We start from the raw sequence: 112536 nt of genomic DNA, 5'->3' as shown, positions 1-112536 counted from the left end.
TGTCCTGGCGAAGCATAGGGCGATTCGCCGAGAACCTGGGTGGTAGACATGGTGTTGTGTTCCTCAGGAAGAATGGTTTGCTTGCTAATGTTAAGTGATTGTTAATAGTTTTAAATTTTTAATCTTTAGCGTTAACGGCAATCTTTAGCGCAAGATCGCGCCATGCAGGGTAAAAGATGATATTCATGCTGATTTTCGCCGCACGCTGAGGGAAGAATTGAAGTAAATCACCGTGGGGGGCAATGTTCTCCGCCAGGCGATGTCGCGCTGCGCAGGGCCAGGCCCAGGGCCAGGGCCAGACAGAGTAAACGAATCCTCACTGGCGGCGTTTTCCCGCTTTACCCGCTATTGCGCCGGGCTATAATGTGCCCACTTTCATACAGGAGTCATGCGTTGGACAGTCATCCTTATTGTTATTCTCCGGCAAGTTAACGCGACTATTTTCGCTGCTTGCCGAACCGGCGGGCAGCAATCTTTGATTACCGGATTGCCTCCCTGAATGTAGTGATTCGCGACCGAACGCGAGAGGCATCGTTATGTTTCTGTTTCCCACCACCTTATTTCCTCCACCATCATCCGCCCGCTAATTGCCCGGCGCGGCTGAGCGCGACATCAATACATTTTTATTGCTTTCTGTTATCTGGAGGAAGGCGCGATGGTATTTCCTTATATGACACATTTACTCGCGGCAATGCTGCTGGGAGCGCTGATCGGCGCGGAAAGACAATGGCGGCAACGTATGGCCGGTTTGCGGACCAATGCGCTGGTGGCCACCGGCGCGGCGGTGTTTATTCTTAGCGCGATGTCGGCCTCGCCGGACAGCCCGGGGCGCATTGCGGCGCAGATCGTCTCCGGTATCGGCTTCCTTGGGGCGGGAGTGATTATGCGCGATGGCATGAACGTTCGCGGCCTCAATACCGCCGCCACCCTGTGGTGCTCGGCCGGTATCGGTGTCCTTTGCGGCCTGGGGCAGTTCTGGAACGCGACGGCGGCGACGCTGATTATTCTGTGCGCCAACATCCTGCTCCGCGAAGCGGCGCAGCGTATTCATGCCTTGCCGGGCGCCGGTGACGAAGAAAAACGCTATATCTTACGCGTCACCTGTTTGCGCGAGCATGAAAAGGCCGTGCGTCAGCTGCTGCTGAATATTGCTCAGCAGCAGAGGTTCACCCTGCAGGGATTACAGTCGGCGGCAGCAGACACGGCGGATCAGCTGGAGATTTGCGCGGAGCTGATTAGTCATAAGCAGCATCAGAAAACGCTGGCGCAGATTATGGCGCAAATGGGCGTTCAGCAGAACGTCACCTCGGTACACTGGCGCGTCGGAGAAGCGTAGAGACAGGCGGTGGGGCAGCGGAAACGGCCGCTGGCCGCGCGATTCGCCAACCCGTGGGAAAGCGGCTAGAATGGCCTCCTGCCGGAGGTTATAAGAATGTTAAATAATGGATGTGTGCCGTCGGAATCTGGCCAGACTATGACGACGGCTGATTTTCGCTTTACCCGCGTGATGGCCGAGCAGGCGGCGCGTGCCCGTCTGACGCTGGACGACGATCAGCTGTCGCTCATCGCTCGCCTGGACGCCCTGGGCCAGCAGCTGTTGTCCGCGCCCGGCACGCCGCAGGGACTGTACGTCTGGGGACGCACCGGGCGAGGGAAAAGCTATATTCTCGATCACTTTTTTGCCAGCCTGCCGCTTGCCGCCCGGCGTCGGGTCCATTTTCATCACTTCTTCCGCGAACTGCACCAGCGGCTGAATGCCCCCGGCGCGCCTGGCCTGCAGACGGTGATGATGCAGATGACCTCCGGCTGCCGCCTGCTGTGTTTCGACGAATTTCATCTTCACGACCCCGGCGACGCCATGCTGATGAAGGCGCTGCTGGAACACCTTTTTCAACGGGGCATCGTGCTGCTGGCTACCTCTAACTACCCGCCGGAGATGCTGCTGCCTAATCCGCTGTATCACGATCGCTTTTTACCGTCGATCGCGCTGATCCGCGCCCACCTGGCGGTCGTCGCGCTTAACGGCGAGGAGGATTATCGCGAACGGCATCTGAGCCAGGATAACGCCTTCTGCAGCGGGCGGCTATGGGTTAACCCGGGCGAATCACAGCGTCAGCTGTACGAGCTGCCCTCGCTGCCTGCCGAACCGGTCCCGCTGGAGGTAGGCTATCGCACGCTGCAGGCGGCCGCGGCGTCACCCGCCTTGCTCCATTTCTCTTTTGCCCAGCTCTGCCAGGCCGCCACGGCGGTGATGGACTATCTGGCGCTCAGCGAACGTTATGCCGTCTGGTTGCTGGACGAGGTGCCGCCGCTAGCCACGGTAGGGCCGGCGGCCCAGCAGCGCTTTATCAACGTGATTGATGTGTTGTATGAAAAGCAGATCCGCCTGCTGCTGGTAACCCGCTGCGACCTGGAGACGCTGGTGGCCGGGGTGGAACTGGAGGATATTCAGCGAACGCGGAGCCGCCTGCAACAGCTGCCGCGGGCGGTATAAAAAAAAGCCCCGGCGGGTGCCGGGGCGAGGGGATCACAGATCGAAGCGGTCGAGGTTCATCACCTTGGTCCAGGCGGCGACGAAGTCATGCACCAGCTTCTGCTGCCCGTCGGCGCAGGCGTACACTTCCGCCAGGGCGCGCAGGACCGAGTTGGAGCCAAACACCAGATCCACGCGGGTGGCGCTGTACTTCGCTTCGCCGGTTTTACGGTCGCTGCCGGTAAACAGCTCCGCCCGATCATCGGCCGGTTTCCAGACGGTGGCCATATCCAGCAGGTTGACGAAGAAGTCATTGCTGAGCACGCCGACGCGGTCGGTAAACACCCCGTGTTTGCTGCCGTCGTAGTTGGCGCCCAGCACGCGCAGTCCACCCACCAGAACCGTCATCTCCGGAGCGGTTAAGGTCAGCTGCTGCGCTTTATCGATCAGCAGCGTTTCCGTCGACACACCGCCCTCGATGCGACGGTAGTTGCGGAAGCCATCCGCCAGCGGCTGCAGCAGGTCAAACGACTCGACGTCGGTCTGCTCAGGCAGGGCGTCGACGCGGCCAGGGGTAAACGGCACGTTGACGCTGACGCCAGCCGCCGCCGCAGCCTGCTCAACGCCGACCACGCCAGCCAGCACGATGATATCGGCCAGCGACGCTTTGCCGGAGGCGCGCTGGATCGCCTGCAGGGTCGGCAGCACCCGGCTGGCGATAGCATTGACCGGCCAGTCTTTCTGCGGGGCCAGCGCCAGACGCGCGCCGTTGGCGCCGCCGCGCTTATCGCCGCCGCGGAAGGTGGAGGCAGAGGCCCAAGCCACCGAGACCAGCTCACTCACTGACAGGCCGGCGCCGGCGATGGCGGTTTTCAGGCTGGCGATGTCTTCCGCGCTCGGCTGATGGGTGGCCGCCGGCAGCGGATCCTGCCAAATCAGATCTTCTTTTGGCACTTCCGGCCCGAGGTAACGGGATTTAGGCCCCATATCGCGGTGGGTCAGCTTGAACCACGCCCGGGCGAAGGCCTCGTTAAAAGCCTGCGGGTCGTTGAGGAAGCGACGGGAGATCTTCTCAAACTCCGGGTCGAAGCGCAGGGTCAGGTCGGTGACCAGCATGGTCGGTTTGCGCTTTTTCCCCGGGTTAAACGGATCCGGGATAATTTCCGGGGCGTCTTTGGCTTCGAACTGGATAGCGCCCGCCGGGCTGCGGGTCTGCACCCATTCGTATTTGAACAGGTTCTCGAAAAAGTAGTTGCTCCACTGGGTGGGCGTCTGCGTCCAGACCACTTCCAGACCGGAGGTAATGGCATCCGCGCCTGCGCCGCTGCCGTAGCTGGAGTGCCAGCCCAGGCCCTGCGCTTCCAGCGGCGCGGCTTCCGGCTCGGCGCCGACGTGGCTGGTTTCTGCGGCGCCATGGGTTTTACCCAGCGTGTGGCCGCCGGCGATCAGCGCGACTATTTCTTCATCGTCCATCGCCATATTGCCGAAGGTGGCGCGAATGGCCGCGGCGGCGGACAGCGGCTCGCCGCTGGCGTTCGGTCCTTCCGGGTTAACGTAAATCAGCCCCATTTCGGTGGCGCCGATGGCCTGTTTCGCCAGGCTTTCCGGGTGACGGTGGGCCAGCCACTCTTTCTCATCGCCCCAGTCAACGTCCAGATCCGGTTCCCAGACATCTTCACGACCGGCGCCAAAACCGAAGGTGCGGAAGCCGGCGTTTTCCAGCGCCACGTTACCCGCCAGCATGTAAAGGTCGGCCCAGGAGATTTTCTGGCCATATTTCTGTTTCACCGGCCACAGCAGACGGCGGGCCTTATCTAGGCTGACGTTGTCAGGCCAAGAGTTCAGCGGCGCAAAGCGCTGCTGCCCACGACCCGCGCCGCCGCGACCGTCAACGGTGCGGTAGGTGCCGGCGCCGTGCCAGGCCATACGAATAAACAGACCGATATAGCTGCCCCAGTCTGCTGGCCACCACTCTTGCGAATCGGTCAGCAGCGCTCTGAGGTCAGCCTTCAGCGCGGAGTAATCGAGCTTTTTAAACTCTTCCCTGTAGTTAAAATCCTCACCCAACGGGTTGGAACGACTGGAGTGCTGGTTCAGCAGATCGACACGCAGCTGGTTAGGCCACCAGTCGCGGTTGCCGGTGCCGCTGCCGGCGCTCTGCTTGGGCGTCTCGGCGTGGAAAGGGCACTTTCCGGCGGATGCGTTGTTGGATGGGTCGTTAGACGTGCTCATATCAGGCTCCGTTTGCTTTTGTGAATGCCGTTACGATATACACTGCTACCAATAAGCGATATTTGAATGAGTCTACGGATTTAATAGCTAATTCCGTTCAACGAAGGGCGAAACACCCTCTTATATGACCTGGCGGTTCCAGGGGTAAAAAATACACCTCACCATTAACCATAGACGTAACGAGACGGCAAAGGAAACGATCTGCGTCAATCGGGCCGAAGGAATGCTAATTGTTTGAGATATGACAATTTTACTATGAGAAAAGGATGAGGGTTTTCCGCTGAGCGAGCGTAACGAATGCCCGGCGCAGGGGTTGTTGGCGGACACAGAATAAGCTAATACTTAGACACCATGTGACTGGCGCTAAAGACAGAATACTGTTGGGGAGCATGGTCGACGTCGCCGCGCGCCTGGGCATTACCGCTATCTGGAGATAAGTTATGCCTGAATTCGCTTCATTAATGGCCTTTGCCGCGGTGGCGCTGGGATTAGTGTTAACCCCCGGCCCCAATATGATGTATCTCACTTCGCGTTCGATTTGCCAGGGAAAACGCGCTGGCTTTATCTCCCTTGCCGGGGTTGCCGTGGGCTTTTTATTCTATATGCTGTGTGCCGCTTTCGGCATTACCGCGTTGGTTTTCGCGGTCCCTTATGCCTACGATGCCTTGCGTTTATGCGGGGTCGCTTATTTGCTCTATCTGGCGTGGCAGGCGATAAAACCAGGAGGGAGGCCGATATTCGCGGTGCGTGAATTACCTGCGGACAGTGGGCGTAAGCTGTTTCTGATGGGATTTATCACCAGCCTGGCGAACCCCAAAGTTGCTATCCTCTATTTGTCCCTGCTGCCGCAGTTTATCACCCCCGGACTCGGTAGCGTGCTCAGCCAGTCGTTAATGTTAGGCTGTACTCAGGTATTAATCAGTGTGGCGGTGAACGGCCTGATTATCTTGCTGGCCGGGCAGGTGGCGTTATTTCTTAGCCGGCGGCCGGGCTGGCAACAATTTCAACGCTGGCTGATGGCGACGGTACTGGCCGGAATGGCGGTTAAGATCGCTTTTGAGGCCAGAAAATAACCGGGTTTGTCGGGAAAAGGGAGGCCAGCGATATCCGTCGCTGGCTAACCTCGCACCCTGATGCCTTTCTGCCACAGAGAAAGGCTCTCCAGGCTCTAACATGCTGAAACATTTCTGCCAGATCATTAGCAACCTTTCAGTAGGGCTAACGCCGCGATAAGGCTATGCTTCCCGGCCGTTACGCCGTTGGCTTTTCCCGTGATCCAGGTGATGTACCGCTAATGCCCCTTTTGAGAGATGAAATTCGCGACCACTCCGCGGAAGAGATGCTGTTTATCCGCCGGGCCGCAATCGCCTTTCTGCTGGTGGTGGTCTGCTTTGGCGTGCTGATTTTCAACCTCTACCATCTGCAGGTGGAGCAGCACGATTTCTACCAGACCCGTTCCAACCAAAACGATATTAAAATGCTGCCCATCGCCCCCAGCCGCGGGCTGATATTCGATCGCAACGGCATACCGCTGGTGCAGAATATTACCCTGTATCGCCTGCAGGTGATCCCGAGCAAAATTCCCGATATGGCCGCGCTGCTGCAAACCCTGACGCCGATTGTCGACCTGACGCCGGACGACATCGCCAGCTTCCGCGACGATATGCACCACAGCAGCCGCTATAAAGCGGTTACCCTCAAGTCCGACCTCAGCGACGTGGAGGTGGCCCGCTTCGCGGTCAACGAATTCCGTTTCCCCGGGGTGACGGTGGAGAGCTATCAGCAGCGTGAATACCCTTACGGCGCAGAGCTGGCGCACGTGGTGGGCTATGTGTCGAAAATCAACGACAGCGACCTGCAGCGGCTGGCGAAAGATGGCGAAGAGGAGAACTATGCTGCCGACCACAATATTGGCAAGCAGGGGATCGAGGGCTATTACGAAAAAGCGCTCCACGGCACCACCGGCTACCAGGAGGTGGAGGTGGACAACCACGGCCGGGTGGTGCGTCTGTTGAAAGAAGTACCGCCGGTAGCCGGGAAAAACCTCTACCTGACCCTTGACCTGCACCTGCAGCAGTATATTGAGTCGGTGCTGAAGGGGCAGCGCGCGGCGGTGGTGGTGGTCGATCCCCGGGATGGCGGGGTGCTGGCGATGGTCTCCAGCCCCAGCTACGATCCTAACCCGTTCGTCAAAGGTATCGGCTATCAGGCCTATAAATCGCTGCTGGATAACCCGGACCGGCCGCTGATCAACCGCGTCACCCAGGGGCTGTATCCTCCGGCCTCGACGGTGAAGCCCTATATGGCGCTGTCGGCGCTCTCCGCCGGCGTGATCACGCCGAACACCACCTTCTTCGGGGCGCCGACGTGGACCCTGCCGGGCACGCAGCGTCGCTACCGCGACTGGCTGAAAACCGGCCACGGCATGCTCAACGTGACCAAAGCCATTGAAGAGTCGGCGGACACCTTTTTCTACCAGGTTGCCTTCGAGATGGGCATCGACCGGATCCATGAGTGGCTGAGCAAATTCGGCTACGGCCAGTCCACCGGCATCGATCTCAATGAGGAGTATAGCGGGGTGCTGCCCAGCCGGGAGTGGAAACAGCGAGTGCATAAAAAGCCCTGGTACCAGGGGGATACCATCTCCGTCGGTATCGGCCAGGGATACTGGATCGCCACCCCCATCCAGATGGTGAAAGCGCTCACCACGCTGCTGAACAACGGTAAGGTGCAGGACCCGCATCTGCTCTATTCGATGAAGCAGGGCAATCATGTGGAACGCTATCAGCAGCCGGCGAACCTGCCGCAGGTGGGCGATCCAAAATCCCCGTACTGGGGCATTGTGCGCAACGGCATGTACGGGATGGCGAATTTGCCCAACGGCACCGGCTACAAGCTGTTCCATACCGCGCCGTACCAGATTGCGGCGAAGTCCGGGACTTCGCAGGTGTTCAGTCTGAAGCAAAACCAGACCTATAACGCCAAAATGATCCCGGTGCGTCTGCGGGATCACATCTTCTATACGCTGTTTGCCCCTTATCAGCATCCGAAGGTGGCGATGGCGCTAATCCTGGAGAACGGCGGCGGGGATGGGGTGGTGGCCGGACCGACGGCGCGCGCCATTCTGGACCATATATTTGTCCCGCAGCAGGCGCCGGCGGCCGCAGCCGACGTGCCGCAGCGGGAGAGCGCGGACGCCCAGTAAGCGGCTGGACTTATTCCGCAGGCGCATCGTTCATAGAAATTGGTTATTTGTCCCGTCATCTTCCCGGCGGCATAGTATTTTAGGGAACATGACGAGCGAGGAGGAAGGGTGACACGTAACCGATTATTGCTGGTTCAGACCGGGACGCCGCCGGCAGCCATCCGTGAGGAGCATAACGATCTGCCGCGCTGGTTCCGCACGCTGCTGGCGCCGTGGCAGGCGCAGCTCACCGCGGTACGGGTGTTTGAGGACGAGCCGCTGCCGGCGCCGGATCGCCAGACGGTGGCGGTGCTGACCGGCTCCTGGGCGATGGTGACCGACCGTCTGGCATGGAGCGAACGGACCGCCGACTGGATCCGTCAGGCGGTGGCTATCGGCATGCCGCTGTTCGGCGTTTGCTATGGCCATCAGCTGATGGCTCATGCCCTGGGGGGCGAGGTGGCGTATCATCCCGCCGGACGGGAAAGCGGCACCCAGACCGTTTCGCTATCGCCGTGGGGTGTCGACGACCCGCTGCTGCGGGGCCTGCCGGCCGCTTTTCCCGCGCATCTGAGCCATTTGCAAACCGTGACCCGTCTGCCGGAGGGGGCCACGGTGCTGGCCGCATCCTCCCACGATCCCCACCAGATCGTGCGCTACGGGCCGCACGCGGTCTCCACGCAGTTTCACCCGGAATTCACCGCGCCGATTGCCCGCTCGCTGATCCGCTACCGGGAGGCGGTGCTGCAGGCGGAGGGCATCGACGCGAAGCGATTACACGATGAAGTGCAGGAGAGCCCGCAGGCCGCGGCGATCCTCACGCGCTTCGTCAGTGCCTATCTGACTCCTGATGCCCCCGGCCATTAATCCCCGGCAGTGAACAGTACCCGCCAGCGGCGACGACGGCGGGACATCTCGTAGGCCAGGTCGTCGACCTCTTCAACGCGCAGCGCGTCAGCCGCCTGCGGCGTCAGCTCCGCTAAACCATACTTCTGACGCAGGACGGCCAGCGCTTGCGCCTCGGGCGGCGTCCGGGTGCGAACCTGTGCGGCCAGGCGCTGCTGTAGCGGCCTGAAGGTCACTTCATCCAGCGGCGGCAGCTGGAGCAAAAAGGTGTTGCAACAGCGCAGCAGCGCCACGGCGCGGCGATCCGGGGACTGGAGCGCCATCAGCAGCCCGTCGCGATCGGCGACGCGCTGATAGCGGCAGCTCACCACATAGCCGATCTGCTGCTCCACCCGCAGGCGCTGGAAAAAGAGTGGCTCACAGCGCTGCGCCAGCACCCTCAGGGCCGCCAGCGAGGCGCCTTCCGGCAGCGGAATAAAGACCAGCAGCGCTGTATCGCCCCCGGGGAAAGTCAGCCGTTCGACGCCGCGGCGGCAGGTGCCAGAGAGGTTGCCCGGCGGGTTAACCCGGGCGCTAAGCAGGCTCAGCTGGCGCGCGATCCACTGCGCATCCTCTGCGCTGCCGCCGGTCAGGGCCGCCAGCCAACCTTCCTGATGCTCTGATGCGCCCAACCGATCGGGGAGCAAAGCCATGAGATGACGGATAGCAATACTCTCCGGCGGCGGGGCCAGCGGGGCGACCGGGAGCGCGAGCTGCCGCATAATGGCCTGCAGAATCGCCACCGGCCGTCGGCCGGACGCTGGCCACTGCAGGAGCAACTGCCAGCTGCCGTCGACGCGATGCCACTCGCCGCGGCCCCCGGCGTGGCGCAGCGCGGCGAGCAGCGGGCGCAGCTGTTCCCCGCGCGCCAGCCCTTCGGCCATATCGGGCGAGCAGTAGAAGGGCGGTCGGAGCAGGAGCCTCGGCGGCTCGCCCGGTGACGGGAGGTGGAGCAGCGGCGCGGCTTTCTCCGGGTTTTCCGCGGCGAGGCCGCCAGCGGCTTGCGGATAAAAAGCTAATTCCAGCGCCGGGTCAGAGACCGGGCGGCGCCACCACCGGCTAAGCGGCAGGCTAAAGCCCTGGGTGGCAACAGGCTCCCCTGGGGAAATGGTCTGGCAGGCCAGGCTGACCGTGGGGGCGGCCTGCAGGGCGGCGCAAAAATCGGCGAACCCGACGGGCGGCCCGCCGGGGGCAAAGCCGAATGCCCGCTGGCGCAGCTGATCGAGGGGCGACAGCGTTTGAAAACGGCGCCAGGACAGCTGATAGTAGTGTTGCTGCTGGTCTGGCGTCGTCTGCCGTAGCACCTGCAGCCAGTGGGTTATCTGCTGGTCGACCTGTTCCGGCCGGTCGCTGGCGAAGACCAGCGCCAGCCAGCCGACGTGCCGATCCTGATACAGCCAGCTCAGCGCCACCTCTTGCGCCTGGCCACGCTGGCGCAGCCCGGCCATCAGGCTGCCAGGGGCTTCATCAAGCAAAAACTCGCGCAATAACGTGACGTTGTCACTTAAGGCGATCAGCGGGCAGCGCCACAGCGCGGGCTGGCTGGAGACCGCCAGCTGCAGTGCAGTGGATTCGCCCAGGCGCAGCGGTGGCGCCGGCGGCGGAGCCTCGCCTGCGGCAAGCCCAGTGGCGAAACGGGCCGCCAGCTCGCCGAGCGCCTCCAGCGACTGCGGCCCTTGCAGCCAGAGCTGCATCCGCCGGGCGACGTAATGGGTGCGGTGAAAATCACGTAACGCCGCCTGCAGTGCAGGGCGATCGCCCGCCAGCGCGTCGGCACTGCCTACCTGAAAGCGGCGAAAGGCCGCGGGCGCGCTGGCGGCGTGGCGCACGGCGGCTTCCCGGCGCGACGGCTCATGCTGCTGGATCAGGCGGTACTCGGCGTCAATCACCGCCACTTCACGCTGAATATCTTCCCTGAGCAGCCGCGGCGCCTTCAGCATCTCCTGTAGACGCGCGACACCGTCAGCCAGACCATCGGCGGCGACCTCGAAAAAGAACGCGCTGTGGCGGGCCAGGGTGGTGGCATTCACGCTTCCGCCCTGGCGCTGCACCCAGCCCATCAGCCGGTCATCATCCCGGTAGCGCTCACCGCCGTAAAACAGCAGATGCTCCAGCAGGTGCGCCAGACCGGGAAAGCGCGATGGTTCGTGGTGGCTACCGGCGGCGACCCGCGCCAGGGCCGCGGCGCGATCGGCATGCGGCTGATGGACCAGAGTGGCCTGCAGGCCGCCCGGCAACGTGACGGTGCGGGTCGCCAGCGTCATTACAGGTCCCGGGTTTTGTAGATCAGCTGCGAGCGGGTACGGTTGCGGAACTGCAGCTGGCTGACTTTTATGTCGCTGCAGGCCGCTTCGCGCCGGGCGTCGAGGATTTTGTGATGATGCGGCGATTTGCTGCACACCGGGTCGGCGTTATCGGCGCTGCCGGTCAGCATAAAGGCCTGGCAGCGGCAGCCGCCGAAGTCTTTCTCTTTTTCATCACAGGAGCGGCACGGCTCCGGCATCCAGTCATACCCGCGGTAGCGATTGAAGCCGAACGAGTCATACCAGATCGACTCCAGGCTCTGCTCCAGCACCGACGGAAACGCCACCGGCAGCTGACGCGCGCTGTGGCACGGCAGGGCGGTGCCTTCCGGGGTAACGCTGAGGAAAATCGATCCCCAGCCGCCCATGCAGCCTTTCGGCCGCTCTTCGTAATAGTCCGGGGTGACAAACAGCAGGTTGGTGAGGTTGCCGCTGGCGGCCATTTTCTGCCGGTAGTCGGCGACCACCTGCTCGGCGCGGGCGATCTGTTCCCGGGTCGGCAGCAGCCCCTCGCGATTGAGGAACGCCCAACCGTAGAACTGGCAGGTGGCCAGCTCAACGTCATCCGCTTCCAGCTCAATGCACAGCGCGATAATTTTATCCAGCTGATCGATGTTGTGCCGGTGAAGAACGAAGTTGAGCACCATCGGGTAGTCGCGCGCTTTTACCGCCCTGGCCATCGCCAGCTTCTGCTGGAAGGCTTTTTTGTTACCGGCCAGCGCAGCGTTGAGCACCTCATCGCTGGCCTGGAAGCTAATCTGGATATGGTCCAGCCCGGCCTCGCTGAAGGCGTCGAGTTTGCTCTCCGTCAGCCCTATGCCGGAGGTGATCAGGTTGGTATAGAATCCGAGGTCGCGCGCGGCGCGGATCAGCTCTGGCAGATCTTTACGGGTCAGCGGCTCGCCGCCGGAAAAGCCCAGCTGTACGCTGCCCATCGCCCGCGCCTGGCGAAAGACCTCGATCCATTGTTCGGTGGTCAGCTCCTTGTCCTGCTGGGCGAAGTCCAGCGGATTCGAACAGTAGGGGCACTGCAGCGGGCAGCGGTAGGTTAGCTCCGCCAGCAGCCACAGCGGCGGATTGACGGCGGGTTTACTCTGGCTCACGGCAGGTGATCCACTTCTGTTGACAGGCTATCTGCAGGAACTCGATGACGTCGTCATCGACGCCACCGGCTTCCGGGAAGCGTTCGTTGAGCACGGCGATAATTGCCGCGACGTCGCGCCGGCCATCGACCAGCTCGAGGATCGCCGCGGCGGTCTCATTGAGTTTAGCCATTCCCTCCGGATAGAGGATCACATGGCTCTCCTGGGCAGCTTCCCACTGCAGACGGTAGCCGCGACGAAAGGCGACGATGGAGGTTTTTTGCATGGTTACACCAGTCGGGTCGTGTGCCAGGCCGCCTTGTCGGTGACCGTATGATAGGGCGGGCGCTGCAGGGCATAGGCCATGGTCATGGCGTCAAGCATCGACCATAAAATGTCGAGCTTAAACTGCAGGATCTCCAGCATCCGGTTCTGTTTTTCAGCGCTGTCGCAGTAGGCCTTCGCCAGCGCCAGGCCATGCTCCACGTCGCGGTTGGCCTGGCTCAGACGGCTGCGGAAGTAAAAATAGCCTTCCTCTTTGATCCACGGGTAGTGCTGCGGCCAGCTGTCGAGGCGCGACTGATGGATCTGCGGGGCGAACAGCTCGGTCAGAGAGCTGCAGGCCGCCTCCTGCCAGCAGGCGCGACGGGCGAAGTTAAGATAGGCATCCACCGCGAAGCGCACGCCGGGCAAGACGTGGCGCTCGCTGAGCAGATCGTCGCGGCTCAGACCGACCGCTTCTCCCAGCCGCAGCCAGGCTTCAATCCCGCCGTCCTCGCCATGGCTGCCATCGTGGTCGAGGATCCGCTGCACCCATTTGCGCCGGGTCTGCGCGTCCGGGCAGTTGGCCATGATCGCCGCGTCTTTCAGCGGAATGGTGGTCTGGTAGTAAAACCGGTTCGCCACCCAGCCCTGAATTTGCTCGCGAGTCGCGTCGCCGTTATGCATGGCGATGTGGTAAGGGTGGTGAATATGGTAGAAGGCGCCTTTGGCCCGCAGGGCCTCTTCAAAGGCCTGCGGCGACAGCGTGTCGGTGATCAGCATGCGGTATCCTGAAGGGTGATAGCCATCCCGTCCCAGCTCACTTCAATCCCCTGTTGCGTCAGCGCCTGGCGCTGGGGAGACCGCTCGTTAAGGATCGGGTTGGTGTTATTGATATGAATAAGAATTTTACGTTTTGCCGGCAGGGAGGCCAGCAGGGCCATCATCCCGTGCTCATCACCGAGCGCCAGGTGGCCCATATCGCGGCCGGTATTGCGCCCAACGCCGGCGGCCTGCAGTTCGTCATCCTGCCAGACGGTGCCATCGATCAGCAGACAATCCGCTTTTTGCAGCCATGGCAGAATGGTCTTATCCGGTTCACCGAGCCCCGGTGCGTAGAACAGCGTCTGCCCGTTGCGGCGGTTTTCGATAAACAGCGCCACGTTATGGCCCGGCAGCGGCCGGTCGCGATACGGCGAATAGGGCGGCGCGTTGCTGGCGATAGGCACCGCGGTAAACTGCAAATCAGGACAGGCGTCAACGGTAAAAGGCTGCTGCGGCGCGATGGGGTGATGCACCAGGCCGCCGTTCCAGTGCCGCAGCATGGTAAACACCGGGAAACCGGTGGAGAGATCCTCATGGACCTCCGGGGTGCACCACACCTGGTGCGGGCAGCCTTCGCGCAGGCTCAGTAACCCGGTGGTGTGGTCGATCTGGCTGTCGGTGAGAATAATGCCGCCGATATGCGTTCCGCGCAGCACGCCGGCTTTATTTAACTCGGGCGTGTGGGCAATCTGCTGACTGATATCCGGCGAGGCGTTGCACAGCACCCACTCCTGACCGTTATCGCTGACGATGATCGACGACTGGGTGCGGGCGCTGGCCTGGATCGTGCCGTCGCGCAGACCCTGGCAGTTGGCGCAGTTGCAGTTCCATTGCGGGAAACCGCCGCCGGCGGCGGAACCGAGGACTTTAATGAACATGAAGACGGACCGGGTAATGTAAAAAGATGCCCGCGCGAACGGCGGGCGGGGCGATTAGCGGTTAGAAATGTACAGCGTCACTTCCAGACCGAGACGTAAATCGATAAAAGCAGGTTTCTTCCACATGTTTTGTTCCTCTTAAAAATGACCACAGGCCTCACGGATAATGCAGGATCTGTGACGGCCGCCGCATATTGCGCTTCACCGGGTGAGAGATCAACCCGGAATCTGTAAGGATTTAACTTTATGTTTACAATATAACCTATTGTTGCCAAACATGTTTTAACACCCGCAGCCAGTTACGCCACAGCAGCTTATCCAGCACCAATTGATCATAGCCGCTGTCACGCAAGGCATTGATTAGCAGCGGTAAGCCGGCCACATCCCCCAGCGCGTCCGGCAGGGTGACGCCGTCAAAATCCGAACCGAGGGCCACATGATCCTCACCCATTATGTTAATAAGATAGTCGATATGCCGGACGATGGTGGCGATGGGCGTGTCGCTATCGCGCCGTCCGTCGGCGCGCAGGAAGGCGTTGCCGAAATTGACGCCCACTACGCCGCCGCTGTCGCGGATCGCCCGCAGTTGCCTATCGGTCAGGTTGCGCGGCTGCGGGCACAGGGCGTGGGCATTGGAGTGGGTGGCCACCAGCGGGGCGGTGGAATGGTGGGCGGTATCCCAAAAAGCCTGTTCATTCATGTGCGAAACATCGATCTGCATCTTCAGGGCGTTGGCCTGGGCGATGAGCGCGATGCCCTCGCCGGTAAGACCCGGCCCGCTGTCCGGGCTGCCGGGAAAGGCGCCGGTGACCCCGCAGCCGAAGCGATTAGCGATATTCCAGAACGGACCGATGCTACGCACCCCGGCGCGATAAAAGGCCTGCAGATCGTCGCCTTGGGCGTCGAACCCGCCGGCGCCTTCGATGTGCGCCACCATCGCCAGCGCTTTATCCTGACGACAGCGTTCGATATCCGCCGCGCTCAGGCACAGCCGCGCGCGGCTGGCGTCATGGGCGCAAATCGCCTTGAGAATAGCCAGCTGCTGCCAGAGGATGGTTAATGGATCCCACGCCTGGCTGGCGTACTGCGGCGCCATACGGGCGATGTACTCCTGCGGCGGCACAAAGAGGGCGAACAGGCCGCCGGCCAGACCGCCCTGGAGAATACGCGGATAATCGAGGTGGCCGTTCTCTATCCCGGCAAAGAAGGCGGTCACCGGATCCTCGCGATGGTGAAGCCAGAGATTCAGCAGCAGGTCATTGTGACCATCAAAAATCGCCATAGCGGGCTCCTGGGTTATCAGGTGGTAAAAATGGCTGACACGGTAGCGGATTTATGCCCGGGGGCAAGCAGAAATTCACAAGCCCGCAACAATTGCCAACGTGAACTGTGTATCACACTGTATCCCGCGGCGGGTTCCTGACATTAAGAGATAAAAATGGCCCCGGTCGGGCACATGGCGGATACAAATTTCCGCTTAACTGGTCACGTACTCTCTTGATGAAGATAAAAGGTGAGAAAGCGATGAACAGATTATCCCTGATCCGGTATGCCAGCGCCGCGGCGCTGGGGTTATCCACCCTGTGGTCCGCCGCCGTTTGCGCCGCTGAAGACGCGGGGGCGTTCGACAAAATCCACCAGATTCACGCTGGCGATCTGAATATTGGCTACGTGGATATCGGTCCGCGGGACGGCCAGCCGGTGATTCTGCTGCACGGCTGGCCCTACGATATTCAGAGCTATGCCCAGGTGGCGCCGGCTTTAGCGCAGAAGGGTTACCGGGTGATTGTGCCGTATCTGCGCGGCTACGGCGCCACCCGTTTCCTGTCGGCGAAAACGCCGCGTAATGGTCAGCCGTCGGCGATGGCGGCCGATATTGTCCATTTGATGGACGCCCTGAACATCAGGCAGGCAGATCTGGCCGGCTTTGACTGGGGGGCGCGCACGGCGGATATCGTCGCCGCGCTGTGGCCGCAGCGGGTGAAATCCCTGGTCTCGGTGAGCGGGTATCTGATCAGCAGTCAGCAGATTGGCGAAAAACCGCTGCCGCCGCAGGCGGAACTGTCGTGGTGGTATCAGTTCTATTTTGCCACCCCGCGCGGCGAAGCCGGTTACCGGCAGAACACCCACGACTTTGCGAAATTTATCTGGCATCAGGCGTCGCCGCAGTGGCCATTCAGCGACGCGACCTTTGCCAAAACCGCCCGGGCGCTGGATAACCCGGACCACGTGGCGATCACCATCAGCAACTACCGCTGGCGCCTGGGGCTGGAGAAGGGGGAAGCGAAGTATGCCGGCTATGAACAACGGCTGGCGGCGCTGCCGCCGATAACCGTGCCCACCATCACTCTGGAAGGGGCGAATAACGGCGCGCCGCATCCGGCTCCGGCCAGCTACCGGGCCAAATTTACCGGTAAATATGAGCACCGGGATCTGCCGGGGGCGGTAGGCCATAACCCGCCGCAGGAGGATCCGACGGCGTTTGTGCAGGCGGTGGTGGACGCCGATCGGTTGTAACCCGCGACTTGCCGGCGCGCGACGTTGCGCTTCCGGCAACACGGCTTATGCTTGTGAAGAGTTTATTTTGCCGCAGGAGCATCCTTTGGAGCGTGTTGACCACATCCTGGTCGTCGATGACGACCGCGACATCCGGGAACTGATTGTCGACTATCTGGAAAAATCGGGATATCGCGCCAGCGGCGCGGCGAACGGCAAAGCCATGTGGTCGGTGCTCAAAAATCATCAAATTGACCTGATTGTGCTGGATATCATGATGCCGGGCGAGGATGGCTTAACGCTCTGCCGCCAGCTGCGCGCTAACCCGCAGCAGGATATTCCGGTGCTGATGCTCACCGCCCGCACCGACGACAGCGACCGGATCCTCGGCCTGGAAATGGGGGCTGACGATTATCTGATTAAACCCTTTGTGGCCCGCGAACTGCTGGCGCGCATCAAGGCCATTTTACGCCGCACCCGGGCGCTGCCGCCCAACCTGCAGATCACCGAGGCGGGCAGGCTGATCGCCTTTGGCGACTGGCTGCTCGATACCGCCGCCCGCCATCTGCTGGACGACAGCGGGGCGATTGTCGCCCTCAGCGGGGCGGAGTATCGACTGCTGCGGGTGTTTCTCGACCATCCCCAGCGGGTGCTGAACCGCGATCAGCTGCTCAATCTGACCCAGGGACGCGACGCCGAACTGTTCGAACGGTCAATCGACCTGCTGGTGAGCCGACTGCGTCAGCGCCTGCGGGAGGATGCCCGGGAGCCGGCCTATATTAAGACGGTGCGTAGCGAAGGCTATGTGCTGTCGGTCCCGGTCTCCATCCGCGAGAGGCATGAATGAGGTTCTGGCCCGTCTCGCTGCAGTCGAGGCTGATGGCGCTGCTGTTTCTGGCGCTGCTGCTGGCGAACACCTTAACCCTGTCGCTGCTGTTTTATGAGCGAATGAGCAGCGCCCGCAGTGTGATGCTGGGCAATCTGGCGTCTGATGTCGCCACCAGCGTGGCGATCCTCGACCGTCTGCCGCCCGCTGAACGCCCGCAATGGCTGCCGAAGCTGGCGCGCGGCAACTACCGCTATCAGCTGGACGCCGGCGAACGCGGCGACTACCCGGACAGCTGGCGCGCCCGGGACGCGGCGCGCTCCCTGCAGGAGGCGCTGAGCGCGCAATATCCGGTGAGTATTGTGGCGATCCCCGGTCCGCGTCAGCATATCCAGGCCCATATTACCCTCCACGATGGCGCCCCCTTGACCCTCGACCTGTGGCCGAAGCTACCGCCCATCGCCCGCTGGCTGCCGGTGGTGCTGATCGCTCAGTTTGTCCTCCTGCTGGCCTGCGCCTGGTACGCGGTTCGCCAGGTACTGCTGCCCATCACCCGTTTTACCCATGCGGTGAATGCGCTTGAGCCGGCCAGCGACACGGCGGGAACCATGGCCGAGCAGGGGCCAGAGGAGGTGCGCCGTGCCGCCCGCGCGTTTAACGCGATGCAGACCCGCATCCACGATCATCTGCAGGAGCGGGCGCGGATCCTCGCCGCCATCTCCCATGATCTGCAAACGCCGATCACCCGGATGAAGCTGCGGGTGGAGATGGCCGACCAGCCGGAACTGCGCGACAAACTGCTGCAGGATCTCGACAATATGACCCGCCTGGTGCGCGAAGGTATCGCCTTCGCCCGCACCTCGCAGCCGCTGGCGGAGGCGCGCCAGCGGCTGAACCTTGACACCTTTCTCGACAGTATCGCCTGCGATTATGCCGACGTTGGCCGGCCGGTGCGGTTTTGCCCCGAGGAGAGCGCCGGGGTGGTGTGGATCCCACCGCAGGCCCTGCGCCGGGTGATGACTAACCTTATCGATAACGGGCTGAAATTCGGCGCCACGGTAACGGTAACCCTGACCCGCGACGCCGCCGGGGATATCACTATCCATGTGCTGGATGAGGGGCCGGGGATCCCTGAGGCGTCGCTGCAGGCGGTGCTGCAGCCCTTTTTTCGCCTGGAGGACTCGCGCAATCGCGATACCGGCGGCACCGGTCTGGGACTGGCGATCGCCGCGCAGCTGGTCAGCCAGATGAACGGCACGCTGCGCCTGTCCAACCGCCCGCAGGGCGGGCTGGACGCCAGCGTGCGTCTCGCCGCGCAGGGATTGTATCCTGCTGTATCTCCGGCGCAGTTGGAAAACTAAGCCGACAATTCTCCCGCTTTCCTGACACATCCGCCCTACATCTCCTTGCTGTAATGTCGTGGCTGCCACTCCCGGCAGCGACGACACAATGAGGAGAAGGCGATGTCGATATTAATTGCATTTTTCGGCGGGATGTTAACCCTGCTGAGCCCCTGTACGCTGCCGGTGATCCCGCTGCTGTTCGCCAGCGTCCGGGGCCACCGGGGGCAGCTGGCGATCATGCTGGCGGGAATGGCGCTGATGTTCGGCGCTGTCTCGTGGCTGGTGACAGTCGCCAGCGGCTGGGTGGTCAATCTGACTCTGGTTGGGCGCAGCCTGGCGCTGGCGTTCTTCGTCCTTGTCGGGCTGAGTCTGCTTTCGCAGCGCATCGCACAGCGGCTGACTTCACCGCTGGTGGCGCTGGGGAATCAGCTTAACGACGCCAGCTCACGCCAGCGCGGCTGGATCGGTTCGTTGCTGGCCGGGCTGGCGGTGGGGCTGCTGTGGGCGCCGTGCGCCGGGCCGGTACTGGGGGCGATACTGAGCCTGGGCTTTGTGCATCCGGGCCAGGCGACCACCGGCGGGTTGCTGCTGGCCTACGGCAGCGGCGGGGCGGTGATGTTATTCCTGCTCGGGTGGTGCGGCGCGGCGTTGATTGCCCGTCTGCGTCGCGGGCTGGCGTTCGGCGAACGGCTGCGCCGGCTGGCGGGGGTGGCGATGCTGGCCTCGGTGGCGCTGATCGCCAGCGGCGGCGACCGCTATTTGCAAAGCGCGGGAGGGTGGAGTCAGGCGCTGGAGCAGCGGCTGGCCGCCCGTCTGCCGCAGCCGACGCAGAAAACGGTTCTGCAACCGATCGCTATGCCCAAGCCCAGTAGCGCCATGCCTTCGCTGGTGGGGGGCAGCGCATGGCTCAATAGCCCGGCGTTAACCCCGGAGCGTCTGAAGGGCAAAGTGGTGCTGGTGGATTTCTGGACCCGGGAGTGCATCAACTGCCAGCATACCCTGCCTTACGTGCGCGACTGGGCGAACAAATACCGCGCGGCCGGGCTGGTGGTGATTGGCGTGCATACTCCTGAATATCCCTGGGAGCGTTCGCTGCCGCTGTTGCGCCAGGCGGTGAAGGAGTGGCGAATAACCTACCCGGTGGTGGCGGATAATGAGTACAGCATCTGGAACGCCTTCGGCAATCAATACTGGCCGGCGCATTACATTTTCGACGCTCGCGGGCAGCTTCGCTATACCGCCTTCGGCGAAGGGGATTATGCCCGCCAGGAGCAGGTGATCCAGCAGCTGTTGCAGGAGAGCAAAGCCTGACCCGCGGCGCAGGCCTCTGGCGGATGGATCCCTCCAGGCCTTATACCTGATGCCGGGCGGCGCTGCGCTTGCCTGGCCTACGGGGTTACGGAGCCGCGTGTAGGCCCGGTAAGGCACAGCCGCCACCGGGCACTGAAGCGGGAACGGCGCCAGATGCCCCTTGCCGGGCGGCGCTACGCTTGCCCGGCCTACCGGGTTACGGAGCCGCGTGTAGGCCCGGTAAGGCGCAGCCGCCACCGGGCACTGAAACGGGAACGGCGCAGAATACCCCTTGCCGGTGACTGCCGAACGGTTCCTTCTCCCTTCGGGAGAGGGTTAGGGGAGTTATCGTGACACTGTCACCTTTCAACCCACCCCTGCAGGGCCTCGGTCATCAGTTCGCCGAGCAGCGCGACCGCGGCGCAATGGGGTTCCTGACGCGGGGTTTGTTGCAGACTGACGGCCAGACTGCCAGGGGATGGCAGCAGTCCGCCGGCGGGGCGCAGATTGCCGGGCATGCCGATGCGGGTGCGAACCGTCAGCCCCAGGCCAGCCTGCACCGCCGCCCAGATGCCGCTCAGGCTGTGGCTGACGAACACCACCTGCCAGGGGATCCCAGCGGCATCGAGACAGGCAATGGCGCGGGAACGCATCAGGCACGGGCTGTCGAACATCACCAGCGGCAGCGGCTCGCCGGACGCCAGCAGCGCGCGAACGTCAAAGTCAGGATGCGCAATCCACGCCAGCGGACAGCGGCCCAGCCCCGGACCCTGATCTTCGGTTTGCCACAGCAGCGCCAGATCCAGCGTCTCCTCCGCCAGCGCCTGGCGCAGCGGGCCATTGCGATCCACCCTCGCGACTATCCGTACCTGCGGATGGTGGCGGGTAAACTGCCCAAGGATCCCCGGCATCAGCGATTCGCCAAAATCTTCCTGCATGCCAAGGTGAATTTCGCCGGTGAGCCGCTCGCCCTGCAGCGCGCGCAGGGTTTCATCATTGAGCGCCAGCAGCCGTCTGGCGTAGCTCATTAACTTTTCGCCTTCCGCGGTCAGCGCCAGGTGCCGCCCCTGCTTAACCACCAGCGCGGCGCCGCACTGGCCCTCCAGCTTTTTAAGCTGGGCGCTGACGGCGGAGGTGGAGCGCGCCAGACGCTGCGCCGCCAGGGCGAAGCTGCCGCACTCCATGCCGGTCACAAAGCTGCGCAGGGCGTCGAGATCGAGGCCGGGTAAGCGTTTCTCCATTATCATCCTTATTACCGGGACGTTAGGTTCTGGCGATTGCCATTATCGGGACCATACTGTGGCATCGCGGCGGGCAGGCGTCAACGGACCTACGGCGAGAAGCGTAGAAGCGCGTCGGTAGCGCAGGCAGGAATAAAAAAAGCCGATAAGAGAACTTATCGGCTTAGTACTGGCTGGGCTGGCCGCTGAGCGGGGCGACAGGCGCCGCCTCGCTCAGGCAGATTATTGCGCCAGCAGCTCCTGAGCGGTGCGCTCCACCAGGCTCAGCAGGACCTTCACATCATCCAGCGTCACCACCGGGTTCAGCAGGGTCAGCTTCAGGCAGGTAACGCCGTTGTGCTCGGTCACGCCGACGTTAGCGCGGCCGGAAGCCAGCAGGGCGTCGCCGACGCGCTGGTTGAGCAGGGCGATTGCCGCCGCGTCGCTCTGCGCCATCTGCGCCGGACGGGAACGGAACAGCACGCTCGCCAGCTGCGGCTGCATCACCAGCTCCAGCGTCGGCTGAGACTTCACGTAATCCGCGACGTTTTTCGCCATGGTGACGCCGTGATCGATGATCGCCGCATACTGCTTCTGGCCCAGCGCTTCGAGGCCCATCCACAGCTTCAGCGCATCGAAGCGGCGGGTGGTCTGCAGCGATTTGGACACCAGGTTCGGCACGCCGTGTTCTTCATCGAACTCGGAGTTGAGATAGGCCGCCTGATAACGCATCAGCTCGTAATGGCGGGCATCCTTCAGCAGGAACGCGCCGCAGCTGATGGTCTGGAAAAACTGCTTGTGGAAGTCCAGGGTAACGGAATCCACCAGCTCCAGACCGTCAAGATAGTCGCGATACTGCTCAGACAGCAGCAGCGCGCCGCCCCATGCTGCGTCAACGTGCAGCCAGATCTGATGCTCCGCGGCGATACCGGCGATGTCGCGCAGCGGGTCGATAGCCCCCGCGTCGGTGGTGCCGGCGGTGGCGACGATCGCCATGATCTGCTCGCCGTTAGCCTGCGCTTGCGCAATCTTCGCCTGCAGATCGGCCACGTCCATCCGCGCGAATTCGTCGGTTTTCACCAGCGTGACCGAGCGGTAGCCGAGCCCCATCAGCGCCATGTTCTTCTGCACGGAGAAGTGGGCGTTTTCGGAGCACAGTACTTTGTACTTGCGGATATCCCCCGGCAGCCCATCCTGCTGGATGGAGTGTCCCTGACGGGCAAAGAAGGCGTCGCGCGCCAACATCAGCCCCATCAGATTGCTCTGGGTGCCGCCGCTGGTGAAGACGCCGGCGTCGCCTGCCGGATAGCCGACCCGGGCGCGCAGCCACTCGATCAGCTTCATCTCAATGATGGTCGCCGACGGGCTCTGGTCCCAGGAGTCCATGCTCTGGTTGGTGGCGTTGATCAACACTTCCGCCGCCTGGCTAATCACCAGGCTCGGGCAGTGCAGGTGCGCCACGCACTGCGGGTGGTGCACCGACAGGCTGTCTTTCAGGAAGTACTCGATCGCACGGTCAATCGCCGCCTCGTTACCCAAACCCTGTTCGTTAAACTCAAGGGAGATACGCTCACGCAGTTCGTCAACGCTTTTCCCCTGATACATCTCAGGTTGCTTCAGCCACTGCACAACGGCCTGACTGGTCTGCTCGATAACCTGCTGATAGGCCTCAACGCTCTGCGCCGAACCAGCAAGAATCGGATTCAATGTGGACATGGTGGTCACTTACTCCACTCAGACCGGTTTTACGCCGGCGGCCAGCAGGGCCTGTTCAAATTTGTCGAGGAACACATCCAGTTCCGCGTTGCTGATCAGCAGGGACGGCAGCAGGCGCAGCACGCAGCCGTGACGGCCACCGCGCTCCAGAATCAGGCCCGCTTCGAAGCATTTCTTCTGCAGCAGGGCGGAGAGTTCGCCGTCAGCCGGGTAGCAACCCATGTGATCCTGCGCTTCGTTCGGCTTGACGATTTCGATACCGATCATCAGACCGAGACCGCGAACGTGGCCGATTACCGGGTAGCGTTTCTGCAGCTCCGCCAGTTTGCCTTTCAGCCACTCGCCCTGGGCGGCGACTTTGTCGGCAATCTTGTTGTCGCGCAGATGACGCAGGGTGGTCAGGCCGGTAGCCATCGCCAGCTGGTTGCCGCGGAAGGTGCCGGTGTGGTGACCCGGTTCCCAGGCGTCGAACTGCTTTTTAATGCCCAGCACCGCCAGCGGCAGACCGCCGCCAACCGCTTTCGACATCACGATGATGTCCGGCTGAATACCGGCGTGTTCGAAGGCGAAGAATTTACCGGTACGGGCAAAGCCAGCCTGCACTTCATCGACGATCAGCAGAATGCCGTGCTCTTCGGTCACTTTGCGGATGCGCTGCAGCCACTCGACCGGCGCCGGGTTCACGCCGCCTTCGCCCTGAACGGCTTCGAGGATAACCGCCGCCGGTTTACGGACGCCGCTCTCCACGTCGTTGATCAGGTTTTCGAAGTAGTAGGTTAGCGCTTTGACGCCGGCTTCGCCGCCGATGCCCAGCGGGCAGCGGTACAGGTGCGGGTAAGGCATAAACTGTACTTCCGGCATCATGCCGTTGACCGCCGCTTTCGGCGACAGGTTGCCGGTGACCGACAGCGCGCCGTGGGTCATGCCGTGATAGCCGCCGGAGAAGCTGATCACCGCGGAACGGCCGGTGTATTTTTTCGCCAGCTTCAGCGCCGCTTCCACGGCGTCAGCCCCGGAAGGACCGGTGAACTGCAGGCAATACTCTTTCCCTTCGCCCGGCAGGCAAGAGAGCAGGTATTCGGAGAAACGATCTTTTAACGGGGTAGTCAGATCGAGAGTATGTAACGGCAAGCCGCTGGTAATGACACTTTGGATGCTCTGCAATACATCAGGGTGGTTGTGGCCCAGAGCGAGAGTACCGGCGCCGGCGAGGCAGTCCAGGTACTGTTTGTTATCCGCATCCGTCAGCCACACGCCTTCAGCTTTAGTGATAGCCAGCGGTAACTTACGCGGGTAACTCCTGACATTCGATTCAAATTCGGCCTGACGGGCCAAAAAGGTTTCGTTGTTTGCGTCTAATAAATCAGCACGTAAAGTATCAATACGGACTTTATCCGTCATCATATCACTCCCACAACCAGCATTGCGGTTGAACGCTGGTTGAATAATTGGTGTAAGGAATTGAATTGGCATTCATAAAGCGCGCACAATATATGGCTTTTTAAATCCGCATTCAACGTTTTATTGATTGCGTTATTTTGACGCTATTCTTACCGGGGTAAAAATTAACATAACCTGCTGAATTATAATAAAACAATCCAAGGTAACGATAACCCTTTAAAGTGTAATTATTAGTGAGAAAGTCTCTATATTTTTATTGCCGCTGCGTTAAAGCGCTGACGGAAAGCCTTCCGTCAGCGATAGCAAGAGTCAATGCAGCTCAACCGCATAATTTGTTAAAGGTGTAACTTTTTTCACCAACTTATTGTTATATAAAAACTGTTCGTAAGTGTCATAGCGCGCTTTATCCAGCGCCGCCGGATCGGTGGCGAACAGCGGCACGGTTTGCAGCCACGCCTGATGGTTAAGCTCGGTCTTCAGCTCCGGGTGCGCGGCGGCGAACGCCTCCCAGCTCTCCTGTGGATGGGCGCGCAGATAGCTGACCCCGGCCTGCAGGGCGGTGAGGAATTTACGGATTTTCGCCTCATGAATCGCGTCGCGGTGGGCGACAATCACCAGCTCGTCATAGGCCGGTACGCCATAATCCTCAACGTTCATCACCACTGGAGCTTTGCCCTGCAGCTTCAGCTCCTGCGCTTCTATATTACGATAGCCGCCGATGACCGCATCCACCTGGCCCGCCAGCAGAGCGCTGGTCAGCTGAAAATTGACGTTGACCAGCTTGATACTGGCCGGATCGATCCCCGAATGCTGCGCCATGGTCGCCAGGGTGGCCTGCTCAATGCCGCTGACCGAGTAACCCACCTTCCTGCCTTGCAGATCCGCCGGGGTTTTGATCTGCTTATCGAGGGCGATCACCGTATTTAGCGGCGAGTTGATCAGGGTGCCAACGCGCACCAGCGGTAACCCTTCGTCAGCGAAGAAGTGCACCTGCGGCTGGTAGGTGATGGCCAGGTCTGCCTGACGGGCGGCCACCATACGGGGCGGCAGCGCCGGATCCGACGGAGGGACAATCTTGACGTCCAGACCCTGGGCCTTAAAGGCGCCGATCTGCTCGGCCACCATAATCGGCGCATGGTCGGGGTTAATATACCAGTCCAGCACCAGGGTGAGCGGTTCATTGGCCAGCGCGTGACCGCTGAGCAGCGCCGTCAGGGTTGCCCCGGCGAAAAGCGACGTTTTCATCTGTTTTCCTTTATTACTTCATGATTATTCCGGCGACCAGTCGATCAGCCGGTGCAGCAGGGTGTCTACCGCCAGCCACAGGAAGAGGGTCAGCAGCACTAAAATAAACAGCGCGGCGAAGCAGATATCGGTTTGCAGCCGCGCGTTGGCATTGAGCATGACGTAGCCCAGTCCCTCGGCGGAGCCGACCCATTCGCCGATAATGGCGCCGATGGGGGCCACCGCCGCCGCCATGCGCAGGCCCGAGCCCAGCGCCGGCAGGGCGGCCATCAGGCGGACATGCCGTAGCTGAGCGCCAAAGGAGGCGTTCATGCTGCGCGCCAGATCGAGATAGTCGTGGTTGACCCGTCGCAAGCCGTCAAAGAAGGCGGAAGTGACGGGAAAGAAAATCACCAGCACCGCCATCGCCACTTTGGCGCTCATGCCAAACCCCAGCCACAGCACCAGCAGCGGGGCGAGGGCAAAGACCGGGATCGCCTGGCTGGTGAGCACCAGCGGCATCAGCCAGCGCTGCAGGCGCGGGGAGAGGATCATGCCCAGCGCCAGCGTGACGCCGAGCGCCACCCCCAGCGCCAGGCCGCTGAGGATCTCGCTGAGGGTAATCAGCGTGTGCCAGCCGAGATAGGCGCGATTGACCCACAGCGCCTCGGCGACCGCCGCCGGGGAGGGTAAAAGAAAGCGAGGAATGCCGCTGCGGCTGGCCAGCCCCCAGAGAAGCATCAGTCCGCAGAACACCATGCCGCCGCGCCAGAGACGTCCGCTCATGAGTGGGCCCTCATCAACTGCTGCAGCAGCGCCGCCTGGGCGTTCAACAGCTCGGGCGCGTCCGGCGCGCGCGGAGGCGCGCCGGTGAGGTGATGGCTGTCGTCGATCTCCCCGTCGGCGGCCGAGAGGACCAGCAGACGGTGGCTCAGCCGGCAGGCTTCCAGCGGATCGTGGGTGATCAGCACCACCGTCCGCCCCGCCAGCAGGGTGGCCGCGAGGGTCTGAATGCGCGTGCGGGTGAGGGTGTCCAGCGCCGAGAAAGGCTCATCCATTAGCACGATGGGCCGGTCCTCATACAGGGTGCGGGCCAGCGCGGCGCGCTGACGCATCCCGCCGGAGAGCGTCGCCGGCCGGGCGTCGGCGCAGGAGGCGAGCTCCACCTGTTCCAGCAGGGTGGCGACCCGGGCGTGATCCACTTTCTCACCGCGCAGCCGCGCGCCGAGGGCGACGTTCTCCCGAACGCTCAGCCAGGGATAAAGCAGATCTTTCTGCCCCATCCACGCCAGGCGGCCGGGTATCGGCTTGCCGTCGCTGGCGACCACTTCCCCGCAGGTGGCGGGGGCCAGGCCGGCCATGACCCGCAGCAGGCTGGTTTTTCCGGCCCCGCTGGCGCCGAGCAGCGACACCCACTGGCCGCCGGGGACCGTCAGCGACAGATTGTCGAACAGGCGGCGGTCGCCGAAATGGAGGCTCAGATTGCGGACCTCGATACCTGGCGCCGTCACGCCCGGGACTCCACCGCGGCGTTGAGCCCCATCTGCCAGAACTGCGCCTCAAGGCGGGTGGCGGTGGTGAAGATGTCGCTCAGTTCAGTGATACGGGTCTCGCTTCCACGCTGTTGCCACACGGTCTCCAGCAGCGCCAGCGCGGCGCTGACGCCCTGCAGATAGCCTTCATCGCCGTAGTTGCGGATCCACGAGGCGTAAGGATTGTCGTCCAGTCGGGTGGTGGGGTGATGCAGCAGGCCCAGACCGATTTCGGCGTAACCCGCTACGCAGGGCATCAGAGCGACCAGCAGATCCAGCGCGTCGCCTGCATGGCCGATATCCAGCACGTAGCGGGTATAGTTGATGGTTTCCGGCGCTTCAGGCTGGGCGGCCATCTCCGGTTCGCTAATGCCCCACTGGGCGCAGTAGCCGACGTGCAGCGGCACTTCGTTAAGAATGGCGTTCATGGAGGCGGCCGCGGCGCGCATCTCCGGCAGCGTGCGCAGTTTACTCACCAGCAGCGCGTAGCTGCGGGCGAAATGGATCAGAAACAGATAATCCTGGGTGAGATAGCGACGAAATGCGCTTTCAGCAAGGGTGCCTTCGGCGAGCTGCCGGACGAAAGGGTGCGCCACATAGTGCTGCCAGTCAGCGGCGGCCAGCTGGCGTAAACGGCCATAAAGACCTTGGCTAAACGCGGGAACAATCACAGGACCTCCAGTTATGCAGGGGAGATCCGGGCGTGCAGGGGTGTGAACAGGCAATGGCGGTAATGCTGGCAAAATTGCCGACCCGTCCCTTCGCTGGCATGACCCAGATCAGGTTCAAAGGGTTCGGCTTGCGCCATCTCAGCCCTCACGGGACACCCCTCGGTAGCGCTATGTTATACGACATTCACCTTATGAATACAATCATCGCGCCGTCCGGCGAAGCGAAGGCGGCTTTCTGTGACGGCCAGCTCTTTTTTGTCCAAAAATACCCAAAAAACAGGCCACTGCGCGTTGGTGAGGGTTCTCCGGTTACGTTATATTTTCCTTATTCCGTTGTAATAATCCTGTTCGCCACGCGTGTCGTGCGCGCCCCAACGCCCTGGAGTGAGCATGAAATTCCCGCTGTCCACGCTGGCGCTTCTGTTTCTGTTGTGCCCGCCTGGCGATGCCGCCGATCTGTTCGATGCGGAAGATGGCATGCTCGACATGAGTCAGTATCTGGCGGAAAACCGTTACGGTTTTCTGCCGGTGCCGCTGGCGATAACCGAGCCGGCCATCGGCTATGGTGGCGGACTATTTGGCCTGTTTTTACACGGCAAAGGTAGCCGGGAGGGCGGGCAGTTTATTCCTCCGCCGCTCACCGCTTTTGGCGGGGCCGCCACGCAGAATGGCACCTGGTTTATTGGCGGCGGTCATCGTCACACCTGGCAGCATGATCGCATTCGTTACCTGGCGGGCGCCGGCTACGCTAACGTCAATCTGGATATCTATTCCGGCGATACTGGCGGCTTCAGCCATGCTAAACCGGTGCAGACGCAGACCAAAGGCGTCGCCGCGCTGCAAAAGCTGCTGTTTCGCCTGGGCGACACGCCGGTGTTCCTCGGGGCCTCCCAGGTGTATGCCCGGGCGGATGTCTCTACCGATAATCCACGGCTCAACCGGGTGTGGCAGCAGGTGCTCGGGCAAAACAGCACCTCTTCGGCGCTGGGGGTGGTGGCGGAATATGACACTACCGATAATATTTTCTATCCTCAGAGTGGGTTAGCGCTGAAGGGGGAATATCGGTTTTTCCGTTCGCTGCTCGGGGGCGATTATCACTACAACACTTTTTCGCTGGACGGAAAGGTGTTTATTCCGCTCAGCCAGACGCTGACCCTGGCGGTCGCGGGCAATTATCAGTCCTTAACCCACCATGATAAGCATCTGATGCCGATGGCGCGTCCTTATATCGCGTTGCGCGGGATTTCGCGCTACCGCTATCAGGGCGACTACGTGGCCACGGCGCAAACCCAGCTGGCCTGGGCGGTTACTCCGCGCTGGATCCTGCAGGGATTCGTTGGCGCCGGGAGCGCCGCTGACGCGGCGGATACGCTATGGGAAGAGTCAGAGGTGGCATGGGGGGCCGGTTTTCGATACCTGATCGCGCGACAGTACGGTTTACGTACCGGGATTGACGTGGCGTTCAGCGAGCATGAACAGGCGGTCTATTTCAATGTCGGTTCGGGTTTATAACTACACATGAGAACAAAAATGAGATCATCCGGCGCGGTGTTAACGCTGCTGTTAGCGGCCTGGGGCACGTCGGCTGCGGAGCCGGACGAGAGCGACAGCTATTTTCCGATCTGGGGCGAGGAGGCTCGCGCCAGGGGATATTCCATTCCGTTACCTTACGGCGTCAACCTGAGCTATATGAATATCCGACAGGATATCATGGTCGACAGTATTACCTTTTCCGGGCTTAAGCTCGGCAACCATCCCATTCCCAGCGATATGTTTGCCATCGATGCCGGGCACACCCGCGAGAAGAGCAAAACCGAAAACCTGCGCCTTGATATGTGGGTCTTTCCGTTCCTCAACGTATACGGACTGGTGGGGCATACCCGCGGGTCGTCCGTCTCGCAGGTCTCAGTGGATTCAGATCCGTCGCAGTTTCGCGGTCTGGACCGGGTTATCGCCGGCGCGGTTCACCAGCTTTATCAGAGCGGAAAGCTGCAGAATATTGATTTTACGCTTGATTTTAAAGGCACCACCTGGGGGACCGGCTTTACGCTCGCCGGCGGCTACGGCAACTGGTTTGGGTTAGTGGATACTAACTACACCCGCACCGACTTCGATATCCTCGACGGCAGCATTTCGGCGGTCACCGTCTCGCCGCGCGTCGGCTACCGCTTCAGTTTTCAGGGGATCGACGGGCCGTCCCATCTCAGCCTGTGGGTCGGCAGCATGTATCAGGACGTGCAGCAGGAGTTTAAGGGCGATCTCGCCGACCTGCACATGCCGCCAGAGCTGCAGCCCCTAATTGCCGCGGTCAATAAAGACGGCGAGGGCAAATTCGACGTTAAGCAAAAGCTGACCTCGCCGTGGAATATGCTGATTGGCGCCCAGTATGAAGTCACCAAAAACTTTAACGTGCTGACTGAATTCGGTTTTAACGACCGCAATAGCTTCTTTGTCTCCGGTGAATACCGCTTTTAACTAAACCTGCAGGCGCCGTCTGCCGGTAAGATGCGCGTTCTTTTGTTGCTGTGGAGAGGCTGTTGATGCGTAAAGCCTTATGGCTGTTATTCGCGCTGGCGCTGCCGGCGCTGGCGCAGGACCCGGTATTGCCCGCGGTGACGGCGATCCATCCGGTGCCCACCCTGGGCGAGCTGTCGCCGCCGGAATCGCTGCGGCCATGCTGCGCCTTTGGTTACGACCTGCACGTGCGGGCGGTGGGCATCCCCATCCCGGTGTACCAGATTGGTAACGTGCTGACTCTGGATTCTCTGGGCAAGCACCATTACAACGACAGCGCGCTCGGGGCGGTGAAAAATCTGCTGGGACTGAGCGAGGAGCAAAACGGGCTTATTTATACCCGTCGCGGCGGGTTTATCGATATTGCCCATGTGCGCGACACGGCGGATTACACCTTTTATCTGTTCAATCGCATTTCGCCGACGCTGGGCCAGGCGGGGCGCATATTCTACAGCGAAGAGCTGGGGGTGCGCCGCGTTCAGCTGAATGCCTTTACGCCGCCGCCGGGCGTCAGGCAGCGCTATCAGCTGGCGGCCTGGCTCGCCGGGCATCTGGCCTTCGAAATCGCCCAGTGGCATGAGATCGCCCAGTGGTATGGCTTCCAGTCGGTGCCGGGGTTTTCTGAGGAGATCTCCGCGTTTTCGCCGGAAGATCTCTATTCCAATTTACTGGGCGCCAGGCTGGCGATTAACGTCATCCTTAGCGGCCATGGCGGGTCAGTGGAAGCGTATAACCAGGCCATGGAGGCGGCGCTGAAAAAGGCGCTGACCCGGCTGATGGTGGCCACGCGAGGGGAGACGGAAGCGATGTTCCAGCGGATAGATGGCGACTGGTGGAACAGTCGCCGACGGGTGCCGGATAAATTTCTGGTGCTGAAGCGTAATTACGACCTGCAGGAAAACCGGCTGCCGACGCCGGTCCCTTTCGAAACCATGCCGCCGTATCGCCTGACCATGCCGTCGCAGGTGGCGGGATTCCGCTTGCGCGACCTCGGCGAGCTGCAGATCTACCCGGGGCACGATATGCAGGCTCTACCGGCGCCCGAGCAATACTATGGCGCCGCAGCGTTTCAGGGGCTGGCCGATCGCGCCCGCGAGGCCGATAAAACCCAGCTGGCGCGCATTGAAAAGTAACGTGGAAGGCTCAGGGCGAGGCCCTGAGCCGGCGAGTTAGCGGAAGTCGACCCAGCAGGCGCCGTTGTCGGCCGAGCGCACGCAGTTTTCCACCCAGCGGACGCCAAACGCCCCGGCGCGGGCGTCCGGATACCAGAAGTCGGCCAGCAGCGCTTCGTCGCGCCGGTCCGCGGCGTCCATAGCGATGGCGAAGCGGCGATAGAGATTCGACCAGGCCTCGAACAGCCCCTCCGGGTGACCACCGCCGATGCGATCATCCTGACGCGCCAGCGGATCAAGATAGTCCATGCCTCGCTCCAGAATGCGCGCTGGCTCGCCCTGCACCTCGTAACGCAGCTGGTTGGGCTGTTCATCCCACCATTCGAGACTGGCCTTTTCCCCCACGATGCGCACCTTTTGCCCGTGCATGGAGCCGCAGTTAACGGCGGAGCTCCACAGCGAGCCGATGGCGCCGTTGTCATACTCCATCAGCACCTGCGCGTTATCCTCCAGCGGCGCGCGGCTTTTAACGAAGCTTTGTCTGGCGCACATCAGCCGGGCGATCTTCAGCTGCGGGGCCATGGTTTCGACCAGAAACAGCGGGTGGGTGGCTAAATCCCCCAGCACATAGCTGGGGCCGACGAAGCGGGGATCGACCCGCCAGCGGGTACTGGCGTTTTCCTGCTCCACCGGCTGGGCGTGGAAGCCATGAGCAAACTGCATATTGACGATACGGATGTCGCCCAGCAGTCCGTCGGCGATCATCTGCCGGGCCTGGAGGATAAGCTGATGACCGGCATAGCCGTAGGTCACGCCGATGATTTTGTGCTGCCGCTGGCTGAGGGCCACCAGGTCGTCCGCCTCTTCGCTGCTGAAGCACAGCGGCTTTTCGCACACCACGTGCAGCCCGGCCTCCAGCGCCGCCCGGCAGATGGCATAATGGGTGTTATTCGGCGTGGCAATCGACACGGCCTGAATACCGTCCGGGCGGGCAGCCTCGCCGCGAAACAGACTCTGGTAGTCGGCGTAACAGCGATCGGGATCCACCCCCAGCTGTTGGCCGAACTGGCGCCCGCGTTCGGCATCAATATCAAAGGCGCCTGCCAGCAGCGCAAAGGTGTTATCGCGCAGGGCGGCAGAGCGGTGAATATAGCCAATCTGGCTGCTGCCGCCGCCGCCGACCATGCCCCAGCGCAGGGTGCGAGCGAGAGGTCTTAAACCGTTAATCATGGGGTATCTCCTGTCAGAATCCAACGCCGCGCAGATAGCGCAGGCTCTCCGTGACCGCCTGCAGGCTGCCTGCGGAATGGCGCGGATCACGCTCTTGTTCAATGGTTATCCAGCCCTGATAGCCGCGACGGGCAAGGAAATCGTTAATGGCCGGGTAGTCAATGGCGCCGCTGCCGAGCGGGCACATCACCCCTTCGGCGCAGGCGGTGAAAAAGTCGATACCTTCGGCGATGGCGCGCTGGTAAACCTGCGGATCCACATCCTTGAAGTGCAGGTAGTCGAGTCGCGCGTAATAGCGATCCAGCCAGGTGAGCGGATCCATTCCGGCGTAGTAGAGATGCCCGGTGTCCAGACACAACCCCGCCACGTCGTGCGGGATATCGTTGGCCAGCCGCTCGATTTCATCGGCAAATTCGATGCAGCCCCCGGCGTGGGGATGAATAACCGCCCGCACACCGTACTCCCGCCAGGCGAGGGTGCTGAGGGCGGTAATGTGCGTCATCATCCGCTGCCAGTCCTGGTTATTGAGGCGCGGAGCCAGCGCGCTGCGTCCGGCAAAGCGCGCCCGCTCGGGGTTGCCGAAGTCGATGATCACCAGATAGGGCGGCTGGAAAGGGTGCCCCGGGATAGGTTCGGCGGCCGGAACCTGAGACAGATTGCGGCATATTTGATGGGTCAGCGCCTCCAGAGTGGGGTAATGGGCCTCGCTCACCAGATCGTCAAAGATCGTCCCGGCGACCAGCGACAGCTGATGCTGGTCCAGCGCCGCGCGCAGGCTGGACGGGTCGGTGGGCAGGTAGCCCCACGGGCCGAGCTCGATGCTGCGATACCCGGCCTGCGCCGCCTCCTTCAGCACGGTAGCCCAGGCGGGAAGGTCAGGGTTTTTCGGGTCATCCACGCCCCAGCTGCAGGGGGCGTTGGCGATAGGATGTGTCATGTCGGCTTCCTTTTTTCACAGGGGATGCCGCTGAGTATTGAATAAAAATTTCATAGTCAACAATGTTGGAAGGATAATTTTATGATGGCCATCATGATTTGTATTGAGGTTGTTTTTGATAGTTATTTATCAAAATGAGGCGAGGCGTGGTTCAGACGTGAGGCAGCCCCATTGGCGACGGGGCGAGCGTTTACATATTTTCTTTGGTGATGATATCGAAAGGCTGAGGGTGCGAAATCACGTCGCTGGGCGGCCGCGAAACGGCTTCCGTCATGGCGCGCAGGGTGGCGGCGGCCAGGTCATCCAGCCGGTGGTTGAGAATGACATCGATGGTGCCGTCGATCAGCGCCAGTTCACTGCCGCTTAGCGGGCCATGGCAGACCAGGGTGACGGCCTGCTGGCGGCCGCTGTCGCGCAGCGCCCCGACAATCCCTTCGACGCCGCCGCAGGGAGCATAGATCGCCTGCAGGGCCGGGTACTGGCTGAGCAGCTTTTCCGTTACGCTTCTGGCGACATCCGCCCGTTCGTGGCTGCGAACCGGCTCGAGGATCTGCTGCCCTTTACCCTGCTCGCGCAGGCAGGAGCGGAAGCTGATCTCACAGCTTTCCTGACAGGTAAAACGATTATCGCCAATGATAATGGCTATTTCGCCTTCGCCACGGCATAAGCGGTCGATAAACCAGGCGGCGGTGCGCCCGGCTTTTTGGTTATCGAGGCCGATATAGCCGCTGCGCTGGGGAACCGACAGATCTGAAAGTAGAGTGAATACGCGAACGCCGCGGGCGGCGGCCCGGCCCACCGCATGGCGAATCAGCGGGTGATCCAGCGCCACCAGGCCGAGCACCTCCACCTCATCGCTGAGCCGGTGAATGGCCTGGGCCATTGCTTCCACCGCATCAATGGCAAAATGCAGGATCGCCGGCACCTGGCCCGCCGGTAGCCATGGGGCGGCCTCTCGCGTCAGCGCCTGGGCCAGCGGCAGGTAGAAGGAGTGGGTCTCCTGCAGCAGAATAAACCCCATTCTGACCGTGACCGGTGCTTTCCCCGCCGCCAGGCGATAGTGGGGCTGCTCGAGGGTAAACCCCAGTCGTCGTGCCGCCTCCAGTACGCTCAATGCCGTGGACTCCTTCACCGCCGCACGCTTGTTGAGCACCCGGTCGACGGTGGCAATACCGACGTTGGCTTCACGTGCGATATCGGCAAGCGTGATTTTAGTAGCGGATTTTTTCATTGTGATGGCCGTTTGTGATGAGAGTTATGATAGAAACTATCACGATTAGTCTGGGCATAAAAGCCGCAATGCGGGCATCCTGGACAAAGCCAATACGCAGCCAACGGGCGAGAAGACCGATAGACACACTCTGTGATCAAAAGCGACTACCAGTTCTGGTATTGCTGCTATGCTGTTGAAATAGAATTAATAAAAAAGACATTATCGCATCCAGACGGTTAAACCACGCGCAAAGTCGCCTCGGGTGGGCGTCGCTGCGTGCAGAACCGACTATACTTGCCGCGCACGCGCGTCATTAAGGCTATTCGGTTTCTTTGTTATCACTTTATACCAGCGTCAGGGACGCATATCGTTATGTGTCGCTTCTGCGCCGGGAATTGGTCGGTTTGGGGCCTGTATGTTATTAAAAGAACTGGCTGTTTTTGATGTATTAAGCACCCCGATATGGGTAGTCCATCCTTTTACTGAAAGTGTGGTCTATGCCAATCCGGCTTCCCGGACATTGAGCGGCGATATGTCGCTGAAGGAGATGCGTAACGGTATCTATTCGACCTGTCCTGAAACGCAGTTACAACATTATCTTCGCTATCTCGATACGATGACCGAGATATTTGAAGTCTGGACGTTACAGACGGGCAAGGGCCTGCAGTCGGTATATTGTAAAACCACCCTGGTCGACACCGACGACAGCGGTACCTTATTGCTGTTTGAAGCCGTGAAGCTGCTGGCGCAAAATCAATCCATTCATACCGGCTCCCGCCGTTATCAGCGACGCAACAATGGTTTTTTTGCCCGTTTTTTTATGACCAATACCGCGCCGATGCTATTGATCGATCCCAGTAAGGATGGTCGAATTGTCGATGCCAATATTGCGGCGCTGCGTTTTTATCATTATTCCGATGAGGAAATGCGCAATAAACATACCTGGCAAATTAATACCCTTGGTCGGGACGTGATCCCCATCATGAATAATATTGCTAATATGCCAGGCGGGCATAAACCGCTTAATTTTACGCATATTTTAGCCGACGGTACGCTGCGCCATGTCCAAACCTATGCCGGGCCCGTAGTGCTTTATAATATTCGACTGATGTTGTGCATTATTCACGATATCACCGAGGAAGTGCATCTGAAAAAAGAGCTGGAATTCTCTGCCGCCCACGATCCGCTCACCGGATTGCTTAATCGACGTGAATTTTATCGCCTCGTCGAGGCGCCGTCATTTATCGCGCAAGGCTTTTGTCTGCTGTTAATCGATATCGATCATTTCAAGAGCATTAATGATATTCACGGTCATCAAAAAGGGGATGAAGTCCTGCTGGTGATCTCCCGCATTCTGGAAACGTCGGTGGATCGCGAAGATAAAATTTATCGCTGGGGGGGAGAAGAGTTTCTGCTCTTTTTACCCCATTCGCCGATAGCGCGCGCCCTGATACTGGCGGAAGGGATCCGCCAGGCGGTCAGCGAGTATCAGACGCTGTCGGTGACGGTGAGCATCGGCGTGGCCGAACACCATGACGGGGAAGCGATTGATCAGCTTTTTTCCCGCGTCGATAAAGCGCTGTATGTGGCCAAAAATGGTGGGCGCAACCGGGTCTCGCGCCTGCCGTTTGAAAATGTGGAACTGCTGCATAGCCGCGGAGGCGCGGCCTGACCAGCCCGATGCTTTTTCTCCCCGCCGGACGCGCAGGCTGACTCATCGACTATACTGAGTGAACGCCAGCCTGCTGATTTAGGTGGCAATATTGTTAGCCTGTCGCTGAGGTGGCAAACGACATATGGTGCGTCTTTTCGTTCTCCTGTCGGTACTTTCGCTTTACGCGCCGGCGACGCTGGCGGCGAACGGTCACGCCATCAAGCAGCGTGCCGATGCTGTCCTGACCCTGATGAGCTATACCGTGGTCCCCGATGTGACCGCCAGCGATCTCAATATTGGCTCCGGGAGCAACGACAAACACAACCTGGCCATTACCCAGTTTGGCGGCGGGGCGACCCTGAGCGAGTCGTTTCCTCTCTATCTCGAAGGAACGATGGGCTACAGCCGTTACGACCCGCGTTTTGTGGTCAGCAATGGCGAACAGACGCGGAATGTGCCCACCAAGTGGAACAGCCTGACCACCACCGGCGGCGTCGGCTGGGATTTTTCGCTGCACCGGGATCGCTTTGGCGGCAACCTGGTGCTGCGGCCGATCGTCAATGTGATGCTCGGCACCCTGGCCAGCGATGCGCGCCTCGGCAGCTGGGTAATTGAGCGAAAAACCAACGCCGATCTGCAGTTCCTCGACGGCGGTCGGTTCAATGCATGGGGGCTCGGCGGGGCGCTGATGCTGGATTATGAACGCTTCTCCGCCACCCAGGATATTGATGCCGAGCTGCGTTACTCCTATATGCAACTGCAAAGTTTCGGCAGCAGCGCCGAGGTGGTGCAGGGGGAGGCCAGCGCGGAGAATCTCGGTCTGTATCTGCGCCGCCGCGCGCCGATCGCTGACTGGACGCTGCTGGGCAAACCTCTGCGCTACGTGCTGGAGGGGGCGCATACTGAATATCTGGGCGATCAGCGAGGGGCGCTGGGCTTCTCTGGTTTAACGTCGCTGGGGATTGGCCTCGAGCTGGACAGCAGTAAATACCCGGTCTTTATCACCCGCACCCGGCTGGTGGCGCGCTATATGTTCGGCAATAACACCACAGGCTATGGCGTTGGACTGGCGATGAGTTTTTGAAGGCCATTAACCCAGCTGCCGCCGGCCAGCGCCTTCTTACCCCGGGGGAGACCAGGGCGTAGGGGGGCAATAACCGCCCCCGCTGCCTGACGGTTCCCTCTCCCCCCAGTGTGAGGGCCAGGGTGAGGGTTAATCCTGACACCACACCCGCTCGCCGTTCACCCACGTCTCGCTGATATTACGCTCATCACCCAGGGTCATCAGTACGAACAGCTGCTCATAAATATCATGGCAGCGGCCCATCCGCAGACGCTGCAGCGGAGTGACCGCCGGGTCAATCACCACAAAGTCGGCCTCTTTGCCCGGCTGAAAATTGCCAATCTTCTCTTCCAGCCGCAGGGCGCGCGCGCCGCCGAGGGTGGCGTGATAGAAGGCCTCGCTGGCGCGCAGGCGATAGCTTTGCAGTTGTCCTACCTTGTAGGCCTCGCCCAGCGTCCGCAGCATGCTGAAGGTGGTCCCGGCCCCGACGTCGCTGCCGATACCCATCCGCACCTGGTGCTGCCAGCAGGCGGGCAGGCGAAACAACCCGCTGCCGAGAAACAGATTCGAGGTCGGACAGAAGGCGACAGCGGAACCGGTGTCATGCAGGCACTGCCACTCGGCATCATCAAGATGGATCCCGTGAGCAAATACGCTGCGCTCGCCGGTGAGCTGATAGTGATGATAGACATCCAGATAGCGCGCATGCTCCGGCCACAGCTGCTTAACCCAGGCGATCTCCTCGCGGTTTTCACTGAGATGTGTCTGCAGCCAGGTGTCGGGAAACTCGGCCCGCAGGCGCTGCACCGCCTCCAGCAACGCCGGCGTCGAGGTGGGAGCAAAGCGCGGGGTGATGGCATATCCCAGCCTGCCGCGCTGATGCCAGCGGCGGATCAGCGCCCGGGTCTGCTCGTAGCTCTCTCCGGCGGTTTCGCACAGGTAGTCGGGCACATGGCGATCCATCATCACTTTCCCGGCGATCAGGCGCATATTGAGGCGCAGCGCTTCGCTGAATAACGCCTCCACCGAGGCCGGATGCAGGGTACAAAACACCAGCGCGGTGGTGGTGCCATGGCTTATCAATTGATTTACAAAAAACTGCGCTATCTCCTGGGCATACTCCGCATCGGCAAACTGGCTCTCCACCGGGAAGGTGTAAGTGGTAAGCCACTCCAGCAGCTGTTCGCCAAAGGCGCCGATCATCTCGGTCTGCGGATAGTGGACGTGGGCATCGACGAACCCCGGCAACAGCAGCTTGCCCCGCAGGTCAACATAGCCCTTCAGCGGATGCAGAAAGGCTTCACCCTCCTGCCATGGCAGCAGCGCGACAATTTTTCCGTCCTGCAAGAACAACAGGCCATCATCGAGATAGCGGGCGTGGGCGGCCACCTCATCCGGGGTCTCCGCCACGCCGGCGATATCAAAAAATGCACCGCGCACCGCGGTCTGGTAATCCATCATCGAACCTGCCTTCTCTTAACGCTCTGGGAATAGTGATAAACAGCAAGATTGGTGCCAGTTTGCAGCCTGCCGCGGCCAGACGCCGCGGCAGAAGGGGAAGGTTACTCTTTTTGCGCCACCGCGCCGGAGCGGAAGGCGGCTTTCGCCTGCACTTCGCGCTCGTCGCGAGCCAGCCAGCGGTAGGTGGTCGCGCCGAGGAAGACGCCGATAAACCAGCTGAAGTTAGCCACTTCATGCAGGGCCGGAATAAAGCTGATAATCAGCCCCAGGCCCACCGACGGCAGCAGGGCGGCAATGGCTTTCGGGTTAAAGCCGTTGCGGTACCAGTATTTACCCTTCGGCGTATCGTCAAACAGGTCGTCCACCGACACCCGGCCGCGTTTGATCAGATAGAAGTCGGCGATCAGGATGCCAAACAGCGGGCCAATAAAGGCACCCAGCACGTCGAGGGTATAGTGGATCAGCTCCGGTGAGTTAAACAGGTTCCACGGCGTCAGGAGTATCGAGCCCACCGCGGCGATCATCCCGCCGGCGCGGAAGCTGATTTTCTGCGGCGCGCAGTTGGAAAAATCGAAGGCTGGCGAGACGAAGTTAGCCACGATATTGATGCCGATAGTGGCGGTGATCATGGTCAGCAGGCCGATGGCCACCGCCAGATCGTTGCCCACGCGGCTGACGGTTTCAATTGGATCGGTGATCATTTTGCCGAACAGCGACTGGGTGCCGGAGACAATCACCACGGTGACCACCGAGAACAGCAGGAAGTTGAACGGCAGCCCCCAGCGGTTGCCGCGGCGGATCTCGCCCATGCTTTTGCCGTAGCGGGAAAAGTCGCCGAAGTTAAGCAGCGGTCCGGAGAAGTAAGAGACGACCAGCGCCGTGGCGGTGATCATCTGCCAGGTCTGCTCGCCAGCGCTGAGGGATTTGCTGGCGAGGGTAAAGGAGATCCCATCCAGACCGGTCTTGTATACAATCCAGCCGGCCAGGGCCAGCATCACCACATACACCGCCGGACCGGCGATATCGATAAAACGCTTGATGGCGTTCATGCCGTGCCAGAACACCATCGCCTGCAGCAGCCACATGGTGGCGAAGCACAGCCAGCCGAGCGTCGACAGCCCGAGGAAACTGCTGCTGGTCAGCGCGGCAAGGGAGGGCCAGAACTTGAGCAGGACCAGCATCAGGGCGTTCGCCGCCAGATAGGTTTGAATACCGTACCAGGCGAAGGCGATTAGCCCGCGGATCACCGCGGGGATATTGGCGCCGAAGACACCGAACGCCTGACGACAGATCACCGCGTAAGGCACCCCGGCCATCTGGCTGGGCTTCGCCACAAGGTTAGCGCACAGCTGCACAATACAGATGCCCACCAGCAGGCAGAGCAAAACCTGCCAGCTGGCCAGCCCAAGCGTAAAAAAGCTTGCCGCCACCACGTAGCCGCCCATGCTGTGCACGTCCGACATCCAGAACGAAAAGATATTGTACCAGCTCCAGTTCTGGTCGCGGGTGGGCGCCAGATCGTCATTACATAGCCGCGGACTATAGCCGGCGGCCGCCTCGTGAGTCTTCGTCTGCTGCGTGTGGGATGAATGTGGCATGAAACCTGCTCCTCTGAATGAAAACCCTTTTGATATGGATTGCTGAGGCTATTGCAGGATCCAGGCCAGAATGATGAATCTTGTATACAAAAAATAAATTTTATGTATACGATCTGCTATCGATAAGTGAAACCGGAGTGGGTTAATGAATAATGAACATCGTCTCCAGGCCGCGCCAGCGCTGCAGGATAAGGACGAAAGCATTTACCAGGCGCTGATGACGGCTATCGTCGAACATCAACTGCCGCCGGGCAGCAAACTGCCGGAAGAGGCGCTGGCGGAAGTGTTCGCCGTGAGCCGCACCGGCATCAGAAAAGTGCTGCAACGACTCGCCGCTGTGCAACTGGTCACATTAACGCCCAAACGTGGTGCACACGTCACCAGCCCGAGCGTGGAAGAGTCCCAGGCGATCTTTCGCACCCGGGCGCTGCTTGAGGTCGCGAATCTGCCCGATGTGATCGCGCGCTGTCAGCCGCCGCATCTGGCGGCGCTGGAGAACATTATTCAGCGTGAGCAGCAGGCTCATGAGGCGCACGACGGCCCGGCGGCCATCCGCCACTCCGCTGACTTTCACATTCAGCTGCAGGCTATCTCCGGCAACCCGGTGCTCACTGAGATGGTGACCCGCCTCAGCCAGCGCTCCTCGTTAGTGATTGCCGCCTGGGGCGCACCCTGGCGCCAGGGCTGTCGCTGCGACGATCACCAGCAGCTGGTCGGTTTGCTGCGGGATAAAGCCCTGCAGCCGCTCAGCGAGGCGCTGATGCACCATTTTGATCATATTGTCGCCAGCCTGTGCTTCGAGCGCGATGGCGTCAGCCTGCCCGATTTTTCCCGGCTGTTCGCCGGTCACAAGGAGTCGTGATGTCTTCTGTTTGTATACAAGTGATAAACCCCAACACCAGCCTGGCGATGACCGAAACGATAGGCGCCGCCGCGCGCGCGGTCGCCGCGCCGGGCACCGAGATCCTTGCGGTCTGTCCCCGCGCCGGCTTGCCGTCAATTGAGGGCCATTTTGACGAAGCCATCGCAGCGGTCGGTGTGCTGGAGCAGATCAAGGCCGGACGCGAGCAGGGGGTGGATGGACATGTGATCGCCTGCTTCGGCGACCCGGGGCTGCTGGCAGCGCGCGAACTGGCCCAGGGGCCGGTGATCGGCATTGCGGAAGCGGCGATGCATATGGCGACGATGGTCGCCACCCGTTTCTCCATTGTGACCACGCTGCCGCGCACGCTGATCATCGCCCGTCATTTACTGCACCAGTACGGATTTCATCAACACTGCGCGGCGCTGCACGCCATTGATTTGCCGGTGCTGTCGCTGGAAGACGGCACCGGCCTGGCGCAGGAGAAAGTGCGCGAGCGCTGCATTCGCGCGCTGAAAAAGGATGGCAGCGGGGCGATAGTCCTTGGCTGCGGCGGGATGGCGACCCTGGCGCAGGAGCTGACCCGCGAGCTGCGGGTGCCGGTGATCGATGGCGTCAGCGCGGCGGTGAAGATGGTGGAGTCGCTGGTCGCGCTGGGCCTGGCGACCAGCAAGCACGGGGACTTAGCGTTCCCGGAGAAAAAAGCGTTAAGCGGACAGTTTCAGTCGTTAAATCCATTTTAAAAGGGGCAGGAGATGGTTGAGAACCAGGAACACTATCCTCGCGATCTGCGAGGTTATGCAGGGCAGCCGCCGCACGCGCGCTGGCCGGGCGGGGCGCGGATCGCGGTGCAGTTCGTCCTTAACTATGAGGAAGGCGCTGAGAACCACGTCCTGCATGGCGACGCGGGTTCGGAACAGTTCCTGTCCGATATCATCGGCGCCGCCAGCTATCCGGCGCGCCATATGTCGATGGACTCGCTCTATGAGTACGGCAGTCGGGCCGGGTTCTGGCGCATCCATCGCGAATTCAGCCAGCGAGGGCTGCCGCTGACGGTTTTCGGCGTGGCGATGGCGCTGGCGCGTCATCCGGAGATTGTGGCGGCGATCAAGGCGGCGGATTACGATGTGGTCAGCCACGGCTGGCGCTGGATCCATTATCAGCACATGGATATCGCCGAGGAGCGCGAGCATCTGCACAAAGCGGTGCAGGTGCTGACCGACCTGTTCGGCAAGCCGCCCACCGGCTGGTATACCGGCCGCGACAGTCCCAACACCCGCCAGCTAGTGGTGGAGCACGGCGGCTTTGACTATGACAGTGATTATTACGGTGATGATTTACCCTTCTGGAGCGAAGTGGCCTGCAGCGACGGCAGCCGCCGACCGCACCTGATCGTGCCTTATACCCTCGACGCCAACGACATGCGCTTTGCCACCGCCCAGGGATTCAACACCGCGGAGCAGTTTTATACCTATCTGAAAGACAGCTTTGACGTACTGTACGCCGAGGGAGAAACCGCGCCGAAGATGATGTCCGTGGGGATGCACTGCCGGCTGCTTGGGCGTCCGGGGCGTTTCCGCGCGCTGCAGCGATTCCTCGACTATATCCAGCAGCACGACAAGGTATGGGTCTGCACCCGGCAGCAGATCGCCGTCCACTGGCGCGAGGTTCATCCGTATCGCGGGTAGCCTGCTGCCCCTTTTCCTGGCCCTCTCCCCGGGGAGAGGGCATCGCCCGATCGCGACTCTTGCACCGATAAACCCTGAAAGACGCCGTGATGAATCGTGATTATTGAATCAGCATGGCGAGGAGTACCAGGAACAGTAGCAGAACATAGATGCGTGCATACCATACATCCGGTACCGCAGGGATAGCCCGGCGGCTAAACGCTATCCCGGCCCAGCCGGTCAGGACGAGCAGGCCTAGAATTTTCAGGCTGATAAAACCCAGAAATCCGCTCAACGGAATGGTGTGCCAGCCAATGATGGCATAGGTCACAGCGCCGCATAGCGCCACGGGCAAAGAAAGCGGGTTGGATGCGCTAACGCACTCCTGCATCGCATACCCGTGTCGCCGTAGCAGGGGCACCGTCATGACGCTGCCGCCCACGCCCAGCAATGCGGCGATCGTACCGATAACCACACCGCCGCCGGTGACCACTGGCAGTGGCAGCCGACGCCGAGCGCTGCCCGTGAAAAATCCCTTGCGCAACAAACAATCGCTGATGGTTGCCAGCATATAGAGAATAAACAGCGCGCGAACGATATTCTCGCTAAATATCCCCGCCAGACAGGAGCCCACTACTGCCCCAATGGCAATAAACCATATCAACGGAAACAGCGTCTGTGCGGCAAGCTTGCCCGCCCGCCAGTTACTATAGCTGATCCAGCCGGCGTTAAATATCATCACCGCCGTTGAGGTAGCCACCGCGACGTGCATAGCGTTTTCCGTGAGTTCCGGCTGGCGGAGCATCAGTTGATAGACAAATGGCACCACCACAAAGCCGCCCCCGAAGCCGAACAGCACCGTGGTAATGCCGGTAGTAAAGCCTGCCAGTGCAATAATAACGATATCATTCAACAGAATATCCCCGTCCTGAAAATGAGCGAGCAGCTTATACCGGTCGCGTACAGCTTCCCATTTGCACAGCGCTCAATTACCTTTGTAAATCGGTCAAAGGGAGACAGGTGTGCGCAACGTAAAAATTGACGAGGTCGATCGGCTCGATCGCGAAGTGGTGGCGTTAGGCAATGACTATGCGCAAGGGTATATTCTGCCCCCGCACCAGCATCGTCGCGCACAGCTGCTGTACGGCGCGACCGGACTGATGTATGTCACTACGCAGGACGGAGAATGGGTGGTTCCTCCGCAACATGCTGTCTGGATCCCCCCTGAAACCGTGCACGCCGTCAGATTTGCGGGGGTGACCACGCGCAGCTTGTATATTGAGCCAGATTGTGTGACCGCTTGCATTAAACACCGGCGTTGCGAAGTGATCAGCGTCTCGCCGCTGTTGCGCCAGCTACTGCTGGAGGCTGTGGATTTACCACCGTTGTACGACAGCCCACGCGATCGCATGCTGATACAGTTGATGTTGCTGGAACTGGCCGCCATGCCGGTCCGCGAATTTGACATTCCGTTGCCGCAGCATCCGGCGCTGCTGGCGCTTTGTCAGGCTTTTTTGCTTAACCCCACTATCCATGATCCTGCGGCGCGCTGGGCCAGGGCGCTGTTTATGAGTCCTAGTACCTTTCGTCGCCATTTCCTGAAGCAGCTGGGCCTGTCATTTTCCGCCTGGCGACAGCGAGCCTGCGTGGTGAGCGCCCTGGCATGGTTGATAGCAGGGAAACCGGTGAACGAAGTGGCCTTATCCCTTGGATACGACAATGCGTCCTCTTTCGCCACCATGTTCCGCCGCGTGACCGGGCAACCGCCTTCGTTTTATCATCCAGCCTGATGCTCAGGGGAAGGGGACTCCGGCAGCATGTGTCGGCAATGAATGTCGCATTCATGGCGTTGCTATGCATTAACGCAGCCATAAGACAGACACCTGGCTTGCGTCTTCAGGTACCCCAACATTTAGTGGTGGCTACCTCGATGCGGTTTATCTATTCTGCCTGTAACCATGAGAAGACCGGAATCTCTCTTTGTGAACCATCTAATCTTTGAAAAAGTCATCATCATCTTCATTCTCGTCCTGTGGGTATTCGATACATTCAGAACCAGGAAAAGAAAACGTTTTGATCCTGCCATTGAAGCGGCTAATGCCAGAGAACGTTATCAATGGCGTTATTTCAGATGGGGTTTTCGGATCATACAAGTGGTAGCGGGAGTGTATATCTTCGTACAGCTGATTCAGGTTTTACTGAGATAGAGGCCGCCGGCAGGGGCTACTGAACATAATCCGTGTCAGCGACACGTGTTCCTGTTTTTCGTTGAGAGCTGAGAACTTGCCAGCATATAAACGGGGTGTTTTTAGTTTGTAACATTTTAAACAACAGCATATGTGACCCTTCAATGATGCAAGTAATACTGGTTCGACACGCGGAAACAGAGTGGAATGTAAAAGGTATTATTCAGGGACACAGTGATAGCGCCTTGACGCTTCGTGGGGAGCGTCAAACAGCAGCCTTGCTGGCAGCGTTTGTAGCGAGTGATTACCGGGTAGAATGTGTTTACGCTTCTCCGCTTGGCCGGGCCTGGCAAATGGGACAGCGCCTGGCGGAGAGTTTTCATTGTTCACTGATAGCTGAACCAGCTCTGAAAGAACAGGCTTTTGGTCAGTTTGAAGGTATGACAACCATAGAGCTCCTGCAGAATAATCCAGACGCCGCAGAAGCGTTATTCAACCTTGATGCAGAGTATTGTCCGCCAGAGGGTGAGTCTCTCTCACATGCTTCGCAGCGAATTATGCATTTTTTAACCAATCTGGAAAAAAAACGTCATCATCGAACAATATGTATTGTGTCTCACGGACAGGTCATTCAGGGCGTGCTTGCGATGCTAAAAAGTGGTGCTGTGGATGATTTTCACCGGTATGCACAACCCAACGCGAGTTACTCCGTGTTCGAACTGATTAATGGAAGATGTACCGCCCTAAAATGGGGGATCGCGACGCATTTACGTCACCTGGATTAAACAGTCTGACTTACCCCAGATTCCTGCTGTTCATGTTTGCTGTTCTTCCTCAGTTTGTCGTTCCCGTCGCGGGTCCTGTCTGGTTGCAATTGCTTGTTCTGGAGAGTATTCAAAAGCGGGCTGGAATGATTTCCCTGGGTTCAGTCGCGATGGCATCAAGGACGTTTGGAAACGGCTCTTAACACCCGGGCGATATCAAATGGCAGGAACGGTGTACAGGCGTTGTCATGATAGGCCTCGGTATCCGCATGTTGTTCAGCGGGGCCGGCATAGTATCGAAATCAGCCCGTTAAGTTATACGGAACCAATAAACCCGGTCTCCGCTTTTCGCTCCGACTGGCTCTTAACCTCAGTTGGTTCGTCCGCTCTGTGCCAGGAGCGGACAGCCATGGAGTATAGGTATGTTGCTCTGAATACCGGTCAGGAATTAATCCCGTTCAGATCGGCAACTGCGCGGAACACCATCCTCAGGTGAAAGTTCAACGCGTCCATTAGCAACTCGAATCTCAAGGGCGCTTTATTAAAAGACGCTTTCTGAAACTTCCAGGGGACATCCCCATTATGGTGCTAAAGGCACGCCTGAACGCTGTTTCATCGCCGTATCCGCATGCACTTGCGATCTGAGAAATAGTTTTTCCTGGGCTTTCCAGCAGCACGGATGCCGTTTCAATACGAACTCGGGTAATGAAGTCTTTTGGGCTTTCCTGGACGAGTAGTTTCATTTTACGGTTTAGCGTCCGGGTGGTCATATTCAGAGCTGCAGCAAGTTGCTCAACCGTCATTGCAGGATTTTGATAACGAAGCAGGCTCTCTGCTTTAGTCAGCAAAGGATGTCTTGAATTGAGAAAACCTGCGGGCGCATAAATTTGCTGTGACAGAGGCTGGCTGTCAGCAACGGCCATGTCAGCTGTTAACTTTGCCAGCTCATTACCTGCGTGTTTGCGAACTAGGTATATGACCAGATCAACCCATGAAAGTGGTCCACCCGCAGTGACAACATTGTCCTGCTCGGCCAGGGTTTTTCCCCATACAGGTTTTGCCAGTGGATAGCGTTCAGCGAAAGTGGGATATAACCACCACGTTGTGGTGCAGACCCGTCCGTTGAGTAAACCCGCTTCTCCCAGTACAAAACTGCCTGCACAGGCTGAGGCAATACAGCTTCCCTCTAAATACTTCACTTTCAGCCACTCGGCTGCATTTGATACAGCGGCTCTGTCAACGGGAAATCTATGCTCATCCAGCTGCATACCGCTGGCAATAATCACCCCAAAGGTATCAGGTCCACTAAATGCGCCATCACTTTCAATACTGCGTCCCTGAACATCCCTGACCGGCTGACCATCAGCGGTAATCGTCCTGACGTCGAATAAAGGAACATCTCTGGATAACTCAGGATTTACCGTAGGGTTCATCCTGACCACCTGATTCGCCAGCCAGAACATATCAGCCAGCCCCGCAAGCGCCGAACGCATGCTGCCCGGAAGAGCAAGTAACGCAACGCGCATGTTTAACCCCGTCATGAAGAATGTCTGATTTCGCATGTTACCTGTCATTAATGACACTTCATACCCTTTGTCATGGTGATTACACTGCCTGAAATTCAACACCGCAGGAAGAATACAAACATGTGGATGAAAAATGTTATGTCACGTGCGCTGATAAAAGGAGCATTTGCCTTGTGTCTTCTATTCATGAATAGCCCGTTGCTTATGGCACAGGAAGAGGGGATAAAAAATATCGTGCTGGTTCACGGTGCCTTTGCTGATGGCTCGTGCTGGTCAGCCGTCATCTCCCTGCTGCAAGAGAGGGGATACCACGTTACGGCTGTTCAGAATCCTCTGACGTCATTACGAGACGATGTAACTGCAACTGAGCGTGTGCTTGAGCGCCAGAAGGGTAACGTTCTGCTCGTGGGGCATTCATGGGCAGGAGCCGTGATCACTCAGGCTGGCAATGCGAGGAACGTCAGGGGACTGGTCTATTTATCCGCTCTTGTTCCTGACAGCAATCAATCCGTATCTGACGCACTGGCGCGATTTCATGCACCCATGACAGGGATGGAAGCCGATAAGAACGGCCTTATCTGGCTTGATGAGCCAGAGTTTTTTCACCAGGTTATGGCCAATGAGCTAAGCATCAAAAAGAGCCGGCAGCTCGCTGCTGTGCAGCAGCCTGTCGCCGCTACCGCCTTTCAGGAAAAAGTGAAGGAAGCCGCCTGGCGAAAGAAACCGTCCTGGTATCTCATCACAGAAAACGACAACGCGCTGAATCCGTCAGTACAGGCCCGTTTTGCCCATGAGGCTGGGGCGCACATCACGCGAATTCACTCAGACCACCTGTCCATGATTTCTCATCCCGAAGAGGTTGCCGCATTGATTGTTAACGCGGCGCAGAGCATCCACTGATCCGTACATGCCAGGAAAATTTGCAATGAAAATTCTCCATCTTGATTCCAGCATCAACCATGAGTTTTCAGTAACCCGCCAGTTGTCAGCTGAAATAGTAAGGCAACTGGTGGCAACCGGTCAGGAGCATCAGCTGACTTATCGGGATCTTGTTAAAGACGAAATCAGTCATCTGACCGGGGAGATCGCTTCAGGTTTCAGGTCTGTATCGGAACGGCCGATTGCTACACCCCTTCTGGCATCTGAGCAGCAAATATCAGACGCTCTGGTCTCGGAGTTTCTTGAAAGCGAGATGATTGTTGTCGGCGCGCCAATGTACAACTTTTCTGTATCCAGCCAGCTGAAGGCCTGGATGGACAGAATTGCTCAGCCAGGGAAAACCTTCAGCTATACCCCAGCTGGGCCCGTTGGACTTGCGGGGGGCAAAAAAGTCATCATCGCCTCAGCGCGGGGCGGTTTTTATGCCGGTACGGGACTGGAAGATATGGATTTTCAGGAACAGTTCCTGCGCAAGTTTCTGGGCTTCCTGGGCATCTCGTGTGTTGAATTTGTCCGTGCTGAAGGTGTGTCGAAAGGTGAGGACGTAAAACTCAGAGAAATTTCCCGTGCTTTGTCTTTAATTCCACAGGCCATTAATGCGATTTTTGCCGCTAAGGAATGAACCATGCTGTACGCCGTTACACTGACTTACCTGACACAACCCGATGCAATTTCTGCTCATCTTGACGCACATAAGCAATGGCTGGTCAGGGGTTTTAAAGAAGGCAAAATCCTTTTTGCTGGCCCCCTCAGCAATCATGCCGGCGGCTACATACTTTTTAAAGGAGACAATGCAAGTGAAATTCAACACTGTCTTCAGGATGACCCCTTCATCATGCATAACATTGCCGATGCAGAAATAATGGTTATTGAGCCAGCGCTATGTGCGCAGGGATTCCCTGAGAAATGGGCAGAGAAAGCCCGTTTCATTTGACTATTAATCGCTGTAAAGTGCCCTGCATCCTGTGAAATGACTCCGTAACAGTTATTTAGAGGGCACTTTCTCTTATCATTTTTATGTCCGCTCCTCGTTCATAGCGGACCTTCAACTCAGGAAGCTTGTCCGCTCTGTGACAGGAGCGGAGACTAAAATCAAAACCGACGGCAAGCTCACCGAGCATGACATTCTGCTTGCGCTGCTTTGTAACGTGCCTCCAGCTTATCCAAAAAGCCAAAAAGTACTTGGTTCATTTCGCTATAATCGTGCGCCCGGAGCGCTTCAGGCGTGTCAACGAAACGATATTCTGCTGCACGGCTCAGGTCTTTCTCAGAATGAGCGATCAGCCGCTCTACAACGTCCAATGTGAGCTCCATGTGGCACTGGAAACCAAAGACGCGGTCTGAATAGGCAACGATCTGCCGCGGACAGCCTTCGCTGTAAGCAATAATTTTGGCCTCTGGCGTCAAACCCGGCATATCGTTATGCCAATGACCCACTGCCAGTGTTTTCCCAAAGTGAGAGAACATCTCATCCTTCCTGCCGTCTTCGGTCAATGTGATCGGGAATTTACCAATCTCTTTTTCCGGGCTATGAGAGAACGGTGCGCCCAGCGCTTCACCGATTAGCTGTGAACCCAGGCAAATACCGATCACCGCCTTACCGGTTTTAACCGCGGAAGCAATCAGCGCCTGTTCCGCTTTAGCATTAAAGTGCGGGCACGCTTCAAGCGTGGTGTTCGGATCTTGCGGACCGCCCATAACGATAAGAAAATCGATGCCTACGGCGTCAGCAGGTAGCCGATCGCCTGCATAGACGCGTGAGTAAGTTACATCATGACCCTGGTTTATTGCCCAGGTTTCATATGCGCCCGGGGATTCAAAACTTTCATGTACGATAAAGTGTACACGCATGAGGTTAAGCTCCTGTAATATCTTTGATGATCAGAATGATAAGTCACGCACCCATTGCCTAAGGCTCTACTTCGGGTGGTTCCAGTTTCGATATGATAATGGCAGGGGCTAAATCTGAAATGCCAGGTAGTATAGATAAAGCGCCAAGACATGATGAGGCCACAGGCTGGTCCAGTACTGCGATAAGCTATCAGCGCGGCGAGGCAGACCCTCCCCATCATCATGTTGAGGGGCAGCTACTCTTCGCCACCAGAGGGGTTATGCTGGTGCAAACAGAGAGCGACCGTTGGGTGATCCCTCCTCAGCGGGCATTATGGCTACCGCCTTTGCATATCCATAGTTATCATCTGATTTCACAAACCGATCTGAGGGCGATCTATTTCAGCAGTAGCCTTATCGCAGAATGTACGAGCTTTACGAAGAGTCAGCAGGTGCATGTGATCACGGCTACGCCGTTAGTCAAAGAACTTATCGCTGGGCTGTTCAGTGAGGACTACGCCAGACCGATTCAACGGAAGATAGCTTTGTTGCTTCTGGAAATTCTCAGCGAGGCTCCACCTTTAACGATGGCGCTACCCATGCCGAATGATGAGCGATTATTTAGCGCGGCCAGATCGCTACTGGTCAATCAGCGCTGGGAGGCATCGCTGAGCGAGCTGGCTTTTATGTCGGCCATGTCGGAACGGACCTTTTCCCGCTTGTTTATGAAGGATACAGGCTTTAGTTTTAGAACATGGAAGCAGAGAGCCAGAATTTGCGCTTCGTTGGATCTTCTCGCGAACGGCGTTCCAATCAAACAGGTCGCTTACCAGCTTGGTTTCTCATGCCCGGCGGCCTTTACCGCTGCTTTTCGCTGCATTTTGGGGGCAACGCCGCGCGATTATGTGCCTTAAACCGGGAAACCCTCAAAGCGGTCTTTGAGACTGTCATGGGCATATTACCAGACGCAGAAACCCTGCGAGGGTAGGCGTATCCCGCCTTTGCTGTTGAGAAAGGTAGTTTAATTTGCACCCGACACACTCTCATTGATTAAAGCACGGAGTGGAGATTACTGCGGTCCACAGTTCTGACAAACCGTGAAAGAGAAGGCCTGCGTGAAGAAAAAAGGTGTCGCGATACGTTATGAAATTACCTTATGACAGACCTTGCGGTGATTTACGGCACCGGGTGGATTCCGGACGCTGTGAACCGACTCATTGCTACGAAGCCTGATTCTGCTGTACCTCAGGCCATATGATAGCCTGCACAACAATCACATACCGCCCATTAATGCGTCCAGGGGAGTACACCCGGGCCCTTGACGTCCCCTGTGTGCCAAAAGCGGAAGTAGGCTGAAGATAAATTAGCATTGCTGTTAGTCGTGGGTTCTGCAGATGGGTAGAAATTGATAACTTAGGATGCAAGTTCGTCCCGCTCTTTCTGCAGTTTTCATCGAGGGGATATTCTCCGGAATAATTGTGCCCATATACAAAGATAGTTCAGAATCGGAATGAGTTAATAATCGGTACAGCAGGCGTTGCGCTCGGGCTGACAATGATCGACCACGAAAAGCAGGAAGTATTACTTTGTCAGTAATACGATATCCTCGCAGAAAAGCGATGTTTCCTTTCTGGCATATTAGCAACCCGGCGCGAACGTCGTTTTCATAGATAATATATACTTCTCTCTCAGAAATATGGTCACACAACTCTTCGTCATCAACTGCTACCAAATTGTTTGCAGAAAGTTCGCGAACTGTCTGCCATGTATGCTTATAGGCATCGCCCAGAGCCTGACAACACCAGTCAAAATCTTCGTATGTCGCCACTTGCAAAGTAAGAGATTTATCATTGAATTCAGGGGGTTCAGAAAAAGAGGTGGCGTATATATACTGGTCGGGAATACCCTGCGGGAAGGACTGGCCGGGTACAAGAATGCGAACATACTGAGCTCTGAGTTGTGACCATTCCTTACTAATGAGTTCTAATGCAGTATGATTTAGGTCAGAATCCATACCTACAATATCAATAAAAGGTTTGTTAATATTTCCGCTCTGATAACGGGGGCCGGTAAGAAATTGCTTTCCATCAATTTTGAGTTTTCGTTGTAAAAAATATTCCTGACATAATCCAGTTTCTCTCCAGGGAAATCGCGCCGAGAAACTTCTGTCTGTACACCTCGATTCCTGCTCTGACAACCATTGTTTTAGCCATGAACGTAGGGTAAATTCAGGCACAGGTAGCCTGGCATATTGAGATAGCATGTAAGATAGCATAAAAAATATTTCGCCCTTGGATGTAAAAATGTTCTTTATAAACAAATCAGAATAGCTCTACTCTCATTTTATTACCAATTATAGCTGGCACGTCCGCTCCTTGCTCAATGCGGACCTTTAGCTCGATAGCTTGTCCGCTCCGCGCCAGAAGCGAACAGTGTTATCAGTGGCGATTGATAAAACGTCAGCCCGTTAACCTTGTCTCACAGCACCTCCACCACTTCAAATTCTTCTGCAATCAACTCCATATCTTCAGAAAAATGACCTTCGGAGCTGAAAAATCTCTGATGCTCTCTCTTCCAGTATTCAAGGCTTAAATCGCCTTCACCTTCTTTGCGGGCGAATGCTTCAGTGACATCACAAAAACGAACCAGCTGCATCGAAACCAGTCTGATCACGCAAACTGGAACATTCTGGCCATCAAGAATAATGTTATAACTCCCTATCCTCGGGGCAGATTTTTCCTGCTGGTAAGAGGCAAAAGATCCGCAAGAGGCCGTTTTGATCCCTTTTTTGATCAGGTCAGCAAGCTCGTTAGCCAGCTCCGGACTGTCACCCATTTGCCAGGCATCTGCGCCGGGATACTTCTTTTTTATTTCCTCAACCTCAACCATGAAAATCCCTTCGTTATCGTCAATGAAAAGAAATGGCATACCTTTTTAACATGAGCGGTCCCAACATTATCAGCGATATCTTTCTTTAGATAGTGTGGTCCGTTTTTCGCTCAAAACGGACCTTAAGGGCATTGAACGCGTTTGCTCTGCGCCAGAAACGGCAGTTAACTTCAAGACGAACCATAAAGTCGCCTGTCTTATTCAGACTGCCAGTAAAGCGGTGAACCGAACGCGTCGATGTAGTAATCGATAATCGCCCGCACGTTCAGCGGAGGGTGGCGGGCATTCGGATAGATTGCCGCGATATGCTGTGGCTCCGTTTTTATGGACCTATCCAGCTCCGGCAGCAGTTCGATAAGTTCGCCGCTCTTTAGCCGGTCTCCAATCAGCCAGTCAGGAAACAGCACAATCCCCATCCCTCCGAGTGCGGCAATCAGCAGGGTTTCAGCATTATTCGATGACATCAGGGGCGAGACGGGGTAGTGCACCCATTCCTCTCCGTGCCGGCGCAGCAGCCATTGGTTTGGTCCTGACGAACCGCGGTAGACCAGGCATTTATGCCGGGCGAGCTCTTCGGGCGATCCCAGCATGCCGTGCCGGCGGATATAATCCGGTGACGCGGCAAGATGATAGCACTGCTGGCCAAACACGCGCGCATGAAATGCGGAATCCGTCAGCACGCCAATCCGGAAAATCACGTCAGCCGGCTCACGGTGCGGATCGATGTAATCATCAGTCAGCGTAAGCTCAATGCTGAGCTTCGGATATCGCTCCGTCAGGCCCGGTAACGCGGGTGCGACATGGCGCTGTCCAAAGAATACGGGTGCGTTTATGCGGACCATTCCGGAAGGCTCAAGCGTTCTCTCGTTGAGTTCCCGCCGCGCCTCCTCCATGCTGCCAGTCATCGCTCGCGCATAGCGGATAAAAAGATGGCCGCTTTCCGTCGGGATTATCGCCCGGGTATTGCGGTAAAAAAGCTGCTGCCCGAGCACATCCTCCATCTGATGGATGACACGCGATACCTGAGAGGCCGATATCCCTTCCCGCCGGGCCACCACAGAGAAATTCTGCGTTTCATAAACGTCTATAAAAATCAGCAGGGCGCGAATACTGATGTTCCCAAGCTCATTCATTAATGCATATCCTGCACAGGTGTTTATCTCATTATGGCATTTTTCTCATCCATATTAAGCCGTAATCTCCTCCGCCTGGACTACTGGAGATGATTGCTATGCAGCTAATATTGATTTTTATCGTCATTGCCGGAGGCATGGGACTGTCCATAGAGGCAGGATTGCTCGGACCATTGGGTGGGGAGGTCGGTGACCTCTGGGCGACCTTCAGCATATTCGGCGTGGGCGCGGCGCTGACCTTTCTGCTGATGCTTTTTTTCAGCCCGCGCAACAGTCCGTCGTTCTTTGCGCAACCAGCGTGGCAGCTGCTTGGCGGCGTGCTTGGGCCGATTTACGTCATCATCCTGACCGTAGTAACGCCGGCAATCGGCATCGCCATGACGATGATCGGCATCCTGGCAGGCCAGGTGTTCAAGAGCCTGATTATTGATCACTTCGGTCTGCTCGGTACGTCGCGCAGGAAAATTGACAGTAAACGTATCATTGCGCTGATTTTCATCATTGCAGCGCTGGTTATGGTTGCACAGGGGTAAAGTAACATTATGACTATTATCATGATTCTGCTCGCCGTCGCTGGTGGCGCCATGCTGAGTATCCAGGCGGCTATCAATGGCCAGCTGGGCAGCAAGGTTGGCGTATTCAAAAGCGCGTTCCTGACATTTTCTGTCGGCGCCCTGGTGACGGGGCTGCTGGTCTTTTTCTTCGAACCCAAACACACCCTGACGCTGATGGACGTGCCTAAATGGCAACTGCTGGGCGCAATGTTTGGTGTGCCTTATATCGTTATTATGGTACTGGCCGTCCAGCGTATTGGCGCGGCAGTTGCTACGATCGCTGTCATTTTTGGCCAGTTAACCATGAGCATGCTGATCGATAACTTCGGCTGGCTGGGCAATGCGTCGATTCCATTCTCGATGAGCCGAATCGGCGCCATTTTCTGCCTGGGTATCGCGCTGTTCTTCATTTACTCCAGCAGCAGGGCAAAAGCTGCCACGGCGAAAATCCCCCGCCAGCCATCGCCGGGGGGGAGCTGACGATTATTCCCAGCGTTTCAGCAGCAGGCTGGCGTTAACGCCGCCAAAGCCAAAACCGTTCGACAGCGCATAGCGCATCTTCTGCGGGCGAGCCTGCAGCGCCACCAGATTCATGCCTGCCGCCTCTTCATCGGGGTGATGCAGGTTCAGCGTCGGCGGCACCACCTGGTCACGCAGCGCCTGAATGGTGAAGATGGCCTCAATCCCGCCGGCCGCGCCTAACAGATGGCCGGTGGCTGATTTCGTCGAGGTAATGGCGACCGGATGCGCGCCAAACAGCGTTTTAATCGCTGCCAGCTCACCTTTATCACCGACCTGCGTCGAGGTGGCGTGGGCGTTGATATGGTCAATCTCGTCGACGGTCACCCCGGCCTGGCGAATAGCGGTCTCCATGGCCCGACGCGCGCCGTTCCCGTCTTCCGGGCCTGCGGTCAGGTGATAAGCATCCGCGCTGGTGCCGTAGCCGACCAGCTCGGCCAGCGGCGTGGCGCCGCGCGCCAGCGCGTGCTCCAGTGACTCGATCACGATAAGCCCCGCGCCTTCTCCCATCACAAATCCATCGCGGTCGCGGTCAAAGGGGCGGGAAGCGGCTTCCGGCTGGTCGTTGGAGGCGCTGGAGAGCGCCCTTGCCGCGGCAAACCCGGCCAGGCTAACGCGATGAATTGCCGCTTCCACGCCGCCGCAGAGGGCAATATCCGCCTCGCCGCTGCGGATCATCCGCGCCGCATCGCCGATGGCCTGGGCACCCGCTGCGCAGGCGGTGACCGGCGCGCCAATGGGGCCCCGGAAGCCGTGAGCGATAGACACATGCCCGGCGGCCAGGTTGGCCAGAAAAGAGGGGATAGTGAACGGCGAGAGGCGACGCGGCCCGCGTTCATCGGTGGTATGTACCGCATTGGCGATCTCGCTGAAGCCGCCGATCCCGGTGGCGATCACCGTGGCGGTACGTTCCTGTTCGGCCGCAGATGCTGGCGACCAGCCGGCCTGGGTCAGCGCTTCACGGGCGGCGACCAGCGCAAACTCGATAAAGCGATCCATCTTTTTGCGCTCTTTCGCCGGGATGGTCGCCAGCGGGTCGAAGCCGTGCAGCGGATCGCTGTCAATAGACGGCACCTGGCCGGCCACTTTGCAGGGAATATCCGCGACCAGCTGCTCGCTGAGTCGGGTGATCCCTGACTTTCCTGCCAGCAGCGACTGCCAGACGTGCTGTACGCCGCAGCCCAGCGGGCTGACAATCCCCATCCCGGTGACGACAATGCGTTTAACGGAAACGCCCATAGTTTACTCTCCTGTAGTATCAGTGTGCCGGCGGCTTTTTCATCAAGGGAACCAGCAGCGCGGCAAGCAAAAAACCCATCATGATGAGGTAGAAAGCATCGGAAAAGGCCTGGGTTCGCGCCTCCCGCAGCGCCAGCGCGGAAAGATTTTTCAGCGCCGCCGTCTGCGCGGCATCCGGCGAGATCCCCTGGACGGTGAAGTTTGCCGCGCTGCGCTGAACAAAATCGCTCATCGCCAGGTTGGCGTTATTCAGATGGTCCGCCAGGCGGCTGTAGTGCAAATTGGTTCTGTCGTTAAGCACCGTGCCGCACAGGGCGATGCCGATAGCGCCTCCGAGGTTGCGCATGAGATTAAACAGCCCGGAGGCCAGCTTCAGGCGCGCGGGCGGCAGGCTGCCCAGCGTCAGGGTCACCGTTGGCGCGACGGCAAACTGCTGCGCCAGTCCGCGAAACGCCTGCGGGAGCAGCAACTGGTCCGCCCCCCAGTCATGGGTTATTGGGACGAAGCTGTACATCGACACCGCAAAGCCGATCAGCCCGGCCATCAGCAGCCAGCGCAGGTCAACGCGGTTGGCCAACCACGAATAAAACGGAATAGACATGACCTGGAACAAGCCGGTGGAAAATACCGCCAGGCCGATCTCCAGCGCGCTGAAACCGCGCACGCTACCGAGATACAGCGGGGTTAAATAGATGGTGGCGAAGATGCCGACGCCGGCCATAAACGAGAAATAGCAGCCGAGGCTGAAAGTTCGGTCGTGCAGGGCCCGCAGATCCATCACCGGCTGCGGATGGCGGAGGGTGCGGATAACAAAAGCCACGCCGCAGAGCAGGGCGACCCAGGCGGTGGTCGTCAGGGTCGCGTCATCAAACCAGCCCCAGCGAGGACCTTCTTCGAGGGTATATTCCAGGCAGCCGAGGGACACGGCCAGCAGCAGAATACTGAGATAGTCGGCGCCGCGCAGCAGAGTGGGGTCGGCGCTGTCTACTTTCACCAGCAGCGGCACTGCCACCGCGATGTAAATCCCCGGAACAACGTTGATAAAGAACAGCCAGTGCCAGTTGTAGTTTTCGGTGATCCAGCCGCCCACCGTCGGGCCCAGCGTAGGGGCGAGGGAGGCCAGGCCGCCGATCGTCGCCGCGGCAATGACCCGCTGTTTGCCCTGAAAAAAGGCGAAAGCGGTGGTGAACACCAGGGGGATCATCGACCCGCCCGCCAGCCCCTGCAGGGCGCGGAAGGCGATCATACTCTGGATGTTCCATGCCCAGCCGCACAGCAGGCTCATCAGCGTGAAGCCCGCCGCGGAGGCGGCGAACAGCCAGCGGGTCGACATGACCCGGGCCAGCCAGCCGGAAAGCGGGATAATAATGATCTCGGCGATCAGATAGCTGGTTTGTACCCAGACGGTCTCATCGTCGCCCGCCGACAGGCCACCGCCGATATCCCGCAGCGAGGCGGAGACGATCTGGATGTCGATAAGGGCGATAAACATCCCCACACACATGCTGGCGAAGGCAAAGATTTTCTTCGCCGTCGGCATCGACAGACCCTGCGGGGCGGACAGCGCCTGAGCGGTGCTCATCGAGGGCTCTTTTCATTCACGGTAACGATCACCGACAGTCCCGGGCGCAGGACGTCAAGCTTTGCCCCGTCACCTTCCAGCGCAATGCGAACCGGCACCCGCTGCACGATTTTAGTGAAATTCCCGGTCGCGTTCTCCGCCGGCAGAATGCTGAAGCGTGAGCCGGTCGCCGGCGCCAGGCTGGCGACATGGCCCTTAAAGGTATGGTTCGGCAGCACATCGGCGACGATGGTCACCGCCTGGCCGGCGCGCATATGCGCCAGCTGGTTTTCCTTGAAGTTGGCGTCAATCCACAGGCCGTGCGCGGGCACCAGGGAGAGCAGCTGCGTGCCGCTGCTGACGAAGGAGCCGGACCACGCGCGGCGGTTGCCAATCACCCCATCGAACGGCGCGCGAATGTCGGTATAGCTGAGGTTCAGCCTGGCCATCTCGAGGTTAGCCTGGGCCTGCGCCAGGGCAGCCAGGGTTTGCTGCTGGCGAGCATCCAGCACCGCCAGCTGACGTTCGGCCACGGTTTTATCCGCTTTGGCTTTCTCCTGCTCGGCATGCGCCCGGCGATAATCGGCGGAGGCGTTATCGCGGATCTGTGCGGAAATCGCGCTCGATGCGGCCAGGGCGTTATAGCGTCGGTTGTCGTTAGCCAGTTTTTCGGTTGCCGCCGTGGCGGCCAGTAACGAGGCCGTAGAGCCGGCAATGGTCGCCTGCTGTAGCTGGCGGGTAGCCTGGATATCGGCCAGCGCGGCCTGCTGGGCCGCCACTTCCCCGGCGGCTTTCGCGAGGGCGGCGCGGTAATCGCGGTCGTCAATGCGGATCAACAGGTCACCTTTTTTCACCGCCATATTGTCCTGCACCGCCAGCTGCTGGATATAGCCGGAGACTTTGCTGGAGATGGCGCTAATGTCGCCGCCAACATAGGCGTCATCGGTGGTCTGCAGAAAACGTCCGGTTTGCCACCAGTACGCGCCGTAGCTCGCTGCCGCCAGAACGGCGGAGAGGGCCGCCAGGACGAGGACGCTTTTCTTACTGGCCAGCTTCATGGTTGGCATCTCTGTAGGGTTCAGGCTGGAATTTTTGCCCGCTATCGCCTTCGCGTTTGCGCAGCAGATATTCATGACGATATTGCATCAGCGGCGAGGCGGCGGGGCCCGGCACCATGGCGTATTTACCCGGGATAATCTCTTCCCCGGTCGCTTTATCCACCATGATCGGATCCACCCGGCGCTGGGTGGCGGTTTCCACCAGCTGCATCTGACGGCCTTCGGGAGCGAAGTGGCGGTTACCCCATTCCGCCAGCGCCAGCAGCACCATGCGGAAATCGCGGCCCCGCGGGGTGAGGTGGTATTCGTAGCGCGGCGGCGTGCTGCTGTAGCACACCTTCTCCAGCAGGCCGTCGTCGACCAGCGCCTTCAGGCGGCGCGACAGAATATTGGGCGCGACGTTGCTGCTTTTCTGAAATTCGTCGAAGCGGGTAAAGCCCGCAAAGGCGTCGCGCAAGATCATGATGCTCCAGCTGTCGCCGATGCGGCCAAGGCTGCGGGCGATGGGGCAGGGAGCGTGGCAAAGCGGTTCATTTTTCATGGGCTGTCCAGTAACCAAGTGGCTTTTGCCAGCAAATTGACATAGTAACTATCAAAATGCAAGTGACTATTCATGGCAGCCAGGGGAGAAGCCGCTGCCGTTCCGCTACGTCGTTTCTCCCTTTGAACAGTCTCCGCCGCCTTATATCTGCCTGACCGTAATAAGAGATAACTATCGCTGATGGCAGATGAAACATTTTAATAATGATAAAAATCGATGTGCTGGGTAATGACCTTTATTGGGGGATACGATATAAGGTATGGCGACACTCAAATTAACATTCTCATAACTTTTTAAGGTTAAATAAATGAAGCAGGTGGGTATTGTTGGCTGGCGGGGCATGGTTGGCTCAGTATTGTTGCAGCGCATGATCGAAGAAAATGATTTCGACGATATTTCAGCGCATTTTTTTAGTACCTCCAGTGCGGGTGCCGCTGGCCCGGTTATTAATGGTAAAAGCGACAAACTGAAAGATGCGAATTCCCTTAGCGCCCTCGCCGAAATGGATATTATTATAACCTGTCAGGGCGGGGATTATACCAAAGCCATCTATCCTGCGTTAATTAACTCTGGCTGGCAAGGGTACTGGATTGACGCCGCTTCGGCGCTGCGGATGGATGACAACGCCTGCATTATTCTCGATCCGGTCAACCGCGATAATATCGATCGCGCGGTGAAAGCAGGAGTGAAACTGTTTGTCGGCGGCAACTGCTCCATCACGCTGAGCCTGATGGGGCTGGCCGGGCTGATCAAGGCTGACCTGATTGAATGGATGAGCGTGATGACCTATCAGTCTGCCTCCGGGGCGGGCGCCAAACAGGTGCGGGAATTCATCGCGCAAAGCGCGTATATCAGTCAGCATTTATCTGCGGATGAACTGACGGCATCAGGTTCCGTGCTGCCTTTAGTCAATAAAGTGAGTGAATTGATTAATAGCGCCGGCATGCCGGTGGAGAATTTTGGCGTCCCGCTGATGGGCAGCATCATTCCGTGGATCGACAGCGATTTAGGCGATGGAAATAGCCGCGAAGAATGGAAGGGCGAGGCGGAAACCAATAAAATTCTTGGCCTTGCACCCGGCAGCATCCCGGTCAATGGCTTATGCATTCGGGTCGGCGTAATCCGCTGCCACAGCGCTGCCATTACCCTTAAACTGAAACGTGAGGTCAGCGAAGCGGAATTTGCTGAGTTAGTCACCCATTCCCATCCGTGGGTAAACTATATCCCCAATAATAAGCAAGAGAGTGTCAGTAAATTGACCCCGGCTGCTATTAGTGGTTCGTTGCAGGTAGGAATTGGCCGCTACAAGAAAATGTCGCTAAATAATGAACCCGTCTACTCGGTGTTAACGGTTGGCGATCAGCTATTGTGGGGCGCGGCGGAACCCCTGCGCCGCATGTTAAATATCCTGCTGGGCAAAATATAGTTAAGATTATTCGGGGAAAGCACTCGTTCGCTGGCGGTTAAGACAAATGTTTAACGAAGCGTTTGCGGACTTCCTTATAGCCGTTATTTTCATAAAATTGATGCGCTCTGATTCTTTTTTCACTGCTTGAAAGCTCAATATGAGCGCATTGTTTATCGCGGGCGAGGCGCTCTGCGGCATGGAGAAGCTGCTGGCCTATCCCTGAACCCCGTGACGATTCCTCTATCACCAGCGCGGAAATTAATGCCCACAATCGGTTTTCATGTACCGGTAAGATAAAATTGATAACGACCACGCCACACACGGTGTTTTCTGCTTCAGCCACCAGCGTATGCATCATACTTTGGGGTTCAGTGATGCGTTGCGCTAAGATCGCCGTCTCCGTCTGATAGCCCAGCTGCAGAAATAGCGTTTTCAGCGCGGGGATATCTTTTGATTCAGCAGCCCTGATTAACACCATGACCATCGTCTCCTCACGTATTGATACCGGGCGGGTGCGGGCCGGTGGATAGCCACATTCCCCCGGCCCGTCAGTGTACGCCTCTCAGTCCATCAGACTGACCTGGGCGGCGACAATCCGCCAGCCGTAGGGAAAGCGCACCCACGTTTGCTGCTGACGCCCCAGGCGCGCGCTGCCTTCGCGGGTAAACTCGGTGCTGCATACCGCCATGTCCGCGCCAAAGGTGGTGATGGTGGTATGGCGCAGGTCGCGGGCCAGACCGGCGGCGGGGCGGGCGGCGCGAAAGGCGCGGATCGCCTCAATGCCATACAGATTTTCGCCGGCCCCCAGCCGCACGGTGCGCGGGTCATGCCAGAACAACGCGTCCAGCGCCTCGATGTTATTGCTGACCAGCGCCTCTTCATACTGATAAAACGCCGCCGTCACCTCGGCGAGGATCGCCGGGCGGTCTACATTGTCCAGATTGATCATGCTGCACTCTCCGCCACTCGGGCATCGGTAACGCCCATCGCTTCCAGCGCCCGCGCGGCGCGAAGACAGGCTTGTTCGTTAAACGGCGCGGCTATCAGCTGCAGGCCAATCGGCTTGCCGCTGGCGGTACGCAGGGGCACGGTCACCACCGGCAGCCCGAGGAAGGAGATCGGCTGGGTCAGCATGCCCATGCTGGCGCGCACCGGCAGCGGCTGGCCGTTAATCACCATCTCCTCGGCGCCTATCGACGTGGCGCTGCATGGGGTGGCCGGGGCAATCAGCACGTCGGCCTGACTGAACAGGGATTTCATCGCCTGACGGGCATGACGGCGGAAGCGCTGGGCCTGCAGATACCACGCCGAGGGGATCATCGCCCCGGCCAGCAGCCGCTCGCGGGAGTGGGGTTCAAAGCGCTCGGGCGACTGGCGAAGATCCGGCAGATATTGATTACCGCCTTCGCTGGCGCTGATGATAAAAGCCGCCGAGCGTGCCAGGGCGGCATCCGCGAACTGCAGCTCGCTGTCGGCGCCCAGCGCGTGGGCGACTCGATCCACGGCCGCCCGGGCGTCATCATCGCACCAGGTGGTGAAATAGCCCCCCAGCCGCGCGCAGCGCAGACCCTCCAGTCCACGCTCCAGCAGGTTGCCGGTGCGCTCGCTGGCTTTATCGGCCTGAAAGTCATCGGCCGGGTCGCGCCCCTGCAGGGCGTCATACACCGAGGCGAGGTCGGCCACCCGGCGGGCAAAGGGACCAATATGATCCAGACTGGCGACAAACGGATGGCTGCCGGAGCGGGAGAGGCGGCCGAAAGTGGGTTTCAGGCCAAAGATCCCGCACAGCGACGCGGGGACGCGAATCGAGCCGTTGGTGTCGCTGCCGAGGCTGAAATGGACCAGTCCGGCGGCCACCGCTGCGGCCGAACCGCCGGAGGATCCGCCGGCGATCCGCGACAGATCGTGCGGGTTGTGCGTCGCGCCATAGTGGCTGTTTTCGGTGGTAAAGCCATAGGCGTAGGCGTCCATATTGAGCATCCCGCTGAGCAGGGCGCCGGCGCTGTGCAGCTGGCGCACCGCCCAGCTGTCGCTGGCTGCCGGCGGCCGGTCGCTCAGCAGCTCCGCACCGGCGAGGGTGGTGTGCCCGGCGACATCAAACAGATTTTTCACCGCATAGGGAATGCCTGCCAGCGGCGGCAGGGGGCGCTTTTCCCGGCGCAGGGCGTCGATGCTGTCGGCCTCCGCCAGCATGCGCTGGGCGGTGACCTCGGTCCAGGCGTTGATCTGCGGATTCACGCGGGCGATATCGTCCAGCGTCTGGCGGGCGATCTCCCGGGCGCTCAGTTCGCCTTCGTGCAGCGCACGCTGGATCTCGGCGATGGTAAAATGGTGAAGTGTCATGCTTTATACACCCCCGCTATCTCCTCGCGCGGCCCGAGCGGATAGTCCATCAGCGGCTGCGCCATGGCGGCGATGCGGGCAAACTGGCGCTCCAGCTCCTCGCGGCGCGGCGCATCCAGCTCCATATCAAAAAGGTGAGTCATCTGCGTCAGATACTCGCTCCAGTCAGGCTGTGTGGTCATGGTCTGCTCCTTAGTATCCGGCGGCGGCGCCGTTGCTGCGTGGATCGGTAGCCCCTTCAAGCAGGCCGTTGGGATGGCGGACAATGGCCCCGGCGTGGCCCATCGCTTCGCTGAAATCGGCCAGCACTTCCACCTCGTGCCCCAGATCGCGCAGACGCGCGATGCAGGCGGGGGCAAAGCGTCCCTCCAGCTTCAGTGAATCCGAGGACTGGCCCCAGGTGCGGCCCAGCAGCCAGCGCGGACGGGAGATGCTCTCCTGCAGCGGCGCCCCCTGCAGGATATAGCGGGTAAACAGCGCGGCCTGGGTCTGCGGCTGACCGTCGCCGCCCATCGAGCCATAGACCATCACCCGGCCATCGTTCAGGCGCGCCGCGGCGGGGTTGAGGGTATGGAACGGCTGTTTGCCAGGGGCCAGCGCCAGGAGATGCTGCGGATCGAGGCTGAAGGCCGCCCCGCGGTTTTGCCAGACGATCCCGGTGTCCGGGATCACCACGCCGCTGCCAAACTCGTGATAGATGCTCTGAATGAATGACACCGCCAGCCCGCTGTTATCCACGACGCCCATCCAGACGGTATCGCCCGGTCCTTTGCCGCCGCCCCAGGGAGAAGCGCTGGCGTCGTCGATGCTGTCGGCCAGCGGCTGCAGGGCTTCCGGGGTGAGCAACGCCTGAACATCCACATCCAGATGGCGCGGATCGGTGATATGCGCATCGCGCAGGGCAAACGCCCGCTTGGTGGCTTCGACGATACGGTGCACCGTTTGCGCCTCGTCGGCGTCGGCCATCTTCAGACGGTCGGTGATGCCGAGGATCGCCAGCGACACCAGCCCCTGTGTGGGTGGGGCAAGATTCCACAGCGTTCCCTGCTGGTGCTGGAGCGTCAGCGGCGCCGGACGCCGGGCGCGGTGGGCCTGCAGGTCGCCGAGGGTGACAGGCATCCCCAGCGCGGCCATCCCCTGGGCGAGACGTTCAGCCAGCGGACCGCGATAGAAACTGTCGAGACCGTCGCTGGCCAGCATGCGCAGGGTACCGGCGAGGGCGGGCTGGCGGAAGCGGCTGCCGGGCCTCGGGGCCTCGCCCGCGACCAGCCAGGTTTCGCTGAAGCCCGGCTGATGGCGCAGCTCTTCCAGTTTGCTGGCGGTGGCGTGGGCCTGCGAGGCGGTGACCGGAATGCCGTCTTCGGCATAACCGATCGCATCGGCCAGCAGGCGCGCCACCGGCAGCGCGCGGCCGGTTAAGTCCCGTGAAATCCGCAGCGCCTCGTCCCAGCCGCTGACGGTGCCGGCGACGGTCAGCGCGGCCTGCGGTCCCCGGTGGGGAATATGCTGCTGTCCGGCGTAGGCCTCGAGGGTCGCCAGCGACCCGGCGGCCCCGCTGGCGTCAATGGCGATGGGGTCTCCCTCAGGCGGCACGATCAGCCAGAAACCATCGCCGCCGAGGCCATTCATATGAGGATAGACGACGGCGATGGCCGCCGCGGCAGCCACCATCGCTTCAATGGCGCTGCCGCCCTCGCGCAAGATGGCCAGCGCGCTCTGGCTGGCGAGGTGGTGGGGAGCGACCGCCATGCCGTGGGTCGAAACGTTGCTACTGTGCATAAATTATCCTTTCTGAACGAATCACCCGCAGAACACTGCAAAAGCTGTTCCAGCTCTGAACGTTTCGTTTCATTGATAAAAACAATGACCGGAATTTTCCCGCTGGCACGCTATGTGTAAGGCATAGCAGATACAGTATGATGAGGGATAGACGATGAAACGAAAGTTACAGGGGCGCTATGCAACAACTCGATGAACGACTGAAAGGGCAATACGCCTCGCTGTCGCCGCAGGAACAGCGGGTGGCGGATTTCATCTTTGACCACTTTGATGACCTGATAAGCTACAACAGCGCCGAGCTGGCGCAGCTGAGCGGCGTATCGAAAGCCACCGTCAGCCGGCTGTTCAAGCGCCTGGGCTATGACAAATATAAGGACATGCGCGATGAACTGCGCACCCTGCGCCAGAGCGGGATGCCGTTGACTGACCAGCGCGACGCGGTGCAGGGTAACACGCTGCTGGCGCGTCATTATAAGCAGGAGATGGCGAACCTCACCCAATGGGTCAACGCCCTTGACGCGCGCCAGTTCGCCGAGGCGCTGACGGCGATGGTGGCCGCGCGCCGCATTGTGGTGATTGGCATGCGCAATGCCTATCCGGCGGCGCTGCACTTGCGCCAGCAGCTGCTACAGGCCCGCGGTCAGGTGCTGGTGCTGCCCCAGCCTGGGCAGAGCCTCAGCGAAGAGCTGGTCGATCTGACCGCCGATGATCTGGTGGTGATGATGGCATTTCGCCGGCGGCCGCGGATCGTCCGCCCGCTCCTGCAGCAGCTGCAGCGCGATGGTGTGCCGGTCCTGTTAATGTGCGAGCCGCAGGCCCACAGTCTGTTCCCGCTCTCCCGCTGGCAGCTCTGCGCGCCGCTGGACAGCGTCTCGGCTTACGACAGCTATGCCTCGGTCAACAGCCTGATCAATCTGTTGGCCAATGCCTTTCTGCACGAAACGCTCGATAGCGGTCGTCCGCGCATCCACGATATCGCTGCGCTTTACCAGCAACTGGACGAGCTGGAACAACGGTGATGGGGCGCCAGCGTGGTGCTGTGCATCAATATGGTGCATATTGTTCCGCGTTCTGGCGCCGTCTTTTTTTGTTCTTCGGCTCCTTACTGCCTGTCCTTTCTCACTTTTAGCTTAAATTCCTCGGCAACCCGCGCATCGACCGTATCTGGCACATTAGTTGCAAAAACAGATTCAAAGAATCTTTTGTTTCATGCTAACGTAACGGGTAAACATCATGAAGAAACTGTTGATCGCACTGGCCGGGGCCGCTTGTCTCCTTTCGTCTGTTTCTGCCGCGCAGGCTGACCAGCTCCAGGATATTGAAAAACGCGGCGTCATCCGCATTGCCGTGCCCCAGGATTTTCCGCCGTTCGGCTCGGTGGGGACTGACCTGCAGCCGCAGGGGTATGACATCGATATGGCGCGCTATCTGGCGAAGTCGATGAAGCTCAAGCTGCAGCTGGTCCCGGTGACCAGCGCCAACCGCGTGCCGTATCTGCAGACCGATAAGGTGGACCTGGTGATCTCCAGCCTCGGCAAGAACGCCGAGCGCGAGAAAGTGATCGATTTCAGCCGCGCCTACGCCCCGTTCTTCCTCGGGGTGTTTGGCCCGAAAGGGGCGGAGCTGAAGGACGCGGCCGCGCTGAGCGGTAAAAGCGTCGGCGTGACCCGTGGGGCGGTGGAAGATATGGTGCTGACCAGCGTGGCGCCGCAGGCGGCGCAGATTAAGCGCTACGAGGACAATAACACCACGCTGTCGGCCTATCTGTCGGGCCAGGTGCAGTATGTCGCCACCGGTAACCTGGTGGTGGCGGCCATCTCCCGGCAGAACGCTGACAAAGCGCCGGTGCCGAGCTTTATGCTGAAGGACTCGCCGTGCTTTATCGGGCTGAAAAAGAACGAACCGGCGCTGAAGGCGAAAGTGGATACCCTGATCGAGCAGGGCATTAAGGACGGCACCCTCAACGGTTTGTCTGAGAAGTGGCTGAAAGCGCCGCTGCCTGCCAGCCTCGGCGCGTAAGGTCTGTGGATGACGGAGCAACTTCATTTTTCTGAGCTCTGGCCGCACTGGCCGGAGCTGCTGGCCGGTCTGTGGGTGACGGTGCAGCTGACGGTGCTGGCGACGATCGGCGGACTGGCGATTGGGATCCTCGGGGCGGCGATCCGCAGCGGCCGCCCGGGCGTCCTCAGCCGGATCTGGGGCGGATATGTGGAAATCATCCGTAACACGCCGTTCGTGGTGCAGCTCTTTTTTATCGTTTTTGGTTTACCGAACCTGGGTCTGAAGATGACCGCCGGCGAAGCGGCGCTGCTGGCGATGGTGGTTAACCTTGGGGCTTACAGCACCGAGATCGTGCGCGCCGGCATCCAGGTGACGCCGAAAGGCCAGTGGGAGGCCGGACGCGTGCTCGGGCTCAGCCGGACGCAAACTTTCGTTCGCGTGGTGCTGCCCCCGGCGCTGCAGCGGATTTATCCGGCGCTGGTTAGCCAGTGCATCATCGTGATGCTCGGCTCGTCGGTGGTGTCGCAGGTCTCCTATGAGGAGCTGACCTTCGCCGCCAACCTGATCCAGTCGCGGACGTTTTTGAGCTTTGAGGTCTATCTGGTGACCACCGGGATCTACTTAGCGTTATCGATAGCGATACGCCAGCTGCTGATGGCGGCGGGGCGTAAATGGCTGGGGGTGCAGGCATGATGACCACCTTTACCGACTGGGACATTATCCGCAACCTGCTGCTGGCCGGTCGCTGGACGGTGCTGCTGTCGCTGGTCGCGTTCACCGGCGGGGCGCTGGTGACCTTACCGCTGCTGCTGCTGCGCCTGACTGGCGGACGGCAGGTGAAACGGCTGATCCGCGGCTACGTCGAACTGTTTCAGGGGACGCCGCTGCTGATGCAGCTGTTTCTGGCATTTTTCGGCGTAGCGCTGTTCGGCATCGACGTCTCGGCATGGACCGCGGCGTCGGTGGCTCTGACGCTTTATACCAGCGCCTTTCTGCTGGATATCTGGTTCGGCAGCATTCGCGCGCTGCCGAAAGGCCAGTGGGAAGCCTCGCGCTGTCTCGGGCTGAGCTTCGGCCAGACCCTGTACCGGGTGGTGGCGCCGCAGGCGCTGCGCATCGCCATCGCGCCGACGGTGGGGTTCGCCGTGCAGGTGATCAAAGGCACGGCGCTGGCATCGATTATTGGCTTTGTGGAGCTGACCAAGGCAGGAACCATGCTGACCAACGTCACTTACCAGCCGTTTAAAGTGTTTGCCCTGGTGGCGCTGGGCTATTTCATTCTGTGCTATCCGCTGTCCCGCTACAGCCGTTATCTGGAGAACAAATTCAATGCCTCTCATCACCATTAATCAGATGCAGAAGTACTACGGCGACAACCATGTGCTGAAGGGCGTCGATCTGGATATCGACATGGGGGAAGTAATCTCGATCATCGGCCGCAGCGGCTCGGGCAAAAGCACCCTGCTGCGCTGCATCAATGGTCTGGAGGGGTACCAGGAGGGGAGCATCAAGCTCGGGGGCATGACCATCACCGACCGCGATTCCCAGGCCCGGGAGATCAGCCGCTCCATCGGCATGGTGTTTCAGAACTTCAATCTCTTTCCGCACATGACGGCGCTGGAGAACGTCATGCTGGCCCCGCGGCGGGTGCTGAAGAAGTCTCAGGCCGAATGTCGCGAGCTGGCGCAGCGGATGCTGGAGAAGGTCGGTCTTGGCGATCGTCTGGATTACTATCCGGCCAACCTCTCCGGCGGCCAGCAGCAGCGCGTAGCCATCGCCCGGGCGCTGGCCATGTCGCCAAAAGTTTTACTCTGTGACGAAATCACTTCGGCGCTTGACCCGGAACTGGTGGGCGAAGTGCTGAAGGTGCTGGAGCAGCTGGCGGCGGAAGGCATGACGCTGATCCTCGTCACCCATGAAATGAATTTTGCCCGCGAAGTGGGCGACCGCGTGGTGTTTATGCATCAGGGGCGCGTCTGGGAGCAGGGCGACAGCAAAACGCTGTTCGCCAGTCCGCAGACAACCGAACTGAAACAGTTTATCTCCTCGGTGCGCGGTCTTAACTAACGTAAGGAATGGCAGATGGATATCACTCAGTTTTCGCAAATTAACCCGCCGCAGCGCCTGCTGATGGGCCCGGGGCCGATCAACGCCGACCCGCGCGTGCTGCGCGCCATGGCGAGCCAGCTGGTGGGTCAGTACGATCCGGCGATGACCCACTACATGAATGAAGTCATGGCGCTCTACCGCGGCGTGTTTCGCACCGAAAACCGCTGGACGATGCTGGTGGACGGCACCTCCCGCGCCGGTATCGAAGCGATCCTGGTGTCGGCGATCCGGCCGGGCGACAAGGTGCTGGTGCCGGTGTTCGGCCGGTTTGGTCATCTGCTGTGCGAGATTGCGCGCCGCTGCCGGGCAGAAGTACACACCATCGAGGTGCCGTGGGGGGAAGTCTTTACCCCGGACCAGGTTGAAGACGCGATCAAGCGCGTGCGCCCGCGCCTGCTGCTCACCGTGCAGGGCGATACCTCGACCACCATGCTGCAACCGCTGGCGGAGCTGGGAGAGATTTGTCGTCGCCACGACGTGCTGTTCTATACCGACGCCACCGCGTCGCTCGGCGGCAACCCGCTGGAAACCGACGCCTGGCAGCTGGACGCGGTGTCCGCCGGGATGCAGAAGTGCCTGGGCGGCCCCTCCGGCACCTCGCCCATCACCCTCAGCCCACAGATGGAAGAGGTCATCCGCCGCCGCCGCTGCATTGAGCAGGGGATCCGCACCGATGCCCACCACGATGGCGTCGACGAGATGATCTACTCCAACTATTTCGATCTCGGCATGGTGATGGATTACTGGGGGCCGGAGCGCCTTAACCACCATACCGAAGCGACCTCGGCGCTGTTCGCCGCCCGGGAGTGCGCGCGCCTGATCCTCCAGGAGGGACTCGACAACGGCATCGCCCGTCACAAGCTGCACGGCGATGCGCTGCTGAAAGGGATCCAGGCGATGGGGCTCGAGACCTTTGGCGACCTGCGGCACAAAATGAATAACGTGCTGGGGGTGGTGATCCCCAACGGGATCAACGGCGATCAGGTGCGTAAGCTGATGCTGGAAGATTTCGGCATTGAGATTGGCACCTCGTTCGGCCCGCTGCACGGTAAAGTCTGGCGCATTGGCACCATGGGCTATAACGCGCGTAAAGACTGTGTGATGCAGACCCTCAGCGCGCTGGAGGCGGTCCTGAACTACCTCAAGTTCACCACCACCCAGGGCGCGGCGATGCAGGCGGCCTGGGATCACTACCGCACCGAGGCCACCCTATGAGTGATACCGTCCGCCAGCAGGCGGAGATAGAGGCGGCCGCCAGCCGGGTGATGGCGCGCGCCGACCAGCTGGCCGCCCTCAGCGAAACCGCCGACGCCCTGACCCGGGTCTATCTGTCGCCGGAGCATCTGCAGGCCAACCAGCTGGTGGGCCAGTGGATGCAGGCCGCCGGCATGATGGTATGGCAGGACAGCGTCGGTAATATCTGCGGTCGCTATGAAGGCGTGCAGGAGGGCGCGCCGGCGGTGCTGCTGGGCTCTCATCTCGACACCGTGCGCAACGCCGGGCGCTACGACGGCATGCTCGGCGTGCTGGCGGCGATTGAGGTGGTCCAGCGTCTGCACCAGCAGGGGCGACGGCTGGCGAAGGCTATCGAGATCGTCGGCTTTGGCGATGAAGAGGGCACCCGCTTCGGCATCACCCTGCTGGGTAGCCGCGGCGTTACCGGCACCTGGCCCGAAAGCTGGCTGTCACAGTGCGATGCCGACGGGGTGAGCGTCGCCCAGGCGCTGGTGAATGCCGGACTCGATCCGGCGCGGATCGCCCATGCCGCCCGCAACCCGCAGGATATCGCCGCCTATCTCGAACTGCATATCGAGCAGGGGCCGTGCCTGGAGCAGGCGGGTCTGGCGCTCGGCGTGGTGGAGGCGATTAACGGCGCCCGCCGCCTGACCTGCCGCTTTACCGGCGAAGCCGGCCATGCCGGCACGGTGCCGATGCTCCATCGTAAGGACGCGCTCGCCGCGGCGGCGGAATGGATGGTGCAGGTGGAAAGCCTGACCCGGCAGCGCGGCGGCAACCTGGTGGCGACGGTCGGCACCCTGCGCTGTGCGCCGGGCGCGGTGAACGTGATTCCGGGCGAGGTGCAGCTGACGCTGGATATTCGCGGCCCGCAGGATGCACCGCTGGCGGCGCTGCTGGAAGAGCTGCTGGCGCAGGCGCAGGCCATTGCCGGGCGCCGCCAGCTGAGCTTCACCGCCGAGGAGTATTACCGTATCGCCGCCACCGCCTGCGACAGTCAACTGCAGGCGGTGCTGAGCGAGGCGGTGACGGCGGTGCAGGGGCGTTCACTGACGCTGCCGAGCGGCGCAGGGCATGACGCCATCGCCATCGCCGAGCGCTGGCCATCGGCCATGCTGTTTGTGCGCTGCCTGGGGGGCGTCAGCCATCACCCGGCGGAGTCGGTCACCGCCGCCGACGTCGGGCTGGCTATCGACGCGTTCTCCCGGGCGGTAGAGAAGGTAGCTGACGCCTGATCGCGCCCGTTGCCGTAACCCGGCTGGCGGTTTCACACCGCCAGCTGGTTGACTACCTCAGCGACGGAGGCGATGGCATGGATGTTGCCGATCCCCGCCCCCAGCGAGATATATCCCTCATCGGTATTCCCCTCCAGCATGCCCAGCCGCATTCCGCGCAGACCGCCCATCGCCTGGGCCAGCTCGGCCTTTGAGGCTCCGGCCCGGTCCATGGCCACCAGCTTGTCGCTCAGTTTGCCAGGCAGGGCGCGATAATAGTCCGGCAGCGTGCGAAACAGCCGCAGATCCAGGCCGTTGGCGGCGAGAATTTTCGCTTTCACCGAGTCGGGAACGCGACTTTCGACGGTGCTGATGAATACCGAACCGGCGAAGACGCCTTCCGCGCCGAGGGCGTGAGCAGCGCGCGCTCCCCGGGCGTCGGTGATGCCCCCCGCGGCCATCACCGGAACCCGCTGAACAGCGTCAACGATCAGTGGGACGATAGTGAAGGTCCCCATTGCGGTAGCCGGCAGCGTGCCGCCTTCGTCAAAGCCGGTGGCGACGATGATGTCCGCTCCGGCCTGCTCCGCGCGACGGCTGTTCTCCGGCGTCGGGTTAATATCGCGGTAGATAATGGTGATCCCGGCGGTTTTCAGCTCATCGAACAGCGCCGGTTTTAACGAACCGTCTCCGTAGCCGGTGTAGACCACCACCTTAACACCTTCCTCTTTGATCACCGGCAGGATCGCCGGCGTCCAGATGTCGTTTTCCGCCGTCGGGATCAGGTTGACGCCAAAGGGTTTCTCGGTCAGCTGTTTGGTTTTGCGGATCTCTTCGCGCATTTTCTCTGCCGTCGCCTCCGGCGTGGAGACGGCGGTTGCCGCCGTCAGGCCGGCGTTCGGGCCCAGCACCCCGAGACCACCGGCGTTGCCGACGGCCGCCACCAGACGAGCATCGGTCAGCCAGGAGAGCGGGCCCTGGACTACCGGTTTTTCAATACCCAAAATGCGGGCCACACGGTTAGTTTGCATGATATTTTTCCTTGTTCGTTAATGAGTTATCAATTTCTTCGCCCCAGCGATGCGGCAATGAGGGCAGTGTAGGCGCCTTTATTGTTTTTAAAAATGAGCAAAAACTTTCATCACTGTTATTAAATTGGTAATAATTGAGGCAGACGAAGAGACGGGGAACGAGCCGTTATGCAGATGAACCTGTTTGAAAATATTAAAATCTTTATTGAAATCGTCGACGCCGGTAGCTTTGCCCAGGCGGCGGAAAATTTGCAGATCCACCGGCCGGCGGTGACCAAAGCGCTGCAGCAGCTGGAGCGGGAGAGCGGTGTCAGGTTGCTGCAGCGCACTACCCGCCGCCTGTATCTCACGCCGGAAGGAGAAGAGTTTTATCGGCGCAGTAAACCGCTGCTCTCCCAGGCCGACGATCTGCTGGAGTCGTTCGCGCCGGACCGGCCGATCCGCGGCCAGCTACGCGTCGATATGCCAATCGCTTTTGCGCGGCTGCTGGTGATCCCGCATCTGGCGGATTTTTATCAGGCCCATCCGGAAGTGGAAATTGTCCTCAGTAGCTCCGATGTGCGCCGGGATATGCTGCGCGATGGCTTGGATTGTCTGCTGCGGGTGGGGGATCTGGAGGATGGCGACTATGTGGCGCGCTCGCTGGGGGAGGTGGCGTTAACCACCTGCGCGAGTCCTGCGTATCTGGCTCGCTATGGAGCGCCCGCCACGCTGGAGGAACTGCAGTCGCACCTGGCGGTGAACTGGGTAAACAGCAGCAGCCGACAGATTATGCCCTGGCGATTCCAGACCCCGGAGGGCATCAGGCAGATCGCCATCCCCGGTAAACTGGTGCTGGACAACTCAGAAGTTTTTACCGCCGCCGGGCTGGCAGGGTTGGGCATGCTGCAGGGAATGCGATTCTTTCTACAACCCTATATCGATAGTGGGGAGCTGGTAGAAATTCTGCCGGACTTCCCGGCGCCGCGTCGGCCACTGTCGCTGCTCTATCCGCACCGGCATCTCTCGCATAAGGTGCGGGTGTTTGCCGAGTGGCTGCAGGGGCTGGTGGCGACGCTGGATCGACCGGTGTCGCCTTGACTCTGGTGGCTGAGCGTTTATATATAAAATGTGAATGCTATTAAGGCAATAAATCACAAGGCTGGATAATGACTCAACCTGTAAGGGAATGCTGATGAAACTCTGGAATAAAACACTGCTTGCTTCCGCCCTTTGCCTGACCCTGTTTGGCTGCGACGATGCGTCGAAAGTGGATAACAAACTGGATAAGGCCAAAGATAATGCGGAGCAGATGAAAGATGCCGCGGCGGACAAAGCCCAGGCGATTAAGCAGGATGCGGATAAGCAAATTGATACGCTGAAAAGCCAGGCCGACGCCGAGGCCGATCGTCTGAAGGATCAGGCCAGCGCCATCAAGGCGGAGGCGGACAAGAAAGCGGATGCCATCGACCAGCAGGCGAAAGCCCAGGCCGAAGCGGTGAAGCAGAACGCAAAGCAGGAAAGTGACCGCATAGTCAAAGAGGCGGGTCAGATTAAAGACAACGCCATCGGTGACGCTAATCAGCTTTCGGCGGAAGCGGCGAGCAAAACCAAAGCCATTCAGGACAGTATCGCGAAAGATAAACAGAACACCACGCCACCGCCCGCCCAGCAGTAACTCGCGGTGTTTGCCGGGCCGTCGCCCGGAAATATAGGGAGCGGAGCCTGATAGATTGCCCGGCGGCGCTGCGCTTGCGCGGGCCTACGCAGGGGGCGGGTTGGCTGCGCAATGACCGGGCATCACCCTTTTGTAGGCCGGGCAAGGCGACGCCGCCCGGCATATGGACCGCAATAACATCCTGCTGAGGGGTATCTTACGATACCCCTTTTTTATGCCCGCCGCGGGTTCAACGGTTTGGCAGCAGGGTGCCTTTCAGGCCGTGTGGCTCGGAGCGCAGATATTGCGAAGGAACGCGAACCTGGGCGCCGAGGCTGGCGGCAGCGTGCCATGGCCAGTGCGGATCGTAGAGCACCGCGCGGGCGAGGGCGATCAGGTCGGCATCGCCATTCTCCAGCGCCGCTTCCGCCTGCTGCGGGTCGGTGATCAGCCCTACGCCAATCACCGGGATGGCTACCTGCTCGCGAATGTCGCGGGCGAAAGGCAACTGGTAGCCCGGACCGACGGTGATGGCCTGCTGCGGCGACAAACCGCCGCTGGAGACATGGATATAGTCGCTGCCCAGCGCTTCCAGCTGCTGGCTGAACTGAATGGACTGCTCGCCGTCCCAGCCGCCTTCAACCCAGTCGGTAGCCGACAACCTGACGCCCACCGCCATGGCGTTGCCCACCGCCTCGCGGATTGCCTTAAACACTTCCAGCGGATAGCGCATTCGGTTTTCCAGCGAACCGCCATACTCGTCACGGCGCTGATTGCTGAGCGGTGAAAGAAACTGGTGCAGCAGATAGCCGTGAGCGGCGTGCAGCTCAATCAGCTCAAAGCCCAGGCGTTGGGCGCGCAACGCGCTGGCGACAAAGGCCGCTTTGATGCGTGCCAGATCGGCATGGCTCAGCTCGGCCGGGGCGCGGTCGCCGTCGTGAAACGCCACCGCGGAGGGGGCGACGGTCTGCCAGCCGCCCTGGTTGAGCGCCAGCTGATGGCCACCCTGCCAGGGGGCCGCGCAGGAGGCCTTGCGCCCGGCATGCCCCAGCTGGATCCCCAGAGGGATCGGTGACCAGGCCCGGATATCCTCCACCACGGCACGCAGGGCGTTTTCGGTTTCATCATCCCACAGCCCCAGATCCCCAGGCGAGATACGTCCCGCCGGCTCTACTGCCGTGGCTTCCAGAATTAACAGGCCGGCGCCGGAGAACGCCAGCTGCCCGAGGTGGATCCGGTGCCAGGAGGTTGCCTTCCCCTCGTTGGCAGAATACTGACACATGGGGGCGATAACGATACGGTTATCCAGCGTCAACTGACCAATACGCGTCGCGCTAAAAAGATGACTCATGAGTACCTCGTAAATGTTAGACGTGGTCTTGCACGGGGGCGAACAGCCACTGTTTATAGCACGCCTGCTGGCCCCCCTTTATTCGGATATTGCGTTTAAACGTCCTGCTATTCGATAAACCAGAGACGACGCCGCCGGCCAGTTGCCTGCTGGGACACCGCGCGGGCCATTGCGCTGCCAATCTCAGCGCTGGCCGTCAGCCCCTGGACAAAGGGGCGATCGTGCATCAGCCAGGGAAGAGCGCCGAAGGCGACCCGGCCGCGCACGGCCTCCGGCGCCTGCAGCGTGTAGTCATCGCCAACGTCAGGAATAGCGTCGCCGCAGGCCAGCAGCTGCTGGCGCAGTGAAGGAAAGGGCAGATCCCGGGTTTTCAATGCTTTCTGTCCGCGGGCATCGATAAAGACATCGAATTCACAGCGCTGCTGATGATGGACAATCAGCGTCCGGTCAGACTCGCGCTGCAGCTCGTAATCCTCACCCAGCGCCACAATTCGCAGAATGCCCGCCTGGTGCAGGGCCAGCAACCGGCGAATGGACTCCGGCGGGATCGCAGCGTAGTTATCAATAAACACGCGGGCGAGCCCCTGGCGGAAGCGACGGCTGTCCTCGTCGTTGAGCTGCGGCACCACGGTTTCAATCGCCTCGTGCAGGCGGAGAATGGCATAGCGCCAGGGCACCGTGTGGCGCTCGCGCTTATTGCGCTCCACCTCCTGCAGATTGTGCTGCGCCCACTGGAAGGGGTCATGGGTGAGACGGTCGGCAAACCAGGCGTCGGCGATGCTGTCAGGCGTCAGCTGGCGCAGCCCCGTCGCCTCGCACCAGGCCGGGGCGGCATATTCCAGCTCATGGACGATCAGCTGGAACACCCGATCCAGCAGGCCGTCGCTACCCTCAGCGACGGCCGCCTCAAGGGCGGCGGGGGTGGCTATCTCCAGCGGCTCCCACGGGATCGGGCAGTAAAAATCGGCCTCCGGCAGCACGCCGTTACGTGACATCAGCGTGATCTCCAGCGCGTCGCTGCCGGGATGCAGGGAAAAATGGGTGGTTTTGTCGTGCTCAGTATGGAAAACGCCGTGGCGGGCCACCACCGCCACGGCGGCATCAATCGCGCTTAAGGAGGTCCCGAGGATCCCGACCCGACAGGGGGCGATGCGGGCCTCCATCAGGCCGGTCCACGGACTGGGGAAGTACTGCCGGCTGGCGCGTTCTTCTTCAGGCCACAAATGGCCGGTGGCAATCACCACCAGATCGACCATTACCGGCTGTGCCGCGCCGTCGGTGTGGATGGCGATCCCGACGGGCTGCACCGCAATATCTGTGACCTCACAGGACTCGCAGACGCTCACCACGAAGCCGGCGTCTCTGGCCCGTTGCACAAGATACAGAAAGCGGTCGCGGTAGTACTCGCCGAGGATCACCCGCGGCAGAAACTGGCGCTCATGCAGAGCCTGCCGTTCAAGACCGCGCGCCGCCAGCCAGTCGTCGCTCTGCTGCTGCAGCCATTGCAGATAGGTCAGGTCAATAGGGGGGATCTCAATGCTGGCAATATTGGCCAGCATCTGCGCCGCGGTATTATCGTCGCTATAGGGCATACCCACCCCGGCCTGCGCCTCTTTTTCAAACAGCGCGATCGATAGCGGCTCACCACGCTTCACCAGTTCATACAAGGTGTAAATCCCCGTCGGCCCGGCGCCGACGATGGCGATTCTCTTCATGATTCTCTCCCTTCCTGTGGGTGGATGCGGCATCTGGGGCAGTGCACTAAAGTCAGCCTGTCCTTAATTCTGGTCGAAAATTAGCGAACCGGTGGGCCGTCGCACGCAATTTGAAACAAATTAGCGTGCTAATAAACTTGCCGGCGGCTGGAAAAGGGGTGTAATTAACAAAAGGGCAACTTTCTATACAAACAATTTACACAAGCGGTGGCACCAGCCTGCTCTGCCGGACGCCGCGCAAGCTCCCGGCAACGCCGTCGGGATAGGGATGACAAGATGCACGGCTGGACTTCACGACAGCGCAACGCGGCGATCGCCAGTTTTTTAAGCTGGACGCTCGATGCTTTCGACTTTTTCCTGTTGGTTTTTTTACTGAGCGATATCGCCCACTCGTTTCACGTCGACCTTGAAGAGGTGACCCTGGCGATTCTGCTGACCCTGGCCGTGCGGCCTGTCGGCGCGCTGATCTTCGGCAGGGCGGCGGAAAAGTTTGGCCGCAAACCGATCCTGATGCTCAACATCGTTTTCTTCTCCGCCTTTGAGCTGCTCTCCGCCGCGGCGCCGTCGTTGATGCTGTTTTTTCTGCTGCGGGTACTGTACGGCGTGGCGATGGGCGGGATCTGGGGCGTGGCTTCGTCGCTGGCGATGGAGACGATCCCTGACCGCTCGCGCGGCCTGATGTCCGGTCTGTTCCAGGCGGGGTATCCTTTCGGCTATCTGCTGGCGGCCGTGGCCTACGGGCTGTTGTTTACACAGCTCGGCTGGCGCGGGATGTTTGTCATTGGCGCCGCGCCGGTGCTGCTGTTGCCGTTTATCTATTTCTGCGTCGAGGAGTCCCCGGTCTGGCTGGCGGCACGGCAGAGTAAAGCGAGCACGGCTCTGCTGCCGGTGTTGCGTAGCCACTGGAAGCTGTGCCTGTACCTGGTGGTGCTGATGGCGGCCTTTAACTTCTTCTCCCACGGGACGCAGGATCTCTACCCGGTCTTTTTGAAAGTCCAGCACGGCTTCGAGCCTAAAACGGTCAGCATTATCGCGGTGTGCTACAACATCGCCTCGATCATCGGCGGGGTTTTCTTCGGCTCGCTGTCGGAGAAGATTGGCCGGCGCAAAGCGATTATGAGCGCCGCCCTGCTGGCGCTGCCGGTGATCCCGCTGTGGGCTTTCGCCAGCGGCTCGCTGGCGCTGGGGGCCGGGGCGTTTCTGATGCAGTTTATGGTGCAGGGCGCCTGGGGGGTGATCCCTACCTGGCTCAACGAACTGGTTCCGGCCAACACCCGGGCAGTGCTGCCCGGCTTCGTCTATCAGTTGGGGAATCTGCTGGCCTCGGTGAATGCCACCCTGCAGGCCTCCATTGCCCAGCACCACGGGCATAACTACGGCCTGGCGATGGCCCTGGTGGCCGGGACGGTGGCGATCGTCATTACCATTCTGACCTTCTTTGGCCGTGAGGGCCGGATGACGCAACCCGCCGGGACGGCGCCTCACCAGCCGCTCTCCACCAGCCGTTAAGTGCTGACGCCGGGCGTTGTCAGACGCCCGGCAGACAAGCTAACCGTGCAGGCGAACCGTCGCCGTCTGGCGTTTCTCCAGCGAGCAGATGCCAATCCCCAGCATAATGAACAGCGCGCTGAACAGGTGCCAGGCATGCGGCTGGGTATGCAGGAAGAGGATGCTCAACACCCCGCCGGAGAGCGGGATGATATGGGTGTAAATCTCCCCCCGCGTGGCGCCAATCGTAGCGATACCTTTATTCCAGAAAAGATAGGCCAGCCACGACGGGAAAATCACCAGATAAGCCAGACCGCTGAGGAAAAACGGCTCGCGCCAGGCGGTCCAGTCCTGCGCCGGGTGGCGCATCAGCCAGAAGGCTACGATTGGCAGCAGGAGCAGGGCGCCGAGCAGCGAGCTGACGGCGACAAAGCCATTCGCCGGGATGCGGCGGTCCTTCAGACGTAACAGAGAACAATAGAGCGCCCAGCTCAGCGCCGAACTCATCGCCCACAAATCGCCGACGGAAAAAGTATGCAGCGAGGCGGCATGCAGCGGATTCCCCTGGAATAAGAGGATCATCACGCCAAGAGTGCTGAAGACCACCCCCAGCCAGTTGCGGGCCGATACCGGGTCGCGAAAAATCAGCCGGTTAATCAGCAGCACCATGCTCGGCGTGGCGGACATATAGATGGCGGCGTTGAGGGCGGAGGTAGTTTGCAGACCGATATAGAGCGTGAGCGGGAAACTGACCTGACCGCACAGGGTGAGCACCAGCACCGCCGGGGCGTTTTCCCGCAGCAGGTGACGACTGTCGGCAATCTGCCGGCGGTAGAGCAGGCCCAGCAGCAGCGCCGTCAGCGCCCATCGCGCTTCGGTCATCAGGATCGGATCCACGCCCTGAACCAGCACGTGACCGACAACGTAATTCCCCCCCCAGAACAGGGCGGCCAGCGTCAGTAACAGATAGGGCATAGTGATTCCTTGTGTCGTTTGTCACTGTACTGGATGGTAACGTTATTATTTTTATAATATCAATAATATTTTAGTGGTTTTTGTTTGTTTCGTTTAAATTCTCTAAAAAACAGCACGTTATCAATATGAATGAAATTTACGTTGCCGCATTGTGAGCGGTACTATACCGTATAGTCGCCATGCATTTCACAGGGATAAATTCATGCGTAATACCGACAATGGGGTCATTGGTCGTGACCAAACCGCGGTGATGGCCAGGCTGGCGCTGGATGAGTTAATTGACCAGCTTCTGCACAGTAACGCGCTGTCGCTGAAGTTGACGGCCAATCCGCAGGTCGCCGACAGAGCCTGGCATCTGACTGAGAATACCTGCATCCGCGCCTTCTCCGCTGACGACCCGCAGGCCAAAAAGCGCGCGCACCATGCGCTGTTCATCCTCTATCAGTCCTGGCTTGCCGACCCGCTCTCGCCGGCGGCTGCCAATCAGTTTCATCCACTGCTCTCCGGGATCCGAAATTACATTGAGTCTGAGTGGCTGCGGGCGGAAAGCAAACGTTTCCACCGCCAGCGACCGGTGCTCAATGCCGGCAATATCGTCGACGAACTGCGCGCTCTATGCCTGCAGCACCCGGCGTCTCATCATCCGCTGTTCGATTTCCTTGCCAGCGAGGCCTCCGCCGCGCAGATCGACTATTTCTTCAAAAGCGACAGCGCGCTGAATCTGCTTTTCTTCGATCTGGTGGCGATGGGGCTGGTGGGCTCGTTGCCGGAAACCCGCGCCGAGATTGCGCAGAATTTGTGGGATGAGATAGGTCAGGGCAGCACTGAGATCACCCACGTCAATCTGTATAAGGATTTACTGAAGCGGCGGAATATCGCCTTACCGGACAACCATTTCGCCCATCTGTACGAGTGGCAGGGGCTGGCCGGGTATAACGCCTTTATGGTCGGCGGCGTAAATCGTCAGCATTACTACAAATCACTGGGGGTGATGGCGATGACCGAACTGCTCGATCCGCCGCAGTATGAAAAACTGGTGGCGGGCTGTCGGCGGATTGGGCTTTCCGATCGCGACGTGCATTACTATGCCGAACATATCACGGTCGATATCGGCCATGCGGACGGTTGGCTGAACAATGTGATTGTGCCGATTGGCAAAAAACATCCGGCGGCGATGGAGGAGGTCTACTTTGGCGCCGCGCTGCGCCTGCAAACCTGCAACGATTACTATGATGGCCTGCTGGCGGCGCTGCAGTCGCTGGACGGCAGCGCATCATCTCACAGCGTACCGCCTTCTGAGTAAATTAGCGCTTTGGCCGCGCTCCAGGCGGTCGTCCCCGGCGGGATCTCCCGGCATTCGGCGGACTCGGCCTGCTGGGCGGCGATGGCGCCATCGATGAGCATCACCATCATCATCGCGACCCGTTCGGCAGGCTCTGGTTTTAATACCAGAGTCAGGATACCGCGGAAAAACTGCCACAGGCGCGACTTGAACCGGGAGCACTGCTCCCGGATCGCCGGCGATGACGCGCCATATTCGAACAGCGCGCGGGTGAACATGCAGCCGTGGAACGTTTCGCAGGTCAACCAGCACTGATAGTAGTCGAACACGGCGAACAACTTCTCTCGCGCGGTGGCTTTATCCGCGGTGATCTGCGTGAGATCCTGCATAAACTCGCTCTCTTTTTGCCGGAGGATAGCCAGAATGAGCGCCTCTTTATCGGCATAGTAGCGGTAGAAGGTCATTTTGGAGATGCCGGCATGCTCAGCAATCCGCTCAATGCTGGGGGACTGATATCCTTCGCGATTAAACAGCGCGCTGGCGTGGCGGAGAATGTCCGCTTGTTTTGGCTTCATGCGTTTTCCTGTCGACTGGTTCGCTGTCACGACGGCCGGAGACACGGCCGTCCTGCGACAGCGGTGCATTATGCCGGATATTGCCGCCAGGCGGGAAAAAAGTAAATCAGCCGCACCTTAGCGGCGCCGGTGTGTCTGTATAAGGTTACAAGGATGAAGAAGAACATTGCCTTTTTTGACTTCGATGGCACGATCACCCACGAAGATACGTTTACCCCTTTTATTTATCAGTCCCTCGATGCGAAAGCCATTCGTCAGGGCAAATTGCGGCTGTTGCCGTATATTCTCGCCTGGAAAATGGGCTGGCTTTCCGCCTCTGCCATCCGGCAAAAAGTATTTCATTATGCTTTTGCCGGGAAATCGCAACCTGAGATCCTGCAGCGCGGGAACGATCATAGCCAGGTATTTATTCCCCAAACACTGCGGGAGAACGCGATGCAGCGCATAGCCTGGCATCAGGCGAGAGGGGACACCGTGGTGGTGGTTTCAGCCTCGCTGGATGTCTATCTTCGACCGTGGTGCCAGCAGCATAATCTTGAGCTGCTGTGCAGCGAAGTGGAATTTCAAAACGGGGCAGCGACCGGAAAGTATCAGGGGGGAGACTGCAGCGGCCTGGCCAAAAAGGCGCGTATCCTGGCGAACTACTCCCTGGCCGATTACGAGGAGATCTTCGCCTACGGCGATACGCCGGAAGATTTCGCCATGCTGGCGCTGGCCACCACTCAAATCTATCGCTGGGATGAGGCTCCGCCATGAGCCTGGCAGCGCCAGGCTGCGCGGGTTAAGATGGCGCGCGATTGCCCGTCTCACCAGGAAGAAGAGAAGAGATGATGTTACCCCTGACTACGCCCCGGCTGCTGCTGCGCCGGTTCAGAACGGAAGATCTGCCGTCTTTCAGCCATTATCGCAACCTGCCGGAGGTGGCCCGCTTTCAGAGCTGGAGCCATTACGGGATGGCAGAGGCGACAGCCTTCTATGAACAACAGCGTTCGCTGGCCTTTGCTGAGGATGAAAGCTGGTTCCAGCTTGCCGTAGCGATCCAGGCCAACGGTGCGCTGGCGGGAGATGTTGGGATCCACTTTTTCGATCGGGGCAGACAGGCCGAGCTGGGGATGACCTTTTCCCCGGCATATCAGCATCAGGGGTATGCCCGGGAAGCCATGAGGGCGGTGATAGCCTTACTCTTTGAGCAGTTAGCCCATCACCGGCTAATAGCGGTGGTAGACACTCGCAATACCGGGGCGATCAAACTCCTCGAAGGGCTGGGCTTTCGCCGCGAGGCGCATTACCGGCAGAATATCTTTTTTAAAGGCGAGTGGGGCGATGAGTATCTGTACGCGCTGCTGCGCAGCGAATATCAGTGAAGTGACGGCATGGCCGTCACTTCTGTCCGGCCGGGCGATCAGCTATGTTGGCGGATAAAGCGCGCGCGCCACGGTTTTAGCACCCACAGCGCGAGGGCGGCGGTGATAAAATCCAGACCAATGGCGCAGCTGAAAACCACATGCCAGCCGTGGGTGTACTGATAGAGCAGCGCCGCCAGCGGGCCGCCGAAGATGGACCCGATGCCCTGCGAAATATACAGCCAGCCATAGTTGCTGGCGGCATGTTCGCTGCCGAACGTATCGGTGAGCGTCGACGGGAAGAGCGAGAAGATTTCCCCCCAGCCAAAGAACACCACCCCGGAGAGCAGGACAAACAGCAGCGGATCTTCCCGGCACGCCAGCCAGAGCGTCATCGCCACTCCCTCCAGCGCAAAGGCGATAAACATGGTTTGCTCGCGGCCGAAGCGGTCGGAAATAAAACCAAACAGCGGCCGGGTTAAGCCGTTGGTGAAGCGGTCTATCGTTAACGCCAGCGGCAGCGCCGCCATGCCAAACACCACCGCCTGGCTAATGCCGAAGTCCTCGGCGAACACCGCCATCTGCGAGGTGACCATCAGCCCGGAAGTCGACATCATCGCCATCATGGCAAACATCAGCCAGAACAGCGGCTGGCGCAGCATTTCCCGGGAGGTAAACGATCTGCTGCTCTGCGCCACCGTCTGGCTGACGGGCAGGGAGACAGCAGGCGGCGGCAGCTTCAGCCCCTGACTGGCGAGGAAGCCGACGAGGGCGAAAAGGATCCCGAAAGTTGTCAGCGTGTGTTCAAGGCCGTTAGTGGTCAGCGACAGGGAGATGGGGAAAGTGGTTATGATCGCTCCCATCCCGTAGCCCGCCGCCACCGCGCCGGCGGCAAAACCCCGCTGCCTTGGGAACCATTTAACCATCAGGCCGACAACGCCGATATAGACGATCCCGGTCCCGAGGCCGCCCATGCAGCCATAAACCAGCCACAGCGTCGCCAGGCCCTTCACCTGCGCAGAAAGCACCCAGCTCATTCCGGCCATCACCGTGCCGATAGCGATCAGCCGCCGTGGGCCAAATTTTTCCACTAACCGCCCCTGAAAGGGCGAAAAGAAGGTCTGGAGGATGATCAGCAGCGAGAAGGTGACCTGCAGCTCGGGCAGACCGACGCCCAGCCTGGCGGCCAGGGGTTTCGTCAGCAGCGTCCAGACATATTGCGGGCTGGAGATGGCGGCCATACAGATCAAGCCCAGCACCAGCTGGCGCCATTTGCCATATTTCGGGGTAACCAACGGTTCGCTGAGTGTCGTCATGTTGTTCTCCGTTTTCAGTTAACAGACTTCCGTGAAACGCATTTACCCTGGATGCCTCACGGAAAGGGGAAGGTGGCGACCGCAGAGTGACGACGTGTTGTGGCCATACGGCATACGATCTTGTCCACATCGCGGTATACAAGCGCACAGCATTAAACGTGCCAGTTAAAATAGTGCTTTATATACATGCAGTTAACATGGCGATGCGGGATTTGATGGGCTTCAGTATGGTGAACAGCCGGCACTGAGTCGGTGCAAATGGGTCATCGCTGTGCGCTTCACTTGCTGACTGGCACCAGGTCGATGGTAGGTCTGATGGAAAAATAGACATGGCATTCAAGCGGGGACAGGAACTCTCCTGCTTATCCTGTTCAGGATCGCTGATGATATTCACGCCATGGATACAGGGGGCACTAACCTGGCCGGTGCGAACGGCTTTAAATAGCATCCTGGTAAAGTTAAAGATAAACCGTGCATAAACATGACGCAGAAAAAAGTGAACAACAAGTTACTGGTAACAATTTTTTAAATTCAAATTAGAATTGTTTTAATGGTTATTTTCTCAATGTGCTGATTTATAGGTTTAAATATATTTTCAGGCTAAATTTTGATCAGGGGGTGAACATGGAGAATATCATTGATAATACCAATATCATGATCTATGGTAGCGCATGCTTAATAGTGAATTTAATGAGGTTGAAATGCATAACTATATTACGAAAGGTATTGCGCTGGCTATAGCGATCGCTGCCTCAGGAATGGTGCAGGCTGATGAGAAAAAGAATCATGATCCTTATTTTTCGGGGATCAAGATTTTTGCGCAAAAGGAGTCCACCGGAAGTGAATGGGATAGCGTTACCGGCGAGGCGAAGTATCTGATATTCTATAAAGTTACGCTTGATAATTATTCTAATAAAAGCATTGAACCCGGCAAAGATAACAAAATGTGCTTCTTTTTGTATGATAAAAATGGCAAATCATTTATGAGCACCGGAATTCAAATGGAGATGCTGAAAAAATACAAACCCATTGAAAGCCGAACCGGAAGCGTGTTATTCAGCAGCGCCGATCCTGAAATACTGAATATACCTTTTGTTCGTCTTGCTTTCGGTAAAGAGTGCTTAACAAAATAACCACCATCCAGAGTGTGGATGATCTGCCTTATATGATGTTAGCGTAACACCGGGCGTCAGTCAGGTGTTACGAGAGCTTATTATTTACCTGAACATTCCAACTGAATGATGAGGATGCGTGCGAGGCAGAGACCAGTGGTGACAAGCACCGTGCTCACCTGAAGAGGGTCACTCGTATTTCGGTTTTACGCGGAGGAGGTGCGTCTGCCGGGAGGGGGATGCACTGGCCAGTTATTGGACAACCTTACGCGTCTTTTTTGCTCCGCTATCCGTGACGCTCCTGATGATTTTTCTCAGTTGGCATATGCCAAAACTCATAGCAAATTTATTAGGGTGCTTCGGTTTGCTTACTGCAGCTGAAAAAAGGGATCGCTCGACAAAACTGCTATCCTGATACAAAACAGTATCAGCGTGTAACTCGCCAGATATCATCAGTACTGTTATTAGCAAAAGGAGAGATCTTTTCATCATTCGTTCTCTGATAGCTTAATTCTGTTGCTATTTATCTGCGCATTATGTGCACCGTTCAGCAATGGCAGTGACCGACCGATGTATATCCGGCGCATGCGGCGCATAATAAAATTCTACCGAAGTCTGCCTGCTGTTGAATTTGCTGATTTCAACCCACGCGACAGCCGTGGGTTCAGTATTTATTAGATTGTACTTATAAACATTTTCAGGGAGAGTGTCATCATATTCCAGTGATAAATTCTCTTTAGTGGCTGCATAATGAAGGCAATCAACCACCTGGCTTTTTCCCTGATTAACATAGTAAGTTTTTTCTTCCGGATGTATCCCTACATCCCCGAGATCCACACAACCATTTAACAGAATAAGGGGTGGTAACATCAGCAATATTTTCATGGATCCTCTCTGTGTTAAATAACATTGGCGTGATTTTAACTTGTATTTAACAGGCTAATCATGCTGGATTAACGAATGGTGATTTCATTCCGCCCCTCTCCTTAACGTGGCGCAATATTATCATTGTGCGTTAAAACGCACAACCAGGAAATTTAGCGTTAGTAGGTATTCAACATTTAAATGCTTTACCGTCAGGCGGGTCGTACAGGCGGAAAAATAAGGATAACGCCCCCTGGCGACGGGGCAGCGGAGAAGTCCCTGCTACTTCCCAAATATCGAAGCGGCGTAATGGCAAACATTTACCCGCGCAATGATCATTAGTTACAGGACTCATCCCCCATGACCAACGGCCGGTTGTTTGCCAGGACGCGGTTGGCTTTCCCTCTGCACCAAAGCCATGCAATGCCCCACTTTTACTCCCCATTTTTGGGAGGCGATGCCCCGGTTGGCGGTAAATCGCTGATGGAACGGCTATCTGGCTCCTGGCATGGTGCTTGCAAGAACATCGGCAGAAAGCAGCGCAACAGACAATTCAGATCACACAATAGCTGGCTAGGGTTCCGGTTCACCGCGGTGAACGTCTGGTCCGAGAGCTGGCGACCTCGGCGAGGTTACACGGCGGGATAAAAGCCCGGGAGACAGCAGCACCGTTGGGTGTCGCGCTGCTCCGTTTCTCGTGCTAACCAGAGGTCCACCATGAAAACATCGCCGCTCCTCCGCTCACTCGTCCTGTCGCTGACGCTGCTGACCAGCGTCCCGTCCTTTGCCGCCGTCAAAAAAGAGTTCAACGTCTGCTGGACCATCTACGCCGGCTGGATGCCCTGGGGCGCCATCAGCAATGAAAAGATCATGATAAATGGGCCAGCAAATACGGCATCAAAATCAATATCGTTCAGCTCAACGATTACATCGAATCCATCAACCAGTACACCGCCGGGCAGTTTGACGGCTGCACGATGACCAACATGGACGCGTTGACGATCCCGGCGGCGGGCGGTGTCGACAGTACGGCGCTGATCACCGGCAGCTACTCCGACGGTAACGACGGGGTGGTCCTCAAAGGGGCGGATAAAAAGCTCAGCGACCTGAAAGGAATGTCGGTGTATCTCCCGGAGCTGTCGGTATCCCACTATCTGCTGGTGCGCGGCCTGGAAAAAGCCGGGCTGCAGGAAAAAGACGTCAAGGTGGTGAATACCTCCGATGCCGATATCGTCTCGGCCTTCGGCACCAGCGGCGTGCTGGCGGCGGTGGCCTGGAATCCACAGCTGTCGGTTATCAAAAAGACCCCGCAAACCAGCGAAGTGTTTAGCTCCTCGCAGGTGCCCGGCGAGCTTATCGACATGATGGTGGTGAATACCCAGACCCTGAAAGATAACCCCGCGCTGGGCAAAGCCCTGACCGGCGCCTGGTTTGAAATGATGGCCAAAATGAAGGCCGGGGATAGCCAGGCGCTGAGCGCCATGGCCGCCGACGCCGGTACCGATCTTGCCGGCTACCAGGCGCAGCTGAAAACCACCCATCTGTTCTGGACGCCTGCCGACACCCTGGCGTTTATCTCCTCGCCAGATCTGGCGAAAACCATGCAGCGAGTGGCGCAGTTCTCGTTCGATAAAGGCCTGCTGGGTGAAGGGGCGCAGAGCGCGGACTTTATCGGCATGACCTTTCCGGGAAATGTCACCCTCGGCGATGCCGCCAACCGCAAACTGCGCTTTGACGACAGCTACCTGAAGCTGGCCGCCGCGGGCCAGCTCTAATGATTGCCGCCGGGAGACCACGCCATGCGCCACATTAACCGTTATCCCCAAAAGGGGATGCGCCTGACGCTGATGCTGCTGCCTTTTGTCGTGCTGATCGCCGCCTGGTTTATGGGATCGGCGGTGCGGCTGGAAGCCAATCCGCAGGACAAGTTGCTGCCAGGCCTGTCGCAGATGGTGGCAGCCATTGACCGGATGGCGTTCACCCCGGACAAACGCAGCGGCGAGTATCTGCTGTGGGCCGATACGCTGATCAGCCTGAGTCGTCTGCTGACGGGCCTGGCCGTCTCGTCGCTGATCGGCCTCGTCATCGGCATCGCCGCCGGCGTCTTCCCGATGTACCGCGCGGCGCTGTCGCCGCTGCTGACGGTGGTGTCAATGATCCCGCCGCTGGCGATCCTGCCGGTGCTGTTTATCGTCTTTGGCCTGGATGAGCTATCGAAAGTGATGCTGATCGTCATCGGTATTACGCCGATGCTGGCGCGCGACCTGGAACAGCGGGCGCAGGAGATCCCGGCGGAGCTGTTTATTAAGGCGCAGACCCTCGGCGCCAATAGCTGGACCCTGGTGCTGCGGGTGGTGCTTCCCCAGCTGCTGTCGCGGCTGATTACCTCCCTGCGCCTGCTGCTGGGCTCGGCATGGCTGTTCCTCATCTCCGCCGAGGCCATCTCCGCCACCGCCGGGCTGGGGTACCGCATTTTCCTGGTGCGGCGCTATATGGCGATGGACGTGATTATTCCCTATGTCATCTGGATCACCTTGCTGGCATGGCTGATGGATCTAGCGCTGCGCCAGCTGCACAAGGCCTGTTTCCCGTGGGCGGAAGGAGGTCGGGGATGAGTTTTATCGACATCAAAAACATCTGGCAGGAGAACGGCGACCACGTGGTGCTGGAGCGCATCAATCTGCAGGTGAAAGAGGGCGAGTTTTGCTCGATGGTCGGCGCGTCCGGCTGTGGTAAATCGACCTTTCTGCGCCTGCTGCTCGGTCAGGAAAAACCGACCCGTGGTGCCATCCTGCTCGACGGCCAGCCGCTGGCGGCGGAGCCGGACCGCAGTCGTGGTGTGGTCTTCCAGCGCTATTCGGTGTTTCCGCATCTCAACGTGCTGGATAACGTCGCCATCGGTCTGGAGCTGCCGACGTCCCCGCTGCTGGGGCGCCTGTTTGGCGGCAGAAAGCGCGAGGCCCGGCAACAGGCCCAGCGGATGCTGGAGAAAGTGGGCCTGGGACACGCCCTGGATAAATACCCGGCGCAGCTCTCGGGCGGGATGCAGCAGCGGCTGGTCATTGCCCAGGCGTTCGTGATGCAGCCGCGGGTGCTGCTGCTGGACGAGCCCTTCGGCGCGCTGGATCCCGGCATTCGCAAGGATATGCATGCGCTGCTGCTCCAGCTGTGGAGCGAAACGCGCATGACGGTGTTTATGGTCACCCACGACCTGGCGGAAGGCTTCAACCTCGGCACGAGGCTGCTGGTGTTCGACAAAGTGCGCATCGACCCGCAGGCGCCCAACGCCTGGGGAGCGCGTATTACCTACGACATCCCGCTCAATGAAGCGCGGATGGCACAGCTGGCCGCCGGTAGCGACACCAACGTTTACGCATTAAGGAGATAAATTGATGACTGAACTGCTTCACTCCACCCCCAGCCTGCGCGAAGAGCAGCTTCCCGGCGGGGCGCACACCTCGCTGATTTTGCGCAAAGGGCAGATCCTGCGCCTGACCGATATCGACGGCGGGGCGAACGTCAGCATGATGATGCTCAACCCCCATGAGAAAAGTGAGCGCCTGAACCTGCCGGATACCCTCAAGGGGCAGCATACCGCGCGTCTGACCGCCGGGCACTGTTTCTACTCCGATATGGGCCGGGTGCTCGCCGGGATCGTCGCCGACAGCTGCGGCTGGCACGATCCGTTCGGCGGGGTCCTTAACGCCGAAGAGACGCACGACAAATATGGCGCCGGACGCTACCAGGAATTACGAAATGGCTTCTACCGCAACGGCGTCGATAACCTGCTGGTGGAGATGGGGAAATGGGATCTCGGTCTGGAAGATCTGCTGATGGTGGTCAACTTCTTCAGCAAAGTCACCGTCGATGACCAGGGGCGCTTTCACTTTGTCTCCGGCAACAGCCGCGCCGGGGATTACGTGGAACTGTATGCCCCGATGGACGTCCTGCTGGTGCTCACCGCGCTGCCGCATCCCCAGGATCCGGCCACCGAGTATGCCCCCCGTCCGGTGCAGCTGAGCTGGTATCAGGCCGACGATGAAGACGCAGCCACCCAGGCGCTCCTGACCCGCGATGAGAACCAGCGCGCGTTCCGCAATACCCAACTTTTTGCCCTGTAAGGAGGCGTTTATGACCCTTATCACCAGTAACCGACGCCCGGAAGAGGCCGTCTATCGCCATGTGATCCCCGCCGGGGAGCCGTGGCTGTTTGAGGTAAAAAAAGGGCAAACCCTGCGCCTGCTCGATCTTGAAGGCAACCAGGCGATTGATACTCTGTTTTACAACGCCGACAACCCGCGAGAGCGCTACGATGCGCAGCGCACGCTGCGCCGCCAGGGTAACGCCTACCTGACCGCCGGCAGCGTGCTCTATTCCAATCTTGGTCATCCGCTGATGACCATCGTGGCCGATACCTGCGGGCGGCACGATACCCTCGGCGGCGCCTGCGCCCAGGAGAGCAACACCGTGCGCTACGCTCTCGACAAGCGCTATATGCACAGCTGCCGGGACAATTTTCTCTGCGCCTGTCTGCACGATGGCCGTCTGCATAAACGCGATATCGGCGCCAACATTAACTTCTTTATGAACGTGCCGGTGACGCCGGAGGGGGGGCTGACCTTCGAGGATGGCATCTCGGCGGCGGGAAAATACGTGGAACTGCGCGCGGAGTGTAACGCCATGGTGCTGATCTCCAACTGCCCGCAGCTCAACAATCCCTGCAACGGCTGGAACCCGACCCCCGCCGAGGTGCTGGTATGGAACTGACCCGCTGGCAGCGCTGGCGTTTGCTGGCCTTCCGGCTGTTCGCCGTTCGCGCCGACCGCCTGAACCACACGCCGACGCGCCACCTTTAAGCGCCGGCTCTCCCGGGGACGACCTCAGGGGAAGACGAATTGTTGCGGGACGACCCGCTTCGCTGTGAGCTCCGCTTATGTTTGATACCTTACTGATTGCTAACCGCGGGGCGATTGCCTGCCGCATTCTGCGCACCCTGCGCGCCATGCAGGTGAAGGGCGTCGCCGTTTACGCCGAAGCCGACCTGAGCAGTCTGCACGTCCGCGAAGCGGATGAGTCGCTCAGCCTTGGCGAGGGGCCGGCAGCGCAAACCTATCTGGTGGTAGAGAAGATCATTGCCGCCGCGCTGCAGAGCGGCGCCCGCGCTATCCATCCCGGCTACGGCTTTCTGTCGGAAAACGCCGCCTTCGCCGAAGCCTGTGAGGCGGCGGGACTGGCGTTTGTTGGCCCGACTCCGCAACAGCTGCGAACCTTCGGCCTGAAGCATACCGCCCGCGCCCTGGCGAAGGCGGAGGGCGTTCCGCTGCTGGAAGGCAGCGAACTGCTGGCCGACAGTGAGGAAGCCTGCCGGGCGGCTGAGGCGGTGGGCTACCCGGTGATGCTCAAGAGCACGGCGGGCGGCGGAGGGATTGGCATGCGCGTCTGCCGCGACGCCTGCGAACTGAGCGAGGCGTTTGCCACGGTACAGCGGTTGGGGCAAAACAACTTCAGCGACGCCGGGGTGTTTCTCGAAAAATATATCGAACGCGCCCGCCATCTGGAGGTGCAAATCTTCGGCGACGGGAAGGGGGAAGTTATCGCCCTCGGCGTGCGCGACTGCTCGCTGCAGCGACGTAACCAGAAAGTGATTGAAGAGACCCCGGCGCCAAATCTGCCGGACGGGATGGCGCAGGCGCTGTGTAGCGCGGCCATTGCCCTTGGAAAAGCAGTGAACTACCGCAGCGCAGGGACGGTGGAGTTTGTCTACGACAGCGCGGCGCAGCGTTTCTATTTCCTCGAGGTCAATACCCGGCTGCAGGTGGAGCACGGCGTGACGGAGCAGGTGTGGGGCGTGGACCTGGTGCACTGGATGATCGCCCTGGCGGCAGGGGATTTACCGCCGCTGAGCGAACTGGCCGCCGGGCTACAGCCCCGGGGCCATGCTATTCAGGCGCGAATTTACGCCGAAGATCCTGGCCGCCAGTTTCAGCCTTCTCCCGGACTGTTAACCGACGTCTGGTTTCCACCGGCCGACGGCGCCACCCTGCGCATCGATCGCTGGGTGGAGGCCGGGTGTGAGGTGCCGCCGTTTTTCGACCCGCTGTTGGCGAAAGCTATCGTCTGGCGCCCCAGCCGCGATGAGGCGATCGCCGGCCTGGCGCAGGCTCTGGCGGAGACCCGCCTGTACGGCGTCGAAACCAACCGCCAGTACCTGCAGCAGATCCTCAGCTTTGCGCCGTTTACTGCCGGAGAACCCTGGACCCGCTGTCTGGAGCAGTTGCGCTACCGGGCCGATACCGTGGAGGTTCTGAGCGCCGGCACCCAGACCAGCGTCCAGGACTACCCGGGACGTCTGGGGTACTGGGCGGTGGGCGTCCCGCCCTCGGGCCCGATGGATGACCGGGCGCTGCGCCTGGGCAACCGTCTGCTGGGCAATGCCGAGGGCGACGCTGCGCTGGAGATCACCCTTAGCGGACCCACCCTGAAATTTAATACCGCCGTACAGGCGGTGGTCTGCGGCGCGCCGCTGGCCGTAACGCTCGACGGCGTCGACCAGGAGATGGACTGCGTCTTCCCTGTTCCGGCGGGTGCGACCCTCAGGCTGGGGGCGATAAGCGGGCCAGGGGTCAGAAGCTATCTCTGCCTGCGCGGCGGCATTCAGGTGCCGGATTATTTGGGCAGTAAAAGCACCTTTACCCTCGGTCAGTTTGGCGGCCACGGCGGACGGGCGCTGCGCGCCGGCGACGTGCTGCATCTTGCACCTCCGGCTGAGACCACGGAAAGCGCGGCGCTTCCTGCAGGGTTGCGCACTGAGCTTGCGGCAGTGCGAACGCTGCGGGTGATCTATGGTCCCCACGGCGCGCCGGAGTTCTTTGCCCCGGCGTATATGGCGACCTTTTTTGCCACCGACTGGGAGGTGCATTTTAACTCCAGCCGCACCGGCGTGCGTCTGATCGGGCCCAAGCCGGTCTGGGCCCGCGACAGCGGCGGCGAAGTCGGGCTGCATCCGTCGAATATTCATGACAACCCCTATGCCGTGGGGGCCGTGGATTTTACCGGCGATATGCCGGTGATCCTCGGGCCGGACGGCCCAAGCCTCGGGGGCTTCGTCTGCCCGGTGACGGTGATCGAAGCCGATCTCTGGCAACTGGGCCAGCTTAAGGCGGGGGATAAAGTGCGCTTTGTGGCGGTGGACGTCCCCACCGCCCGGCGGCTGGCGGCAGGCCGTCGCGCGGAGCTGGCGACCCTGCAGGCGCAGGAAGTTACCTGGCAGCCTGTGCCGCTTACCTCGCCGGTGGTGATGACCTGCGGTGACGCTGACAAACGCCTGGTGGCGCGCCTCTCCGGCGATACCCATCTGCTGCTGGAGGCCGGTGAGGCGGAGCTGGATCTGGTGCTGCGCTTTCGCATCCATGCCCTGATGCAGGCCCTTGAGGAGCAAGCCCGGGAAGGGATCATTGATATCACGCCGGGGATCCGCTCCCTGCAGCTCCATTTCCAGCCGGAAACGCTGGCGCTGGAGACCCTGCTGGCGTGGGTCCGCGAGGAGTGGGCCACGGTCTGCATGAGCGACGATCTGCAGGTGCCTACACGGGTGGTGCATCTCCCGCTCTCCTGGGACGATCCCGCCTGCCGCAAGGCGATCGACAAATATATGACCACCGTCCGCCCGGACGCCCCCTGGTGCCCAAGCAACCTCGAGTTTATTCGCCGGATAAACGATCTCCCGGATGAGCAGGCGGTGTGGCAAACGGTGTTTGACGCCAGCTATCTGGTGATGGGGCTCGGCGATGTTTATCTCGGTGCACCGGTGGCCACCCCCCTTGATCCGCGCCATCGGCTGGTCACCACCAAGTACAACCCGGCGCGAACCTGGACGGCGGAAAACTCGGTGGGCATCGGCGGGGCGTATCTGTGCGTCTACGGCATGGAGGGCCCGGGCGGCTATCAGTTTGTCGGTCGCACCCTGCAGATGTGGAGTCGCTATCACGAGGTGGCTGATTTTGCTGGCAAGCCCTGGCTGCTGCGCTTTTTCGACCAACTGCGTTTCTATCCGGTCTCGGCGGAGGAACTGCTGGAGATTCGCCGCGATTTCCCGCTCGGACGCTACCCGCTGCGCATTGAGCACAGCACGCTACGGCTGGCGGAGTACCAGCAGTTTCTCGCTCGCGAGGCACAGAGCATTAGCGCATTTCGCGACCATCAGCAGCGGGCGTTTAACGCCGAGCGCGAGCGCTGGATCGCCAGCGGTCAGGCCCATTTCGACAGTCAGGAGGGCGCGTCAGAAGAGGCGGGCGAGGCGCCGCTGCAGCCGGGGGAGCAGGGGGTGGAAAGCCCGGTATCCGGTAATCTGTGGCAGGTACAGACCGCGGTGGGCCGCCAGGTACGTGCCGGCGATGTGCTGGTGGTGCTTGAGTCGATGAAAATGGAGATCCCGCTGCTGGCGCCATGCGATGGCAGGGTTCAGCAAGTCAATGTGCAGCCAGGCAGCGCGGTGCGTGCCGGGCAGCGGGTGGCAGTGATTATTGAGGAGAAGGCATGATGCAGCAGACGTTTGATTTACGCCTGGCGCCCCTGGCGGCGAACTATCGTAACGGCAACACCACCCCGCGCGCCCTGCTGGCGGCGATCCGCCAGCGGGCGGAAGCGCTGAATCCCGAGTTTAATCTGTTTATTCATCTCCTGAGCGAAGCGGAGCAGGCGCCGTTTCTGGCGGCGCTGGAAGGCCATTCGCCAGCGACGCTCCCGCTGTACGGGGTGCCGTTCGCGATCAAAGATAATATAGACCTTGCGGAGATCGTCACCACCGCTGCCTGTCCGGCGTTTGCTTACCGGCCGACGCAAAGCGCGACCATTGTCGCTCAGCTGATTGCCCTGGGGACGGTGCCGGTGGGCAAAACCAATCTCGACCAGTTTGCCACCGGCCTGAACGGGACCCGTTCGCCGTATGGCCGCTGCCGCAACGCGTACCATCCCGCTTATCCCTCCGGCGGCTCCAGCGCCGGCTCCGCGCTGGCGGTAGCGCTGGGCGTGGCAAGCTTCGCGCTGGGGACCGACACCGCCGGCAGCGGTCGCGTCCCGGCCGGGCTGAATAATCTGGTGGGGCTGAAAGCGACGAAAGGGGTGATCTCTACCGCTGGAGTGGTACCTGCCTGCCGGACGCTGGACTGCGTGACCTTTTTCAGCGCCACCGCCGACGAGGCCAGCCAGCTGCTGGCCCTGGTTGCCCGATCCGATCAGCAGGATAGCTACAGCCGCCGCAATCCCCAGTGGAACAGCCGTCAGGCCTTCGGCAGGCCGTCCGCCGGGTTTCGCTTTGGCGTCCCGCGGGAGCTTCACTTCCTCGGCTGCCGCGCCAGCGAAGCGCTGTTCGCCCAGGCCGTGCAGCGGCTGACGGCGCTCGGCGGTGTGCCGGTAGCGATCGATTTCGCGCCTTTTCTGGCCGCCGCCCGCCTGCTATATGACGGACCATGGGTTGCTGAACGCTATGCGGTGGCAGGGCCGCTGATTGAGCAGCAGCCGGATGCCGTGCTGCCGGTCATTCGCGATGTGCTGGCGAAAGCGCCTGATATCGACGCGACGGCGACCTTTAAGGCGATGTATCAGCTGCAGGGGTATAAAGCGCAGTGCGATGCCATCCTCGAGACGCTGGACTGCGTGCTGACGCCAACCGTTCCGCGCCCGGTAACGCTCGACGAGCTGGCGGTGGAGCCCATCGCCCGCAATGCCGACCTGGGCTACTACACCAACTTTATGAACCTGCTGGACTATGCGGCGGTGAGCGTGCCGTGTGGGTTTATGCCCGACGGACTGCCCTCCGGCGTCACGTTGTTTGGCCGGGCCTTTACCGATCAGTATTTGCTGAGCCTGGCCGACGCCTTCCAGCGCGCGGAGCGGCTACCGCTGGCAGGCGGCGCGCGGCTGGAAAGCCCGCCGCCTGCGCATCCCGCGGGCCATGATCGGATGGCTCTCGCGGTATGCGGCGCACATCTGTCCGGCCAGCCGCTGAACGGTCAATTGCTGGCGCGGAGCGGCAGGCTGCTGCAGGCGACCCACAGCGCGCCGCGCTATCGGTTGTATGTCCTTCCGGATGGCAAGCGCCCGGCGATGGTGCGTGACGAGCCAGAGGGGGACGCGATAGCCGTGGAAGTCTGGGAGATCCCCAGCGCCGAGGTGGGGTCGCTGCTGGCCGCCATCCCCGCGCCGCTGGGGCTGGGACAGGTTGAGCTGGCCGACGGCCGCTGGATGACAGGCTTTATTTGCGAAGCCGGAGGGCTGGGCGCGGCCACAGAGATCACCGCCTGGGGCGGCTGGCGTCAGTGGCTGGCCAGGTAAACGGGAAACCCTCTGCGGTAGCGCCGCAGAGGGAACCCTCGCTTATAACGGGCTGTTCTCAGTGACGCCGGCTGGCCCACTCACCACCAATATCAGTGAAGCGCTTCTGACGGCGGTCATTCGCGCCACCAGGATCGCACTGCTGCCGGGGTGGATGGTCAACCAGGCGGTGCAGCGCGGCGAAGGTCAGCGTTTATGCCCTGATGCCGCCCGGCACGCTGGTTCCCGCAAAGACCCGGGTATTTATCGACACGGTATGCCAGCAGCTGGCGTCATCCCCGCTGTGGCAGGACGCGCTGAAGCGATAATGGGGAGATGCTGATATAGCAAGCCACGGATGGCGGTTATACCGCGGTACTGGCCCGGACTTTAAGTACTGACGGAATTTCAATAAACTTTTCACAAGGCTTATCGTTGAGCAGGTCGAGAAGCGCTTTCCCGGCCTTCACTCCAATGTCATGCCAGGGAAATTCAACGGTTGTCAGGGCAGGGGAACAGACCGTCGATAATACCCCGCCGCCTAAACTCGCAATGGCAACGGTATTGGGCACTTTGATCCCGGCGCTGTGGCAGGCCATCATGCATCCGCACGCCATTTCATCCGATGTGCAAATTAACGCATCCAGATCGCCCCAGGTAATCATCATATCCTTGAAAATATTCACCCCTGTGGCGATGGTGGAAGGCAAATGAGTGGTCACAACCCGATGCGGAGAACGATTCAGGGCCAGCATCGCCGTATTCCAGCCGCTCAGGAGCTGGCGAAACATCGTATTGTTGGCCGGGGTACACAACAACGCGATATTTTTTAATGATGCATCCGCCAGGTGGGTCACGATCTGTTTCACAGCCTTACCGTAATCCACGCCGATGCACATGCCAACAGGCTGCGTATTTAACGCGCCAATTTCCAGGATAGGCACATCCACATTAGCCAGCAGCTGGGTGCAGCTCTCAATGGTGTCGATATTGAACTGAATAATCGCTGCCGGGTTATAGGCGAGCATTTTTTCAAACGTTTTTTGTTCACTTTGGCCGTCATGACCGGATTCCATAAACATCATGGTATAGCCGCGTTCAGTCAGGATTTTTTGTAACGCTTCCGACACCGGTAAAAAACCTGGCGAAGAGAAGGTGGGGACGACGGCCAGAATGAGATCGGAATGGACCGATGCCAGATTACGCGCCTGGAGATTGGGGACATAGCCGAGTTGACTGACTGCCGCATCAATACGATCGCGAAGGTCAGGGTTGACTTTTTCAGGCATTCTCAGCGCACGCGAGACGGTCATGGCGCTCACGCCGACAAACTCAGCCACTTCGGTCAGGGTTATCTTCCCAGTTCCCTTACGACGTTTTTCTTTCGGGCTATTGTCTGCGTCTAGACTCTTCACCAGGATCACCAACCGTTTGAAAAATAATAAGTAACAAAAGTAAATCGTTGATACACATTATAACTTACCACAGCGAAGGGGAAAGCACATTATAACTAGTGTTAGCGGTAACTCACTTTTTAACATTTTTGCCTGTTAGCGCTAACTTTGAGAGGTGTATCACAGTTGAATTTTATTCAGCTGTTTATAGTTCAGCACATGGAATCCCTCGGGAGTGCATATGATTAGAGACTGGTTAACCCCGGATAAAATTAATGTCATTAACGCAATAGATAACTGGAAAAATGCTGTTCGACTCGCAGCAGAACCTTTGCTGGCGCAGGGGTATATGGCAGAGCACTATATTGAGGCGATTTTGAAAAGCCATGCAGAACTTGGGCCTTATTACCTATTAGCCCCAGGATTAGCGATGCCCCATGCCCGCCCTGAACAAGGTGCATTGAGGAATGGATTATCTCTCCTTCATATTAAAGAAGGCATATCATTTGGCTCGACGGAGAACGACCCGGTATACGTGATTATTATGCTATGCGCTCGTTCCGGAAATGAACATATCTCGATGATCGGTGAACTGGCAGAACTCTTTAGCGATCAGCAAAAATTAGAGCGATTGTTAAAAGCCGATGATATTAAAGCAATTCAGGCCGTTATTGAATGAAGGAAAAGAGAATGAAAAAAGTACTCATCGTCTGCGGCAATGGTTTAGGCAGCAGCTTTATCGTTGAAATGAATGTCAAAAAAATCCTTGCCGAAATGAATAAAGAGGCTGAAGTCGCGCATACCGACCTGACGTCAGCGAAAAGCGAAACGGCGGACCTTATTCTTAGCGCCAACGATATTGCCGAACATTTAGTTGGTCATTCTGCAAAAGTTGTTGGATTAAGTAATTTACTCGACAACAATAAGATCAAAGAGATTTTAGCAGAACACATTTAAGCAACGGCTTTCTGAACCGTGGAGTTTAATATGCTTCATTTCCTTATTTACGATGTGTTAGGGACACCGGCGATTCTGGTTGGATTGTTTTCTCTGATCGGTCTGCTGTTGCAAAAAAAAGGAATTTCAGATGTTATTTCAGGAACACTGAAAACCATCATGGGCTTTGTTATTTTAACGGCAGGCGCCGGTATCATTGCCTATACATTAACCATTTTTAGCCAGCTGTTTGAACATTCTTTTCATATCCAGGGCGTGGTGCCCAACACTGATGCCATGGCCGCGCTGGCGCAGAAGAATTATGGCACGGAAACCGCCACAATCATGGTGTTGGGTATGTTGATCAATATCGTCCTGGCGCGTCTGACCCCATTAAAGTACATCTTTTTAACAGGCCACCATACGCTCTATATGGCAGCGATGCTGGCGGTGATCTTGTCAGTAGGGGGCTTGTCGGGTGGTTGGGTGGTAGCCATCGGGGCGTTGATTCTCGGCGCGATGATGGTGATCTCTCCGGCGATCTTGCAGCCGTTTACCCGTAAAATTACAAATACCGACGATCTGGCTCTCGGCCATTTTGGCTCTATTGGTTATCTACTTTCCGCGCTGGTGGGCAAAGTCGTAGGAAAAGGTAGCCCCTCGATTGAAGAAATTAAAGTGCCTAAGTCGCTCAATTTCCTGCGTGACTCGTCGGTGGCTATTTCTCTTACCATGATGGTTCTGTTTCTGGTGCTGGTGGTTGTCGCGGGCAAAACCTTTGTCGAGGAGACACTGAGTGCCGGTCAGAATTTTATTATTTTCGCCATTATTCAGTCCCTCACTTTTGCTGCGGGGGTTTATATCATCCTCGCCGGTGTGCGGATGGTGATTGCCGAGATTGTGCCGGCGTTTAAAGGGATTGCGGACAAACTGGTTAAAGATGCGAAGCCGGCGCTGGACTGTCCGACGGTGTTTCCCTTCGCTCCGAATGCCGTCATCGTCGGCTTTCTCGCAAGCTTTATCGCAGGGCTGGTCAGTATGTTTCTCTGTCCGCTGTTCGGCTTGAGCGTCATCGTCCCGGGCCTGGTTCCCCACTTTTTCTGCGGGGCCACGGCGGGGGTTTACGGCAACATTACCGGCGGACGTCGCGGGGCGGTGGTAGGGGCTTTTGCCCACGGTCTGCTCATTTCGTTCCTGCCTGCCATTCTCTTGCCCATGATGGGGGATATGGGACTAGGCTCCACAACCTTTGGCGATGCAGACTTTGGCGTTGTCGGCATCGTGCTGGGTCATATCATCGCAATGTTTAACTAACTATTTATCTGAGGTGGTTTATGAGCGCTAAATTTTCACCGTCACTGATGTGCATGGATTTAACGCAGTTCAAAGAGCAGATCACGGCAATGAATAAAAAAGCGGATTTTTACCATGTTGATATAATGGATGGCAATTATGTCCGCAATATCACACTCTCTCCCTTTTTTATTGAGAATCTGAAAAAAATTACTACTGTTCCCATTGATGTTCATCTGATGGTGAATCATCCGGAAGATATCATTCCCATGTGTCTCGAGGCCGGCGCCGATATCATCAGCTTTCATCCCGAGACGGCGAATAACAAAATATTCCGCCTGCTGAATCAGATCAAGGATGCGGGCAAAAAGTGCGGGGTGGTGCTGAACCCGGCGACACCGGCAGAAAGCATTGCCGAATATGCGCATCTGCTGGATAAAGTGACGGTCATGTCGGTTGACCCGGGCTATGCCGGACAAAAGTTTATTCCTGAGTCGCTGAACAAGATTAGAAAGCTCATCAACATGCGCAAAAATAATGGCTATCACTATCTGACGGAAATTGATGGCTCTTGCAATGAGAAGACCTTCGGTCAGATTGCTGAATCCGGTGTAGATGTTTTTATCGTCGGCACATCGGGTCTGTTTTCGCTCCATGAGGATGTCAGCCAGGCGTGGGACAGAATGATCGAGATTTTCCAGCGGGAAACCGTCGCTGCCTAATTATTTTTTTCGAACCACAGCATATTCTAAAAAAGCTTTAAAAGACCTGCATCACGCCAGCGATGCCTGCTCTGTTATTCAACGACCACTCTATATGAATGCGGGTGAATTATGGATATTTCGACAGTGCTTAATGTTAAAAACATCAAGTTAAATATGACCGCCAGAACGAAAGAAGAGGTGATAGAAGAACTCGCCGATTTACTGGTACAGGATGGTGCGGTGACCAATAAGCAGGATTTTATTCGTGATGTCTGGTTACGCGAGGAGCTAGGCTCTACCGGCTTTGAAAACCATATCGCTATTCCACATGGTAAATCTTCCGGTGTTTCCCGTACCGCATTAGCCATCGGACGCACGCAACATGCTATTCCCTGGGAGACCATGGATGGCAGCGATGTTCGCTGTATTATTTTATTTGCGGTTTGCCTGGTGGATCAAAATGCCACTCATATTCGCCTGTTAGCGCAAGTGTCCGGGTCACTGGCCGACGAAGACATTATCGCTAAATTACTGATTGAATCTGACCCACATAAAATCATTGCGCTTTTCAATGCGGAAGCTGAAAGCGCCGATGCGTAATACGTAGTTGTTAACATTCTTTTATATCTTATTAAATGAATTAACGGAGAATCGTGATGAATATTGTCGGCGTTACCGCCTGTACGGTGGGGATTGCACACACCTATATTGCTCAAAAGAAAATTGAAACAGCCGCCAAAAAAGCCGGTCATAACGTTAAAATAGAGACCCAAGGGACCATCGGTATTGAGAATCAGCTAACCGCAGATGAGATTGCCATGGCAGATATTGTTCTGCTTGCCGCGGATGTTAAAGTGACGGGAGAAGAGCGATTTGCGGGTAAGAAAGTGGTCAAAGTTGCCACGGAAACGGCAGTGAAATCCCCCAATAAGCTGATTGAAAAACTCAGCGAAATAGTCAACTCATAATTTTATTCCGGCCTGCTGACTCTATACTTAAGGGCGTAACTTATGTCTCTAAAACAAATTTGGCAAGCAGCAAATCCTAAAGGACATCTGCTGACCGCTATTTCATTTCTGATCCCCATTGTCTGTGGCGCTGGGTTTATTATTGCCATCGGTATGGGGCTTGGTGGAACGGTGCAGGACACGTTAACGCCGGGGCAATTTGATTTATGGCAGGCGATGGCCACCTTGGGCGCCAAGGCACTTGGGCTGTTGCCGGTGGTCATTGCGGTGGGGATTTCCGGCTCGATAGCTGGCAAGCCGGGCATCGCACCAGGATTTGTCGTCGGGCTGGCGGCGAACACCATCAGCGCAGGCTTTATCGGGGGGATGATCGGAGGCTACATTGCCGGCTATATCGCGCTGGCGATCATTAAAAACGTCAAGGTGCCTGACTGGGCTCGTGGTTTGATGCCAACGTTGATCGTTCCCTTTTTTGCCTCCATTATCAGCTGCCTGATTATGGTCTATATCATCGGTACGCCGATCGGTATCTTTACGGAAGCGCTGACATCTTTCCTGAGAAGTATGGGCACGTCATCGAATCTCGTGTTGGGCGCAGTGATAGGCGCTCTGTGTATCGTTGACTTTGGCGGTCCGCTTAATAAGACATGCTTTGCCTTCGTTCTCACGCTGCAGGCGCAGGGAATAAATGAGCCAATTACCGCGCTTCAGTTAGTTAACACCGCAACGCCTATTGGGTTCGGGCTGGCTTTCTTCATTGCTAAGCTTCTGCGTAAGAACATCTATAACAGTGAAGAAGTGGAAACGTTAAAATCGGCAGTTCCGATGGGGGTGGTGAATATCGTTGAAGGCTCTATCCCTATTGTTATGAACGATATCGTCCGCGGTATCGCGGCGGCGGCCATCGGCGGCGCGTGCGGTGGCGCAGTTACCATGGTGTATGGTGCTGATGCCACGGTGCCTTTTGGTGGGGTACTGATGATCCCCACCATGTCACACCCGATGGCTGGCATTATGGCCCTGCTGGTGAATATTGTTGTTACCGCCACGGTTTATGCTGTCATCAAAAAAGATATTCCGCGTGATGTGATGGTTACCCATGATCACGAAGAAGAAGATATCGACCTCGATGATATAAAAGTGAGCTAACTTATCGCTGTATTATTTTATCAATACTGTTGAGCTGGTCCTGCAAATTAGCCCATAACCGTGTGGTCCTTCGTTATGGGCTGATTTGCGTCAGGCAGAAGCCCGGGTGAAAGTGGAGCAGGGTGAACATTGTTGTTGCAAAAATGTGAACGCTTCAGTAGCCTTGTTTCTCTTTCGGAGACAGGAAATGCTCGTCACGGATTCACTTCTTGCTTACACCCTCGCTGCCACACTGCTTACCCTGACGCCAGGTCTTGATACTGCTCTTATTCTTCGCACGGCGACCGCGGAAGGGGGACGCAAAGCCTTGCATGCCGCGTTAGGCATTGATCTCGGATGCTTTATCTGGGGCGCCGTGGTGGCCTTTGGGTTAGGGACACTACTGGCGGTTTCTGAACTGGCTTACACCTTGTTGAAATGGTGCGGCGCGGGCTACCTTTGTTGGCTGGGCATCCAATTGCTTCTGCACCCGCGCCAGCAATTTAACACCACCCTGGCAGAATCCACTACCACCAGTAACTGGTTTCTGCGTGGGATGCTGGGGAATGTGCTTAATCCCAAAATGGGCGTTTTCTACGTTTCGTTTTTACCTCAGTTTATCCCCGCCGGACATTCACCCGTCAGCTGGACCTTTCTGCTGGTCGCTATCCATGTATTAATTGGTACGCTGTGGTCGTTAACGCTGATTACCGCCACTCGCTATGCCGCGGGCATCCTGAAAAAACCGGCCGTAGTGAAATGGATGGATCGGACTACCGGCTGCCTGTTTCTGTTATTCGCCGCGAAGCTGGCAATGAGCCGCCGGTAATCTCCGGTTTCGTCCTTCTGGGGGACAATGCCCGCTTTCATCAGGTGTCGTCTTGCCGGAATACAGACTTTCCTGCCGTACCCGGGCAAATTTCCTGCACTTTGACGCTTAGTCGTGAAGGTATGGAAAGATGGGATTATTAAATTTTATGAAAGAAGCGGGCGAAAAAAAATGGGATGCCGTCTCCGGCGACAGTAAAGAAGATCGGGCCGATAAGCTGAAAAAACATATCGATGGACTTAATCTGCCTGGCGCCGAAAAGGTCAATATTTCTGTTGCTGAAGATGGCACCGCAACGGTCACTGGTGATGTCGCTTCGCAGGAGTATAAGGAAAAAATTCTGGTTGCGGTAGGTAATGTCACTGGCGTAGGCCAGGTCAGTGACGGCGTTAAGGTGACGCATAGCGGGGCGGAAAGTCGTTTTTACACGGTCAAATCCGGTGACACCCTGAGCGCTATCTCAAAAGCGATGTATGGCTCGGCCAATGATTATCAACGTATTTTTGAAGCCAATAAACCGATGCTGACCCCTCCCGACAAAATCTATCCGGTTCAGGTGCTGATTATCCCGGCGAAGTAAGTAGACAGTTCATTCCTCTCAACAGCAACATCAGCGATGACAGGAATACGACATTTATACGGCCATCGGGAGCAGTCACAGACATCAGCTGCTCTCTCAACGGCAAAAGAGCCAGCAGGCGGGCTCTTTTGCCGGGGTCAGGCGCTTACTGTGCGTCAGCCAGTGCCAGTCGGGCCTCTTCCTGCTCGGTGATTTTACGCTGTTGCTCAAGTTCCAGCGCGCCGCGATGAGAGAGGTAGCAGAAGAGTATGCAGCAAACGATCCCGCCCATCAGCAGATAGAACCCGCCGTGCCAGCCCATTTTATCGACCATTACGCCGAACAGGCTGGTGCCTAACGATGCGCCAAAGATATAGCTCATAAATCCGCGCAGACCCACGGCTGAACCGACGGCAAAGCTGGGGACGATTTCCATGGTCTGGACCGAGGCCAGAAACTGCGGGACGTAAATAAGACAGCCCACAATCGCCGCGAATACCGTGACCATCAGCAGAGATTCGCTTTTCCAGTAGCCGATCAGACAGATGAAGATTAGCGTCATACAGATTATGGCTAACGGCATCCGGCGCCCTTTAAACAGCTTGTCGGAGAGCCAGCCGGCCAGCAGAGTAGACGGAATCGCCGCCCACTCAAAAAACAGGAATGCGACGCTCATTTGTTCTTTGGAAAAATGTTTCACCGTCAGCAGGTAAATTGGCAGCCAGCTGATCATGCCGAAACGCACCATATAGACAAACACATCCACAAAGGAGACATACCAGGCGTTTTTGTTACGCAGTACGTAGGTACAAAAGATCTGAAATGCGCTCATGTTCTCCGGCGCTTTCTGGCCGTGTTTGGTCTTCAGCACCACTTTCTCTTCCGGCATCATTTCTGCCAGCGAAGGCAGACCTTCCTCGCGCGGCGAACCCTTACCCAGCACCAGTACGCTAACGGCGAATACCACCGCCACGCAGGCCGGTACAATGTAGCTGGCGCTCTGCCAGTGCTCGGTGCCGAGAATAGCGAATGCGGCGCCGACGATCGGGGCGACAATTCCGCCGCCGACGTTATGGGAAATGTTCCAGAACGCCCCTACGCGGCCACGCTCACGGCGCGGGAACCAGTTCGCAATAGTAATAAAAGAGGGGCCGACCCCCATACCCTGAAACAGGCCGTTCAGGACAACCAGCGCAGCGAAAACCCAGAATGCGGTACTGAATCCTAACCCGACGTTGACGATGGCGCACAGCACCAGACCAAAGGCCATAAAGACTTTCGGGCTGGCTTTATCCGCGAGGCTGCTCATCACGCCTTTACTGATCCCGTACGCGATGAGCATACAGCTACTGAGCAAACCGATCTGCGTGGCGCTAAGGTCTAACTGTTCTTTCAGATAGGGCGTGGATAAGGTGAAGTTATTGCGCACGATATAGTACGCCAGGTATCCCAGAAATACGCTTAGCAGCGCCTGCATACGGTATCGACCATAGGTTGCCTGAATTTTTTCAGCTGGAACTTTATTCGCCGACGGGCCTTTTTTTAATAATGATAACATGTCTTCACCTGTATTTATATTGATATGAACATCACGGGTAATTGCCCCGAAGGGTGAAATAAGCGCCTAAAAAATTCAAATCGTCGAAATGAGTCAAAATTGACTCAAAATAATAAAAGGGAGGAGTATTTTTGACCCATAGAGCATGAGTGAGATTCTACGCCATTAATTTTTCGCTAATTTCATGTCCGGCTTGTGCGAACACTAACAAATTCCCCAGTCATTATCTGGTAATCTTTCCCGATATTTCCGGACGCCGGCTTGACTATTTACCCACTCGCGGCGATTAATTCACCGGATGTCATAAACGGGTAAGTTTTGTCTCAACGCGATTTTTACGGTATTTCAATATTTATGAACGGGATCACAAACATATTTCTTCGTGGGGTAGGGATAGTGGGCAAAATGCTCGCGCTGCTGCTGACCGCATGGCTGGGACCGTGTGCGGCGCAAGGCAATGAGCTGGTGATGGCGACGACATTTTCTCCCAGCGCCACCGTGTGGATTATCGATCGCTGGCAGAAAGAACCGGGGTCGGTGATGATAAGGACGCTCAACCGCACCAGCGCCTCGCTGGAACAGCTGCTTGATACGGCAAATGCCGAAAATGTCGATCTCATCCTGACCTCATCGCCGATGCTGCTGCAGCATCTTCAGGAGCATCAAAAACTGGCGCCGTTCAGCGGTGCGCCGGCAGCCAGCCAACATCTGGTGCCGGAATCCATTCGCTCCACCTCCGTGGCCGTGGCGATTTCCGGGTTCGGTTTGCTGATGAATCGCTCGGCGCTGATGACCCGGCATCTGCCTGCGCCAACGGACTGGGATGACCTGACCGATCCCCGTTATCAGGGGGCGCTGCTGATGAGCAGTCCGTCGCGTTCGGATACCAACCATCTGATGGTTGAGTCGCTGCTGCAACAAAAAGGCTGGATTAAGGGATGGGAAACGCTGTTGACGACGGCAGGAAACCTCGTGACCATTTCATCCCGCAGCTTTGGGGTGGCAGATAAGATTAAAAGCGGCCTGGGCGTGGCTGGTCCGGTGATTGATAATTACGCCAATCTGCTGCTGAACGATCCGCACCTGGCTTTTACCTATTTCCCGCAGTCGGCGGTTTCGCCGACCTATGTCGCAGTGCTTAAAAACAGCCAGCACGCCAGCGAAGCGCGGCGGTTTATTCGCTATCTGTTAAGTCCGGAGGGCCAGGCGATCCTCGCCGACGCTAATACCGGGAAGTACCCGGTAACACCGCTGGCGCCAGGCAATCCACGGGCGGCGCAGCAGGCGATGCTGATGAATCAACCGCCAACAAACTATCGACTGATCCTCAAACGTCAGCGTTTGGTTCAGCGGATGTTTGATACGGCCATTAGCTTTCGTCTTGCCCAGCTAAAAGATGCCTGGCGAGCGCTGCATAGCGCGGAGGTCCGTCTCAAGCGTCCGCTGCCCGAGATACGCGCACTGCTCACCCGTGTCCCGGTGGATCCGGCCAGCAGCGAGGATGAAGCCTGGCTGGCTCAGTTCGACAACAAGAGTTTTGCGGAACAGCAGATGATGGAGTGGCAGCTCTGGTTTCTCAATAATCAGCGGCAGGCGATTACTAAACTGGAAGAACTGAAATGATGGGCAGGTCCATGCTGCAACGTCTGCGGCAAATCAGTATCAGTAGCAGCCTACGCGGGGCTTTTCTGATGGGGGCGCTGCTGACGCTGATTGTCAGCAGCGTCAGCCTCTATTCCTGGCATGAACAAAGTTCGCAGATCCGCTATTCGCTGGATGAGTATTTTCCGCGCATCCACTCGGCTTTTCTGATTGAAGGTAATCTTAATCTGGTGGTCGATCAGCTCAATGAATTTCTGCTGGCGCCGAATACTACGGTACGACTGCAGCTGCGCAACCAGATTATCCAGCATCTGGACAAAATAGAACGGCTAAGTCAGGGGTTGTCGCCAACAGAACGCCAGCAGCTGGGGGTAATATTGCAGGACAGCCGCGCGCTGCTGGCGGAACTGGATCGCGTGCTCTACAACATGTTTCTGGTTCGTGAAAAGGTGGGGGAGCTTTCGGCGCGGATCGACTGGTTGCACGACGATTTCACTACCGAGCTGAATTCGCTGGTGCAGGATTTTACCTGGCAACAGGGAACGCTGCTCGATCAGATCGAAGCCCGACAGGGAGATACGGCGCAGTATCTGAAACGTGCCCGGGACGTGCAGAATGAACAGCAGCAGGTCTATACCCTGGCTCGTATTGAAAATCAGATCGTTGACGACCTGCGCGACAGGCTCAATGAACTGAAATCCGGGAATGATGACGGCATGCTGGTGGAGACGCATATCCGCTATCTTGAAAACCTGAAAAAAACGGCGGATGAAAATATACGTGCGCTGGATGACTGGCCGAGCACCATTACCCTGCGACAAACGATTGATGAGCTGCTGGAAATTGGCATGATGAAAAATAAGATGCCGGACACCATGCGCGACTATGTTAGCGCCCAAAAAGCGCTCGTGGAAGCCAGCCGGTCCAGAGAAGCGACGCTGGGGCGCTTCAGAACGCTGCTGGAAGTCCAGCTTGGCAGCAGTCACCAGCAGATGCAGATGTTTAATCAGCGTATGGCGCAGATTGTCCGGGTCAGCGGCGGGTTAATCCTGGTGGCGACATTGCTGGCGCTGTTGCTGGCATGGGGGTTGAACCATTATTTTATTCGCTCGCGGCTGGTGAAACGCTTTACTGCGCTGAATCAGGCGGTGGTGCAGATTGGTTTAGGCCAGATCGGGGCGACCATTCCGGTTTACGGGCGCGACGAGCTGGGACGTATTGCCGGTTTGCTTCGTCATACTCTGGGTCAGCTTAATGCGCAAAAACAGCAGCTGGAACAGGAGATTGGCGAGCGAAAAGCGATTGAGGCCGATCTGCGCGCCACGCAGGACGAGCTGATCCAGACCGCTAAACTGGCGGTGGTTGGGCAGACGATGACCACCCTGGCGCATGAGATCAATCAGCCGTTGAATGCGCTTTCGATGTATCTTTTTACCGCAGGCAGGGCAATCGAGCAGGGCCAGACGGAGCAGGCACGGACAACGTTAAGCAAAGCGGAAGGGCTGATCAACCGCATTGACGCTATTATCCGCTCCCTGCGCCAGTTTACCCGCCGAGCAGAGCTGGAAACGCCGTTGCACCCGGTCGATTTGCGCCAGACATTTACCGTGGCATGGGAACTGCTGGCGATGCGTCATAAGCCTCAGCAGGGGACGCTGGTTATACCGGATGACACCGTCTGGATCCAAGGGGACGAAGTGCGTGTCCATCAGGTGCTCGTGAACGTGCTGTCCAATGCCCTCGACGCCTGCCCGCACGCCGCGCAAATCACCGTGAGCTGGCAAATCCAGGGCAACAGGCTATGTGTGTTGATTGCCGATAACGGCCCCGGCTGGCCTGCGGCCTTACTCCCTTCGCTGTTAAAGCCGTTCACTACCAGTAAAACCGTGGGGCTGGGAATAGGGCTTTCGATATGTGTTTCGTTGATGACGCAAATGGAAGGGGCGTTGCGCCTGGCGTCGACGTGTATGCGCAGTGCCTGCGTGGTGCTGGAATTCAATGTGACGGATGTAAAAGATGTTGAGTGATAACTGTTCGATTCTGCTGATTGACGATGATGCCGATGTGCTGGATGCCTATACGCAGCTGCTTGAGCAAGCGGGGTACCACGTCAGTGCCTGTAATAATCCGTTTGATGCGCGGGAGCGGGTGCCGAAGGACTGGCCCGGCATTGTTTTAAGCGATGTCTGCATGCCCGGCTGCTCCGGTATCGATTTAATGACGTTGTTTCATCAGGATGACGATCTGCTGCCGATTCTGCTTATCACCGGTCACGGCGATGTGCCGATGGCGGTGGAGGCGGTGAAAAAAGGGGCCTGGGATTTCCTGCAAAAGCCGATTGATCCGGGCAAGCTGCTCACGCTGGTAGACGCCGCGCTGCGTCAGAGGCAATCGGTAATCGCCCGTCGCCAGTATTGTCAGCATAAATTACTGGTTGAGCTTATTGGCCGCAGCCAGTGGACGGTTCGGTATCGCCAGCGCCTTCAGCAGCTGGCAGAAACGGATATTGCGGTATGGCTTTACGGCGAGCCGGGAACCGGCCGCATGACCGGCGCACGTTACCTGCACCAGTTAGGACGGCACGCTGAAGGTCCGTTTATCGCCTGCGAGCTCAATCCGGCTAACGCACACACGCTTAATGAACTGATCGCCAAGGCCCAGGGCGGGACGCTGGTCTTAAGCCACCTGGAGCATCTGACTCACGAGCAACAGCATCAGCTGGTACAGCTGCAGAGTCATGAGAAGCGGCCTTTTCGCCTGATTGGTATCGGTAGCGCTTCGCTGGTGGAGTTGGCCGCCAGCAGCCAGATAGTGGCGGAACTCTATTACTGCTTCGCGCTGACGCAAATTGGCTGCCAGTCTCTGTCAAAGCGACCTGATGATATCGAGCCGCTGTTTCATCACTATTTGCAAAAAACCTGTCAACGGCTGAATCATCCTGTCCCGGAGGTGGATGCTGCTCTGTTGAAGGGGATGATGCGCCGGGTGTGGCCAAATAACGTTCGCGAACTGGCGAACGCCGCCGAGCTGTTTGCAGTAGGCGTATTACCACTCGCAGAAACGGTTAATCCGCTGATGCACATCGGCGAGCCGACGCCGCTGGACCAGCGGGTTGAGGACGTCGAGCGGCAGATCATCACCGAAGCGCTGAATATCCACCAGGGACGTATTAATGAGGTGGCGGAGTATCTGCTGATACCGCGTAAAAAACTTTATCTCAGAATGAAGAAGTATGGTCTGAATAAAGAGCACTACAAAGGGGTTTAGGCATGGCGCCAGACGATGGTTGATAATATCCTGAATGGTTCCTGTGCCGGAAAATAACGATGTTTTTACGCTAAAGGGGCAGGGAAGGGTGAACCCTTATGAATACCTGAAAAAAGAGGCCACCATTTTTTAAATGGATTTTTTATATAGATTTGCAAAGGTGAAGAGGTAAAAACTTAAGCGCCTGTTATTTTTTATTTTATAGAAGGAATTCTGAGTGAAGCGCATTAACGAACGTGCCTGGGAAGTGTTTGGTATCTATGGAAGGGTTTGTGAAAGCTGCTCCGGGGCGATCGCATTAAGCCTGTTGCAGGCGCTGGCGATGTTTGGTTGCCTTGAGAAAAGAGAAGCTGGCGGGTTAACGCTGTATTGCATTCTGACTTTCATCGCCGTTGTGGCGACGATCGGTTTTTTTGCCTCTCTGATAAGTATAGGAAGAACTATTCATATACAAAGTGAAGGTCATAAGGTAGCTGAATTCCTGATTTCCTGCGTTTTTTATCCGGTCGTTATCGGTATCCTGCTTTCGGCGCTTGCGACGCTTCAATCAATATAAGGTGACATCAGGCGTAAGGACCCCGGAGCGATCTCCACGCCATCATTTTAAAGTGGCATGAATAGGTGAAGGTCGATTCCGATTTAACGAAACGAAGCTGCATCAGGCGGCTCGTCGCATCGTCGACATAGACCAGTGAGGTACAGGCGGTTGCACGGTTCTCGAACCAGTGGTGGTCGCAACCATCAATCTGGATCAGTTATCCGCAGCAGGCCTGAAGATAACGTGACTGCTGAATTTTCGGCGCACGTTGTTTGCGGGGGATCCAGAGACCGGCTTTGACCATGAGTGAACGGACAGTCTCTTTGGACAGATGAACATCATGCACTTCTGCGAGTTTCTCACACGCCAGCGTAGACTAAAGTCGGTATAGCGCTCGCGGATAATATTGAGCGCGTACTGTGCAAGGTCATCTGGCAGCTGGTTATTGCTGAGATTTCAACAATGTTGGTTAGCGATATCTGGCGAGCCTGATTCACGGCAGTGCATCAGAAGGCGTCGGTACTGGCGACCAGATATACTCAGGCGCTGCGCGGCCATCTGACTGGTCAGACGCCGGTCGACAACGTCCTGAATGATTTTGAGTCGGTTAACTTCATCCAAAGTGAAAACGTCCGCTGCATGAGCCGTTATCAGAATCCCTCGATGGTGAATCTACGGGTCACTTATCCAGGAGCTGGCCTTACAACTTAGCCACCACAATCAATGTCAAGGCTCAATTGAAATGTCCGTTATCCAGCTCAATTAAAATGACCACTTTG

General features: G+C 58.6%; 104 protein-coding genes, 6 pseudogenes and 3 riboswitches (1 of these 113 only partly in view). Of the genes and pseudogenes, 63 read left to right on the top strand and 47 right to left on the bottom strand.

What is annotated here, in order from left to right; genetic code table 11:
* Positions 1 to 50, bottom strand: the start of a protein-coding gene (locus tag ABLU50_RS21315; RefSeq protein WP_023318339.1) for an MFS transporter. 1357 nt of this gene lie to the left of the window's left edge; the window shows 50 of its 1407 coding nt (coding positions 1-50); its start codon is at positions 48 to 50; its stop codon lies beyond the left edge, outside the window.
* 605 nt (positions 51 to 655) lie between these two features.
* On the opposite strand from ABLU50_RS21315, the gene ABLU50_RS21310 reads away from it, so the two are divergent.
* A complete protein-coding gene (locus ABLU50_RS21310) occupies positions 656 to 1336 on the top strand; it encodes an MgtC family protein (protein ID WP_060655878.1) in 681 nt (226 codons plus the stop codon).
* A 96-nt stretch (positions 1337 to 1432) separates the two neighbouring features.
* Positions 1433 to 2494: a cell division protein ZapE gene (gene zapE, locus ABLU50_RS21305; protein WP_032425868.1), complete on the top strand. Its 1062-nt coding sequence runs from the start codon at positions 1433 to 1435 to the stop codon at positions 2492 to 2494.
* Between the two features lie 33 nt (positions 2495 to 2527).
* On the opposite strand, the gene katG is transcribed toward zapE, so the two are convergent.
* On the bottom strand, positions 2528 to 4705 hold the full coding sequence (katG, locus tag ABLU50_RS21300; protein ID WP_004202604.1) for a catalase/peroxidase HPI: 2178 nt from the start codon (positions 4703 to 4705) through the stop codon (positions 2528 to 2530).
* A 343-nt stretch (positions 4706 to 5048) separates the two neighbouring features.
* A riboswitch (ZMP/ZTP riboswitch) is annotated at positions 5049 to 5128 on the top strand.
* Positions 5129 to 5145: 17 nt separating this feature from the next.
* Here katG and ABLU50_RS21295 point away from each other — a divergent pair.
* The 3 genes from ABLU50_RS21295 (at position 5146) to ABLU50_RS21285 (ending at position 8756) form a co-directional block, all read left to right on the top strand.
* Complete coding sequence (locus tag ABLU50_RS21295) at positions 5146 to 5778, top strand: LysE family translocator (protein WP_060655877.1); 633 nt, start codon at positions 5146 to 5148, stop codon at positions 5776 to 5778.
* 221 nt (positions 5779 to 5999) lie between these two features.
* Positions 6000 to 7910, top strand: coding sequence for a penicillin-binding protein 2 (gene mrdA, locus ABLU50_RS21290; protein WP_017900544.1), 1911 nt, complete (start codon positions 6000 to 6002; stop codon positions 7908 to 7910).
* Between the two features lie 108 nt (positions 7911 to 8018).
* Positions 8019 to 8756: a glutamine amidotransferase gene (locus tag ABLU50_RS21285; protein ID WP_087833063.1), complete on the top strand. Its 738-nt coding sequence runs from the start codon at positions 8019 to 8021 to the stop codon at positions 8754 to 8756.
* Here ABLU50_RS21285 and pqqF read toward each other — a convergent pair.
* From pqqF to ABLU50_RS21250, 7 genes are all read right to left on the bottom strand, one after another.
* Positions 8753 to 11038, bottom strand: a complete 2286-nt coding sequence (gene pqqF / locus ABLU50_RS21280; protein ID WP_106479188.1) for a pyrroloquinoline quinone biosynthesis protein PqqF — start codon at positions 11036 to 11038, stop codon at positions 8753 to 8755. The genes ABLU50_RS21285 and pqqF overlap by 4 nt on opposite strands.
* The gene (gene pqqE, locus ABLU50_RS21275) at positions 11038 to 12180 is read right to left on the bottom strand and encodes a pyrroloquinoline quinone biosynthesis protein PqqE (protein ID WP_023318333.1); all 1143 of its coding nucleotides are present in this window, start codon (positions 12178 to 12180) and stop codon (positions 11038 to 11040) included. Before pqqE ends, pqqF begins: the two co-directional genes overlap by 1 nt.
* Positions 12167 to 12445 carry a pyrroloquinoline quinone biosynthesis peptide chaperone PqqD gene (gene pqqD, locus ABLU50_RS21270; RefSeq protein ID WP_004202592.1) on the bottom strand — a complete coding sequence of 93 codons (279 nt, stop codon included), beginning with the start codon at positions 12443 to 12445 and terminating at the stop codon, positions 12167 to 12169. The genes pqqE and pqqD overlap by 14 nt, the downstream gene beginning before the upstream one ends.
* A 2-nt stretch (positions 12446 to 12447) precedes the next feature.
* Positions 12448 to 13203, bottom strand: a complete 756-nt coding sequence (pqqC, locus tag ABLU50_RS21265) for a pyrroloquinoline-quinone synthase PqqC (RefSeq protein WP_004143685.1) — start codon at positions 13201 to 13203, stop codon at positions 12448 to 12450.
* Complete coding sequence (pqqB, locus tag ABLU50_RS21260) at positions 13197 to 14123, bottom strand: pyrroloquinoline quinone biosynthesis protein PqqB (protein WP_087833065.1); 927 nt, start codon at positions 14121 to 14123, stop codon at positions 13197 to 13199. The genes pqqC and pqqB overlap by 7 nt, the downstream gene beginning before the upstream one ends.
* A 54-nt stretch (positions 14124 to 14177) precedes the next feature.
* Positions 14178 to 14249 carry a pyrroloquinoline quinone precursor peptide PqqA gene (pqqA, locus tag ABLU50_RS21255; RefSeq protein ID WP_002905689.1) on the bottom strand — a complete coding sequence of 24 codons (72 nt, stop codon included), beginning with the start codon at positions 14247 to 14249 and terminating at the stop codon, positions 14178 to 14180.
* A gap of 136 nt (positions 14250 to 14385) precedes the next feature.
* Positions 14386 to 15405, bottom strand: coding sequence for a dipeptidase (locus tag ABLU50_RS21250; RefSeq protein ID WP_060655872.1), 1020 nt, complete (start codon positions 15403 to 15405; stop codon positions 14386 to 14388).
* A 242-nt stretch (positions 15406 to 15647) separates the two neighbouring features.
* On the opposite strand from ABLU50_RS21250, the gene ABLU50_RS21245 reads away from it, so the two are divergent.
* The 4 genes from ABLU50_RS21245 (at position 15648) to ABLU50_RS21230 (ending at position 20099) form a co-directional block, all read left to right on the top strand.
* The gene (locus ABLU50_RS21245) at positions 15648 to 16640 is read left to right on the top strand and encodes an alpha/beta hydrolase (RefSeq protein WP_064177788.1); all 993 of its coding nucleotides are present in this window, start codon (positions 15648 to 15650) and stop codon (positions 16638 to 16640) included.
* An 85-nt stretch (positions 16641 to 16725) separates the two neighbouring features.
* Positions 16726 to 17466: a response regulator gene (locus tag ABLU50_RS21240; protein ID WP_049092217.1), complete on the top strand. Its 741-nt coding sequence runs from the start codon at positions 16726 to 16728 to the stop codon at positions 17464 to 17466.
* Positions 17463 to 18806: an ATP-binding protein gene (locus tag ABLU50_RS21235; RefSeq protein ID WP_087833066.1), complete on the top strand. Its 1344-nt coding sequence runs from the start codon at positions 17463 to 17465 to the stop codon at positions 18804 to 18806. The genes ABLU50_RS21240 and ABLU50_RS21235 overlap by 4 nt, the downstream gene beginning before the upstream one ends.
* 102 nt (positions 18807 to 18908) lie before the next feature.
* On the top strand, positions 18909 to 20099 hold the full coding sequence (locus ABLU50_RS21230; protein ID WP_087833067.1) for a cytochrome c biogenesis protein/redoxin: 1191 nt from the start codon (positions 18909 to 18911) through the stop codon (positions 20097 to 20099).
* A 338-nt stretch (positions 20100 to 20437) separates the two neighbouring features.
* Here the strand turns inward: ABLU50_RS21230 and ABLU50_RS21225 are convergent, their stop codons facing one another.
* From ABLU50_RS21225 to ABLU50_RS21195, 7 genes are all read right to left on the bottom strand, one after another.
* Positions 20438 to 21331 carry a LysR substrate-binding domain-containing protein gene (locus tag ABLU50_RS21225; RefSeq protein WP_087833068.1) on the bottom strand — a complete coding sequence of 298 codons (894 nt, stop codon included), beginning with the start codon at positions 21329 to 21331 and terminating at the stop codon, positions 20438 to 20440.
* A 210-nt stretch (positions 21332 to 21541) separates the two neighbouring features.
* Positions 21542 to 23023 carry an aspartate aminotransferase family protein gene (locus ABLU50_RS21220; RefSeq protein WP_176391548.1) on the bottom strand — a complete coding sequence of 494 codons (1482 nt, stop codon included), beginning with the start codon at positions 23021 to 23023 and terminating at the stop codon, positions 21542 to 21544.
* Positions 23024 to 23032: 9 nt separating this feature from the next.
* Positions 23033 to 24418, bottom strand: a complete 1386-nt coding sequence (locus tag ABLU50_RS21215; RefSeq protein WP_004202575.1) for a diaminobutyrate--2-oxoglutarate transaminase — start codon at positions 24416 to 24418, stop codon at positions 23033 to 23035.
* Between the two features lie 306 nt (positions 24419 to 24724).
* A complete protein-coding gene (locus ABLU50_RS21210; RefSeq protein ID WP_004202574.1) occupies positions 24725 to 25660 on the bottom strand; it encodes an ABC transporter substrate-binding protein in 936 nt (311 codons plus the stop codon).
* A 24-nt stretch (positions 25661 to 25684) separates the two neighbouring features.
* On the bottom strand, positions 25685 to 26425 hold the full coding sequence (locus ABLU50_RS21205) for an ABC transporter permease (protein WP_043519612.1): 741 nt from the start codon (positions 26423 to 26425) through the stop codon (positions 25685 to 25687).
* Complete coding sequence (locus ABLU50_RS21200) at positions 26422 to 27150, bottom strand: ABC transporter ATP-binding protein (RefSeq protein ID WP_043519611.1); 729 nt, start codon at positions 27148 to 27150, stop codon at positions 26422 to 26424. Before ABLU50_RS21200 ends, ABLU50_RS21205 begins: the two co-directional genes overlap by 4 nt.
* Positions 27147 to 27842, bottom strand: a complete 696-nt coding sequence (locus tag ABLU50_RS21195) for a TenA family protein (RefSeq protein ID WP_043519610.1) — start codon at positions 27840 to 27842, stop codon at positions 27147 to 27149. Before ABLU50_RS21195 ends, ABLU50_RS21200 begins: the two co-directional genes overlap by 4 nt.
* A 68-nt stretch (positions 27843 to 27910) precedes the next feature.
* A riboswitch (TPP riboswitch) is annotated at positions 27911 to 28012 on the bottom strand.
* A 220-nt stretch (positions 28013 to 28232) separates the two neighbouring features.
* On the opposite strand from ABLU50_RS21195, the gene ABLU50_RS21190 reads away from it, so the two are divergent.
* The 3 genes from ABLU50_RS21190 to ABLU50_RS21180 all read left to right on the top strand — a co-directional run bounded on the left by ABLU50_RS21190 (position 28233) and on the right by ABLU50_RS21180 (position 31489).
* Positions 28233 to 29354, top strand: coding sequence for a BamA/TamA family outer membrane protein (locus ABLU50_RS21190; RefSeq protein WP_004202568.1), 1122 nt, complete (start codon positions 28233 to 28235; stop codon positions 29352 to 29354).
* An 18-nt stretch (positions 29355 to 29372) separates the two neighbouring features.
* Positions 29373 to 30317, top strand: coding sequence for a lipoprotein (locus ABLU50_RS21185; RefSeq protein ID WP_004202566.1), 945 nt, complete (start codon positions 29373 to 29375; stop codon positions 30315 to 30317).
* 65 nt (positions 30318 to 30382) lie between these two features.
* On the top strand, positions 30383 to 31489 hold the full coding sequence (locus ABLU50_RS21180) for a DUF4056 domain-containing protein (RefSeq protein WP_004202562.1): 1107 nt from the start codon (positions 30383 to 30385) through the stop codon (positions 31487 to 31489).
* 36 nt (positions 31490 to 31525) lie between these two features.
* Here ABLU50_RS21180 and ABLU50_RS21175 read toward each other — a convergent pair whose 3' ends face one another.
* The 3 genes from ABLU50_RS21175 to ABLU50_RS21165 form a co-directional block, all read right to left on the bottom strand.
* Positions 31526 to 32698 carry a Gfo/Idh/MocA family oxidoreductase gene (locus ABLU50_RS21175; protein ID WP_087833071.1) on the bottom strand — a complete coding sequence of 391 codons (1173 nt, stop codon included), beginning with the start codon at positions 32696 to 32698 and terminating at the stop codon, positions 31526 to 31528.
* A 13-nt stretch (positions 32699 to 32711) separates the two neighbouring features.
* Entirely contained in the window at positions 32712 to 33635 is a 924-nt protein-coding gene (locus tag ABLU50_RS21170) for a TIM barrel protein (RefSeq protein WP_106479187.1), read from the bottom strand.
* 190 nt (positions 33636 to 33825) lie between these two features.
* A complete protein-coding gene (locus ABLU50_RS21165) occupies positions 33826 to 34866 on the bottom strand; it encodes a LacI family DNA-binding transcriptional regulator (protein ID WP_087833072.1) in 1041 nt (346 codons plus the stop codon).
* 397 nt (positions 34867 to 35263) lie between these two features.
* Between ABLU50_RS21165 and ABLU50_RS21160 the strand changes: the two genes are divergently transcribed.
* Positions 35264 to 36520, top strand: coding sequence for a sensor domain-containing diguanylate cyclase (locus ABLU50_RS21160; RefSeq protein ID WP_012541652.1), 1257 nt, complete (start codon positions 35264 to 35266; stop codon positions 36518 to 36520).
* Between the two features lie 124 nt (positions 36521 to 36644).
* Positions 36645 to 37586, top strand: coding sequence for a hypothetical protein (locus tag ABLU50_RS21155; protein WP_057215389.1), 942 nt, complete (start codon positions 36645 to 36647; stop codon positions 37584 to 37586).
* Between the two features lie 129 nt (positions 37587 to 37715).
* Here the strand turns inward: ABLU50_RS21155 and guaD are convergent, their stop codons facing one another.
* Positions 37716 to 39026: a guanine deaminase gene (gene guaD / locus ABLU50_RS21150; protein WP_087833073.1), complete on the bottom strand. Its 1311-nt coding sequence runs from the start codon at positions 39024 to 39026 to the stop codon at positions 37716 to 37718.
* A gap of 101 nt (positions 39027 to 39127) precedes the next feature.
* Positions 39128 to 40624 carry an NCS1 family nucleobase:cation symporter-1 gene (locus ABLU50_RS21145; protein ID WP_023318315.1) on the bottom strand — a complete coding sequence of 499 codons (1497 nt, stop codon included), beginning with the start codon at positions 40622 to 40624 and terminating at the stop codon, positions 39128 to 39130.
* 145 nt (positions 40625 to 40769) lie between these two features.
* Here ABLU50_RS21145 and ABLU50_RS21140 point away from each other — a divergent pair, with 145 nt between their 5' ends.
* The 3 genes and pseudogenes from ABLU50_RS21140 (at position 40770) to puuE (ending at position 43174) form a co-directional block, all read left to right on the top strand.
* Positions 40770 to 41486, top strand: coding sequence for a GntR family transcriptional regulator (locus ABLU50_RS21140; protein WP_002905523.1), 717 nt, complete (start codon positions 40770 to 40772; stop codon positions 41484 to 41486).
* A pseudogene (gene hpxA, locus ABLU50_RS21135) lies at positions 41486 to 42351 on the top strand (allantoin racemase). The gene ABLU50_RS21140 and the pseudogene hpxA overlap by 1 nt, the downstream one beginning before the upstream one ends.
* Positions 42275 to 43174, top strand: a complete 900-nt coding sequence (puuE, locus tag ABLU50_RS21130; RefSeq protein WP_227665589.1) for an allantoinase PuuE — start codon at positions 42275 to 42277, stop codon at positions 43172 to 43174. Before hpxA ends, puuE begins: the two are co-directional and overlap by 77 nt.
* 100 nt (positions 43175 to 43274) lie before the next feature.
* Here the strand turns inward: puuE and ABLU50_RS21125 are convergent, their stop codons facing one another.
* Complete coding sequence (locus tag ABLU50_RS21125) at positions 43275 to 44066, bottom strand: sulfite exporter TauE/SafE family protein (protein ID WP_087833076.1); 792 nt, start codon at positions 44064 to 44066, stop codon at positions 43275 to 43277.
* Positions 44067 to 44175: 109 nt separating this feature from the next.
* Between ABLU50_RS21125 and ABLU50_RS21120 the strand changes: the two genes are divergently transcribed.
* From ABLU50_RS21120 to ABLU50_RS21105, 4 genes and pseudogenes are all read left to right on the top strand, one after another.
* On the top strand, positions 44176 to 44943 hold the full coding sequence (locus ABLU50_RS21120; protein ID WP_087833077.1) for a helix-turn-helix transcriptional regulator: 768 nt from the start codon (positions 44176 to 44178) through the stop codon (positions 44941 to 44943).
* 192 nt (positions 44944 to 45135) lie between these two features.
* Positions 45136 to 45360, top strand: a complete 225-nt coding sequence (locus tag ABLU50_RS21115) for a hypothetical protein (RefSeq protein WP_048324274.1) — start codon at positions 45136 to 45138, stop codon at positions 45358 to 45360.
* Positions 45361 to 45503: 143 nt separating this feature from the next.
* The gene (locus ABLU50_RS21110; protein WP_004151880.1) at positions 45504 to 46124 is read left to right on the top strand and encodes a histidine phosphatase family protein; all 621 of its coding nucleotides are present in this window, start codon (positions 45504 to 45506) and stop codon (positions 46122 to 46124) included.
* Positions 46121 to 46417, top strand: a pseudogene (locus ABLU50_RS21105) (LysE family translocator); the annotation flags it as partial. The gene ABLU50_RS21110 and the pseudogene ABLU50_RS21105, both read left to right, overlap by 4 nt.
* Before the next feature lie 213 nt (positions 46418 to 46630).
* Here the strand turns inward: ABLU50_RS21105 and ABLU50_RS21100 are convergent.
* Positions 46631 to 47677, bottom strand: coding sequence for a helix-turn-helix domain-containing protein (locus tag ABLU50_RS21100; protein WP_032431057.1), 1047 nt, complete (start codon positions 47675 to 47677; stop codon positions 46631 to 46633).
* A 72-nt stretch (positions 47678 to 47749) separates the two neighbouring features.
* On the opposite strand from ABLU50_RS21100, the gene ABLU50_RS21095 reads away from it, so the two are divergent.
* The 3 genes from ABLU50_RS21095 to ABLU50_RS21085 are packed head-to-tail and all read left to right on the top strand — an operon-like array spanning position 47750 to position 49502.
* Positions 47750 to 48529, top strand: coding sequence for an alpha/beta hydrolase (locus ABLU50_RS21095; protein ID WP_087833078.1), 780 nt, complete (start codon positions 47750 to 47752; stop codon positions 48527 to 48529).
* A gap of 25 nt (positions 48530 to 48554) precedes the next feature.
* The gene (locus ABLU50_RS21090; RefSeq protein ID WP_002905507.1) at positions 48555 to 49190 is read left to right on the top strand and encodes an NAD(P)H-dependent oxidoreductase; all 636 of its coding nucleotides are present in this window, start codon (positions 48555 to 48557) and stop codon (positions 49188 to 49190) included.
* A 3-nt stretch (positions 49191 to 49193) separates the two neighbouring features.
* Positions 49194 to 49502 (top strand): YciI family protein, encoded by a 309-nt coding sequence (locus tag ABLU50_RS21085; RefSeq protein WP_002905505.1) that lies wholly within the window; start codon positions 49194 to 49196, stop codon positions 49500 to 49502.
* Positions 49503 to 49678: 176 nt separating this feature from the next.
* Here the strand turns inward: ABLU50_RS21085 and ABLU50_RS21080 are convergent, their stop codons facing one another.
* Positions 49679 to 50419 carry a type 1 glutamine amidotransferase gene (locus ABLU50_RS21080; RefSeq protein WP_087833079.1) on the bottom strand — a complete coding sequence of 247 codons (741 nt, stop codon included), beginning with the start codon at positions 50417 to 50419 and terminating at the stop codon, positions 49679 to 49681.
* Positions 50420 to 50511: 92 nt separating this feature from the next.
* Here ABLU50_RS21080 and ABLU50_RS21075 point away from each other — a divergent pair, with 92 nt between their 5' ends.
* On the top strand, positions 50512 to 51312 hold the full coding sequence (locus ABLU50_RS21075) for a helix-turn-helix transcriptional regulator (protein WP_174562434.1): 801 nt from the start codon (positions 50512 to 50514) through the stop codon (positions 51310 to 51312).
* Positions 51313 to 51773: 461 nt separating this feature from the next.
* Here ABLU50_RS21075 and ABLU50_RS21070 read toward each other — a convergent pair whose 3' ends face one another.
* The 3 genes from ABLU50_RS21070 to ABLU50_RS21060 all read right to left on the bottom strand — a co-directional run bounded on the left by ABLU50_RS21070 (position 51774) and on the right by ABLU50_RS21060 (position 54420).
* Positions 51774 to 52673: a hypothetical protein gene (locus ABLU50_RS21070; RefSeq protein WP_106479250.1), complete on the bottom strand. Its 900-nt coding sequence runs from the start codon at positions 52671 to 52673 to the stop codon at positions 51774 to 51776.
* Positions 52674 to 52876: 203 nt separating this feature from the next.
* Positions 52877 to 53233: an ASCH domain-containing protein gene (locus ABLU50_RS21065; RefSeq protein ID WP_072140459.1), complete on the bottom strand. Its 357-nt coding sequence runs from the start codon at positions 53231 to 53233 to the stop codon at positions 52877 to 52879.
* Between the two features lie 251 nt (positions 53234 to 53484).
* Entirely contained in the window at positions 53485 to 54420 is a 936-nt protein-coding gene (locus tag ABLU50_RS21060) for a LysR family transcriptional regulator (RefSeq protein WP_002905496.1), read from the bottom strand.
* Positions 54421 to 54518: 98 nt separating this feature from the next.
* Between ABLU50_RS21060 and ABLU50_RS21055 the strand changes: the two genes are divergently transcribed.
* A complete protein-coding gene (locus ABLU50_RS21055) occupies positions 54519 to 54953 on the top strand; it encodes a DMT family transporter (protein ID WP_004151877.1) in 435 nt (144 codons plus the stop codon).
* Positions 54954 to 54962: 9 nt separating this feature from the next.
* Positions 54963 to 55454 carry a DMT family transporter gene (locus ABLU50_RS21050; protein WP_087833324.1) on the top strand — a complete coding sequence of 164 codons (492 nt, stop codon included), beginning with the start codon at positions 54963 to 54965 and terminating at the stop codon, positions 55452 to 55454.
* A gap of 3 nt (positions 55455 to 55457) precedes the next feature.
* Here the strand turns inward: ABLU50_RS21050 and fabF are convergent, their stop codons facing one another.
* From fabF to ABLU50_RS21025, 5 genes and pseudogenes are all read right to left on the bottom strand, one after another.
* Positions 55458 to 56732, bottom strand: a complete 1275-nt coding sequence (fabF, locus tag ABLU50_RS21045) for a beta-ketoacyl-ACP synthase II (protein ID WP_087833323.1) — start codon at positions 56730 to 56732, stop codon at positions 55458 to 55460.
* Between the two features lie 19 nt (positions 56733 to 56751).
* Positions 56752 to 58314, bottom strand: a complete 1563-nt coding sequence (locus ABLU50_RS21040; RefSeq protein WP_087833322.1) for a DHA2 family efflux MFS transporter permease subunit — start codon at positions 58312 to 58314, stop codon at positions 56752 to 56754.
* A complete protein-coding gene (locus tag ABLU50_RS21035; RefSeq protein WP_060655854.1) occupies positions 58311 to 59351 on the bottom strand; it encodes an HlyD family secretion protein in 1041 nt (346 codons plus the stop codon). The genes ABLU50_RS21040 and ABLU50_RS21035 overlap by 4 nt, the downstream gene beginning before the upstream one ends.
* The gene (locus tag ABLU50_RS21030) at positions 59335 to 59892 is read right to left on the bottom strand and encodes a helix-turn-helix domain-containing protein (protein WP_002905427.1); all 558 of its coding nucleotides are present in this window, start codon (positions 59890 to 59892) and stop codon (positions 59335 to 59337) included. The genes ABLU50_RS21035 and ABLU50_RS21030 overlap by 17 nt, the downstream gene beginning before the upstream one ends.
* Positions 59889 to 60008: pseudogene (locus ABLU50_RS21025) on the bottom strand (hypothetical protein); the annotation flags it as partial. The gene ABLU50_RS21030 and the pseudogene ABLU50_RS21025, both read right to left, overlap by 4 nt.
* Before the next feature lie 191 nt (positions 60009 to 60199).
* Here ABLU50_RS21025 and asd point away from each other — a divergent pair.
* Positions 60200 to 61318, top strand: a complete 1119-nt coding sequence (gene asd / locus ABLU50_RS21020) for an aspartate-semialdehyde dehydrogenase (protein WP_087833321.1) — start codon at positions 60200 to 60202, stop codon at positions 61316 to 61318.
* Between the two features lie 37 nt (positions 61319 to 61355).
* On the opposite strand, the gene ABLU50_RS21015 is transcribed toward asd, so the two are convergent.
* The 5 genes from ABLU50_RS21015 to hpxW all read right to left on the bottom strand — a co-directional run bounded on the left by ABLU50_RS21015 (position 61356) and on the right by hpxW (position 65422).
* Positions 61356 to 61778, bottom strand: coding sequence for a GNAT family N-acetyltransferase (locus tag ABLU50_RS21015; RefSeq protein ID WP_002905423.1), 423 nt, complete (start codon positions 61776 to 61778; stop codon positions 61356 to 61358).
* Between the two features lie 84 nt (positions 61779 to 61862).
* The gene (hpxZ, locus tag ABLU50_RS21010) at positions 61863 to 62249 is read right to left on the bottom strand and encodes an oxalurate catabolism protein HpxZ (RefSeq protein WP_002905421.1); all 387 of its coding nucleotides are present in this window, start codon (positions 62247 to 62249) and stop codon (positions 61863 to 61865) included.
* On the bottom strand, positions 62246 to 63643 hold the full coding sequence (locus ABLU50_RS21005; RefSeq protein WP_087833320.1) for an AtzE family amidohydrolase: 1398 nt from the start codon (positions 63641 to 63643) through the stop codon (positions 62246 to 62248). The genes hpxZ and ABLU50_RS21005 overlap by 4 nt, the downstream gene beginning before the upstream one ends.
* Positions 63640 to 63825, bottom strand: a complete 186-nt coding sequence (gene hpxX / locus ABLU50_RS21000) for an oxalurate catabolism protein HpxX (protein WP_057215351.1) — start codon at positions 63823 to 63825, stop codon at positions 63640 to 63642. The genes ABLU50_RS21005 and hpxX overlap by 4 nt, the downstream gene beginning before the upstream one ends.
* A gap of 10 nt (positions 63826 to 63835) precedes the next feature.
* Complete coding sequence (gene hpxW, locus ABLU50_RS20995) at positions 63836 to 65422, bottom strand: oxamate amidohydrolase (RefSeq protein WP_087833319.1); 1587 nt, start codon at positions 65420 to 65422, stop codon at positions 63836 to 63838.
* A 179-nt stretch (positions 65423 to 65601) separates the two neighbouring features.
* On the opposite strand from hpxW, the gene hpxU reads away from it, so the two are divergent.
* From hpxU to hpxK, 7 genes are all read left to right on the top strand, one after another.
* Positions 65602 to 66441, top strand: coding sequence for a MurR/RpiR family transcriptional regulator HpxU (gene hpxU / locus ABLU50_RS20990; protein ID WP_087833318.1), 840 nt, complete (start codon positions 65602 to 65604; stop codon positions 66439 to 66441).
* A 214-nt stretch (positions 66442 to 66655) separates the two neighbouring features.
* Positions 66656 to 67441: a transporter substrate-binding domain-containing protein gene (locus tag ABLU50_RS20985; protein WP_002905298.1), complete on the top strand. Its 786-nt coding sequence runs from the start codon at positions 66656 to 66658 to the stop codon at positions 67439 to 67441.
* Positions 67442 to 67450: 9 nt separating this feature from the next.
* Positions 67451 to 68116, top strand: coding sequence for an amino acid ABC transporter permease (locus ABLU50_RS20980; RefSeq protein ID WP_087833317.1), 666 nt, complete (start codon positions 67451 to 67453; stop codon positions 68114 to 68116).
* Complete coding sequence (locus tag ABLU50_RS20975) at positions 68116 to 68772, top strand: amino acid ABC transporter permease (protein ID WP_002905295.1); 657 nt, start codon at positions 68116 to 68118, stop codon at positions 68770 to 68772. Before ABLU50_RS20980 ends, ABLU50_RS20975 begins: the two co-directional genes overlap by 1 nt.
* Positions 68753 to 69490 carry an amino acid ABC transporter ATP-binding protein gene (locus ABLU50_RS20970; protein ID WP_002905293.1) on the top strand — a complete coding sequence of 246 codons (738 nt, stop codon included), beginning with the start codon at positions 68753 to 68755 and terminating at the stop codon, positions 69488 to 69490. Before ABLU50_RS20975 ends, ABLU50_RS20970 begins: the two co-directional genes overlap by 20 nt.
* Positions 69491 to 69505: 15 nt before the next feature.
* Complete coding sequence (locus ABLU50_RS20965) at positions 69506 to 70747, top strand: alanine--glyoxylate aminotransferase family protein (RefSeq protein ID WP_087833316.1); 1242 nt, start codon at positions 69506 to 69508, stop codon at positions 70745 to 70747.
* Positions 70744 to 72003, top strand: coding sequence for an allantoate amidohydrolase (gene hpxK / locus ABLU50_RS20960; protein WP_087833315.1), 1260 nt, complete (start codon positions 70744 to 70746; stop codon positions 72001 to 72003). The genes ABLU50_RS20965 and hpxK overlap by 4 nt, the downstream gene beginning before the upstream one ends.
* A 32-nt stretch (positions 72004 to 72035) precedes the next feature.
* Here the strand turns inward: hpxK and ABLU50_RS20955 are convergent, their stop codons facing one another.
* Positions 72036 to 73013, bottom strand: a complete 978-nt coding sequence (locus tag ABLU50_RS20955) for a nitronate monooxygenase (RefSeq protein ID WP_017900276.1) — start codon at positions 73011 to 73013, stop codon at positions 72036 to 72038.
* A 174-nt stretch (positions 73014 to 73187) separates the two neighbouring features.
* Between ABLU50_RS20955 and ABLU50_RS20950 the strand changes: the two genes are divergently transcribed.
* Positions 73188 to 74093 carry a LysR family transcriptional regulator gene (locus ABLU50_RS20950; RefSeq protein WP_072206860.1) on the top strand — a complete coding sequence of 302 codons (906 nt, stop codon included), beginning with the start codon at positions 73188 to 73190 and terminating at the stop codon, positions 74091 to 74093.
* An 88-nt stretch (positions 74094 to 74181) separates the two neighbouring features.
* The gene (locus tag ABLU50_RS20945) at positions 74182 to 74670 is read left to right on the top strand and encodes an E3 ubiquitin--protein ligase (protein WP_087833314.1); all 489 of its coding nucleotides are present in this window, start codon (positions 74182 to 74184) and stop codon (positions 74668 to 74670) included.
* Between the two features lie 229 nt (positions 74671 to 74899).
* Here the strand turns inward: ABLU50_RS20945 and ABLU50_RS20940 are convergent, their stop codons facing one another.
* Both ABLU50_RS20940 and ABLU50_RS20935 read right to left on the bottom strand, forming a co-directional pair.
* Positions 74900 to 76000, bottom strand: a complete 1101-nt coding sequence (locus tag ABLU50_RS20940; RefSeq protein ID WP_106479186.1) for an NADH:flavin oxidoreductase/NADH oxidase — start codon at positions 75998 to 76000, stop codon at positions 74900 to 74902.
* Between the two features lie 107 nt (positions 76001 to 76107).
* Positions 76108 to 77715 (bottom strand): FAD-NAD(P)-binding protein, encoded by a 1608-nt coding sequence (locus ABLU50_RS20935; protein ID WP_060655847.1) that lies wholly within the window; start codon positions 77713 to 77715, stop codon positions 76108 to 76110.
* A 276-nt stretch (positions 77716 to 77991) separates the two neighbouring features.
* Between ABLU50_RS20935 and ABLU50_RS20930 the strand changes: the two genes are divergently transcribed.
* Entirely contained in the window at positions 77992 to 79224 is a 1233-nt protein-coding gene (locus ABLU50_RS20930) for an MFS transporter (protein ID WP_004205848.1), read from the top strand.
* Between the two features lie 39 nt (positions 79225 to 79263).
* Here the strand turns inward: ABLU50_RS20930 and ABLU50_RS20925 are convergent, their stop codons facing one another.
* Entirely contained in the window at positions 79264 to 80178 is a 915-nt protein-coding gene (locus ABLU50_RS20925) for a DMT family transporter (RefSeq protein ID WP_087833313.1), read from the bottom strand.
* A gap of 202 nt (positions 80179 to 80380) precedes the next feature.
* Here ABLU50_RS20925 and ABLU50_RS20920 point away from each other — a divergent pair, with 202 nt between their 5' ends.
* Positions 80381 to 81481, top strand: coding sequence for an iron-containing redox enzyme family protein (locus ABLU50_RS20920; protein WP_087833312.1), 1101 nt, complete (start codon positions 80381 to 80383; stop codon positions 81479 to 81481).
* Here the strand turns inward: ABLU50_RS20920 and ABLU50_RS20915 are convergent.
* Positions 81457 to 82035, bottom strand: a complete 579-nt coding sequence (locus ABLU50_RS20915; RefSeq protein WP_087833311.1) for a TetR/AcrR family transcriptional regulator — start codon at positions 82033 to 82035, stop codon at positions 81457 to 81459. The genes ABLU50_RS20920 and ABLU50_RS20915 overlap by 25 nt on opposite strands.
* A gap of 153 nt (positions 82036 to 82188) precedes the next feature.
* On the opposite strand from ABLU50_RS20915, the gene ABLU50_RS20910 reads away from it, so the two are divergent.
* Both ABLU50_RS20910 and ABLU50_RS20905 read left to right on the top strand, forming a co-directional pair.
* Positions 82189 to 82791 (top strand): HAD-IB family hydrolase, encoded by a 603-nt coding sequence (locus ABLU50_RS20910; RefSeq protein WP_087833310.1) that lies wholly within the window; start codon positions 82189 to 82191, stop codon positions 82789 to 82791.
* A 71-nt stretch (positions 82792 to 82862) separates the two neighbouring features.
* Positions 82863 to 83399 (top strand): GNAT family protein, encoded by a 537-nt coding sequence (locus ABLU50_RS20905; protein WP_087833309.1) that lies wholly within the window; start codon positions 82863 to 82865, stop codon positions 83397 to 83399.
* Between the two features lie 38 nt (positions 83400 to 83437).
* On the opposite strand, the gene oxlT is transcribed toward ABLU50_RS20905, so the two are convergent.
* Complete coding sequence (gene oxlT, locus ABLU50_RS20900) at positions 83438 to 84694, bottom strand: oxalate/formate MFS antiporter (protein ID WP_064150025.1); 1257 nt, start codon at positions 84692 to 84694, stop codon at positions 83438 to 83440.
* A gap of 701 nt (positions 84695 to 85395) precedes the next feature.
* Here oxlT and ABLU50_RS20895 point away from each other — a divergent pair.
* Positions 85396 to 85827, top strand: a complete 432-nt coding sequence (locus ABLU50_RS20895; protein WP_087833308.1) for a DUF4354 family protein — start codon at positions 85396 to 85398, stop codon at positions 85825 to 85827.
* A gap of 513 nt (positions 85828 to 86340) precedes the next feature.
* Here ABLU50_RS20895 and ABLU50_RS20890 read toward each other — a convergent pair.
* On the bottom strand, positions 86341 to 86691 hold the full coding sequence (locus tag ABLU50_RS20890) for a hypothetical protein (protein ID WP_071592578.1): 351 nt from the start codon (positions 86689 to 86691) through the stop codon (positions 86341 to 86343).
* 541 nt (positions 86692 to 87232) lie between these two features.
* Positions 87233 to 87331, top strand: a riboswitch (guanidine-I (ykkC/yxkD leader).
* A 56-nt stretch (positions 87332 to 87387) separates the two neighbouring features.
* On the opposite strand from ABLU50_RS20890, the pseudogene ABLU50_RS20885 reads away from it, so the two are divergent.
* The 7 genes and pseudogenes from ABLU50_RS20885 to atzF all read left to right on the top strand — a co-directional run bounded on the left by ABLU50_RS20885 (position 87388) and on the right by atzF (position 97002).
* Positions 87388 to 88445, top strand: a pseudogene (locus tag ABLU50_RS20885) (putative urea ABC transporter substrate-binding protein).
* Between the two features lie 24 nt (positions 88446 to 88469).
* Positions 88470 to 89285 (top strand): ABC transporter permease, encoded by an 816-nt coding sequence (locus tag ABLU50_RS20880; RefSeq protein ID WP_043519578.1) that lies wholly within the window; start codon positions 88470 to 88472, stop codon positions 89283 to 89285.
* Positions 89282 to 90058, top strand: coding sequence for an ABC transporter ATP-binding protein (locus ABLU50_RS20875; RefSeq protein ID WP_087833307.1), 777 nt, complete (start codon positions 89282 to 89284; stop codon positions 90056 to 90058). The genes ABLU50_RS20880 and ABLU50_RS20875 overlap by 4 nt, the downstream gene beginning before the upstream one ends.
* Positions 90059 to 90062: 4 nt before the next feature.
* On the top strand, positions 90063 to 90791 hold the full coding sequence (locus tag ABLU50_RS20870) for an urea amidolyase associated protein UAAP1 (RefSeq protein WP_017900290.1): 729 nt from the start codon (positions 90063 to 90065) through the stop codon (positions 90789 to 90791).
* A 10-nt stretch (positions 90792 to 90801) separates the two neighbouring features.
* Positions 90802 to 91437, top strand: a complete 636-nt coding sequence (locus ABLU50_RS20865) for an urea amidolyase associated protein UAAP2 (RefSeq protein WP_017900291.1) — start codon at positions 90802 to 90804, stop codon at positions 91435 to 91437.
* 166 nt (positions 91438 to 91603) lie between these two features.
* Positions 91604 to 95209, top strand: coding sequence for an urea carboxylase (uca, locus tag ABLU50_RS20860; protein ID WP_087833306.1), 3606 nt, complete (start codon positions 91604 to 91606; stop codon positions 95207 to 95209).
* Entirely contained in the window at positions 95206 to 97002 is a 1797-nt protein-coding gene (gene atzF / locus ABLU50_RS20855) for an allophanate hydrolase (protein WP_323084134.1), read from the top strand. Before uca ends, atzF begins: the two co-directional genes overlap by 4 nt.
* Positions 97003 to 97346: 344 nt before the next feature.
* Here the strand turns inward: atzF and ABLU50_RS20850 are convergent, their stop codons facing one another.
* Entirely contained in the window at positions 97347 to 98399 is a 1053-nt protein-coding gene (locus ABLU50_RS20850) for a LacI family DNA-binding transcriptional regulator (RefSeq protein WP_032431233.1), read from the bottom strand.
* A gap of 217 nt (positions 98400 to 98616) precedes the next feature.
* Between ABLU50_RS20850 and ABLU50_RS20845 the strand changes: the two genes are divergently transcribed.
* The 9 genes from ABLU50_RS20845 to lysM all read left to right on the top strand — a co-directional run bounded on the left by ABLU50_RS20845 (position 98617) and on the right by lysM (position 104813).
* Entirely contained in the window at positions 98617 to 99054 is a 438-nt protein-coding gene (locus ABLU50_RS20845; protein ID WP_060655836.1) for a PTS sugar transporter subunit IIA, read from the top strand.
* Between the two features lie 11 nt (positions 99055 to 99065).
* Positions 99066 to 99332: a PTS sugar transporter subunit IIB gene (locus tag ABLU50_RS20840; protein WP_012968203.1), complete on the top strand. Its 267-nt coding sequence runs from the start codon at positions 99066 to 99068 to the stop codon at positions 99330 to 99332.
* A gap of 30 nt (positions 99333 to 99362) precedes the next feature.
* Positions 99363 to 100625: a PTS ascorbate transporter subunit IIC gene (locus ABLU50_RS20835; protein WP_060655835.1), complete on the top strand. Its 1263-nt coding sequence runs from the start codon at positions 99363 to 99365 to the stop codon at positions 100623 to 100625.
* A gap of 20 nt (positions 100626 to 100645) precedes the next feature.
* On the top strand, positions 100646 to 101326 hold the full coding sequence (gene alsE / locus ABLU50_RS20830; protein ID WP_004179925.1) for a D-allulose 6-phosphate 3-epimerase: 681 nt from the start codon (positions 100646 to 100648) through the stop codon (positions 101324 to 101326).
* 111 nt (positions 101327 to 101437) lie between these two features.
* Complete coding sequence (locus ABLU50_RS20825; protein WP_023318272.1) at positions 101438 to 101908, top strand: PTS sugar transporter subunit IIA; 471 nt, start codon at positions 101438 to 101440, stop codon at positions 101906 to 101908.
* Positions 101909 to 101964: 56 nt separating this feature from the next.
* Positions 101965 to 102276 (top strand): fructose PTS transporter subunit IIB, encoded by a 312-nt coding sequence (locus ABLU50_RS20820; protein ID WP_004179922.1) that lies wholly within the window; start codon positions 101965 to 101967, stop codon positions 102274 to 102276.
* 42 nt (positions 102277 to 102318) lie between these two features.
* Positions 102319 to 103425, top strand: coding sequence for a PTS fructose transporter subunit IIC (locus tag ABLU50_RS20815; protein ID WP_060655834.1), 1107 nt, complete (start codon positions 102319 to 102321; stop codon positions 103423 to 103425).
* Between the two features lie 187 nt (positions 103426 to 103612).
* Positions 103613 to 104233, top strand: coding sequence for a LysE family translocator (locus ABLU50_RS20810; RefSeq protein ID WP_004205870.1), 621 nt, complete (start codon positions 103613 to 103615; stop codon positions 104231 to 104233).
* A gap of 130 nt (positions 104234 to 104363) precedes the next feature.
* Complete coding sequence (gene lysM / locus ABLU50_RS20805) at positions 104364 to 104813, top strand: peptidoglycan-binding protein LysM (RefSeq protein WP_087833304.1); 450 nt, start codon at positions 104364 to 104366, stop codon at positions 104811 to 104813.
* A gap of 145 nt (positions 104814 to 104958) precedes the next feature.
* Here lysM and pgtP read toward each other — a convergent pair whose 3' ends face one another.
* A complete protein-coding gene (gene pgtP, locus ABLU50_RS20800) occupies positions 104959 to 106350 on the bottom strand; it encodes a phosphoglycerate transporter PgtP (RefSeq protein WP_004205872.1) in 1392 nt (463 codons plus the stop codon).
* Positions 106351 to 106755: 405 nt separating this feature from the next.
* On the opposite strand from pgtP, the gene pgtC reads away from it, so the two are divergent.
* The 4 genes from pgtC to ABLU50_RS20780 all read left to right on the top strand — a co-directional run bounded on the left by pgtC (position 106756) and on the right by ABLU50_RS20780 (position 111775).
* Complete coding sequence (gene pgtC / locus ABLU50_RS20795) at positions 106756 to 107973, top strand: phosphoglycerate transport regulator PgtC (protein ID WP_025999246.1); 1218 nt, start codon at positions 106756 to 106758, stop codon at positions 107971 to 107973.
* An 11-nt stretch (positions 107974 to 107984) separates the two neighbouring features.
* Positions 107985 to 109979, top strand: coding sequence for a two-component system sensor histidine kinase PgtB (pgtB, locus tag ABLU50_RS20790; protein WP_176391555.1), 1995 nt, complete (start codon positions 107985 to 107987; stop codon positions 109977 to 109979).
* Positions 109969 to 111219, top strand: a complete 1251-nt coding sequence (locus ABLU50_RS20785) for a sigma-54 dependent transcriptional regulator (RefSeq protein ID WP_087833302.1) — start codon at positions 109969 to 109971, stop codon at positions 111217 to 111219. Before pgtB ends, ABLU50_RS20785 begins: the two co-directional genes overlap by 11 nt.
* A 217-nt stretch (positions 111220 to 111436) precedes the next feature.
* On the top strand, positions 111437 to 111775 hold the full coding sequence (locus tag ABLU50_RS20780) for a hypothetical protein (RefSeq protein WP_017900301.1): 339 nt from the start codon (positions 111437 to 111439) through the stop codon (positions 111773 to 111775).
* A 61-nt stretch (positions 111776 to 111836) separates the two neighbouring features.
* Here ABLU50_RS20780 and ABLU50_RS20775 read toward each other — a convergent pair.
* A pseudogene (locus ABLU50_RS20775) lies at positions 111837 to 112327 on the bottom strand (ISNCY family transposase); the annotation flags it as partial.
* Between ABLU50_RS20775 and ABLU50_RS20770 the strand changes: the two are divergent.
* Positions 112280 to 112387 (top strand): annotated as a pseudogene (locus ABLU50_RS20770) (hypothetical protein); the annotation flags it as partial. The pseudogenes ABLU50_RS20775 and ABLU50_RS20770 overlap by 48 nt on opposite strands.
* Positions 112388 to 112536 lie beyond the last annotated feature (149 nt).

This window comes from Klebsiella sp. GG_Kp173, assembly GCF_040062415.1.
GTDB classification, from domain to species: domain Bacteria; phylum Pseudomonadota; class Gammaproteobacteria; order Enterobacterales; family Enterobacteriaceae; genus Klebsiella; species Klebsiella quasipneumoniae.
The sequence above is the reverse complement of the archived record's forward strand: the minus strand, read 5'-3'. Positions and strand labels throughout refer to the sequence as shown.

What these genes read in the sequence shown, in the direction of transcription:
- hpxW (WP_087833319.1), bottom strand. Translation starts at nt 65,422, where the DNA reads ATGCACAGTAGCAACGTTTCGACCCACGGCATGGCGGTCGCTCCCCAC.
- ABLU50_RS21035 (WP_060655854.1), bottom strand. Translation starts at nt 59,351, where the DNA reads ATGAAGCTGGCCAGTAAGAAAAGCGTCCTCGTCCTGGCGGCCCTCTCC.
- ABLU50_RS21190 (WP_004202568.1), top strand. Translation starts at nt 28,233, where the DNA reads ATGAAATTCCCGCTGTCCACGCTGGCGCTTCTGTTTCTGTTGTGCCCG.
- ABLU50_RS21250 (WP_060655872.1), bottom strand. Translation starts at nt 15,405, where the DNA reads ATGGCGATTTTTGATGGTCACAATGACCTGCTGCTGAATCTCTGGCTT.
- ABLU50_RS20870 (WP_017900290.1), top strand. Translation starts at nt 90,063, where the DNA reads ATGACTGAACTGCTTCACTCCACCCCCAGCCTGCGCGAAGAGCAGCTT.
- guaD (WP_087833073.1), bottom strand. Translation starts at nt 39,026, where the DNA reads ATGATGGATTACCAGACCGCGGTGCGCGGTGCATTTTTTGATATCGCC.
- hpxU (WP_087833318.1), top strand. Translation starts at nt 65,602, where the DNA reads ATGCAACAACTCGATGAACGACTGAAAGGGCAATACGCCTCGCTGTCG.
- ABLU50_RS21210 (WP_004202574.1), bottom strand. Translation starts at nt 25,660, where the DNA reads ATGAAAACGTCGCTTTTCGCCGGGGCAACCCTGACGGCGCTGCTCAGC.
- ABLU50_RS21005 (WP_087833320.1), bottom strand. Translation starts at nt 63,643, where the DNA reads ATGACACTTCACCATTTTACCATCGCCGAGATCCAGCGTGCGCTGCAC.
- ABLU50_RS21155 (WP_057215389.1), top strand. Translation starts at nt 36,645, where the DNA reads ATGGTGCGTCTTTTCGTTCTCCTGTCGGTACTTTCGCTTTACGCGCCG.
- ABLU50_RS20935 (WP_060655847.1), bottom strand. Translation starts at nt 77,715, where the DNA reads ATGAAGAGAATCGCCATCGTCGGCGCCGGGCCGACGGGGATTTACACC.
- ABLU50_RS21100 (WP_032431057.1), bottom strand. Translation starts at nt 47,677, where the DNA reads ATGACAGGTAACATGCGAAATCAGACATTCTTCATGACGGGGTTAAAC.
- ABLU50_RS20820 (WP_004179922.1), top strand. Translation starts at nt 101,965, where the DNA reads ATGAATATTGTCGGCGTTACCGCCTGTACGGTGGGGATTGCACACACC.
- ABLU50_RS21055 (WP_004151877.1), top strand. Translation starts at nt 54,519, where the DNA reads ATGCAGCTAATATTGATTTTTATCGTCATTGCCGGAGGCATGGGACTG.
- ABLU50_RS20835 (WP_060655835.1), top strand. Translation starts at nt 99,363, where the DNA reads ATGCTTCATTTCCTTATTTACGATGTGTTAGGGACACCGGCGATTCTG.
- ABLU50_RS21030 (WP_002905427.1), bottom strand. Translation starts at nt 59,892, where the DNA reads ATGAAAAATGAACCGCTTTGCCACGCTCCCTGCCCCATCGCCCGCAGC.
- ABLU50_RS20840 (WP_012968203.1), top strand. Translation starts at nt 99,066, where the DNA reads ATGAAAAAAGTACTCATCGTCTGCGGCAATGGTTTAGGCAGCAGCTTT.
- ABLU50_RS20910 (WP_087833310.1), top strand. Translation starts at nt 82,189, where the DNA reads ATGAAGAAGAACATTGCCTTTTTTGACTTCGATGGCACGATCACCCAC.
- ABLU50_RS20975 (WP_002905295.1), top strand. Translation starts at nt 68,116, where the DNA reads ATGACCACCTTTACCGACTGGGACATTATCCGCAACCTGCTGCTGGCC.
- ABLU50_RS20880 (WP_043519578.1), top strand. Translation starts at nt 88,470, where the DNA reads ATGCGCCACATTAACCGTTATCCCCAAAAGGGGATGCGCCTGACGCTG.
- ABLU50_RS20940 (WP_106479186.1), bottom strand. Translation starts at nt 76,000, where the DNA reads ATGAGTCATCTTTTTAGCGCGACGCGTATTGGTCAGTTGACGCTGGAT.
- katG (WP_004202604.1), bottom strand. Translation starts at nt 4,705, where the DNA reads ATGAGCACGTCTAACGACCCATCCAACAACGCATCCGCCGGAAAGTGC.
- ABLU50_RS21230 (WP_087833067.1), top strand. Translation starts at nt 18,909, where the DNA reads ATGTCGATATTAATTGCATTTTTCGGCGGGATGTTAACCCTGCTGAGC.
- ABLU50_RS20905 (WP_087833309.1), top strand. Translation starts at nt 82,863, where the DNA reads ATGATGTTACCCCTGACTACGCCCCGGCTGCTGCTGCGCCGGTTCAGA.
- ABLU50_RS20785 (WP_087833302.1), top strand. Translation starts at nt 109,969, where the DNA reads ATGTTGAGTGATAACTGTTCGATTCTGCTGATTGACGATGATGCCGAT.
- ABLU50_RS21015 (WP_002905423.1), bottom strand. Translation starts at nt 61,778, where the DNA reads ATGGTGTTAATCAGGGCTGCTGAATCAAAAGATATCCCCGCGCTGAAA.
- ABLU50_RS21090 (WP_002905507.1), top strand. Translation starts at nt 48,555, where the DNA reads ATGAAAATTCTCCATCTTGATTCCAGCATCAACCATGAGTTTTCAGTA.
- fabF (WP_087833323.1), bottom strand. Translation starts at nt 56,732, where the DNA reads ATGGGCGTTTCCGTTAAACGCATTGTCGTCACCGGGATGGGGATTGTC.
- ABLU50_RS21080 (WP_087833079.1), bottom strand. Translation starts at nt 50,419, where the DNA reads ATGCGTGTACACTTTATCGTACATGAAAGTTTTGAATCCCCGGGCGCA.
- ABLU50_RS21140 (WP_002905523.1), top strand. Translation starts at nt 40,770, where the DNA reads ATGAATAATGAACATCGTCTCCAGGCCGCGCCAGCGCTGCAGGATAAG.
- ABLU50_RS20980 (WP_087833317.1), top strand. Translation starts at nt 67,451, where the DNA reads ATGACGGAGCAACTTCATTTTTCTGAGCTCTGGCCGCACTGGCCGGAG.
- hpxK (WP_087833315.1), top strand. Translation starts at nt 70,744, where the DNA reads ATGAGTGATACCGTCCGCCAGCAGGCGGAGATAGAGGCGGCCGCCAGC.
- ABLU50_RS20945 (WP_087833314.1), top strand. Translation starts at nt 74,182, where the DNA reads ATGCTGATGAAACTCTGGAATAAAACACTGCTTGCTTCCGCCCTTTGC.
- uca (WP_087833306.1), top strand. Translation starts at nt 91,604, where the DNA reads ATGTTTGATACCTTACTGATTGCTAACCGCGGGGCGATTGCCTGCCGC.
- ABLU50_RS20955 (WP_017900276.1), bottom strand. Translation starts at nt 73,013, where the DNA reads ATGCAAACTAACCGTGTGGCCCGCATTTTGGGTATTGAAAAACCGGTA.
- hpxX (WP_057215351.1), bottom strand. Translation starts at nt 63,825, where the DNA reads ATGACCACACAGCCTGACTGGAGCGAGTATCTGACGCAGATGACTCAC.
- ABLU50_RS21175 (WP_087833071.1), bottom strand. Translation starts at nt 32,698, where the DNA reads ATGATTAACGGTTTAAGACCTCTCGCTCGCACCCTGCGCTGGGGCATG.
- pqqC (WP_004143685.1), bottom strand. Translation starts at nt 13,203, where the DNA reads ATGCTGATCACCGACACGCTGTCGCCGCAGGCCTTTGAAGAGGCCCTG.
- pgtP (WP_004205872.1), bottom strand. Translation starts at nt 106,350, where the DNA reads ATGTTATCATTATTAAAAAAAGGCCCGTCGGCGAATAAAGTTCCAGCT.
- pgtB (WP_176391555.1), top strand. Translation starts at nt 107,985, where the DNA reads ATGCTGCAACGTCTGCGGCAAATCAGTATCAGTAGCAGCCTACGCGGG.
- ABLU50_RS20810 (WP_004205870.1), top strand. Translation starts at nt 103,613, where the DNA reads ATGCTCGTCACGGATTCACTTCTTGCTTACACCCTCGCTGCCACACTG.
- asd (WP_087833321.1), top strand. Translation starts at nt 60,200, where the DNA reads ATGAAGCAGGTGGGTATTGTTGGCTGGCGGGGCATGGTTGGCTCAGTA.
- ABLU50_RS20925 (WP_087833313.1), bottom strand. Translation starts at nt 80,178, where the DNA reads ATGCCCTATCTGTTACTGACGCTGGCCGCCCTGTTCTGGGGGGGGAAT.
- ABLU50_RS20915 (WP_087833311.1), bottom strand. Translation starts at nt 82,035, where the DNA reads ATGAAGCCAAAACAAGCGGACATTCTCCGCCACGCCAGCGCGCTGTTT.
- hpxZ (WP_002905421.1), bottom strand. Translation starts at nt 62,249, where the DNA reads ATGATCAATCTGGACAATGTAGACCGCCCGGCGATCCTCGCCGAGGTG.
- atzF (WP_323084134.1), top strand. Translation starts at nt 95,206, where the DNA reads ATGATGCAGCAGACGTTTGATTTACGCCTGGCGCCCCTGGCGGCGAAC.
- ABLU50_RS20865 (WP_017900291.1), top strand. Translation starts at nt 90,802, where the DNA reads ATGACCCTTATCACCAGTAACCGACGCCCGGAAGAGGCCGTCTATCGC.
- ABLU50_RS20815 (WP_060655834.1), top strand. Translation starts at nt 102,319, where the DNA reads ATGTCTCTAAAACAAATTTGGCAAGCAGCAAATCCTAAAGGACATCTG.
- ABLU50_RS21235 (WP_087833066.1), top strand. Translation starts at nt 17,463, where the DNA reads ATGAGGTTCTGGCCCGTCTCGCTGCAGTCGAGGCTGATGGCGCTGCTG.
- ABLU50_RS20970 (WP_002905293.1), top strand. Translation starts at nt 68,753, where the DNA reads ATGCCTCTCATCACCATTAATCAGATGCAGAAGTACTACGGCGACAAC.
- ABLU50_RS21170 (WP_106479187.1), bottom strand. Translation starts at nt 33,635, where the DNA reads ATGACACATCCTATCGCCAACGCCCCCTGCAGCTGGGGCGTGGATGAC.
- ABLU50_RS21075 (WP_174562434.1), top strand. Translation starts at nt 50,512, where the DNA reads ATGATAATGGCAGGGGCTAAATCTGAAATGCCAGGTAGTATAGATAAA.
- ABLU50_RS20875 (WP_087833307.1), top strand. Translation starts at nt 89,282, where the DNA reads ATGAGTTTTATCGACATCAAAAACATCTGGCAGGAGAACGGCGACCAC.
- pqqD (WP_004202592.1), bottom strand. Translation starts at nt 12,445, where the DNA reads ATGCAAAAAACCTCCATCGTCGCCTTTCGTCGCGGCTACCGTCTGCAG.
- alsE (WP_004179925.1), top strand. Translation starts at nt 100,646, where the DNA reads ATGAGCGCTAAATTTTCACCGTCACTGATGTGCATGGATTTAACGCAG.
- ABLU50_RS20890 (WP_071592578.1), bottom strand. Translation starts at nt 86,691, where the DNA reads ATGAAAATATTGCTGATGTTACCACCCCTTATTCTGTTAAATGGTTGT.
- ABLU50_RS20965 (WP_087833316.1), top strand. Translation starts at nt 69,506, where the DNA reads ATGGATATCACTCAGTTTTCGCAAATTAACCCGCCGCAGCGCCTGCTG.
- ABLU50_RS21180 (WP_004202562.1), top strand. Translation starts at nt 30,383, where the DNA reads ATGCGTAAAGCCTTATGGCTGTTATTCGCGCTGGCGCTGCCGGCGCTG.
- ABLU50_RS21065 (WP_072140459.1), bottom strand. Translation starts at nt 53,233, where the DNA reads ATGGGTGACAGTCCGGAGCTGGCTAACGAGCTTGCTGACCTGATCAAA.
- ABLU50_RS21145 (WP_023318315.1), bottom strand. Translation starts at nt 40,624, where the DNA reads ATGCCACATTCATCCCACACGCAGCAGACGAAGACTCACGAGGCGGCC.
- ABLU50_RS20985 (WP_002905298.1), top strand. Translation starts at nt 66,656, where the DNA reads ATGAAGAAACTGTTGATCGCACTGGCCGGGGCCGCTTGTCTCCTTTCG.
- ABLU50_RS20920 (WP_087833312.1), top strand. Translation starts at nt 80,381, where the DNA reads ATGCGTAATACCGACAATGGGGTCATTGGTCGTGACCAAACCGCGGTG.
- ABLU50_RS20895 (WP_087833308.1), top strand. Translation starts at nt 85,396, where the DNA reads ATGCATAACTATATTACGAAAGGTATTGCGCTGGCTATAGCGATCGCT.
- ABLU50_RS21060 (WP_002905496.1), bottom strand. Translation starts at nt 54,420, where the DNA reads ATGAATGAGCTTGGGAACATCAGTATTCGCGCCCTGCTGATTTTTATA.
- ABLU50_RS20950 (WP_072206860.1), top strand. Translation starts at nt 73,188, where the DNA reads ATGAACCTGTTTGAAAATATTAAAATCTTTATTGAAATCGTCGACGCC.
- pqqF (WP_106479188.1), bottom strand. Translation starts at nt 11,038, where the DNA reads ATGACGCTGGCGACCCGCACCGTCACGTTGCCGGGCGGCCTGCAGGCC.
- oxlT (WP_064150025.1), bottom strand. Translation starts at nt 84,694, where the DNA reads ATGACGACACTCAGCGAACCGTTGGTTACCCCGAAATATGGCAAATGG.
- ABLU50_RS20930 (WP_004205848.1), top strand. Translation starts at nt 77,992, where the DNA reads ATGCACGGCTGGACTTCACGACAGCGCAACGCGGCGATCGCCAGTTTT.
- ABLU50_RS20825 (WP_023318272.1), top strand. Translation starts at nt 101,438, where the DNA reads ATGGATATTTCGACAGTGCTTAATGTTAAAAACATCAAGTTAAATATG.
- pqqB (WP_087833065.1), bottom strand. Translation starts at nt 14,123, where the DNA reads ATGTTCATTAAAGTCCTCGGTTCCGCCGCCGGCGGCGGTTTCCCGCAA.
- ABLU50_RS21160 (WP_012541652.1), top strand. Translation starts at nt 35,264, where the DNA reads ATGTTATTAAAAGAACTGGCTGTTTTTGATGTATTAAGCACCCCGATA.
- ABLU50_RS21110 (WP_004151880.1), top strand. Translation starts at nt 45,504, where the DNA reads ATGATGCAAGTAATACTGGTTCGACACGCGGAAACAGAGTGGAATGTA.
- ABLU50_RS21310 (WP_060655878.1), top strand. Translation starts at nt 656, where the DNA reads ATGGTATTTCCTTATATGACACATTTACTCGCGGCAATGCTGCTGGGA.
- lysM (WP_087833304.1), top strand. Translation starts at nt 104,364, where the DNA reads ATGGGATTATTAAATTTTATGAAAGAAGCGGGCGAAAAAAAATGGGAT.
- zapE (WP_032425868.1), top strand. Translation starts at nt 1,433, where the DNA reads ATGTTAAATAATGGATGTGTGCCGTCGGAATCTGGCCAGACTATGACG.
- ABLU50_RS20845 (WP_060655836.1), top strand. Translation starts at nt 98,617, where the DNA reads ATGATTAGAGACTGGTTAACCCCGGATAAAATTAATGTCATTAACGCA.
- ABLU50_RS21185 (WP_004202566.1), top strand. Translation starts at nt 29,373, where the DNA reads ATGAGATCATCCGGCGCGGTGTTAACGCTGCTGTTAGCGGCCTGGGGC.
- ABLU50_RS21165 (WP_087833072.1), bottom strand. Translation starts at nt 34,866, where the DNA reads ATGAAAAAATCCGCTACTAAAATCACGCTTGCCGATATCGCACGTGAA.
- mrdA (WP_017900544.1), top strand. Translation starts at nt 6,000, where the DNA reads ATGCCCCTTTTGAGAGATGAAATTCGCGACCACTCCGCGGAAGAGATG.
- pgtC (WP_025999246.1), top strand. Translation starts at nt 106,756, where the DNA reads ATGCTCGCGCTGCTGCTGACCGCATGGCTGGGACCGTGTGCGGCGCAA.
- ABLU50_RS21040 (WP_087833322.1), bottom strand. Translation starts at nt 58,314, where the DNA reads ATGAGCACCGCTCAGGCGCTGTCCGCCCCGCAGGGTCTGTCGATGCCG.
- ABLU50_RS21295 (WP_060655877.1), top strand. Translation starts at nt 5,146, where the DNA reads ATGCCTGAATTCGCTTCATTAATGGCCTTTGCCGCGGTGGCGCTGGGA.
- ABLU50_RS21215 (WP_004202575.1), bottom strand. Translation starts at nt 24,418, where the DNA reads ATGATGACGGATAAAGTCCGTATTGATACTTTACGTGCTGATTTATTA.
- ABLU50_RS21050 (WP_087833324.1), top strand. Translation starts at nt 54,963, where the DNA reads ATGACTATTATCATGATTCTGCTCGCCGTCGCTGGTGGCGCCATGCTG.
- ABLU50_RS21205 (WP_043519612.1), bottom strand. Translation starts at nt 26,425, where the DNA reads ATGAGCGGACGTCTCTGGCGCGGCGGCATGGTGTTCTGCGGACTGATG.
- ABLU50_RS21095 (WP_087833078.1), top strand. Translation starts at nt 47,750, where the DNA reads ATGTGGATGAAAAATGTTATGTCACGTGCGCTGATAAAAGGAGCATTT.
- ABLU50_RS21245 (WP_064177788.1), top strand. Translation starts at nt 15,648, where the DNA reads ATGAACAGATTATCCCTGATCCGGTATGCCAGCGCCGCGGCGCTGGGG.
- ABLU50_RS21085 (WP_002905505.1), top strand. Translation starts at nt 49,194, where the DNA reads ATGCTGTACGCCGTTACACTGACTTACCTGACACAACCCGATGCAATT.
- ABLU50_RS21070 (WP_106479250.1), bottom strand. Translation starts at nt 52,673, where the DNA reads ATGCTATCTTACATGCTATCTCAATATGCCAGGCTACCTGTGCCTGAA.